This is a genomic window from Streptosporangium sp. NPDC050148, assembly GCF_055586505.1.
Genome location: NZ_JBVJIA010000021.1, coordinates 73,382 through 157,797 on the forward strand (window position 1 = coordinate 73,382; position 84,416 = coordinate 157,797).

Consider the following 84,416-nt stretch of genomic DNA (forward strand, 5'->3'; position numbering starts at 1 on the left):
CGTTCCACTTCTGGTTGGCCCAGCCGTTGCAGTCCCACAGCTGCACCTTGGTGCCGTTGGCGTTGATCGTCCCCAGATCGGCGTCCAGGCACCGGCCGTTGTACATGCTGTAGATCGTGTGGCTCGTCGCGTCGTAGATCCACTTCTGGTTGGCCCAGCCGTTGCAGTCCCACAGCTGCACCTTGGTGCCGTTGGCGTTGATCGTCCCCAGATCGGCGTCCAGGCACCGGCCGTTCTCCCGGCTGTGGATCGTGTGGCTGGAGACGTCGTAGCTCCAGGACTGGTTGTCCCAGCCGTTGCAGCCCCACAGCTGCACCTTGGTGCCGTTCGGCCCGATCGTGCCCAGGTCGGCGTCCAGGCAGCGCCAGTTCTGGTGGCTGCGGATCGGCCCCCAGGCCGCCCCCGTGCTCATGGTGCCCCCAACGCCCGCAGTGCTCACCGTGCCCGCGGTGTTCACGACGGGTGGCACGCCGGGGACGAACGCCGCGCATCCCAGCGCGATCGCCGTCATCGCGCCCGCCACCCTCACTCTCCATCGCATCGTCGCCGCTCTCCCTTCGTCGAGGTACGGACTCCTCGAAGGAGTTCGAGGAGTGACGTGGAGAGTCGTCGTGACCGGGCGGAATCCCGCCCGGTCCGCCCGATGCCGCGCCTGCCGCTCCCGCGGGCACGCCCGGCCATCACTCTCCGGAGCAGAAGGTACACGCACTGAGATCGATCGCGGGGCGACGACACGGCGCTCAGGGCACGCGTCCGGCAGGGAACCTGCCGGACGCCGCCTTTCGCCGAGGAGCCCGGTGAAGCCCATGGAGCCCATGGAGCCCATGGGCTCGTGGAAGCTAGTCCGCAGCCCCCGGGGAGCCCGCGGAAAGGCCCGCCGCGCGCTCGGCCGCCGTGATCGCGTTGCGGAACAGCATCGCGACCGTGGTGGGGCCGACCCCGCCGACCCGGGGGGTGATGGCCCCGGCCACCCGGTCGCAGGACTCGTCGACGTCGGGCAGCAGCCGCCTGCCCTCGTAGCGCACGCCGCCGCCGATGACCACGGCACCGGGCTTGACGTGCTCGGGCCGGATGATGCCGGGCACCCCGGCGGCGGCCACCAGGACGTCGGCGCGGAGCGTGTAACGGGGCCAGTCGCTCACCCCGGTGTGCACGACGGTGACCGCGGCGTTCGCCGTCGGCCGCTTCTGCGCCAGGAGGATCGAGAGCGGGCGGCCGAGCGTGGCACCGCGCCCGAGGACGACCACCTCCCTACCGGCGACCGGGATGTCGTGGAAGGCCAGCAGCGCCTCGATACCGGCCGGGGTGCACGGCAGCGGGCCCGGCAGCTCCAGTGCCAGCCGCCCGATGTTGAGCGGGTGCATGCCGTCGACGTCCTTGTCCGGGTCCATCACCTGAAGCGCCCGGTCGTAGTCGAGGTGACGCGGGACGGGGTGCTGCACGAGCAGGCCGTGCACCGCCGGGTCGTCGTTGAAGGCGGAGATGACCGCGTGCAGGTCCTCCTGGGTGGCGCTCGCGGGCAGGTGCTCGTGCGGTGAGGCGAACCCGAGCTCGGCGGCCTGGCGCTGCTTGATCCGGATGTATCCGGCGCTGGCGTCGTCGTCGCCGACCAGGACCGTGGCCAGGCTCGGGACGATCCCCGTACGGGTCAGGGCGGCCGCCCGCGCGGCCACGTCGGCGAGGATCCGCTCGGCGACCGGGCCACCGGGAAGCAGCCGGGCCCGGCGGCCTCCGTGCTCGGTGTCCTCGGTGTGCTCGGTGTCCTCGCCCTGCTCCTCGTGGTCGCCGGTGGGCGTGGGAACGTTCGATGCGGGTCGGGACATGCGCGTCCTCTCGGCGTGGGCGCCCAGGCGGTCGACTCCCACGACGAGCTCCCCGATGGTTGATGCCATCCCCTTGCCGCCAGTCGCGTCCCTCCTAGGATGCCCGATCGGCTCCCCCGGGGTCGAACCGTCCCGCCCCTGCCCGGTCGGCCCGGCGCCTCCGGCCACCCGTGCGGACCGGCCCGCGCGGGCGTGGCCGCCCCGGGGACCGCGTGTCAGGCGGAGGACGTGTGGGCGGCGAGGGCCGACAGGAGCTTGTTCATCGCGGAGCCGGCGCCGGCGGTCGTCGTCGGGCCCAGGGCGACGAGGCTGGAGATGAGGACGGCGAGTTCCGCCACGTCCAGGGCGAGCGGCGCGGCTCCGCCCGTCAGCGCGAGCCAGGTCCCGCCTCCGGGTCCGCGCCGGGAGCGTACCGGGACACCGGAGTCGCGCAGCCGGGCCAGGTCGCGCTCGACACTGCGCCGTGACGCCCCGACGGAGCGCGCGAGCTCGCCGGTCGAGGCCGGGACGCCGCGGCGGGCGACGAGGATCTCGACGAGTCGCTGCTGGCGCTCGACCCTGCGCAGGGTGAGGAGCGCGTCGCGCGAGGCGGCGGCGAGGGCCACGGACTGACTCATCACGATCCAGGTGAGATCCCGCCACCAGCGTGACGGCTTCTCAATCTACCGTGGATCACATGAACACGCTCACACGGGCCGACGAGGCCGCCCGAGACTTCTTCCAGGACTACCGCGACGCACTGCTGTCACGCGATGTGGAGCGCATCGCCGGCTCCTACAACCACGCCGTCCTGATCGCGTTTCCCGATCGGATCGAGGCCGTCACCGACCCCTCCCGGACGCGCGAGTTCTTCGAGAACGCGATCGGCCAGTACGACGGGGTGCAGAAGGCGGTCCCGTCGATCACGGTGATGGGTGCCACCGAGCACAGCATCTGGGCCGATGTCACCTGGGACTACGCCGGCGCGGCCCCCGCCGAACGCCTGGTGTACCAGTTGCTCAAGACCGCCCACGGGTGGCGGATCGGGGTGCTGACTCCGCGCTGAGAGCCGGGCGGGGGTCGACCGCGTACCGATCGTGGCGACAGGCCGCCGATCACGCGGTCGATCGACGTTCCCGGTCGGCACGCCCCGGCCGCCCCGGCCGACCGGTCCGCGTTCCGGCCGGGACGCGGACCCGCGCCGCCCGGCCGTACCCCTATCAGGAGGAGGCGCCGCCGGTGCCGAGCCTTCTCAGGCGGGTCACGGCCTCGTCGATGACCTCGTTCTTCTTGCAGAAGGCGAAGCGGACGAAGTGCCTGCCGCGCTCGGGACGGGCGTAGAAGACCTGGGTCGGGATCGCGACCACCCCGGCCAGGGAGGGCAGCTCCCGGGTCAGGGCGAGACCGTCGGTGAAGCCGAGGGGGCGGATGTCGGTCTGCACGAAGTAGGTGCCCGCCGGGCGGTACACCTCGAAGCCCGCCGCCGACAGCCCGGCGGTCAGGCGGTCGCGCTTGGACTCCAGGTCGGCCCGGAGCGAGGCGACCCAGCCGAGCTCGTGGCGCAGCGCGTGGGCGGCGGCGAGCTGCCAGGGCGCGGCGGCGGTGAAGGTGAGGAACTGCTTGACCGTCTGCACGGCCCGGACGAGCTCGGCCGGGCCGCAGACCCAGCCGGTCTTCCAGCCGGTGACCGAGAACGTCTTGCCGGCGGAGGAGATCATCACGGTGCGCTCGCGCATGCCCGGCAGGGTGGCCGGAGGGATGTGCTCGACGCCGTCGAAGGTCAGGTGCTCGTAGACCTCGTCGGTCACGGCCAGCAGGTCGTGCTCCCGGCACAGCGTGGCGATCTCCTCCAGCTCGGCGCGGGTGAAGACCGTCCCGGTGGGGTTGTGCGGTGAGTTGACCAGGATCAGCCGGGTACGCGGTCCCACGGCGGCGCGCAGCTCGGCCGGGTCGAAGGTGAAGCGGCCCCCGTCCGGGCGCAGGGTGACCGGGCGGAGCACCGCCCCGGCGAGCGCGACGGAGGCGGCGTAGGAGTCGTAGTACGGCTCGAAGGCGATCACCTCGTCGCCGGGCTCGCAGAGCGCCAGGATCGTCGCGGCGATGGCCTCGGTCGCGCCGACCGTGACGAGGACCTCCCCGTCGGGGTCGTAGCCGAGGCCGTAGTGGTCCTTGCGGTGCTCGGAGACGGCCTGCCGCAGCTCGGGGACGCCGGGCCCGGGAGGGTACTGGTTGGCGCCCTCGCGGATCGCCGACACCGCGCGCTCCAGCATGGCGGGGGGCCCGTCGGTGTCGGGGAAGCCCTGTCCCAGGTTGATCGAGCCGGTCCGCGCGGCGAGCGCCGACATCTCGGCGAAGATGGTCGTGCCGAACCCGCGCATCCGCGCCACCAGAGGGTCATTCACGCGCTCCAGCGTAGTCTCCGTCCCCGCCACCGGTCCCCGGGCGGGACGGCCTCGCGCGGGCGGCCGGGGTCGCGGAGGCCGGACGACGCCTCGTCGACGGGTGAGCCGCCCCCGCGGCGCGGGCGAGAGGGCGGTCCCGGGACGAAATTTTCCCCCGTCCGCACGAGAGGGCCTCTTCCGTGGGCAGGCAGGCAGGAACACGGGAAGGAGAAGGACATGCGAGCACGTGGTGAGCCCTCGGTCGCGGCGTCGGGCGAGTGGAGGGACGAGGAGGGCACGCGGATGCCGGCGGGGGAGGCCCATGCCTGGCGTCCGGGGACGAACCAGACGTTGTGCGGCCTGGCGCTGAGCCGGTCCCGGTTGCTGCGGTTCCACCACGTCCCGTGGCCGGACGTGTTCCCGGAGTCGGGAGGCGCCGCCGAGGAGATACAGCGGGTCTGCCCGAAATGCCGGGCGGCGGCCGGAGGCCGTTCCGAGCGCGGCTGGAGCAAGAGCTGGCGCCGGGACTCCCCCCGGCCCTGACGCCCGCGGACCGGGGCAGGGGCGGGGGCGGGGGCGGGGGCGGGGGCGGGACAGAACGGGACGGGCGGAGCGGGGGGCGGGCGCGGAAAACCTGGCGGATTCACATGGCCCGCCCACCGGGTGTGTTCACCGAATATGCCCGCGTTTTCGCGCCCGCTGATACGGTCGGCCGGAAATGCTCGGTGAATCGTCCCTCATTCTGTGGATCACACGAACCCGGTCGTGGGGGTGATGTGCCGACGTAAGGTGAACGCACAGGTTCGGGGAGATCACCGGCGGAGACGACCACAGATGGTGCAGAGCGAGAAGACCAGGGAGCCCAGCCCTCCCGCGGACGACACCGGACCGACGAACCGCGCCTGGCAGCTGGTGACGGGTTTCTCCAACGCCCTCGTCCAAACCCTTCTCGTGCTTCTCGCCCTTTCCGTTTCCACGACCTCGAAGCTGATCCTCATCGGTGCGATTCTCGCGCTGACGGCACTGACCGTTTTCCCGGGCGTGCTGCTGCGGAACGCCACCTGGTTGCGCCGCGCCTTTCCCGGATGGGTCAGCGGCCGGCTGGAGTCCCTTTTCCGGGTCACGCAGAGGAACGTCTGGCGCTTTCTCACCGCCGGTGTCCTGGTCACCGTCCTCGTGGTCCTGGCCGTGGTCCCCAAGGACGAGCCGTGGCGTACCTGCCAGATCCCCGACGAGATCACCCTGCTGGCCTCCGACGAGACCGCGCCGGTCATCCGGCGGGCCGCCGGGGAGTTCATGGCGAGGAAGGTCGACTGGTGGGGGTGCCGCCAGGTGAACATCACCGTCAGCGGCCTGCGGGCCGGTGAGGCCCGGGAACGGCTGAGGGACTGGACCTTCCCCGTCCAGCCGACGACGGAACGGACCGCGCGGGAGGCGCCGGGCGCCCGGCCGGACGGGTGGATCTCCGACTTCGCCGAGGAGATCGACTACGTGCGCAGGGACGAGACCCCGGCCGAGGGACGGACGTTCGGCGAACGGACGGTCGTGGCGACCTCCCCGCTGGTCATCGCCGCGTCCCCGGCACTCGCCGACGACCTCACCCAGGGTGACTGGCGCCCGGGCGGGCGGGACTGGGCCTCGCTGCTGCGCGGGAAGACCGGCAGCCGCCTGCAGGTGCTGCGCACCCACCCCCGGGCCTCCAACGTGGGCCTGATGGCCACGGCCGCCACTCCCCTGCCCGAGGAGGACCTGTCCGCGAAGACGCGGCTGAGCGACGACACCCGTGACCTGATGTGCCGGTACGCCGGATCCGGTGAGGCGTCCCCGATGCTCCTGACCGAGCAGCAGCTCCACGAGCTCAACCTCGGCCTGTCGGGCACGGGACCGGCACCGGGTGACTGCGCGGCCCCCGGCACGGTCGGGGGAAGGCCCTCGACCACTCTCCGGCCGTCGGCCGCGTACGAGCCGCTGACGGCCGTCTACCCGGCGGGTGGTCACGCCATGCGGTACACCTGCGTCTCCAAGAAGTGGCCGGACCTGAGACGGCCCCTCGTCATCACCCGGACCGTCGAGGAGTTCTGCGGCGCGCTGCGGGAGATCCTGCCCCGGTACGGCTTCCGCGACGACCGGGGTCGCCTGGCCCTTGACAGGTTGCCCAAGCGGACGTCCTGGTTGAAGGCCGAGGCGCGGGTGGCGGACTGGAGACCGGACGTGCTGGCGCTGCTGCACGAGCTGAGGACCCCGCTCGGCGAGCACGTGCTCGTCGTGGTCGACGTCTCGGGCTCGATGGCGCGCAACAAGGTGAACGACGGCCGCTCGCGGCTGGAGGCGGCGATCCAGCTGGCCCAGCTCGTCGTCACGTCCAGGGGCGGTGACCTGACCACCGGGATCGCGACGTTCTTCCCCGGCGACGGCCACGCCGTCGAATCCGCTCCCGTCCGTGACGGGGGGAAGGCCCTGGCCGACAGGCTCGGCGCGGCCCTGAACGAGTACCGCACCGGTTCGCGCCCCGACCCTCCGATGCGTCCCGTCCTGAAGGAGGCCCTCGCCAGGATGGAAAGGACCGGCGACCCCCAGGAACGGCGGATCGTGCTGGTGCTCACCGACGGCGGGAACCCGGCCGGGCTGACAGCGGCCGACCTGCGGGGACACGGCGGCGTCCGGCTGGTGATGCTCTCCTTCGACCTGCACGGCTGCGACACTCCCCCGCTTCCGGAACTGCGTGACCGTGAGCTGATGTCCTGCCACGACGTGAGCACCGATCCGGAGAAGACACTGGACGACGCGTTCAACGAGCTTCGGACGGCCACCGGATGAGCCGCCTGCTCGCACTGGCCCTGTGCCTGCTCTGCCTGACGGCGAGCGTCGCGCCCGTGCCGCCCCCCGGCCCCTCCCCGGGCGGCTGCGTCCTGCGCATCGCCACCGGTGCCGACGTCTCGGGAGGCGTCCGCGAGCGGGCCCTCGAGGCCGTCTGGAACCGGCACCCGGGCAGGCCCCGGGCGTGTTTCGTGGCGATCTCCTCGGTCGCCGACGAGCAGCGCAGCGCCATGATCGCGGCGGCCCAGGCCAGGGCGGGCCACTACGACGTGTTCAACCTCGACATCCAGTGGATCCCGGAGTTCGCCGAGGCGGGCTTCCTGCGCCCGGTCGACACCGTCATGCACGGCGAGACCAACGACTTCCTGTCCCAGGTCTGGGCCGCGGGCGGCTGGAACGGCGTCCGGTACGCGGTGCCGATCAACACCGACGTCGGCCTGCTCTACCGCCGCGACGACGTGCGGGAGCCGTCGGACTGGCGGGACATGATCGTCCTGGCCACGGCCAGGCGGAGCGGTGCCACCCGCACCGACCTCGGCCTGACCGGCCAGTTCGCCTCCTACGAGGGGCTGACGGTCAACGCGCTGGAGGCGATCTGGGCGAACGGGGGGGACGTGGTCGACGCCACCGGCCGGGTGGTGATCGCCGAGAAGGAGGGGGTGGCGGCCGTCCGCAGGCTCATCGAGGCGGTGAACACCGGGGTGATCTCCGGGGAGACCCTGGGCGGCAAGGAGGCGGATTCGCTGAGCACCTTCCGCGAGGGGCGCGCGCTGTTCCTGCGGCACTGGCCGTCGGCCCACGAGGTGCTCTCCGGGGAACGCGGGTCCGGCGGGATCGGCTTCGCGGCGGCCCCGCTGCCCTGGCAGGGGGTGCTGGGCGGCCAGTACCTCGCCGTCTCCCGCCACTCCCCCAGGCGCGACCTGGCCCAGCGGCTGGTGGCGGCGCTCACCGGCCGTGAGGCGGCGGTGCTGCTCTACCAGTGCGGCGGCTTCGCCCCGGCCAGGGTGTCCGCCCTGTACGCGCAGGAGAGGGCCGACTGCGACGGCCCCGCGTCGGCGCCGTCTTCGTCCCCGTCCGGAGCTCCGTCCGCGTCCCCGTCCTCTACCTCTACCTCTACCTCGTCCTCGTCGCCGTCCGGGGCGGGACCCGGGGCCACCGCCGAGCCCGAGGCCGAGAGCGTGCCGCCCGACACGCTGCTGCGCGCCCTGACACAGGCCAGGCCCCGGCCGTCCACCCCGTACTACAGCCAGTTCAGCCGGGTCTTCCGCACCGAGGTCCACGACCTGCTGAGCTGCTGGGCGCTGGGGCGCACGGGATGCCAGGAGGCGAAGGCGTTCACGGCCGGTCTGGCGCCCAAGCTGAGAAAGGCGCTCGCCGGCGGCTGACCCGCCGGGCGGCTCAGGCGGACGGCTCAAGCGGGCGGCTCAGTCGGGCGGCTCAGTCAGGCGCGGCGAAGCTCCGGAGCACGCCGGCGATCTCGTCGATCTCGGTGAGCTTCCCCGACGCGACGGCGATGACGAAGTCGTAGGCCTCGTCGTCGTCGGACGGTTCGATCCTGACGCCGTTCTTGGCACAGAAGACGTACATCGTGAGCCAGGCCGCCCGTTTGTTGCCGTCGACGAACGGATGATTGGCGATGATCGAATGGAACAACGCGGCGGCCTTGGTGAACACGTCCGGATAGGCGTCCTGACCGAACACGGAGGTCCGGGGACGGACCAATGCCGCCTCCAGCAGGCCCAGATCGCGCACCTGGATGGGCATCCCGGCGGCCGCCCGCGCGATCCGCAGCCCCTGCTCCAGCGTGATGAACGCCGTCACTCTCCGAGCCTTCGCAGTAGCTCCGCGAACCGTTCGGCTCCTTGGGCGGCGAGTTCGTCGGTCAGATCGTCGTCGGCGACCCGGGCGAGATAGTCGTCGATGGCGTGCAGCGCGACCTGCTGCATGCTCCGTCCCTCCTTCTCCGCGCGTCGCCTGAGGGCCTCGGTCTGGTCGTCGGAAAGCCGCAACGTCATCGCCATGCCTCCGATCGTATGCGGGATCTGGTATCACCGCGATACCAGACGGAGAGTGTACGCGTTCTCACCCACGGTTCGCGTCCGCTTCACCGTCCGCCATGACAGGGCAGGGCAGGGGAAGGAGCGGCCGTGCCCGTGGATCCGGGCGCGTCCCGTCGCGGTTCCGGCGCTTGCCCCGGACGTAGCGTCATGGTTTTCACTGGGCCCCATGAAACGCGTCCCTCTGGTCTATCTGACCTCGTACGCCCTGTCGCTGCTGGGAAACTCGATCGCCGCGGTGGCCCTGCCCCTGATCGTGCTGCAGACGACGGGCAGCGTCCTGTCCGCCGGGATCCTCTCGGCCGCCACCGCGGTACCGGCGTTCGTCGCGGGACTGGTCATGGGCGTGGTCATCGACCGGATCAACCGGCGCACGTCGTCGGTGATCACCGACCTGATCTCCGCCGCGTCGCTGGCCGCCCTGCCCCTCGTCGATCTCGTGACCGGGCTGAACCTGGGCTGGTTCATCCTCTTCGGTGTCATCGGCGCGGTCGGGGACGTGCCGGGGATGACGGCCCGCGAGGCCATCCTGCCCGCGATCGTGCGGAACGGCGGGATCTCCGCGGAACGGCTCATGGGCGTCAGGGAGAGCCTCGGCGCGCTGGTCATGGTGATCGGCCCGGCCGCGGCCGGGAGCCTGCTGGTCCTGTTCGACGGCTCCATGGTGCTGTGGATCACGGCCGGCACGTCGTCCGCCGCGGCGATGCTCACCCTTCTGATCCCCCGGGACGTGGGCGCGATCCCGGCCGGGACCGGTGCGGCGCCCTCGTCGGGCCGCGAGCAGCTGAGGGAGGGCTGGCGGGTGCTGTTCCGGGGCGACCGGTTCCTGCTCGCGGTCACGGTGCTCAACCTGGTGCTGGTCACGGTGATCGTCTCCCTGCAGGGGATCGTCCTCCCGGTGCACTTCACGCTGCTGGAGCGGCCGGAGATGCTCGGTTTCGTGCTCACCGCGCTGGCCGTGGGGACGCTCGTGGGCGGCGGCCTGTACGCCGGTCTGGGGACGCGCGGGTCGCGCCGGGCCTGGTTCACGACCGGGATGCTCGGCACCGCCGTGGGCGTCGGCGTGATCTCGGCCCTCCCCTCGATGTGGGTCGTCTTCGCCGGGGCGTTCACGCTGGGGCTCTCGTCGGGGCTGTGCGGCAGCCTGCTCGGGGTCCTCATGATCGAGCGGATCCCCGACGGCGTGCGCGGCCGCGTGATGGGGACGCAGAACTCCCTCATGATGATCGCGGGTCCGGTGGGGATCCTCGCGGCCGCGTTCATCGGCCATCTCGGCGGGCCGGCCGCCGCGGGGGCCACGATGGGCGTCGTCTGGGCCGTCACCGTGCTGGTGGCGCTCCGCGTACCCGCGCTGCGTAACCTTGACGCACAGGAGACACGGGACGCACAGGACGTCCAGGACACGCAGGACGTCCAGGACACCGATCGGGGGGTGACCGAGCGTGCGCAGCGGTGACCTGGCGTCGCTCGCGGACGTGACGGTCCGCACGCTGCGCCACTACCACCGGATCGGCATCCTGCCCGAGCCCGGGCGCGACGCGAGCGGATACCGGCGCTACACGATCCACGACCTGATCCGGTTGCTGCGCATCCGGCGGCTGGCCGCGCTCGGGATCCCCCTCGACCAGGTGGCGGACGTCCTGGACTCCGAACAGGAGGACCACGACGACCTGCTGAGCGGCCTGGAGCGCGAGCTCGACGCCCAGATCGCCCGGCTCACCAGGCAGAAGGCCCTGCTGGGGGTGATCCGCGAGCACCGCACCTCCCCCGACGTGCCCCCGGAACTCGCGCGGTTCTTCGAGACCTTCGCCCTCGCGGACGCCTCACCGGCCATGAACAGGATCGACCGGGAGCAGTCCGTTCTCCTGGCACACCTTCTCGGCGAGGAGGGCATCGCCCACCTGACCAGGTTCTACGAGCGCATCGCCGCCCCCGGTGTCATCGAGGTGGTGACGGAGCTCGCCCTGCGCTTCGACCGGCTGGAGGCGGACGCGGACCCGGAGGTCACCGGCCGCCTCGCCGACGACTTCGCCGAACGGATCGGGGCGCTCGTCGCCGATCTCACCGGACCGGACGGGCAGGCCGACCTCCTGGACGAGAGGCTGTACGGGCTCTTCGACCAGTACATGAGCGACGCCCTGAACCCCGCCCAGAAGGTCGTGATCGCCCGCGTCATGGAGCGGCTGGAGGCGCTCCCCGGCCTGCGATGACGTCCCGGTACCAGCCGTAGCTCGCCTTCGGGGTGCGGACCTGGGTGGCGTAGTCGACGTGCACCAGTCCGAAGCGGGCGGCGTACCCCCGGGCCCACTCGTAGTTGTCCAGCAGCGACCAGCAGAAGTAGCCGCGCACGTCCACCCCCTCGGCGACGGCGTCGGCGGTCGCGGCCAGGTGCTCGGCCAGGTAGGCGATGCGGCCGGTGTCGTCTGTGTGGTCGGCGTCCCCGGCGTCGCCGTAGCCGTTCTCGGTGACGAGGATCGGCGGCAGCCCGGGGAAGCGCGCGGCGAGCCCGGTGAGGGTGTCGTACAGGCCGCGCGGCTCGATCCGCCAGCCGAGCCCGCTGGTACGCGGACCGTCCGGCATGACCGTGCGCACCCCGATGTCGTAGGCCGACCGCAGCGCCGGGTCGGGCTGGGCGTACGGGGCCGCGGCGGCGTGGATCGGGTAGTAGTAGTTCACCCCGAGGAAGTCCAGCGGCGCCGAGACGATCTCCAGGTCGCCGTCGCGGCGGAACGAGAAGTCGGTGATCTCCCCGTACACGTCGGCCATGTCCGCGGGGTAGGCGCCGCCGAGCAGCGGCTCGGTGAACTGCCGGTTGACCATCAGGTCCATCCGGCGGGCGGCGGCGGCGTCCTCGGGCGACGGGCTCGCGGGCACGCCCGGCGACATGTTGAGGGTGACGCCGGCCCGCTCGCCCGGCCGGGCGTTCTCGCGCAGGCGCGCGACGGCCAGGCCGTGCCCGACGAGCAGGTGGTGCACCGCGGCCAGGGCCCCGTGTCCCTCGCGGGCGCCGGGCGCGTGGCGGCCCTCGGCGTACCCGGTGATCGAGGAGCAGTACGGCTCGTTCAGCGTGGTCCAGTACGGCACGCCGTCCAGGGCCTCGTGCACGGTCGCGGCGTAGTCGGCGAAGCGCTCGGCGGTGTCGCGGACCCGCCACCCGCCGCGGTCCTCCAGCGCCTGGGGCAGGTCCCAGTGGTAGAGGGTGACGAACGGCACGATGTCGCGCTCCAGCAGCGCGTCCACCAGGCGGCGGTAGAAGTCCAGGCCGCGGCGCTCGGCCCGGCCCGCGCCCTCGGGGAAGATCCGCGGCCAGGCCACCGAGAACCGGTAGGCGCCCACGCCGAGGTCCGCCAGCAGCGCCACGTCCTCGGGCCATCGGCGGTAGTGGTCGCAGGCCGGGTCCCCCGACTCCCCGCCCGCGACCGCCCCGGGGACGCGCGCGAAGGTGTCCCAGATCGACGGGCCCCGGCCGTCGGCGCCGGTGGCCCCCTCGATCTGGTACGCGGAGGTGGCCACCCCCCACAGGAAACCGGGCGGGAAGGCGCCCGCCTCCGGGACACGGACCTCGGGCGCGGTCATACCTTGATCATCTCTGCCATGATGAGTCCGATGATATGCCCGCCGGACGACACGCCCGCGAGCGCCTCCGGGACCTCGTACGCCGCGAGGATCACGAGGACCACCGGAGCCGCCGGCATCACGAAGGTCGCGGAGGTCACGGGGATGACGGAGGTTACGGAGGCCGTGGGGCCCGGCCGGGACACCCGCGGCGCCGCCGGAGCCCTATGCACGCCCGATCCCGGAGTGGTACGCCTGTCTGTCGTGACCCGAAGACTCCCCGACCTCGACGTGCTCCGCGGCTTCGCGGTGTGCGGGATCATGGTGGTCAACACCTGGCAGCTCACCCGCGGCCGCCTGGACGGTCCCGAGCGCAACGCGGTCGATCTGTGGGTGGAGAATCTGCTGCAGGGCAGGTTCTACCCGATCTTCTCGTTCCTGTTCGGGCTGAGCTTCGTGCTGTTCCTGAACTCGGCGGCCGGGCGGACCAGGGGCCCGCGCATCGTGCTGCTGCGCAGGCTGGCGGTGCTCACCGTGATCGGCGCGCTCCACTGGCTCGTCAATTCCGGCGAGGTCCTGCTGCCGTACGCGCTCTCCGGCGCGCTGGTGCTGCTCCCCGCCTCGTTCCTGTCACCGCCCGCGATGGCGGTGCTGGGGCTCGTCCTGACCGGGTACGCCGTGCACCAGGGGGGTGGGGTGGTGCTCATTCCCGGACTGTTCCTGCTGGGCGCGGCCGTGATGGAGAGGCCGCCGTCCGGGCGGCTGCTGCTGCCGGTCTTCCTGTTCTCGGCGGTGCTGGGCACGGCCCTCACCGCGCTGTGGATGATCGGCTCCGGGGACTACTCGCTGTACTACCGGGGGACCTACCCGGCGGCCGGGCTGGCGACGGCCACGGCGTACTGCACGGGGGTGCTGCTGCTGTTGCGGACCCGGGCGCGCGGGGCGTTGACGGCGGTGCTGGCCCCGCTGGGCCGGACGGCGCTGACCAGCTACCTGGTGAGCACCCCGGTCATCCTGATGTCCCTGCCGCTGCTCACCGCCGACCCGACCCGGGTCACCGGCCTGGTGTTCGCCCTCGCCGTCCTGGTGGTCCAGATCCTGTTCAGCCGGGCGTGGCTGGCCCGGTTCCGGTACGGGCCGCTGGAATGGGTATGGCGGAGTCTCACGTGGATGGAACGCGTGCCGAACCGACGGATAGGGTCACACCCGTGACACGCATCGCCCTGTGCCAGATCCCCGTCTCCGAGGATCCAGACGTCAACCTGAGCCGCGCCCGCGACGCCCTCGGAGAGGCCGCCGCGGGCGGCGCCGAACTCGCCGTCCTGCCGGAGGCGACCCTCACCCGGTACGGCAGGCGCATCATCGACCTCGCCCAGCCGCTGGACGGGCCGTTCGTCACCGGGCTGGCCGAGGCCGCGCGGGAGCACGGCCTGTCGGTGATCGCGGGGGTGTTCGAGCCCGGCGAGGGCCGGGTGCACAACACCGCGGTCGCCATCGGCCCCTCGGGGTCGATCGAGGCGGCGTACCGGAAGATCCACCTGTTCGACTCCTTCGGCGCCCGTGAGTCGGAGCTGGTCGTGCCGGGTGACACGCCGGTCGTGGTGGAGCTGGCCGGTCTGCGGATCGGCCTGGTCACCTGCTACGACATCCGCTTCCCCGAGCTGACCCGGGCCCTGGTCGACGCCGGGGCGGAGGTGTTCGCGGTGATCGCCGCCTGGGGGTCCGGGCCGATGAAGGAGGAGCACTGGACCACCCTGGTCCGGGCGCGGGCCCTGGAGAACACCACCTGGGTGGCGGCCGTGGGCCAGGCGCCGAATCCCGAGGCCCGCGACGGCTACGGGATCGGGCGGAGCATGCTGGTCGATCCGATGGGGGTGGTCCGTACCGATCTGGGCTCCTCGCCCTCCGTCCAGACGTGCGAAATCGACTCCCAGATCACGATTGCCACCCGGAATGCCCTGCCGTGCCTGGAACACCGGCGGCTCCAGGTCGGCGGATCGTAAAATGCCGACCGTGAGTGAGCCACCTGGGCGTAGAACGCAGATGCAGAAGGTCATACCGCCTCGGCTGCTCGTGCCCTATCTGGCCGGCAGACGCACCGTGATCTCGGGGTACGTGTACCGGGTTCAGGACTGCGCGCGGCTGACCACCCCCGCGCAGCTCTTCGCAGGCCTGGACCTGGGGTTCGAGGGCTCGGAGCTGACCGCCTCGGTCCCGGAGATCTATCTGATGCGCTGGTTCGCCCGTGACATGGACGCCTACATCGTCCCCTACGGCCCGCACATGGGGGGTGACTGGAACGATTCACCGCCCTTCGCGGGGAACGGTTTCACCACCTCGCGCGAGCATGTGGTGCCGCAGTTCCACACCACCCCGATGCCGATCCCCGCGGGAGCCGAGATCATCCACGTGACCCCCGGCCAGGAGCGCCTGTTCGGCCTGTACGACGGCCTGAGCTGGCGGCCCGCCTCATGAGCACCGAGATCGAGCCCGTGGCCTCGGGGTTCGCCGCCCGTCACCGGGGCCGGACGTACGCCGCGGCCCTGGGTCCGGGCGCCTCCGAGGTGGTGCTGTTCAGCGAGGAGGCCCAGGCCGGTTTCGAGGCGGCCTCGGGCTACTGGCGGCTGACGGTCGCCCGCGAGGACCTCGAATGGCTGGTGCTGGTCCGCACGGTCGGCGCGTTCGGCGGCGAGCCCTGCCTGGTCCTGGACGTCTCCGAGGAGAACGGCGAGGAGAACCTGCACATCGCCTACACCGGGCACAGCGGGATGAAGGCCGAGGCCCTGGGGTACTGGATGGTCGACCACGGCGCGTACGAGGTCGTCGTCCCCCGGGACGAGGTCTTCTCGGTCCGGATCGAGCGCCTGCCGGTCCCGCTGATCCCGGCCGAGCCGGAGCCCTGAGCCCCGCGGTCCCGGACCTTCGGCCGAGGCGTCGCGGCACCTCGCCGAGGAGCACGCCCGGCCGGAGATCGTGATCGTCGTGCCGCCCGCCTAGCCGTTCCCTCCGGTGAAACCGAGGCCGAGGGCGCGGTAACGGGCCAGCCGGGCGGCGAGGCGGTCCTCGGGCTCCTGGGCGAGCAGCCCGGCGATCTCGTACTCCAGCACGCGCGAGACCCGGCGGCAGAACGCCTCCGGCTCGTAGGCGGCGTCCGGCGACTCCGGGATGATCCGGTCGACGAGACCGTCCCTTCGCAGGTCGGTGGAGATCACCCCCTGGGCGGCGGCGATCTCCGGGGCGAAGTCGACGCTCCGGTACAGCAGCGCCGAGGCGCCCTCCGGGGAGAGCGGCGAGAGCCAGCCGTGCTGGGCGCAGAGCACCCGGTCGGCGGCGAGCAGCGCCAGGGCGGCACCGCCCGCGCCCTCCCCCAGCAGCAGGCAGACCGTGGGCGCGTCGAGCATCACCAGGTCGGCCACGGAGCGGGCGATCTCGGCGGCCAGGCCACCCTCCTCGGCCGCCTTGGAGAGCGCGGCCCCGGCGGTGTCGATCACGGTGACCAGCGGCAGTCCCAGCTCGGAGGCGAGCCGCATGCCGCGCCTGGCCACCCGCAGCCCGGCCGGGCCGAGGGGGGCGTCGATCCGCTGACGCCTGCGGTCCTGGCCGAGCACGATCGCCGGAGCCCGGCCGAACCGGGCCAGCGCGAGGATCAGCCCCGGGTCGTTCTCGCCCACACCGGTGCCGTTGAGCGGGGTCACCTCGCGGGCGCCGAGCTTGAGCAGCGCCCGTACGCCGGGGCGGTCGTCGCGCCGGGAGCGGCCGATCGCGTCCCACGCCTGGATCGGCGGGATCGGCCCGCCGGGCTCGGGCCCCGGCTCCAGTCCCCGGCGGGGGGCACAGAGCACGGCGAGCGCCCGTACGGCGACCCTCCGGGCGTCCTCGGCCGACACGACCGCGTCGACCAGCCCGTGCGCGAAGAGGTTCTCCGAGACCTGGACGCCCTCGGGGAAGGGGTAACCGTGCAGCGACTCGAACACCCTCGGGCCGAGGAAGCCGATCAGCGCGCCCGGCTCGGCCGCGGTGACGTGCCCGAGCGAGCCCCAGGAGGCGAAGACGCCGCCGGTGGTCGGATGACGCAGGTAGACCACGTACGGCAGGCCCGCGGCGCGGTGCGCGGCCACCGCGGCGGTGATCTTCACCATCTGCACGAAGGCCATCGCCCCCTCCTGCATCCGGGTCCCCCCGGAGGCGGGCGCGGCCAGCAGCGGGAGCCGCTCGGCGGTGGCGCGCTCGATCGCGGCGGTGAGCCGCTCGGCCGCGGCCACCCCGATCGAACCGGCCAGGAAGGAGAACTCGCACGCGACCACCGCCACCCGGCGGCCGTCGAGCAGCCCCTCCCCCGAGATCACCGACTCGTCGTACCCCGTCCTGGCCCGGGTCGTGGCCAGCTCCCTGGCGTAGTCCGATCCGGGGGGCGCCGGGTCGGCGGGCGGGGTGTCCCACGACGACCACGTACCCGGGTCGAGGAAGGTGTCGATCAGCGTGCGCGCGTCGGGCCGCGCCGGGGTCATGCCCGCGCTCCCCGCGGGGACGCGTCGGGACGCGTGCGCGACGATGCCCGGGGGCGGTGCCCGGGGGTCCGCGGTCGCCTCATCGCTCGCGCTCCTCCAGCCACGCGAGGACCTCGTCACCGTGCTCGCCGAGCGCGGGCGGGGCGGTGTGGCGCACGGGCGGGTCGCCGTCGAAGCGCAGCGGCGGACCGGGCAGCTCGATGACGCCGAGCACGGGGTGGTCCACCTCGACGACCAGGCCCTGCGAGCGGGTCTGGTCCCAGGCGTAGACCTCGTCGATGGACCTGATGGCCCCGGCGGGCACCCCGGCCTCGCCGAGCGCGGCCAGCCAGTGCGCCCTGTCGTGCGCGGCGAGCGCCTTCTCCATGTCGGCGATCAGCTCGTCCCGATGCGCGAATCGTTCCCTGTTGACCGCATATTTCGGGATGTCGGGGTCGATGTCCAGCAGGGCGGCGACCTTGCGCCACTGCGCGTCGTTGGCCGCCGCGATCTGGATCATGCCGTCCGCGCAGCGGAAGGCCCCGTACGGGGCGATGGAGGCGTGGTGGTTGCCGCCCGCCCCGGGCACCTTGCCGCCGACCGTCCAGGCCGTGCCGTGGTAGGAGTGCACCCCGGTCACCGCGGCCAGCAGCGAGGTCCGCACCACCTTGCCCCGCCCGGTCCGCTCACGCTCGTAGAGCGCGGCGACCACCCCGTACGCGCCGTGGATGCCGCCGAGCAGGTCCGCGATCGAGGCGCCCACCCGGTACGGCTCGTCGGGCGAGGGGCCGGTGAGGCTCATCAGCCCGGCCTCGCCCTGCGCGATCTGGTCGTAGCCGGGCCTGCCGCCCTCGGGGCCGTCGTGGCCGAAGCCGGTGATCGACAGGATGACCAGGCGGGGGTTGAGCTCGTGCAGCCGCTCCATGGAGAAGCCCAGCCGGTCCAGGACGCCGGTGCGGAAGTTCTCCACCAGGACGTCGCTCTGCCGTACCAGGCGCTCGATGAGCGTCCTGCCCTCGGCGGACTTGAGGTCGACGGCGATCGACCGCTTGTTACGGTTGGCCGCCAGGAAGTAGGTGGAGATGTCGCCGTCGGGGCCCACGAACGGGGGGCCCCAGCCCCGCGACTCGTCCCCTCCCCCGGGATGCTCCACCTTGATCACCCGGGCTCCCAGGTCGCCGAGCATCTGCGCGGCGTGCGGGCCCGCGAGCGCGCGGGAGAGGTCGAGGACGACGATGTCGCCGAGTGCTCCCTGCAAGATCAACCTCCGGTACGTGGTGGCCGGGCCCGGCCGGAAGGAATCCACCGTTCCCCGGCCGCCTGTCATGAGACCACCCGGCACGGTGCCCGGACGCGGGAACCCCATGATCCCTCATGACACCACCCCGTGGGCGCCCGGGGGTGAGATCAGGATTTTTCGCCCCGGCCGGCCACGGGACCACGGCGTACGGGCGAAGGGAATCTGACTCGGAAACCTGACACGGGGCCGCATACGGCGAGACGCGGGGCCGCACACGGGGCACCGTGAGGACGACGTGAGGACGACGTGAGGGCACACGGAGGCTCACGGGTCGCGTGCCGGGAGGACGCGGGAACGCGGGAAGACACGAGGACGCGGGAAGACACGGGGATGCGGGAAGACACGAGGGTCGCGGCGGGACGCGGGGGCGCGTATCCGAGGACATGCGGGAAGACGCGGGAGACGCGGGGCCGCGCCCGGGGACACGCGGGGAGACGCAAAGCAGGCCGGGGCCCGCACCATGAAGGTGCGGACCCCGGCCCGTGATCGTGCGTGCTGCTACGTCAGGCGGGAACGATGTTCTCGGCCTGCGGGCCCTTCTGGCCCTGCGTGACGTCGAAGGAGACCTTCTGGCCTTCCTGGAGCTCACGGTAGCCCTGCGCCGCGATGTTGGAGTAGTGAGCGAAGACGTCGGCGCCGCCGCCGTCCTGCTCGATGAAGCCGAAGCCCTTTTCAGCGTTGAACCACTTCACAGTTCCCGTTGCCATCTCGATCTCCTTCGATAGGTGGCAAAATCAGAACCCGCACCTCGCGAATCCTGCGTCGCCGCGATGAGCCCATCCGGAGATGACCGGGAAAACAAAATGCACCTGAAGGGTTATCCGTCAGGTGCACACAAAGTTTCATGGGTACCACAACCGCAACTGAGTTCAGCGTAGCACCTTCGCGCACCGATCGCACAACGGCGGGGCCGGCCACCCCCCTGGACGTTTCCGGAGACCCGGCCGGGACGGGGCCCGGAGACTCCTCGAAGACCTCCCGCGACGGCCTGCACCGGCCCGCGACGGCCCGCACCGACCTGCGACGGCCCGCACCTGCCCGCGACGGCGTCGGCGGGCCTGCGCGGGGCGGCGACCCCGGCCGGCTCCCCCGGGATCACGACGCGCCGCACGGGCCGGGGTTACGGCAGTATCAATCGTGACCACCGGAAACAGGCCGGTGAGGGCCATCCTTCAGCCTTCCATCACGGATCATCGGCAATAGACTGGGCCGGTGCGTGACGAAAGCGGATCGTCCTGCCGGGTCTGCCGGGCCCCGCTGCCCGCGGCGACGCGCGGACGGCCCCCGGTCTACTGCTCCCGTGCCTGCCAGGCACGGGCCTACCGGCGGCGGAAGAACCCGCCCCCCGCGGCCGAGCCCGACCCACCGGCCGGGCGGCCGTCCAGGCGCCTGGAGATCGTCGAGGCGCTCTGGCGCATCGCCGCCGAGCGCGGCCTGGAGGCGGCGAGCATGCGGGAGATCGCCGCAGAGGCCGGGGTCTCCCTGCGCGTGGTGCAGTACCACTTCGACGGCAAGCACCAGTTGCTCGTCACCGCGCTCCGGCTGCTGCACCGGGACGGTGAGCGCCGTGCCCGGGCGCGGATCGAGGCCGTGGCCGACCCCTCCGACCTCCGGGCCCTGCTGTGGGTGATCCTGACGGAGTTCCTGCCGCTGGACGACCGGAGCCGGACGACCCTGCGGGTGCTCCTCGCGTACTACGTCCGCAGCCTCACCGACCCCGCGCTGGCCGCGGTCTTCCTGCACGGTGGCCGGCCCCTCGAGGACCTCGTCGCCGGCATCGTCGGGCGGGCGCAGCGGGAGGGGAAGGCCGCGCCGGGGCTCGACCCGCGCCACGAGGCCGACCTCCTGGTGGGCGGGGTCTCCGGGCTGGGCATGGACGTGCTCCACGGGCGGCGTACCGTGGCCGAGGTCCGCCGTACCGTCGACTACCACCTGGACCGGATCTTCACCGTCCCGGCCGCGTCCGGGGCGCCGGCGGAGACGTCACAGGAGGTCCACCTCGGCGTGCGGCAGTCCTCCCGACAGTGACGGGAAGCCCGGCCCCCGGTCGAAGAAGGGCCGGCCCGCCTCCGGGAGGGCGTCTGGTCCGCGGAGCCCGCGGAGCTCGGCGCGGCGGGCCTCGGTGGCCCCGGCGTCCACCCGGGGGTCGTCACCGGGCCCGGTCAGGACGACGCCGTAGTCGTCGCGGGCGCCCTCGGGCGACACCTTGCCGTCCCGGACGTCGGCGGCCACCAGGGCGGGATCGCGGTCCAGCGGGGAGCCCCAGCCGCCCCCGCCCGTGGTACGGACCCGGATGACCTCTCCCGCGCGGACCGGTGAGTCGTCCACCAGCCCCTCCATCGGCCTGCCCTCGATCTCCACCACGAAGGGGCTTCCGGCCCGGCCGCCGTTGACGCCCCAGCAGGACAGGATCGAGCGGTCGGCGATGGACATGAACGAGGCGTCGCGGAGCATCCGCAGGTGCTTGTCGTACCCCAGGCCGCCCCGGTAGAGGCCCGGGCCTCCGGAGTCGCGGGCCAGGCCCAGCCGCTCCACCCGGAACGGCCAGCGGGACTCGGCGAACTCCACCGGGATGTTGCGCGAGTCGGGCACGACGTGGATGGTGTCCTCCCCGTCGGCGTACCACCGGCCGCCGGAACCGCCGCCGAGCACCTCGCGCATCAGGTACGGGGTGCCGTCCAGCCCCTCGCCGTACACGCCGGTGTAGCGGATCGTCTCCTGGTCGGCGGGCATCCGTCCGCCGGTCGCCTTGGCCAGCACCCCGGCCAGCACGCCCAGCAGGCGCAGGATCACGAACGTGCGGGCGTTGGTGGGCGCGGGGAAGACCGGGGTGAGCAGGGTGCCCTTGCCGGGGAAGCGCATCTCGATGAGCGGCACGACCCCCTCGTTGACGTCCAGCTCGGCCATCCGCTCGGGGGTGTCGGCCAGGTTGCGCAGGATCGGGGCCAGCCACTTCTTCAGGAACACCCCGTCGGCGTAGTCGCCCGCGTGGTTGATCGGACCCTTGGCCTGCGGCGAGGTGCCGGTGAAGTCGATGACCAGCGGCGCCGGGGCCGAGTGGTCGACGGTGAGGGTCATCCGCTGGGTGTGCAGCCGGGGCGGGTCGACGCCGTCGTGCTCGGCGTAGTCCTCCCAGACGTGGGTGCCCTCGGGGATCTTGGCCAGCAGCTCCCTGCGGAACGTCTCGGTGGTGTTGGAGATGATCGCGTCGAAGCACGCCTCGACCGCCTCGCGCCCGTACCGGTCGAACAGCTCCGCCAGCCGGCGCGCGCCCATCAGGCAGGCCGAGCACTCGGCGTCCAGGTCGCCCGCGAGCGAGTCGGGCATCCGGGAGTTCCTGGTCATGATCGTGAGGGCCGCCCGGTTGGGGACGCCCCGGTCCCAGAGCTTGATGGGCGGGACCATCAGCCCTTCCTCGAACACGCTGCGCGCGTTGCTCGGCATGGAGCCGGGCACCGCCCCTCCGATGTCGTCGTGGTGGCCGAACGCCTGCACGAACGCGACCACCTCGCCGTCGTGGAAGACCGGCACGGTCACGCACAGGTCCGGCAGGTGCCCGATGCCGCCCTCGGACAGGTAGACGTCGTTGTGGAAGAACACGTCACCGGGGTTCATCTCGCCCACCGGGAAGTCCCTGACGATCGGCTGGACCAGCGCCGAGTAGGACCTGCCGGTCAGCTTGCGCAGCCGTACGTCGTGGATGCCGGCGCGGAAGTCGTGCGCGTCGCGGATCATGGGCGAGCGGGCGGTACGGGCGATGGCCGTCTCGACCTCCATCTCCACCGAGGCGAGCGTCCCCTCGACGATCTCGACCAGGACCGGGTCGGCCGTGGCTGTCACGCCCTCGGTGTCCTTCATCTGCGTGGTTCCCTTCTCGCCGTGCCGGGCCGTCCGCACGACCTCGCCGTGCCGGGCCTGCCCGGTCTGCCGGGCCGTCTCACCGTGTCGCGCCGTCTCACCGTGCCGGGCCGGATCTCACCGTGCCGGGCCGGCCGCACGACGCACCTCCAGGTTCCCGAACGCGTCGGTGGTCGCGGTGAAGCCGGGGTGCAGGGGCAGGGTGGAGCCGTACTCCTCGATGACCGCCGGTCCGGCGATCCGCACCCCGGCCGGCAGTCCGGAACGGCGATGGACCGGGGCCGGGCCCCACTCGTCGTAGAAGACCTCGCGGAAGGCCACCGGCTCGGGACGCCCCGAGCCGTCCGGCCTGCGGCCCAGGGTGGGACGGGTGATCGGGCCGATGCCCGAGACGCGGAGGTTGACCCATTCCACCCCGTGGCGGGGGTCGTCGCGGTAGCCGTACCCGTAGAGCTTGCGGTGCTCGGTGTGGAAGCGCTCCAGCACCTCGGCCCGCCATGCCTCGTCCAGCGGACCGGCCGGGGCGGGCACCCTGACCTCGTATGCCTGGCCGTAGTAGCGCAGGTCGGCGCTGCGGGCGTAGACGTGCTCGGTGGCGGGGAAGCCCTCGCGGTCCAGGGCCGAGGCGGCCCGGCCCTCCAGCTCGCCGAAGATCTCCGCGGCGGTCTCCAGGGAGAGGTCGCGGGTGACGAAGGTGCGCACGTAGTCGTTCTTGACGTCCACGGTGAGCAGCCCGAACGCCGAGACGTTGCCCGGGTCCGGGGGGACGATCACCGACGGCAGGCCGAGGATGTCGATGAGCCTGCACACCAGCAGCGGCCCGGAGCCGCCGAAGGCGACCATGGGGAAGTCGCGCACGTCCAGGCCGCGCTTGACGGTGATCTGGCGGATGGCGTTCGACTGGTTGAACGCGCTGATCTCCAGCACGCCCGCGGCGGCCCGTTCGGGGGTCAGCCCGATCGTGGCGGCCAGCGCCTCGATCCCCTCGCGGGCGGCGTCGGCGTCGAGCGGGATCTCCCCGCCGAGCAGGTGCGGCGGGACGCGGCCGAGGAAGACGTGCGCGTCGGTGACGGTGACCTCGGTGCCGCCGCGGCCGTAGCAGAGCGGACCGGGGTCGGCCCCCGCCGACCTGGGACCCACCTTCAGGGTGCCCTCGGGGGAGATCCACGCGACGGAGCCGCCCCCGGCGCCGACCGTGACGATGTCGATCATCGGGATCTTGCAGGGGTAGCGGCCGACGTTGCCCTCGGTGGTCAGCGACGGCTCCCCGTCGACGACCACGGCGACGTCGGTGGAGGTGCCGCCGCCGTCAAGGGTGATCACCGAGGGGTGCCCGGCGGTACCGGCGATCAGCGCGGCGCCGAGCGCGCCCGCGGCCGGCCCGGACAGCACGGTGGTGATCGGCTGATGCACGACCTCGGCGGCGGACAGCACGCCGCCGTTGCTCTTCATGATCGAGAAGGGCATGCCCCCGGGCCCGCGGGCGCGACCCCCCACGGCGTCCCCCGCGCCCTTCGCGTCCCCGGTGTTCCCGGTGGCCTCGGTGTTCCCGGTGTTCTCGGGGTTCCCGGCGCCGCCTCCGGGGGCGTCCGCGGCCCCCGCCCGCGGGGAGCGGCTCGCCGCCTCCAGGCGTTCGGCCAGGTTGGCGATGTAGCGGCGCATGGTCGGCTTGACCGCGGCGTCGACCAGCGTGGTGACCGACCGCTCGTACTCGCGGTACTCGCGCAGCACGTCGGAGGAGATCGAGATCACCGCGTCCGGATGCTCCTTCTCCAGGACCTCCCGCATGCGCTGCTCGTGGGCGGGGTTGGCGTAGGAGTGCAGGAAGCAGACGCCGATCGCGGTGATGCCCCGGTCGCGGAACCACCGGGCCGTCTCGGCGGCCTGCTCCTCGTCGAACGGCCGCACCTCGGCCCCGGTGTGGTCCAGCCGCCCGCCGACGGTCCTGACCCGGTGCACCGGGACGATGCGGGGCGGCTTCACCCAGAAGTAGGAGTTGCCGTAACCGTCCGGCACACTCTGGCGGGCGATCTCCAGGATGAACTCGAAGCCCTCGGTGGTCACGAAGCCCAGGTCGGCGATGCGGTCCTCGAGGAGCTGGTTCGTGGCGACCGTGGTGCCGTGCACGACGGCCGACACGGCCGACAGGTCCGTCTCCCCTCCGGTCCCGGCCGCCTTCCGCAGGACCTTGCGCACCCCCTCCATGAACCCGTCGGCCGGGTTGGCGGGGGTGGAGGGGGTCTTGGTCGTGGTGATCTCACCGGTCTGCTCGTCCACCGCGACCACGTCGGTGAACGTGCCTCCGGTGTCGACCCCGATACGGACGCTGCGCATGCCCCCGTGTCTACCCAGTTCAGGCGATCCGGCAAATCGGCGGACCCTGCCGAAGCTTCGCCCGATCCTTGGCAGTGTTGACGGGAGGCATGCGCGGCGACAGGCGGCGGACGGGCCGCGCCGTCCTAGCGGCGGCGGGGACCCATCGTGGTGTTGATCACCGCGTCGGCGTCGTGCGCGTGCACCTTCGCGGCCAGCCGGATGGCCATCTCGTTCGTACGGCGCAGCTCGGCCTCGACCCGGTCCTTGCCGGACTGGCCGACCTGGACGCCGAAGTAGGCGCCGATGATGGCTCCGGAGACCCCGACCAGCCCGGCGAACGGCGCGGCCGTGTCCCCGTTGCGGAACGCGATCACCACGAAGCCGACCAGGATGACCAGGAGCCCCATGACGACGACGTAGAACCCGTACCGCCAGCGCGCCGCCTCGGCCTGCGCGGCGACGGCCTCGTCCTCGGTCATCATCACCGCGAGCGCCGCGGGTATCTCCGTGGTCTCCGTCCCGGAGGGGCCCGGGATCACGGTGGCCGGGGTCTTGCCGACGGGCGGGGCGGAGTTGTTGGTGGTCGTCACAGGTTCTCCCACTTTTCGATAGGCCAAAAGGAATCTCCCACGCTTTTCATCGTCACGCCAAGTCGGGCCGCACCCGCCAAGAGCCTCCCCAGCAGGGCATCATCCGCCCGAAGGGCCGCATATGCCCCCCGGTCTCCTCGGGTAACGTCCCGCCCGTTCGCGGGTGCCCCCGGAAACATCGAGATCACGATTCGGGACCGCGGTACCGGACCGCGGCCGGGGCGGGATAGAAGAATGTTCACCTCTTCCGTCCCCTCCCCGGAGGTCCCCCGTGACGACGTTCCCCCGACGCCTCGCGGCCTCGCTGCCGGTCGCCCTGCTCCTTCTCCTGGCCCTCCTCCCGGCGCCCGCACGGGCCGAGTCCGATCCGCTGGTCGCCGCCCGGTGGCAGGTCGCGTGGGACACCTACCGGTTCTACGAGTGCCTGACCGCCCCGCTCCCGGTGACCGGCCGGAGCCGCGCCGAACGCGACATCTCCATCGAGATCGACGCCCCGGTGCAGCACGTGTTCGACGTCTACTCCGACATCGAGAACCACCTCGGCATCCATCCGTTCCTGCGGCGGGTCATCACCCACCGGGACCGCACCGAGAACGGCGTCCGCCTCGTCGACTTCACCGCCGTCGAGGACGTCCCGGTGGCCGGGGTGCCCGTCACCTCCGAGACGCACGCCCAGCAGCGCCTCCACCGCGACGCGCTGTTCTACGAGACCGACACCTGGACCCTGCCGAACGTCGTCACGCACCAGAAGATCGTCTTCGAGGATCTGGGCCAGGGGCGGACCCGCGTCACCGAGCACCTCGTCTTCGAGGCGAGCGTCCTGCTCATCGACTTCACGGTGACGAACGGCGTCTCCTCCCACCAGCGGACGCAGGCCGGGCTGAAGGAGGCGATCGAGAGCGGCGAGCTCTGAACCGGCCGCCCACCGGGAGGGCGGGGTCCGCGACCGGGTACTAGGCTGGCCCCCCGTGACCGAACCGTCCGCCCTCTCCGCCGTTCCCGCCGTTTCACGGGACGGGGTGCTGCGCTTCTACTTCGGCCCGATGGACTGCGGCAAGTCCACGCTGGCCCTGCAGATGAACTACAACCACGGACGCCAGGGCAGACGCGGCCTGGTGCTGACCAAGCACGACCGCTCAGGCGGTCCCAAGATCACCAGTCGGATCGGCCTGGGCAGCGACGCCGTCGAGGTCGTCGACGACCTCGACCTGGTGGCCCTGGTACGGGCGCACGAGCCCATCGACTACGTCATCTGCGACGAGGCGTGCTTCTACACGGTCGACCAGATCGAGCAGCTCGCCGACCTCACCGACCACCACGGGGTCGACGTGTACGCCTTCGGGCTGGCCTCCGACTTCCGCTCGCAGATGTTCCCCGCGGCCCAGCGGCTGTTCGAGCTCGCCGACGAGATCAACCGTCTCCAGGTCGAGGTCCTGTGCTGGTGCGGGCGTCCGGGCCACCTGAACGCCCGGGTGGTCGGGGGGAGGATGGCCCGTACCGGCGAGCAGGTCGTCATCGGCGACACCGGCACGGACCAGATCCGCTACCAGGTCCTGTGCCGACGCCACCACCGCTCCGGCGATCTCGGCCTGCCGGTCGGCGCCTCCCCTCGGGTCTCCGACTCGGAGGAGGTCCCCGCCTCGTAGGCGACACCTCTCGGAGCCCGGCGTCTTCCAGGGACCGGTGGGATTCCGGGGAGCGTGGGACCACGGGCCGGAGCGTACGGGGCTCGGGAGCGCCCCGGGTTCAGTAGGGCATCGGCCGCCCCGACGGGGTCCGCAGATCCAGCGTGACCCGGGCGGGACGCCGTGAACGCTTGCGGATTCGGATCTGGCGCATCGTGAGGAACTCCTGTCGCGTGCTCCTGCGGGCCGGATCCGCCGGTCCCCGGCGTGTGCCGCCGTCCGTCCGGTGCCGCCGTTCCTCCGCTCGGTACCGGTGTCCTTGGGAGACCTTCCCCCGGTGACGTGGATTACCGGGGGCGGGTGGGGGCGGCCCTGTGACGAGGACCGCCCAGGGGACGCGATCGCCGTGCGGGACGGGGTTCCCGGGGGTGCCGGGCGGAGGGGAGATCTTTTAACACGGTCCGCGACCGGACGGTCGTCACCGTCGTCCGATCACCGCCGCCGGGCCGTCGCCGGAACGTCACCCGCCCCGGGTCACCGGGTCACCGGGTGGTCGCGGTGGCCCGCGCGACGAAACGGACGAGGAGCGTGGCGAAGATCTCCCGTTCCTCGGCGGACCAGTCCTCGGTGAAGGTGTCGAACGCCTCGTCCTGCCAGCGGCGGGCGGCGGCCAGCAGCTCGCGGCCGGACGCGGTCAGCACGAGGTCGGCGTGGCGAGCGTCCCCCTCCAGGGTGCCGCGCCGCACCAGGCCCGCGGCCACCGCGTCGGCGACCATGCGGCTGGCCACGGAGCGGTCCACCCCGAGCGCCTCGGCGACGTCCCGCACCCCGACGCGCGCGACCCGATCGGACCGGCCGCTCCCCCCGGCCCGCTCCCCCTCGTCGCCCTGGCCGCTCTCGTCGGCCCGGCCGCTCTCGTCGGCCTGCCCGGCCCTGCCGCCCCCGCCGGTCGCGTCCACTCCCCCGGTGCCGGCGTCCCCTCCGACGTCCCCGGCGATGTCACCGATGTCACCGGTGCCGCCGATGATGTCGACGACCACGACGCGCGAGACGTGTCCGCTCTCGGCGCCGTTACCGGCGATCTGCTGGGGCCAGCGCCGCGACCAGTGGCGGATCAGCGCGAACAGCGCGGGCCCCGCCTTGCCGGGGGCAGGACTCCCGGACCGCGTCCGCCGATCATGAGGGTTCCGCATGGGCACAGCATCACACCCGCGTCTGACAGGTGCAAACGACACACGTGCCGTGTCCCCGTGTCCCCGGTTCACTCGCCACGGATCCCCCGGGACCTGCTCGAGACCCGCCGGGACCCGCCCGGGACCCCGCCCGGGACCCGCGGCTCAGGTCCCGAGCGCGTGCCCGACCGTCGAGTCCACGTGGTCCGGGATCTCGTCATGGCGATCGCCCGTGGACGGTGTCCCGGTGGGCTCGAACATCAGGACGGCGGCGCCGGACGGAGCGTACGGCCGGTGCTCCGTGCCTCGGGGGACGGTGAAGACCGCGCCCCGCGGGAGCAGGACCGTGTGCTCACCGGCGGGTTCGCGCAGGGAGATGCGCAGCTCCCCGTCGAGGACGAGGAAGAACTCGTCGGTGTCGTCGTGGACGTGCCAGACATGCTCGCCCTCGGCCTTGGCGATGCGGACGTCGTAGTCGTTGACGCGCGTGACGATGCGGGGGCTCCACAGTGCGTCGAAGGAGGCCAGGGCATCGCCGAGAAGGATCGGTTCGTTGCTCACGAGCCCATCCTTCGCCGTCCCGCCCGGTCGGCGTGAGTGCTATGAATCGCACATGGCGAAAGAATCCTCGCACCCGGGCCGCGCGGCGGGCGTCCATCGGGTCGTCGTGATCGTGGACGAGAACTCGAACCCCTTCGAGCTCGGCTGCGCGACCGAGGTCTTCGGCCTCCGCAGGCCCGAGATCGGCCGTGATCTCTACGACTTCAGGCTCTGCTCCCCCGAGCCGAGCACCCTGATGCGGGACGGATTCTTCACGCTCACGGGGGTCGGCGATCTGGAGGCGGCCGACGCCGCGGACACCCTGATCGTCCCCAACCGCCCCGACGTCGAGGTGCCCCGCCGCGGGGCCGTGCTCGACGCCGTCAGACGGGCGCACGCGCGCGGTGCGCGCCTGGTCGGCTTCTGCAGCGGTGCCTTCACGCTCGCGGAGGCCGGGGTCCTCGACGGACGCCGCGCCACCGCGCACTGGCAGTGGGCGGCCTCCTTCCGGGCCCGCTTCCCCTCGGTCCGGCTCGAATCGGACGTGCTGTTCGTGGACGACGGTGACATTCTCACCGCGGCGGGGAGCGCTGCCGCCCTCGACCTCGGACTGCACCTCGTCCGCCGCGACCACGGGGCGGAGGTGGCCAACTCCGTGAGCCGGCGCCTGGTCTTCGCGGCGCACCGGGACGGTGGTCAGCGGCAGTTCGTGGAGCGTCCCGTACCCGACCTGCCGGACGAGTCCCTGGCCCCCGTCCTGGCCTGGGCCCAGGAACGGCTGGACTCCCCGCTCACGGTCTCCGGCCTCGCGGCGCGTGCGGCGATCAGCCCTGCGACGCTGCACCGCCGCTTCCGGGCGCAGCTGGGGACGACGCCGTTGACGTGGCTCACCGTGGAACGGCTCGCCCTGGCATGCCGGTTGATCGAGCGGGGCGAGTCCCGCTTCGAGATGGTCGCGCGGCGCAGCGGTCTCGGCACCGCCGCGAACCTCCGCGCGCTGATGCGCCGTACGACCGGCATCACCCCGTCGGCCTACCGGCGCCGGTTCGGACCCGGGACGAGTGACGACGGGACGTCCTCCTCCGGCGGACCACCGCAACGCACCTGAGCCCGGTCGTCTCACCGTGGCGAAAAGCCAGGGAGCGAGGGAGCCGGGGAGCGAGGAGCTAGGGAGCGTCGGCGATCTCGGCGAGGCGCGCGGCCAGCTGCTCGGGCTCCCCGTCGATCAGCGCGGACACGCCCCTCCACCAGGCGAACCACTCACCGCTGCGCCACATCCAGTCGATCCGCTCGATGGCGGCGATGACGTCGCCCCGGGTCCGCCACGCCTCGCCCGCCTGCACGGCCGAGGCGCCGTGGCGCAGGGCCCAGGCGTGCAGGGCCGCAGCGGCCTCGTCGTCGACCGGCTGCTCGTAGGGGTCGGGACGCTCGTCGAGCCGGTGCGGTCCGAGCCCGGCCGCCACCCCCCAGCTCCACTGGGCCTCGGCGGGGCGGGAGTAGCGCAGGGAGTCGAAGTCCAGGTCGGAGCCGAGCCCGCCGTCCGGACGCTCCACGACCACCGCGTCGAGCCTGCCGCCCGCGTCGAAGGAGACCACGATCCGCGTGCCGGGGCGCGCGTCGGCGGGCAGCTCGACCCGGTCCTCGGCCTGCCAGGAGTTGAGGTCGGTGACGGCGGTCGCGCGTCCCCACGCCCGGTCGGCCGCGTCGTCGGCGATCCAGGCGGCGAGCATCTCCAGGACGGTCAGGTCGGTCCACGGGTCGACGGCGGTGGAGGTCTGGAGCACCTCGTCGGGCGCGGGCAGCTTGCCACCGCGCTCGCGCCGCCACCATCCCTCGCCGAGTTCGCGCGTGCCGACCAGGAGCGCGGCCAGCGCGGCGAGCTCGGTGGACCTGCGGGTGAGGGGGGCGCCACGGGCCAGCTCGACCGCGCGCGCGACGCGGTCGGCGCCCAGCGCCTCCCCCGCCTGACGCAGCAGCGGGGCCGCCTCCGGCCGCTCCTCGCCCAGCAGGTCCCGGATCAGTCGTCTGGCCTCGGCCCTTGCATCCTCCGCACGTGCCTCACGCATACCGACACCGTACGCCGGGAGATCCTTGGGCGCGAGCGCCACCGCGGGCGCGGCCCCGCCCGGTGAGAAGACCCCGCCGCCGACGCGGCCCGGGACCGGTGCGGTGCTACCGCCTGCCGCCGGTACGGCCCAGCAGCCAGCCGATCACCGCGCTGCCGAGCGCGACGCCCGCGCCCATGCCGAACGCGGCCAGCAGCGACCACGGGGGCACCGCGGACCTGGGCCGGTCGGCCGGGCGTTCGGCCGGGCGTTCGAAGACCTGCGCGGCCGGGACGGCGGTCCGGACGGACGGGGATCCCGGCTCGGCGGAGGTCCCGGACGGCGTGGCGTCCACCGGGGCCGGGCCGGTCCCGGCGAGGGCGGGGACGGGGACGGGGGCCTGCTCGGTCACGAGGTGCCTCTCCACGGCCGAGAAGAAGTCCCCGGCGGTCTTCTTGGCGACGGAGCCGAGCATGCGCTGCCCGACACCGCCGATCATGCCTCCGATCACGGCCTCGGCGTCGTAGTCGATCCGGGTGCCACCCTCGGCCTCGCTGAGACGGACCTCCACGGTGGCCTCCACGGTGCCCGGGGCGCCCTGGCCCCTGGCCCTGAGCACGAACCGCTCGGGGGGCCGTGGTTCGGAGAGGGCCACCTCCCCCTGGTAGACGCCCTTGATGGAGGCCACCCCGGCGGTGACGGTCATCCGGTAGGTGTCCGGCGCCGTCTCCTCCAGGCGCTCGCAACCGGGGATCGTGCGTACGAGCACGGCCGGGTCCTGGAGCGCTGACCACACGCGGTCTCTGTCGATGCCGAGCACGGCACTGCCTGCGAGCTTCACACCCAGCACCCTAGGCAATCGGCGGCCGGTCGGATAACAGCAACATCTGCCCGCCGGGCCGCCCCGCCGTTGTCAGTGCCACCACCGGCCACCACCGGCCACCACCGGTCGCCGTCGGTCACCGGCTTTCGATGCCGGGTCAGCCGGGGACGGGGGTGCTGCGGGCCCGTAGCGACTCTCCCACGTCGTACAGGTGGCGAAGCGCCTGCGCGTACGAGCTGATCACCCCGGACTCCAGGTAGTCCACGCCCAGCTCCTCGCAGTACGCCTTGACGATCGGCTGCGCGCGGCGCAGGTTGGGCATCGGCATGCTGGGGAACAGGTGGTGCTCGATCTGGTAGTTGAGCCCGCCGAGCACGACGTCCAGGACGTGGCCGCCCCGCACGTTGCGCGAGGTGAGCACCTGGCGCCGGAGGAAGTCGAGCTTGTCCTCGCCCCTGAACATCGGCATGCCCTTGTGGTTGGGCGCGAAGGTGCAGCCCAGGTAGACGCCGAAGACCGCCTGGTGCAGCAGCAGGAAGACGACGGCCTTGCCCGGCGAGAGCACCGCGAACAGCGCGCCCAGGTACAGGACGGCGTGCACGGCCAGGAGCGACGACTCCACAGCGCGGTGCCTGGTCCCCGGCCGCAGCAGCGCGCGGACGCTGGAGACGTGCAGGTTGAACCCTTCGAGGGTGAGCAGCGGGAAGAACAGGAACGCCTGCCACTTGCCCAGGAACCGGGGCAGCCCCTTGCTCTCGGCGGCCTGCTCGTGCGACCAGATCAGGAAGTCGGGGGCGACGTCGGGATCGTGGTCCTCGTGGTTGGGGTTGGCGTGGTGGCGGGTGTGCTTCTCCATCCACCAGCCGTAGCTCATGCCGATGGCGAGGTTCCCGGCCACCAGCCCGGCGATCTCGCTGGAGCGGCGGGAGCGGAAGACCTGGCGGTGGGCCAGGTCGTGGGCGACGAGCCCGATCTGGGCGAACACCACGGCGAGGAAGACGGCGACCAGCATCTGGTACCAGGAGTCCCCGAGGGCGAAGAAGGCCGCCCAGCCACCGACGAAGGCCGCCGTGACCAGGGTCAGCCGTACGGCGTAGTAGCCGGGACGGCGGTCCAGCAGCCCCGCCTGGGCGATCCGGCGGGACAGCCGGGCGAAATCGCTGCCTCGTTCACCGGTTCCGGGGACGACGGGAAGATCCGCGTCGTCGATCGCGGTTGAGTTGGTCACGCTTCTCCTCTGGTGGGCCGGATGGCTCGACATGATCGGATCAGCCGGCAGCGCCACGGGTCGGCGTCAGCCGAACAGGACGACCTTTCCAGGATCTCGCGGTCACCCTGCCGGCGGACCCCCGCTCTCACCCCGGCTCGTGGTAGTGCTGACCCTACCCCTATGACTATTGCGATCAAGGGGTCCTGGCGGGGCGGTTCATGTCGTCCTCTCCGGCATCCGGCCGACAGGGCCACCGGTGGCTGGCAGGATGGTCGCCCATGACATCGGGGACGTACCGGACGATCAGAACGGCCGTGGTGATCACGGCCCTGGTGGCGGGCGCCGGGTGCGCGAACGGATCGGACGGCGGGTCCGGGGCCGCGGGCACCCCCGTCCCGGTGCCGGGTTCCTCCCGGGACGCCCTCGCGACCCCTTCGGCGTCGCCGGGCCGGGCGGGACCGTCCGGGCCGGTAGGGGTGACACCCCGGCCCGGCGAGGTCGGCAGGATCCCCCGTCCCGGCGACGGCCTGCCTCCGGTGATCAGCTCCATCCCCACCCGCAGGAAGGTCGTCTTCCTGACCATCGACGACGGCTGGGAGCAGGACCCCGGTTTCCTGGCCCAGGTCCGCGACCGGCGCATCCCGGTGACGGCCTTCGTCACCCGCGACGCCGTCGAGGGCAGGGGCGCGGCCGACCCGGCCGCCCGGGGCGGCAGGTTCCCCGGTACGGGCGACTGGGGGTACGTGCGCGACCTGCGCGACGCCGGAGCGACGATCGAGAACCACACGCTGACCCATCCGAACCTGCCGCTGCTCGGCTACCGGGGGCAGAGGGCCGAGATCTGCGGCGCCTCCCGGTCGATCCGCAGGCACACCGGCACCGTGCCCACCCTGTTCCGCCCGCCGTTCGGCAACCACGACACCGTGACCCGGCGGGCCGCCAAGGCGTGCGGCATCGACGCGCTCCTGCTGTGGACCGCGACCGTGCAGCCGGGCGGGAAGATCGCCTATCAGGTGCCCGACAAGCGGCTCCGCCCCGGTGACGTGCTGCTGCTGCACTTCCGCCCGAACCTGGCGCGCGACTTCGCGACCCTGGTCGCCAAGATCGAACGCCGGGGCTTCGAGCTCGGCGACCTGCACGCGTACCTGCGGGCCGCGCTTCGCCGGACCGGGCACACGGACGCCGGCCGGTAGCGCGTCGGCTCACCGGCGGACCGGGTCACGAGCGGACCGGCCCGGACGGACCGGTGTGAGCGGGCGGCCCGGACACGGACGGACGGCCCGCCCCCCGCGAGGGGGACGGGCCGTCCGGGAAACCGTGGTCACTCGCTCTCGGCGGTGTAGATGTACTCCCAGTCACCGCAGCGGGTGGGGTGGGAGGAGTGCAGGCCGATCTGGCAGACCTTGACGCGGACACTGTCGACCTTGTGCTTGCCGAAGGCGAAGTGCTTGGCGCCGCCCGCGCCGCAGTAGCGGTAGGACTTGCCGTCGTACCACTGGTGGCCCTTGTCCCCGAAGTGGTGGACCACGAACTTCACGTACGCGCACTTGCCGCCCTGCTTGTACGTGCGGTGGTCGAGGTCGTACAGCTTGCCCTTGACGTCCACCCGGTTCCACTTCTGGTGGTGGTCCCACTCGACGCCGATCCAGCCGCGGCTCTTGGCGCGGTGGTTGGACGAGACGTAGTGCCCCCAGTTCTCGCTGTAGTCGTAGTCGTAGCCGGACTGGGCGGTCGCGGTGGCCGGCGCGGCCACGGGCGCGGCCACGGTGGCGGCGTGCGCGGTGGCCGGTGCGGCGAGCGCGACGGCGCCGAGGGCGGCGGTGGCGAGCAGGGCGGTGGACAGCTTCTTGATCATGGTTTCTCCTCTTGCCTCCCCGAACCGGCTTTTGCCGATTTCCCCCTGGAGTGACTCATTTCTATGGGCCGGTACTTGCAGGCCCCCGTATCGCCGCTTACAGCCGCTTTCGAGGTGCTTGCGAGGCGTTTACACCCCATCGGAGGGGCCGGTCTCCCGCGACGGCCCCGGCGACGGGGCCCGCGCGCGGGTCCGCCGACCGGCGTACCCGGGGATCCCCCCGGAGAGGGACGCCCCGGCCGGGCCGCCTGCCCCACCATGGAGCCGTCGCCCGCACGGGGTGACGCAGGGGCGCCGCACCCGGTGGGACGGCCGTCCCACCGGGGACGCGAGGGCGGGGAACCTCGGGCGACAGGGGGAGGACCGGCGCCGCGGGCAAGGGGGCGATCTCGGCCCGTCCGGGAAGTGCGGTCCCGGTCCGAGCCGTGTGACGAAGATCGCAGCAGCTCGCGGCGCCATCCCGCGCCATTGCTCTACAAGTCGTAGTACTACTAGAAGTAGCACTACCGGTTGTAGAGCTTCAGACCCGCGAGGGGAAGATGGACGCACTAGACCTGGCCCGGTGGCAGTTCGGGGTGACCACCGTGTACCACTTTCTGTTCGTACCCCTGACGATCGGCCTGGGCGTCTTCGTGGCCGGGCTGCAGACGGCCTGGTACCGCACGGGCAAGGAGCACTACCTGCGGCTCACCAAGTTCTTCGGGAAGCTCTTCCTGATCAACTTCGCGATGGGCGTGGTGACCGGCATCGTGCAGGAGTTCCAGTTCGGCATGAACTGGAGCGAGTACTCGATCTTCGTCGGCGACGTCTTCGGCGCCCCGCTGGCCCTGGAGGCCCTGCTCGCGTTCTTCCTGGAGTCGACCTTCATCGGCCTGTGGATCTTCGGCTGGGACAGGCTGCCCCGGGGCGTCCACCTGGCCACCATCTGGGCCGCGGTCATCGGCTCCAACCTGTCGGCGTACTTCATCCTCGCCGCCAACGCCTGGATGAAGCACCCGGTCGGCTACGAGGTGGTCGACGGCAGGGCCCGGATGACCGACCTGTGGGCGGTGCTCACCAACTCCACCGCGCTCGCCCAGGTACCGCACGTGATCGCGGCGGCCTTCGTGGTCGCGGGCGGCTTCGTCCTCGCGGTCTGCGGCCACCACCTGCTGCGGGAGCGGCGCGAGGAACGGCACGCGTCGGCCGGCGCCCGGACGGCACAGGACCGGGCCGGACGGGGCCGGTGGCGCGACCGGCGCTCCGGCGCCGCGCCGCACCGCGCCTCCGGTGACGGCACGAGCATCTGGCGGACCCCGATGCGGGCCGCGCTGGTGATGACGGCGATCGCCGGCGCCCTGGTCGCCGGGAGCGGCGACATGTCGGCCAAGCTCCTGTACGAGCAGCAGCCGATGAAGCTCGCCGCGGCCGAGGGGCTGCGGCAGGACACCGCCGGAGCGCCGTTCTCCATCGTCCCCGGCGTGGAGGTGCCCCTGCTGCTCAGCTTCCTGGCCACCAACGACCCGAACGCCGTGGTGCAGGGCACCGACGACCTCCAGGCCCGGTTCGAGGAGCGGTTCGGCCCCGCCGACTACCGGCCCGACCTGCCGACGATCTTCTGGTCCTTCCGCGTGATGATCGTGTTCGGCCTGTCCGCGGTGGGCCTGTCGGTGCTCGGCCTCTGGCTGACCCGGGGACGCCGCCGCGACCCCCGCCCGCCCCGCCGGGTCCCCGCCTGGTTCGCCCGCGCCTGCGTGCTCGCGCTGCCGCTGCCCACGATCGCGATGATCGCCGGCTGGCTGCTCAGCGAGATCGGCCGCCAGCCGTGGACCGTCCAGGGCGAGCTGCTCACCGCCGCGAGCGTCTCCCCGGGCGTCAGCCTCACCGAGGTGGCGATCTCGCTGGCGGTCTTCACCGCCCTGTACGGCGCCCTCGCGCTGGCCGAGGCCGTCCTGCTCGTCCGGCACGTCAAGGCGGGTCCCGAACCCGCCGCCCCGGACGTCCCCGTCCCCGCGCTCGACCCGCCCTCCGGCGGCGACGACGCGCCCGTGGACGCCCGGCTCCAGCCGACCCTGATGTACTGAGAACGACGGGTGACGACATGGAACTCACCACCTTCTGGTTCGCGGTCATCGCGTTCCTGTGGACCGGTTACTTCGTGCTGGAGGGCTTCGACTTCGGCGTGGGCATGCTGGTGCCGGTACTGGCCGGGAACGAGGCCGAGCGCAAGCAGGTCCTGGGCACCATCGGCCCGGTCTGGGACGGCAACGAGGTCTGGCTGATCACCGCGGTCGGCGCCATGTTCGCCGCCTTCCCCGCCTGGTACGCCGGGATGCTCAGCTCGTTCTACCTGCCGATCCTGCTGATCCTGAGCGGGCTGATCGTGCGCGGCGTCGGCCTGGAGTGGCGCGGCAAGGTCCGCCACGCCTCCGACCGCGCCTGGTGCGACCTGGGCGTGCTGGTGGGCAGCGCGCTCCCGGCCTTCCTGTGGGGCGCCGTCTTCGCCGACCTGCTGCGGGGCAGCGCGACGGCCGCGATGGTCGGCGGGGTGTTCTCGCTCTCGCTCTGCCTGCTGCACGGCGCGGTGTTCGTCGCCCTGAAGACCTCGGGCCCGGTCCGCTCCCGCGCCCGGCGCGCCGCCGTGGTCGCCGCCGCGGCCGCGCTGCCCGCCGCGGTGGTCGCGCTGTCGAACATCCCCGTCGCGGGGACGGAGGGCGCCGCGCCGGAGCCCGCCTCGTGGTTGTGGGGCGCCGCGCTCGTCGCGATGGCGGCCCTGGCCGCCGGGGTCGCGCTGACCTGGCGCGGCCGGGACGGCTGGGCCTTCGCCGCCACCGCCTCCTCGATCGCGCTGGGCTCCGCCGCGCTGTTCGGGGCCCTGTGGCCGGCCCCGCTGCCGGGCCTCACCGTGGTCGAGGCCGCCTCGGGCCCGTACACGCTGGGCGTGCTGACCTGGATCGGGCTGATCGCGCTGCCGTTCGTGCTGGGCTACCAGGCGTGGTCGTACTGGGTCTTCCGCAAGCGGCTGACCGCCGAGGTGTCCTGACCGGCCCGGTCGCCCGCTCCGGCCGTCTCAGAGGATGCCGAGCCGGGCGAGCGGCTCGACGAGCTCCCTCTCCTCGTAGGACAGGTGGGACAGGAGCGTGTCGGTCAGCAGGTCCATGGCCGACCGCAGGGCCGCCCGGCCGTCCGGGCCCGCGACGAAGGCGACCAGCGCCCGGTCCACTCCCTCCAGGACGTCGTGGATGGCGTGGTGCTCCTGCTCCAGGCGGTCGATGACGGGCACCAGCCTGGCGTCGGCGCGGCGCAGGCCCGGGAAGAGGCTCTGGTCCTCGATCGTGTGGTGGGTGGTGACGACGCGGCAGTAGGACTCGCAGTAGGTGCCGACCGTCCAGTTGTTCTGCCGCATCGTCATCGTGTTGATGTGCGAGCGCGCGGCGCCGGGGTCCATGGAACCGTCGGTGACCTGCTCGACGAGCCGCCGGACCTCGGCGAGTTCCCGCCGCAGGTGGTCGTGGACGTCGACGAGGTGGCGCCCGGCCGCCCGCTCGCGAGGGGTGTACGTGCGGTCCGGGTCGGGGGCGGGGCCGGTGGGGCGGGTGGACTCGTCCCAGACCTGGACGTCGGCGAGCCGGACACCGTCGTCCGGGGTCGGCGTGACCCCCAGCGCGGGGATCGCACTCCCCCGGTTTTCGGCCTTCCCAGCGTTCCCGGCCTTCCCGGCACCGGACACCTCTCCCCCGGCCCCTTCGGACCCGGCCCCTTCGGACCCGGCCGCCCCGGACGAGCCGGCGAGGGCGCGTTCGGCCTCCACGAGCTCGCGTACGGCCGGGACGACCTCGGCGGCGAAGCGCCGGATGTCGTCGGGGTCGTCGCTCGCCAGGATGTAGACGCTCGTCCCCTCCTCCAGGGTGAGTTCGGCGAGCTGCTCGGCCCAGACGTCCGCGGGTCCCCGCAGGAAGGTGCTGCCGGAACCGCTGAAGCCGCCGGAGATGTTGTACAGGCGCCGCACGTCCGCGGGCGAGCGTCCCGCGGCCAGCGCGGCCTCGTCGATGACCGCGTTCATGTCCGCGAGGGTCTCCGGGGCGGCGTAGGCGCTGCTGGGCAGCCAGCCGTCCGCGAGCCTGCCGGTGATGCCGAGCATCCGGCGCTTGTAGGCCCCCAGCCAGATCCCGACGTCGTGGGCGGGCGCCGGGCCGGGATGGGCGCCGTGCACGCGGTGGTGACGGCCGTCGATCCGTACGGACGCTCCCCCCTCCGCCCAGAGGGCGCGGATGACCCGGATGCCCTCCTCCAGCGCGCCGACCCCCTCGGCCGCGGTCAGCCTGGGGCCGCCCAGGGCGGCGATGCCGTCCCAGAAGGCCCCCGCGCCGAGCCCGAGCTCGACGCGTCCGCCGCTGAGGATGTCCAGGGTCGCGACGCTGCGGGCCAGCACCGCGGGCGGGCGCAGGGGCAGGTTCGCCACGTTCGGCGACACCCGCACCGTGGAGGTGCGCGCGGCGATGACCGACAGCAGCGTCCAGGTGTCGAGGAAGCGCGCCTGGTACGGGTGGTCCTGCACGGTCACCAGGTCCAGGCCGACCTGCTCGGTGAGCAGGGCGAGCGCGACGACCCTGTCGGCCTCCGCGGCCACCGGCGTCAGGAAGGTCCCGAACAACAGCTCGTGCCCGTGGTCGGCCATGTCTCTCCTGGTACGTCGTCCCGGGTGCGCGGATCGCGACACGTCGTGCGACAGATCGTATGTAAAGCAGATGGATTGTCAAACAGAAGGTCTCTGGAACCGTGGATTCTGCTAGCCTGGCCGTGTGCCCGCCATGCCCGCCACACCCGGCCCGTCCGTGACCCCGCGTCCCGGCGCGGAGACCGCAGAGGCCCTGGACGGTGACCTGGGCTGGACGCTCGGGGTGGTCTTCCGCTCCTACGTCAGGACGGTGAACGCGCTGGTCGACCACCTCCCCGGCGGCCCTCGTGGCTACCAGGTGCTCGCCGCGGCGACCCAGGGCCTGCCCGGCGGCCAGGGGGCGCTCGCCCAGCGGCTCGGCGTCGACAAGACCGTCATGACGTACCTGCTCGACGACCTGGAGAAGGCCGGTCTGGTCGAGCGCCGCCCCGACCCCGCCGACCGGCGCAACAAGCGCGTCGTGGCCACCGAGCGGGGCAGGGCGGTCTGGGCCGACGCGCAGGCCGGGCTGGAGCACGCCGAGGAGCACGTCCTGTCCCCGCTGGACCCGGCCGACCGGCCGGTGTTCCGGGAGCTGCTGCGCAGGCTGGCCGCCGGGACCGACGCCCTGGACCCGGCGAACGGCCCCTGCCGGATCGTCCAGGAGCTGGCCCCCGACGACGTCCCGGACGGCGTCCCGGACGACGCTCCCCACGGCACCCCGGACGGCGTCCCGGACCGTGTCCCGGACCGTGTTCCTGACGGCGGCCCCTCCAGGCCGCGCCGCTCCTCCCGGCACTGAGCCGGGCGGCGGGCCTTCGGGCCGGGTGGCGGGGTCGGCGGCCTGAGCGGCCTGAGCGGCCCGGCATGAGGCCCGGGGTGGTCCGCGGGGCCGGTGAAGTGCGAGATGCTCTCCATGACGGGTCCCCGGAGCGGTCCTGCCCGCACCGGACGGCCGCGGAGCCGGGCCACCACCCGGCACGTACCAGATCGACCACGACGAAAACGGACGGATGCGATGAGCGCGCGTTTCGAGGAGCTCGACTGGCGTCCGACGCCGATCGGTGACATCAGCCTGCGGCGCAGGCGCGAGCCCTCGCTGGGCGTCGACGTCTACGAGATCAAGCTCGACGACGACTTCCTCATGTCGAGCCTGTTCACAGTGGCCGAGATCGAGCTCGCCCGGCTCGGGCTGGCCGCGCTGGAGGGGACCGGCCTCGACGTCGCGGTGGGCGGGCTCGGGCTCGGGTACACCGCCCAGGCCGTGCTGGAGGACGCCCGGGTGCGCTCGCTCGTCGTGCTGGACACCCTCGGCGAGGTGATCGAGTGGCACGAGCGGGAACTGCTGCCGGTCGGCGCCCGGCTGATGGCCGACCCTCGCTGCCGCCTGGTCCGCGGTGACTTCTTCGCGATGGTCTCCACCGACGCCGGTCTGGACCCCGAAACGCCGGGACGGCGCTTCCACGCCGTCCTGGTGGACATCGACCACACCCCGCGCAACGTGCTGCATCCGAGCCACGCCGCCCTCTACACCCCGGCGGGCCTGCGCCGGCTCACCGGGCACCTGGCCCCGGGCGGCGTCTTCGCCCTGTGGTCGGACGACCCTCCGGAGGCGGGGTTCGAGGCCGTGCTCGCCGAGGTCTTCGCGACCTCACGCGCGCACGTCGTCACCTTCCCCAACCCCCTGACGGGCGGCGAGTCGGCCAACACCGTCTACGTCGCGACGACCCCCGCCTGACGGCCCCCGGACGGGCACGTCCCGCGGGCCGCGTGTGACGTGCCCGTCCGAGACGTCCGGTCTCAGAACGGGTCCTGATCGGCGTCGCGGACCAGGAGGGCGATCTGCACCCGGTTGACCAGCCCGAGTTTGGCGAGGGAGCGGCTGACGTGGGCCTTGACCGTGATCTCGCTCATCGCGAGCTCGCGGGCGACCTCGGCGTTGGCCAGCCCCCGGGCCACCGCCCGGACGACCTGCCGTTCGCGGCCGGTGAGGACGGCCAGCCGCTCGCGGGCGGCGTGGACGTCCGGTGCCCGCCGCCCGGCGAAGGCGTCGATCATCCGCCTGGTCACCGTGGGCGCGAGCATGGCGCCGCCACCGGCCACCGCACGGACGGCGGCGATCAGGTCGCGCGGCGCGGTGTCCTTCAGCAGGAACCCCGCGGCCCTGGCGCGCAGGGCGGCGTGGACGTACTCGTCGTGGTCGAAGGTGGTGAGCATCACCACCCTCGGCGGGCCGGGAGACCGGTTGATCTCCCTGAGCGCGGCCACCCCGTCCATGCCGGGCATCCGCACGTCCATGAGCACGACGTCCGGCCGGTGGCGCGCGACCGCGGCCACCGCCTCGGTCCCGTCCTGCGCCTCGGCGACCACCTCGATGTCGCCGGCGACCTCCAGGATCATGCGCAGCCCGGTCCGTACCAGGGCCTCGTCGTCGGCGACGAGCACCCGGATCACGTCGGCAACCTCGCGGACACGCGGAATCCCCCGTCCGCCTCCCGCCCGGCGGTGAACCCGCCGCCGAGCAGTTCGACGCGCTCCCGCAGGCCGATCAGGCCGAGCCCGCTGCCCGGCATGGCCCGCGCCCCGTCCACCGGCGCGGAGTTCGCGACGGTGACCTCCAGCGCCGAGGGCAGGTAGCGCAGCACGACCCGGGTGGCGGCCGTGCCCGCGTGCTTGTGGACGTTGGTGAGGGCCTCCTGCACCACCCGGTGGACCGCGTGCTGCACGATGACGGGCACCTCCCGTACCGTCCCCTCGTCGCGCCGTTCCACCGGGACTCCGGCGGATCTCGACAGGTCGAGCAACCGGTCGAGGTCGGCCGGCGTCGGCCGGGGCCCGAGGACCTCCTCACCGCTCTCCGCCCGGCACCGGGGAACGTCGGTGAGGACGCCGAGCACCGCCCGCAGCTGTTCGAGGGCCTCCTTGCCCGTGACCCGGATGAGTTCCGCCTCCGCCGCCGTCCTCGCGTCCACGGCGCCGATCTCCAGCGCTCCCGCCCGCAGGACCATGAGCGACACCCGGTGCGCCACCACGTCGTGCATGTCCCGCGCGATACGGGCGCGTTCCTGCGCGCGGGCCCGTGCCACGCGGGCGGCCTGCTCCCGCTCCAGCCGTTCGGCCCGCTCACGCAGCCCGGCCACCACCTGGCGGCGCGCCGCCGTCCACAGCCCGATCGCCAGCGGGAACCAGACGAACAGCGGCGCGCCGCCCAGGGAGGAGAGGAGGTCGGCGCCGGGCCTGGGCAGCGCCGCCAGGAGGCTCGCGGCCACCGCGAAGAACGCCAGGTGCGAGGGACGCCGCCACGTGGTCGCCACGACGTAGGACGCCACCGACAGCAGGAACCCCGGCGAGCGCACCACCGAGTCGACGGCCACCACGAGCAGCAGCGGCCCGTGCCGTCGCGGTGACGCCCACGCCGTGGCGGCGGCCACCAGGCCGACCACCACGCCCTGAAGGTACGCGGGCACCGACGCAAGGTCGAAGAAGGCGTACGGCCTCGGGTCCGGCACGAAGGCGGCGCAGAAGGCGGCGACGGGAAGCGCCGCCGCCGTCAGGCGATCGCGTACCCCCTCGGCTCTCACCCGGTCAGCCTAGACAGCGGTGGCCGGTACGTGCGGCCCACCGGCTCACCAGCTCAACGGCCGCAGCGGCCTGCGGCCGGGGTCGGGCAGCGGCTCGGCCCGCAGCTCGGGGACGGCGTCGCGCAGCACCCGGACCCCGAGCGGCACCAGCACCAGGCACAGCGCGCCCGCCGCGACGGCGTCGGGGAACGAGCTCTCCTTGAGCACGCCGGTCCACAAGGTCCCCGGCCACAGGAACAGCAGGAGACGCCCCGTGCCGAACGTGCCCGACCGGAAGGCCCCGACGGCCAGCACGAGCGTCCCGGCGTACAGGCCCAGGGCCGCCGCGGCGACGATCGCCCACGGCCCGTAGGAGATGTCCACGTAGGTGTCCATCACGGCCGCGGTCACCGGTTCGAGGCCCAGCCGGCCGGCGAGCCGGAAGGCGGTCTGGTCGACCCCCGCCCAGTACACGCGGGCGAGGAGACCGCCGACCATCAGCGTGCCGCCCACCATGGCGGATCGCGGGGACCTCGCGGCGACGATCCGGGCGAGCGTGACGACGGCGGGACAGAGCAGGATGACGCCCAGGAGGAAACACGCGTACCCGGCCGTGACCACCGCGGGACTCTCCGCGTACGCGGCCAGCTGCGCGGGCGCGGCGAACGGCCGCCTGCCGAACTCCTCCACCTGCGCGGGCGTGAAGCCCGCCGACTCCGGCGCCAGGTGGCGCAGGAGCAGCCCGGCGGACCACACCGGGGGCGCCAGGACGAGCGCCGCTCCCCCGACGAGCCGCCCCGGGAACCAGGCGTTGTGGTGGACGAGGGCGGGGGTTCTCCAGGTGCCGCCCGGGCGGGCGGCCGAGTCCGGTCGTGACATGACGCCCACCCTGGATCACCGGCGGACGCCCTCACATCGTCCGACGGATACGGCGGGCGTCTCTTTGGTAGGGGGCCCGGGTCTTTGCAGAAAGGCCGGGTCTCTGCAGGGGGCCGTGCGAGGTGCCCGGCCGCTTCCGCGGGGACGGGTCAGGGGATCCGTCCGACGGCTCCGAGGATGCCCGGCGCCCCCTCGTCGGCCTCCCCGGCCGGCCCGCCCTCCCGCGCCGGAGGACGCCAGGACTCGACCCGGGCGACCCCCGGCTCCAGCAGCTCCATGCCGTCGAACCAGGACGCGATGTGCGCGCGGCCGCGCCCCACCACGCCTCCGGTGTTGGTGCCGGAGTAGACGGCCGCGGCCTCCTTGACGTACTCGGGAGGATGGTCGCCGGGGAACATCTGGGTGATCGCCAGGTAGCTGCCGGAGGGCACCGCTCGGCGCACGTGGCCGACGAGGGCGTCGGCGTGCTCGTCGGACAGGAAATGCGTCAGGGCGATCAGCAACACCGCGACCGGCCGCGTCAGGTCGATGTGCGCCCTCAGTGCCGGATCGCCGAAGACGGCCGCCGGGTGCCGCGCGTCCCCCTCGACGACGACGGCGTTGTCCGCCTCCGTCAGCAGCGCCCGGGCGTGGACCAGAACGGCGGGATCGAAGTCGACGTAGACGGTGCGGCTGTCGGGGTCGATCCGCTGGACGATCTGGTGCACGTTCTCCTGGGTGGGCAGACCGGCTCCGATGTCGATGAACTGCCGTACGCCCTCCGCGGCCAAAGTGTGCACGACCCGGCCCAGAAAGGCGCGATTCTCCCGTGCGGCCTCCACCGCGCCGGGAGCCAGACGTATCATCTCCTCCGCCTTCGCGCGGTCGCTGGGAAAGTTCTCCGTGCCTCCGAGGTAGTAGTCGTAGATCCGGGCGACGCTGGGAACGTCCGGGTCGATGCCCGGCACCGCCGGGTCGAGGGAGGCGGCGGGCGCCTTTTCGTCGTCCACGAGATCTCACGTCCTCTGGGAAAAGGAGAAAGGCGCCCGGTGCGGAGCCTCGAACGATCCTTCCATGATCGTGAGATGCCGGCAGGCTGTCAACGGCGCCTTCGACGCCATTCCCCCACCCTGATTCCGGCCTTTCCGCGGCCTCCTTTTCGCTTTCCGCAGAGACGGTCCCACATCCGGTGGAGACGGTTTCACGATTTCCGGCGAGGGGAGAACGAGCGCGGTTGCGATTGTCATTCATCGTACCGACCCGACCCCTTTACAATGTAGATTCCCTCCTCGCCCGGCACCCGCCCCGGTCTCCCGTCCACCGAGGGGGGTACGGACGTCAGCCGACCTGGTCGTTGTCCTTCAGGCTGCCCCAGCCGTGCCAGCGGTCGATCTCGATCCAGGCGCTGACCCGCTCGCGGTCCCGGCGCGGGTAGGCGTCCCCGAGGTAGTGCCGGGCCAGCCGGTCGATGTCGGTCAGCCCCTCGTCGTCACGCGTCTCGGCGACGTGCCCGATGATGCTGACGTGCGTGTACCAGTCCCCCTCCGCGAGCACGGTCAGGGTGACCCGGGGGTCGTTGCGGATGTGGTCCAGCCGCTTGCGGGCCCCGTCCATGTTGACCAGGATCCGGCCGTCGTCCCAGAGGTACCAGGTGGCCGTGGACACGGGCTGGCCGTCGGAACGCAGCGTCGTGATGACGGCGGGGTTCGGCTTCTTGAGCATGGCGACTGCTTCCTCGGGAAGCGGCGGCTTCGACATGGTCTCTCCTGTTCTGCGCGGCGCCCTCGCCACCAGGCGGGCGCGGGCGTTCCATGAGACGTATCCCACCGTGTCACATCACCGCCGGTGACGACCGGCGACCCTCCGCACGGGGAACCGCCCCGGAGAGCGCGTCACGGACGACTGCGGACGACACGCGCCCGGAGGTTCCCGGCACGCGCCTCCTTTTCCGTGATGGAGTCGCCCCATGACGTCAAGAGCCGGGGTGCGGCGTTCCTACGGCGCTCTCTCGTTCGACGGTGACGGCACGCCGTGGGACTTCGACTCCGCGATGCGGCAGGCCCTGGAGGACGCGGCCCGCCTCCTCCGCGAGGCGGGCGCCTCCCGGCCCGGCGGGCCGGTGACCGCCGGCTGGCTCCGCGAGGTCCGCGACCACGTCGCCGGGCGGGAGGAGTTCCGGGGGCGGACCATGGAGAGCATCCGCCTCGCCTCCTTCCGGCGGGCCGTCGCCGAGTGCGGGATCTCCGACGCGGGGCTTGCCCGGGAGGTGCACGAGACGTACATGCAGGCGCGGTGGGAGCGGCTGCGGACCTACCAGGAGGTGCCCGGCGCGCTCGCCGCGCTGGGCGGCCGTCCTTGGGCCCTCCCGGGATGACGGTCGGCGATCTGGCCGAGCTGACGGCCCTCCTCCTGGGGTGAGCCCCTTCGGCACCCGGGGTCGCCGTCCGTGGTCGGCGAAGGGCGGACCGGCGGCGGTCCCGAGCGGTTCACCCGATCCCCGCCATCAGCGCCACCACGGAGAGGACCAGCGCGCCGAACCCGCCGGCCACCCCCGCCATCCGGGGGTACCGGCGGTCGGCCACCGTCCCCAGGTGGGCGCGCGCGGCGAGCATGAAGGCGACCCCGCCGGCCACGAACCACGGTCCCCACAGGTAGGTGTACCAGCGGAGGATCGGCAGCGCCGCCGGGGGGATCTCGACGAGGCCGGCCTGGACGAGCAGTCCCTGCACGATGAACTGCGCTCCGTGCCAGGCCAGCAGCACCCCCGCACCCCACGCCATCAGCTGCAGGAGGCGGTTCATCCCGGGCCCCCACGGGCGGCGGCGTGCCAGCGCCAGGCCCAGCATGCCGCCGACGACCTTGAGCACGCCGGTCACCCACAGCACCGCGAGCATGCCGGGGTCCTGCCGCCGCGCCAGTTCGACCAGCTGCGGCGAGACGGTGGACTCGACACCGGCCGTACCGCCCAGGGCCCAGTAGAAGCTCGGGACGGCGAACACGAAACCCCACACGGCGGCGGCGTAACCGGGCCATCGGGCGCGGTGCCTCGTGTCGTCAAGACGCGGATTCATACCGGCGATTGTGCCGAACCACAAAAGAGAGACGAACGTCCCCCCATGCGGGACATCACCCGGGAGTGGAGGCCCGGTGCGTCCCTGCCCCGGCCGGGTTCGCGGATCAGCCGGAAGCGGTACCGCGCAGGGCGAACAGGTCCGACGGGGAGATCGGCATCCGGTCGATCCTGATCCCTTCCGCGTCCTCGATCGCCGAGGCGATCACCGCGGAGACCGGGATGACCCCGGCCTCCCCCGCGCCCTTGATGCCCAGGGGGTTGAGCGGCGACGGGGTCTCCAGGTGCGCGGTCTCGACGACGGGCACCTCGGTGGCGTAGGGCATCAGGAAGTCCATGAAGGAGGCGTTCAGCAGCTGGCCGTGGCCGTCGTAGACCATCTTCTCGTACAGGGCGCCGCCGACCCCCTGGGCGACGCCGCCGTGGATCTGGCCCTCGACGATCATCGGGTTGATCAGGTTGCCGCAGTCGTGCACGACCGCGTAGCGCAGGATGCGGATCTCCGCGGTCAGCGGGTCGGTCTCCACGACGGCCGCGTGCATGCCGGAGGCGAACGTGGAGCGGATCGGCGAGTAGTAGTCGCGGCCCTCCAGCCCCGGCTCCTCCCCCTCGGCCACCGGCGGCCGGTCGAACGACGACGCGCCCGCGAACTGGGTGGCCCTGGCGGCCTCCTCGTCGAAGGCGTAGCGCAGCGGGTTCGACAGCACCGCCACGGTCGACAGCGGGATCGCCGCGCCCGGGGACCCGGCCACCCGCACCTCGCCGTCGACGATCTCCAGGTCGCGGGGGTCGGCCTCCAGCGCGTCGGCGGCGATCCGCAGCGCCTTCTCCCTGACCTTGCGGCAGGCCAGCGCGATCGCGTTGCCGCTCATCACCGCGGCCCGGGAGGCGAACGTGCCGACCGCGTACCCGAACCTGCGGGTGTCGCCGGTGACGACCGAGACGCGTTCCATCGGCACGCCCAGCTCGGTGGCGGCGATCTGCGCGAACACGGTCTCGTGGCCCTGGCCCTGGGAGGTCAGGCCGGTGGAGACGTGCACCCGGCCGTCGGAGGTGATCTGGACGTGGCCGCCCTCGTACGGGCCGACGCCGGTGCCCTCGACGTAGCAGCCGATGCCGATCCCGATGGTGCGGCCCTCGGCGGCGGCGCGGGCCTTGAGCTCGCCGAAGGCGTCCCAGCCGATCAGTTCCTTGAGCATCCGCAGCGACTCGGGGTAGTCGCCGCTGTCGTAGATGAGCGGGCGGCCGTCCTGGAAGATCAGGCCCTGGTCGTAGGGGAACTCGTCGGGCTGGATGAAGTTGGCGGCGCGCACCGCGGTGCGGTCGGCGCCCAGGTACTCGGCGATGTGGTCCATGGTCCGCTCCATGCAGAAGACCGCCTGCGGGCGGCCCGCCCCCCGGTACGGGGTGACCTGCACGGTGTTGGTGTAGACCGAGGAGAACTCGACCCGGTAGGCGCCGATCCGGTAGGGGCCCAGGAGCTGGGTGGCGGTGATGATCGGCACGATGATCCCGTACGGCGTGTAGGCGCCGTGGTCGTGCAGGATCTCCACGTCCAGGCCCAGGACGCGTCCTTGGTCGTCGAAGCCGACCCGGACGGTCTGCACCTGGGCGCGTTCGTGGGCCGAGGAGACGAAGTGCTCGCGCCGGTCCTCGGTCCACTTGACCTCGTGGCCGAGGGTGATCGCCGCCCACGGCACGAGGACCTCCTCGGGCCAGGGGTGCATGATCTTCACGCCGAAGCCGCCGCCCACGTCGGGGGCGACGACCTCGACCTTGGGCAGCGGCAGGCCGAGCTTGGCGGCGATGGCCATCCGGACGCTGGTGGAGGTCTGGGTGCTGGAGTGGACGCGCAGCGAGCGGTCGTCGGCGTCCCAGCGGGCGTGCACGCCGCGTCCCTCCAGCGGCATGGAGGCGCTGCGCTCGATGTCGAGCCGGAAGGAGAGCGTGTGCGGGGCGGCGTCGATCGCCTGGCGCGCGCCCAGGCCGTCCGCCGAGGGCACCTCCTGCACCAGGTGGGCGCCGACGTTGCCGGGCACGTCGGCGTGGACGAGCAGGTCGGAGCGGATCGCCTCCTCCACGCCGACCACCGGCGCGAGGACCTCGTAGTCGACCTCGATGAGCGCGCAGGCGTCCTCGGCGAGGTAGCGGTCGCGGGCGACGACCATCACGACGGGCTCGCCGACGTGCCTGACGATCTCCCGGGCCAGCGGGTACGCGGTGCGGCCGTGGGTCAGCGCCGGGTGCGGGATGAGCAGCGGGAGCGGCTGGGCGAGCGCGCCGGGCAGGTCCTCCCAGGTGTAGATCGCCACCAGCCCTTCGATCTCGACGGCGGCCGAGACGTCGATGTCGCGGATCCGGGCGTGCGCGTACGGGGAGCGGACGAAGGCCGCCTCCAGCGATCCCGCGCCCAGGTCGTCGACGTAGCGGCCCTGGCCGGTCAGCAGCCGGGGGTCCTCGCGCCGCCTGACCGGCTCGCCGAACAGTTTCGTGGTCACGACCGCCGCACCCGCCCCTCGTTCTCCCCGGTCCGCTCGATCCGCTCGATCCGCTCGGACGTCGAGGACTCCTCGGCCATGATCTCGGCGGCCCGGTGGACGGAGGCGACGATGTTCTGGTAGCCCGTGCACCGGCAGAGGTTGCCGGAGACGCCCTCCACCACCTCCTGCCGGGTGGGCGCCGGGTTCTCCCGCAGCAGCGCGGTCACCGTGCACAGGAACCCGGGGGTGCAGAACCCGCACTGCAGGCCGTGGCACTCGGCGAAGGCCCGCTGCACCGGCGAGAGCGTGCCGTCCGGCGCGGCGAGGCCCTCCACGGTGGTGATCTCATGGCCGTCCACGGTGACCGCGAACGTCAGGCAGGAGCGGACGGGCTCGCCGTCCAGCAGTACCGTGCAGCAGCCGCAGACGCCGTGCTCGCAGCCGACGTGGGTGCCGGTCAGGCCCAGGTCGTGGCGCAGGCAGTCCGACAGCAGCCGCCGGGCCGGGACCCTGGCCTGCCGGACGGTCCCGTTGACGGTCAGCGTGATCTCATGCATCCGCGGCCTCCCTGGCGGCGTCTCGCAGTGCCCGCTCGGCGAGGACCCCGGCGAGGTGGCGCCGGTAGTCGGCGGTCGCGTGGATGTCGGCCTCCGGGTCGATGCCGTCCCGTACGGCGCGGGCCGCCGAGGCCCAGTCCGCGGAGTCGGCGGGCTTCCCGCCGAGGGCCTCTGTGACGTCGAGCAGGACGGGGACCGGGCCCAGGCTCACGCCCGCGACCGTGGCCGAGGCGATCCGGCCCTCGTCGTCCACGACGACCAGGGCCGCGATGCCGGCCAGCGCGTAGTCGCCGTGCCTGCGGGCGAGCTCGTGGAACGCGGTGCCCGAGCGCGGGGGCGGTGCCGGGAAGAACGCGGAGACGGCCAGCTCGCCCGGCTGGATCGCCGACTCCAGGGGGCCGGTGAAGAAGGCGGCGGCGGGCACGTCCCGGACGGCGCCGGTCCGGGCCAGGCGTACCGACCCGCCCAGCAGCGTGAGCACGGCGGGCAGCTCGGCGGCGGGGTCGGCGTGGGCCAGGCTGCCGACCACGGTGCCCCGGTTGCGGATCACCGGGTGGGCCACCAGGCGCAGTGCCCGGCGCAGCAGGGGCTGGGCGGCGGCGACCGGGGCGGAGCGCTCCACCTGGGCGTGCCGGGCCAGGGCGCCGACCCGGACGCCGCCGGCCTCGACGTCGACGGCCGCCAGGGCGTCCAGCCGGTTGATGTCGACCAGGTGCGCCGGGGCGGCCAGCCGCATGTTCAGCAGCGGGATGAGGCTCTGTCCTCCGGCGAGCACCTTGCCCCCCTCTCCGGCGTCGGCGAGGGTCTGCAGCGCCTCGTCGAGGGAGCGGGGGGCGTGGTACTCGAAGGGGGCTGGTTTCACCCGGTGGCCTCTCGTCGCGGCTCGGACGCGCCCGGGCCGGCGGTGCCTCCGGCACCCGTGCCGCGGCCCGCGATGACCCGGAGCAGGTGGTAGCCGGCCACCACCACGATGGTGCCGAGGGCGATGCCCTCCAGCGTGAAGTTCGAGCCGATCATGTGCTTGACCGGGCCGATGGCGAGGATGATGCCCGCCCCGACCGGGACGAGGTTGACCGGGTCGGAGAAGTCGACCCGGTTCTCGATCCAGATCCTGGCGCCGAGCAGGCCGATCATGCCGTACAGGATGACGGTGATGCCGCCGAGCACGCCGCCGGGGGTGGCCGCGACCAGCGCGCCGAACTTGGGGCAGAGGCCGAACAGGATCGCGATGACCGCGGCGATGTAGTACGCGGCCGTGGAGTACACGCGGGTGGCGGCCATGACGCCGATGTTCTCGGCGTAGGTGGTGGTCGGCGAGCCGCCGAAGCCGCTGGCGACCGCGGTGGCGGCGCCGTCGGCGATGATCGCCCGGCCCATGTACGGGTCGACGTCGGTGCCGGTCATCTCGCCGACGGCCTTGACGTGGCCGACGTTCTCGGCGACCAGCGCGATCACGGCCGGCAGCACCAGCAGCACGGCGGAGAACCTGACGTCGGGGAAGTGCATGTTCGGCAGGCCGATCCAGTCGGCCGAGGCCACCGCGTCGAAGTTCACCCGCGGGTGGGTGTCGACCGCGCCGGTGCCCGCGTTGAAGGCGGTGATGTTCCCGAAGAGCCGGTCGGCCACCCAGGAGAGCAGGAAGCCGGCGATCAGGCCGAGCAGGATGCCGATCCGGCCGATGAAGCCCCTGAAGGCCACGATGAGGACGAACGTCACCACCATCGTGATCAGCGCGATCCACTGGTCCTGCGGCCAGTACACGTCGGCGACCACGTACGCCAGGCCGAAGCCGATCAGCATGACGACGGCGCCGGTGACGACCGGCGGGAAGACCCGGTTGATCACCTGTACGCCCAGGAAGTGCACGGCCAGGCCCACCAGCGCGAGGACCAGGCCGGCGACCAGGATGGCGCCGGTGACGATCGCGTCGGAGGCGGGGGTGTCACCGCCGAAGAGCCCCCGGATGGCGAGCACGCCGCCCACGAAGGAGGCGCTGGTGCCCAGGTAGCTGGGGACCTTCCCCTTCACGATGAGCAGGAACATGATCGTTCCGATGCCGGAGAACATGATGGCGACGTTGGGGTCGAGCCCCATCACCAGGGGGAAGACGAACGTGGCACCGAACATCGCGACGACGTGCTGCGCCCCGAAGCCCACCATCCGCGGCCACGACAGCCGCTCGGAGGGACCGACCACCTCTCCGGGGGCCGGCGTCCTGCCGTCGCCGTGCCTGGTCCAACGTGGAACAACCATCGAGCCTCACCTTTCACCGGGCCGTCGGTCGGCGACCGCCCCCGCGGGCATCCTCCGGCGATTCCCTCACAACCGTTGCGGGCACATTAGGACCGACGTCATACCCGTACACCGTCATGATCTGCCAAATCTGAGCGGCCGACCAGTGGACGGCTCGCGCACACCGGCCGCCGGGGCCGGTGAGGGACGGGTTCAGCCCCCCGCACCCACCACCCGGATCTCGAAGCCGTCGCCGCTCACCACCTGGCCGCCGCGGATCTTGCAGGTCTTGCGGAGCTCCACCTCACCGTCCACCAGCACGTTGCCGTCGGCGATGAAGTGCTTGGCCTGACCGCCGGTCTCGGTGACGCCGCAGTACTTCAGCAGGTCGCACAGCGGGATGTACTCGGTCTCCAGGGCGAAGGTCTCGTTCACGCCGAACAGCTTAGATCCCGTCAGATCCCGCGCATCCGCAGGACGTGCAACGCCAGGGTCAGGTTCAGCCGCAGGTGGGCGTCCTCGGTGAACCCGCCGAGCATGCGTTCCAGCTTGCCGATCCGGTAGCGCAGCGTGTTGTAGTGGAAGTGCAGCCTGCGCGCGGTCTCGGCCACGTTGAGGTTGGTCTCCAGCAGCACCTGCAGGGTGCGGCGCAGGTCGGAGTTCTCGGCGTCGTCGTCGGAGGCGAGCGGGCCCAGGGTCTCCCGGACGAAGGCGTGCAGCTCGGCGGTGTCGCTGACCAGGGAGAGCAGCCGGTAGACGCCGAGCTGGTCGAAGTGGGCGACCGCGCCGTGGCCGTGCAGCTGGCGGCCCACCCGCGCCGCCTTGAGCGCCTGCCCGTACGCCTCCGGCAGCGCCTCGGCCCCGACGGCGGTGCGGCTGGCGCCGGTGGAGAAGGTGGCGGGCAGGGACTCGGCGAAGGCGGCTGCGGCGTCCTTGGCCAGGCGTCCGGCGTCGACGCCCGCGTCCACGATGGTGACCACCTCGTGCGAGAAGCCCGCCACCGCGCCGCGCGCGTCGTGGCGGCGCATCGCCCCGGTCCAGCAGGTGACCAGGCGGTCCTGGGCGACGCGCTCGTCGCCCTCGGGGTCGAGCTCGGCCACCAGCACGGTGACCGGGCGCTGCAGGTCCCAGCCGAAGGCCCGCGCCCGGGAGGCCACCCGGTCGGAGCCGCCCGCCCTGCCGGTGAGCACGTCGCGCAGGAAGTCGGCGCGGTACTTGCTCTCGACGGCGTTGACCGCCTCCTGCCGGGTCACCACCAGGGCGGCGACCGTGGCGGCACGTTCCAGAATGCCGACGTCGCTCTCGGCGATGGACCCGACCGGGCCGCAGGCGACGATCCTGCCGTGGTGGTGCCCGCCCGCCACGACCGGTACGGAGGTGTGGCGTCCCTCGGGGACGGCGCGCAGCACTGCCACGTGCTCGGCGGGCCCGGCGGCGGCCAGCACGTGACCGGTCCCGTCCAGGACGGCCACGCCCACGTCCAGCAGCCCGGCCACCTCGGCGGTGACCTCGCGCAGCCCGCCCCCGGCGAGCACCACCTGGACCAGTGCCCGGTGCGCCTCCTCGGCCCTGGCCAGGGCGGCGGCCTGGCGGTTGAGGATGTCGGTGAGGACCTGGTTGAGGATGTCGTCGAAGCCGACGTCGTCGGGGAGCTGGATCAGCGGGAATCCCAGCCGGTCGGCCTGCTCGACCATCTCCTCGGGAAGCTCGTCGAGGTAGCGGCCGAGCTTGACGGCCAGCGCGGCCAGGCCCCGCTCGTCCAGGTCGGCCACCAGCCGGCCCAGCGACTGCGGGGTGTTGCGCAGCGGGTAGCCGGTGGTCAGCAGCAGCTCGTGCGGCTTGACCCAGGCCAGGACGTCGGGCACCTCCATCACGTTGAGCCGCTGCACGACGCGGTCCAGCCCCCGCTCCCCCGCGATCAGCCGTGCACCGGCCAGCGTCGACACTCCGAGGACCTCGCCGACGGCGACGCCGTGAATGATCGTTCCGGTACTCGCCGGCCGCACGGGAGGTTCCATGAGGTGATTGTGACTTATGGACCCGTCTGTCAGGAAGAGCCAACCTTTGGGCGGACTGTTGGCATCTTTCTCCGTACGGCCTCCCCTGCACCGGCCCTACGGTCGGCTTCAATGGACGGGGGAGATCCGTGACGGGGCGAACAGCCGCGAGCCCCTCCGTACCCATGCACGCCCATCCATACTCACGGGGCCGGCGAAGGAGCGCTCATGACCGTTGGAACGCGTCCCCGGGCGCAGCGCGTGCACGTCCGCACGCACGCGACCGGCGCGGCCAGCACGACGCTGCGCCGGATGCTGGAGGCGCCCCGCAGCCCGGCGCGGGTGCTGGCGGCCTTCCCCGCCGGCGTCTACCTCGAGGTACGGACGGAGCTGGAGCCGCAGGTCATCGCGGTGGTGACCGGGCAGGCCACCCGCCTGCCCAACGCCATGGTGATCACCGGGCCGATGCCGGGGGTCGCGGTGGGCGACGAGGCGTGCGTCGGCGACGGCTCGATCGATCTGGGACGGCTCAGCCTGAGGGCCCACCGCTGGTGGGATCCGGCCCCGCCGCTCGGCCCGGTGCCGGTGGAGCGGCTGGCCCGCTCGCTGCCCGCGCTCACCGGGCTGTGCGAGCGGTCGGCGCGGCGCCCCGGCCTGGAGGGCAACGGCGCGGCCGCTCTGCTGGCCCAGGGGTGCGCCGAGGGCTCGCTGCTGAAGAGCGTGACGGCCGCCGAGCAGCTGGTCGGCCTGGGACCCGGCCTCACCCCGAGCGGGGACGACGTGCTCGCCGGGCTGCTGGTCGCGCTGCGCCACCTGGGCGGGGCGGCGGGGGCGGGACGGGCCGTGTGGCTGGCCGACTGGCTGGCCGCGGCGGTCACCTTCGACGTGCGCGGCAGGACCACCCCCATCTCGGCGTCGCTGCTGCAGTGCGCCGCGCGGGGCGAGGCCAGCGGCGAGGTGCTCGCCGTACTGCGGGGACTGGCGGGACGGCAGTCCCTGGAGCCGGCCCTGCACCGGCTGCTCCGGCTGGGGCACACCTCCGGCGCGGACCTGGCGTGGGGGCTGCGCATCGGGCTCGCGGCGGTGATCGATCTGGAAGGCGGGGTCAGTTGAGCACCGATGTGGTCCGGATACGGACGGGCGTCTATCACGACTCGGTGAGCCTGATGCGGGTCAGCCGGGCGGCGGCGGACCTGCCGGGGGTGGAGGTGGCGGTGGTCGCCATGGCCACCGGGCTCAACCTGGGCATCGCCGCCGACCTGGGGTTCGCCCCGCCGCCGCCCGGCCCGTCGGGCCCGGCCGGTCCGGGTGACCTGCTGATCGCGCTGCGCGGCGAGGCGGACGCCCTGGAGGGCGCCGTCGCCGCGCTGGACGGGCTGCTGGACGGGCTCTCCGCGCCCGCCGCCGGTGGAGCCGCCGTGGAGCACCCGCCGCGCACCGTCCGCGCCGCGGCCCGCGGGCGCGCCGCCACCCTGGCGCTGGTCTCGGTGCCCGGCCCGCACGCGTTCGCCGAGGCGCTGGACGCGATCGAGGCGGGCCTGTCCGTGATGATCTTCAGTGACAACGTGCCGGTCGGCCAGGAGGTGCTGCTCAAGCGGCGGGCCGCCGAGCGCGGCGTGCTGGTCATGGGTCCCGACTGCGGCACCGCGGTGATCGGCGGCGCCGGTCTCGGCTTCGCGAACGTGCTGCGGCCCGGCCCGGTCGGGGTGGTGGCGGCCTCGGGGACGGGCGCCCAGCAGGTGACCTGCCTGCTCGACATCGCGGGCGTGGGCGTCTCGCACGTGCTGGGCGTGGGCGGACGCGACCTGTCGGCGGAGGTGGGGGCCCTGTCCACGCTGCGCGCCCTGGAGGCGCTGGACGCCGACCCCGCGACCGAGCTGATCGTGCTGATCTCCAAGCCTCCGGCTCCGGAGGTGGCGCGGGTCGTCGGCGAGGCCGTCGCCGGGCTCCGCACGCCCGTGGTGAACGCCCTGCTCGGTCCCGTGGAGGCGGGCCGGGCCGACCTGACCTCGGCGGCCGAGGCCGCGCTGCGCGCCCTCGGCGTCCCGGTCCCCGACTGGCCGTACTGGCCCGCGCCCTCCCCTTTCCGGCCCGTGGACCCGTCCTTCCCGTCCGAGGGTCCGTCCGGTGACGGCGCCCCGGAGATCGCGGGCCCGTCCGGCGGCCGCGCGGAAGGCGCGGGCGGGCCCGGTGACGGCGCCCCGGGGACCGCGGGCCCGTCCGGAGGCGGCGCGGAGGGCGCGGGCGGGCCGCGGGGGATCTACTCGGGCGGGACGCTCTGCGTGGAGGCCCGGCTGATCGCGGGGAGCGGGGAGTTCACCGACTTCGGCGACGACGCCTACACGGTCGGCCGCGCGCACCCGATGATCGACCCGGCGCTCCGGCTGGAGGCTCTGGCCGCGGTGCCGGCCGGTGGCGTGGCCCTGCTCGACGTGGTCCTCGGCCACGGCGCCGACCCCGACCCCTCGGCCCGGCTGGCGCCCGCGATCGCCGGGGCCGTCGCCCGGGGCGTCGCGGTGGTCGTCGCGCTGGTCGGCTCCGAGGGCGACCCGCAGGGGCTCAACGCCCAGGCCGAGGCGCTGAACGCGGCGGGCGCGGCGGTGTTCACCTCCAACGCCCGGGCCGCCCGGCACGCCGCGGAACTCGCGGGCGCCACCGGCACCACCGACGCCACCGCCGACGCCACCGACACAGACAGCACCGGCACCGCCGCCGTCACCCGTTCAGGAGGCCGCCCATGACGCTGCCCGTGCTCTCCGGCGAGCCGGAAGTGATCACGGTCGGGACCGACCTGCTCGGCGAGGCGCTCGACGCACAGGCCGTCCCCCGCACCCGGGTGGACTGGCGCCCGCCGATGCCCGGCACCGAGGCCGACCTGACCCGGGTGCTGGCCGACCCGCGCAGGGAGCGCGCCAACGCGACGGCCGTGGGCCGCCTGGTCTCGGCACGGCCGCAGCTCGTCGGCGTGCGGCCCGCCCGCGAGGTGCTCGACCTGCCCGAGGGCACGTTCCTGCACGCCGGGCCGCCGATCGAGTGGGAGCGCGCCTCGGGCCCGCTGCGCGGCGCGCTGATCGGGGCCATGCTGCTGGAGGGGCTGGCCGCCGACGCCGAGGAGGCCGGGGAACGGCTGGCCGCGGGCCGGGCCCGGCTGGACTCCTGCCACCACCACCGGGCCGTCGGCCCGATGGCGGGCGTGGTCACCCCGTCGATGTGGATGTTCGAGGTACGGGACGCCGAGCACGGAGGCACCGCCTACTGCTCGCTCAACGAGGGGCTGGGCAAGGTGCTGCGCTACGGCGCGTACGGCCCCGAGGTGCTGGAGCGGTTGCGCTGGATGGCCGAGGTGCTCGGCCCGGTGCTCCAGGCGACCCTGGAGCGCAGTGGCCCGCTGGACCTGCGGTCGCTGGCCGCGCAGGCCCTGCAGATGGGCGACGAGCTGCACAACCGCAACCGCGCCGCCACCTCGCTGCTGGTGCGCGAGCTGGCCCCCGAGGTGGTGGAGGCCGCCCCCGGCCGCGCCGCCGAGGTGCTGCGGTTCATCAACGGCAACGACCACTTCTTCCTCAACCCGGGCATGGCCGCGTGCAAGGTCGCCGCCGACGCCGCCAGGGACGTCCCCGGCTCCACGATGGTCGTCGCGATGGCCCGCAACGGCACCGACTTCGGGGTCCAGGTCTCCGGGCTGGGGGACCGCTGGTTCACCGGCCCCGCGGGCGTGCCGGACGGTCTCTACCTCGGCGCGTACGGGCCGGACGACGCCAACCCCGACATCGGCGACTCCACGATCACCGAGACGGCGGGCCTGGGCGGTTTCGCGATGGCCGCGGCCCCGGCGATCGTCAGGTTCGTCGGCGGCGACGTGTCGGACGCGACCGCGGCCACCCGGTCCATGTACGAGATCACCCTGGCCGAGCATCCGGCGTACCAGATCCCCGGGCTGGGCTTCCGGGGCACGCCGGTCGGCGTGGACGTCACGCTGGTCGCCAGGACCGGGCTGCTGCCCACCGTGAACACCGGTATCGCCGGGCGGGTGGCGGGGACCGGCCAGGTCGGCGCGGGGCTGGTCAGCCCGCCCGCCTCGGCCTTCACCGCCGCGCTGTCCGCGCTGGCCCGCGCCGCCGAACCCGGGGACGGGCAGGTCCGGGACCCCGCGGCCGAACCCGGGGACGGGCAGGGCTAGGAGCGCGGGGCCGAACCCGGGGACGGGCGGGTCCAGGGGTGCAGGGCCGAGCCCGGGGAAGGGCGGGTCCAGGAACTCCCCACAGCCAGGCGGGCCGGACGGATCGGGCAGGACGGGCTGATCGGGCGAGCCGGGTCAAGGGCGCGAAAGGCGCGGCTGACAAGGCGGGCGCCCGCCGATAACATGCGGCGACGTCGAGGCGGGCTCACGGTCGGTGATCCACAGGACACGGATAACCGACATACATCACTTCATGCCATTCGTCATGTCAAACTTCCATAACGGAATGACATCCCGCTATCGTGTCCACCCTCACGAAAAGGCTGGTTATGGGGAACGGGGTACTATGACCGATCGCTTGCTCGGGAGATCCCCCAACGGACCCGAGGGCGGCGGCTCCCCCGGAGCGGCGTCCGAGGGCCAGGGCAGGCTGGTGGGCAGGCGCTACCGCCTGGTGTCGCCGGTGGGCCGGGGCGGGATGGGCGTGGTGTGGCACGCGCACGACGTGCTGCTCGATCGGGACGTCGCGGTCAAGGAACTGATCCTCCCCTTCGGGCTGGACCACGCGGGCAAGCAGGGCGCGCACCGGCGGATGCTCCGCGAGGCCCGCTCGGCGGCGCGGCTCAGCCACCCCGGCATCGTCACCGTGCACGACGTCGTCGAGGAGGACGGCCGCCCCTGGATCGTGATGGAGCTGGTCCGCGCCTGGTCGCTGGAGCAGGCCGTACGGCAGAGCGGGCCGCTGCCGGTGATCCAGGCCGCCGAGATCGGCGTGCGGGTGCTCGACGCGCTCCGGCACGCCCACGCCGCCGGAATCATGCACCGCGACGTCAAGCCGGGCAACGTGCTGCTGACCTCCGACCGGGTGGTGCTCACCGACTTCGGCATCGCCGCGATCGAGGGCGACGTCGCCATCACCCAGACCGGCCTGATGATGGGCTCGCCCGCCTACGTCCCGCCGGAGCGCCTGTCGGGCCGGCCGATCACGCAGGCCTCCGACCTGTGGTCCTTCGGCGCCACGCTCTACGCGGCCGTCGAGGGCCGGCCCCCCTACGAGGGGCCGGACGCGATGGCGGTGCTCGGCGCGATCCTCACCCAGGAGCCCGGCCGCCCCCAGCGGGCCGGTGCCCTGATCACCGTCATCGAGGGCCTGCTGCGCAAGGACCCCGCCGAGCGGATGACCGCCGTGCAGGTCGCGGAGCTGCTGGAGCGGGTGCTGCGCAGCCACGGTTCCACCACCACGCTCACGCCCAGCCCGGTGCCCTCGTCGGCGCCCTCGTCGATGCCGCTCCCCGGCGACTCCATGCCGATGCACCTGATGCCCCCGCTGGACGTGCCGCCGGGGCCGATGCCGTCCAGGATCATCGAGACGCCCTCCGGCCCGATCCGGGTGCCCTACGAGCAGGGCGCCGTCTCCTTCGGGACGCCCTCCGCCGACCCGCCCGCCGTCCCGCGGGCGGGTGACACCGGGTTCGTCAGCCTGTCCGGCGGCCACCTGCGCGGCTACGACGCGCTGCGCGCCCCGGCGACCGTGCCGGACGAGGGCCCGTCCGCGCCGCGGGCGTTCCCGGACGACCCGTTCGCCACGTCGTCCCCGTTCCCGGTCGACCCGTTCACCGCGTCGCCCGTGTTCCCCGGCGACCTGCACGGCCGCCCGTCCACCACCTCACCGCGCGGTCCCGCGGACGAACCCGGGCCGGCCGCGCCCGCTCGCGAGGGGTCGCGGCGGTCCGCCCCCGGCGTGCCGGAGGGCGGCCGGGCGGCACGGTCCGCCCAGGACTCCCGGTCCACCTCACCGTTCCGCGGCGGCACCCGGGCCGGCGGACGGTCACCGGGGGGCGACGCCCGCTCCCCGGGCGGCCCCGACCTGCGCCTGCTCATGCTCGGCGTGGGCGGCGTGCTGGCCATCGTGGTCGCCGGGCTGCTCGTCTTCCTCACCGGGAACGACTCCGACGCCACCGGCACGGGGGCCGTCACGTCCGCCTCGGTCCCTGCCGCGCCCTCGCCCCTGCGGGCGGCCGCGGAGGTCCCCGGCGGGTTCGAGCGGCTGAGCGCGGGCGGCGTCTCCGGGGCGGTGCCCGAGGGCTGGACGGTCAGGACGGGCGGCGACGGAGCGGCCGTCTTCTCCGGGCCCAGGCGCGGCGGCCGGAGCATCACCGTCGTCGAGGTGCCGGTCGCCGACCCGGTGACCGCGCTCGGCCGGGCCAGCAGGAAGGACCTCGACGAGTACACCGAGGTCGGCGTGGCGGCGGTCGACTACCGCGGCTGGAAGGCCGCGGACTGGGAGTACACCTACGTCCGGCCCGACGGGGTCCCCATGCACGGGCTGACCCGCCACGTCGCCGTGGACGGCCGGACCGCCTACCAGATCACGTTCAGGACGCAGGACCTGGACTGGGAGAAGAGCGCGGGGTCCCTGGAGACGTTCTTCGCCACCTTCACCCCGGCCGGCTGACCGTCCGAAAAGCCCTCGTGACGTGGTCGCGGGTGATGACAGACTTCACTCGTGATCACAAATGACGCAGACACCGACATATCCCCCGGCGACAGGGCGCGGGTCGCCTCCGTGCAGCGGCGGACGCTCACGGTGCTGTCCGTCGGCCAGATCAGCGGCGGCATCGGCGTCGCCGTGGGGGCCACGTTCAGCTCGGTGACCGTGGAGAGGCTCTCCGGCTCCACGGCGCTGAGCGGGCTGGCCGGCACCGCGACCGTGCTGGGCGCCGCGCTGCTGGCGCTGCCCACCGCCAGGTCGTCCGGGCGCGGGGGACGGCGGGCCGGGCTCACCCTGGCCTACGGGTGCGCCCTGGCCGGCTGCCTGGTCTCGCTGCTCGCGGTGACCGTGCACTCCTGGCTCCTGCTGCTGGCCGGGCTGGTGCTGTTCGGCGCGGCCAGCGCGGCCAACCTGTCCTCCCGCTACTCCGCGACCGACCTGTCCCCGCCGGGACACTCGGCCCGGCACCTGTCGCTGGTGGTCTGGGCCACCACCATCGGGGCGGTCACCGGCCCGAACTTCGCCGAACCGGTCGAGCGGTTCGGCGTCGAACTCGGCCTGGCCCCGGGCAGCGGCCCGTTCGCCCTGGCGCTGGTGAGCTTCGCGATCGCCCTCGGGGTCGTCCTCGCCGGGATGCGCCCCGACCCGCTGCTCCTGGCGCGCTCGCTGGCCCGGCCGGCGCCCCCTCGGGCGGACGACTCCACCGGGACGACCGCGGCCACCGGGGTCACCGGCCCCGCCGAGGTCACCGCGGTCACCGGGGCCACCGCGGCCACCGGGTCCACCGGTGAGGCCGCCGCCGCGCCGGCGTCGTCCGGCCCCGCCGGCACCGGCACCTCCCCGGCGGAGCCCTCCGCCCGCACCGGGGGCACGTTCCGTACCGGATGGCGGGTGCTGCGCCGGACGCCCGCGGCCGTGCGCGCGCTGGCCGCGATCGCGGTCGGCCACACCGCCATGGTCTCGGTCATGTCCATGACCCCGGTCCACCTCGACCACGGCGGCGCGACGTACACGGTCATCGGCGTCGTGATCAGCCTGCACATCGCCGGGATGTACATGTTCTCCCCGGTGGTCGGCTGGCTGACCGACCGGGCCGGGCGGGTGGTGGTACTGGTGGTCGGCATGGGCCTGCTGCTGGCCTCCGTCGTCCTGGCCGGAGGGGCCGGGGCGCACGACGTCGGCCCGGTGACCGCGGGGCTGTTCCTGCTCGGCCTGGGCTGGTCCTGCACGCTGATCGCCGGCTCGGCGATGCTCAGCGAGTCGGTGACGCTGGAGCACCGCACGGCCGTGCAGGGCCTGTCCGACCTGCTGATGAACGTCTGCGGCGCGACCGGGACCGTCCTGGCCGGGCTGATCGTCGGCGGCCTGTCCTTCGGGGTGCTCGGCGCGGCCGTCGGGGTCATGGTGACGGTCACCGGCCTGTGGCTGGTCCTGCCCCTGCTGCGGACGGCGTCCCGCCCGGCCGGTCGCGTCCCGTAGGAAGGTCCGCGGGGAGGGCACCGGGCACGCGACGGTTCCCGGACGTCCGGCGGGCCACACGGGAGAGGATCCGCCGGAACGTGACGGGCACGCCTCACGAGCACGCCTCACGGCACGGCTCACAGGCACGCCTCACAGGCACGCCTCACAGGCACGGCTCGCGGGCACGGCTCACTTGGCGTCGGCGTAGCAGCGCACCGCGACCGCCTGCATGGGGAAGCGCACCGGGGTCGCGCCGAACAGCAGCCGGGCCGCCTCCTCGGCGGCCCGGCCCACCGCCGCGATCACCTCGTCGGCCTGCTCGGCCGGGCAGTGCACCATGACCTCGTCGTGCTGGAAGAACACCAGCCGGGCCGGATCGGGCAGCAGACCGCGCAGCACCGCCATCAGCACCAGTGCCCACTCGGCCGCGGTCGCCTGGACGACGAAGTTGCGGGTGAAGCGGCCCCGGTCGCGGGCCGCCCGGCCCCCCTCGGGACCGGAGACCAGCTCCCGCCAGCCCGCCGAGGGCGGCGGCGAGGTGCGGCCCAGCCAGGAGCGGACCACCTTGCCCTCCTCCCCCGCGCGGGCCGCGTCCTCCACGAACCGGTAGGCCAGCGGGAAGCGCCTGCGCATCACGGCCAGCAGCTTGGACGCGTCCCCGCTGGTGCCGCCGTACATCGCCGAGAGCATGGCGATCTTGGCGTTGTCCCGCTCGCCGCCGAACACCTGCGCCAGCGCCTGGTAGAGGTCGGTCTGCCCGGCCGCCCTGGCCAGGCCGCCGTCCCCGGCCATCGCGGCCAGCACCCGGGGCTCCAGCTGTGCCGCGTCGGCGACCACCAGCGCCCAGCCGTCGTCGGCCACGATCACCTTGCGCATCAGCCTGTGGATCTGCAGGGCGCCGCCGCCGTTGGTGGCCCACCGGCCCGTCACCACGCCGCCGACCACGTACTCGGGGCGGAAGCGCCCGTCGCGGACCCACTGGTCGGCCCAGGCCCAGCCGTGGAAGCTGTAGAACCTGGCCATCTCCTTGTAGGCCAGCAGGGGCCCGACCCCGGGGTGGTCGGCCTGCCTGATGTCCCGGGCCCGGGTGGAGGCGACGGGCACGCCCGCCGCCTTGAACGCCCGCAGGATCTGCTGCGGGGAGTCGGGGTTGAACGCCGTGCCGAACGCGGCCGCCACCTCGTCGGCCAGGGCCTGCAGCCTGGCCGGTCGCATGCCGTGCACCGGGCGCGGGCCGAGCAGCCCGGTCAGCAGCTCGTCGTGCGCGTCCCGGCGCCAGGGGATGCCGTCGCGGGCCATCTCCGCGGCGATGAGCGCCCCGGCCGACTCGGCGGCGACCAGCAGCCGGAACCGGTGCGGGTCGGCGGTCCGCTCGACGCGGCGCAGCTGGTCGGCGTGGACCTCGGCGACCAGGTCCGCGTCCGGCTCCGGCGCCTCCTCCTCGAACAGGGTCGCCTGCCGCGCCTGGGGCCCGTGCGGGTCGTCCGGTACCGGCAGGCCGTGCAGCCGCGCGTACGCGGCCCTGGCCGACCGGGGCTCGCCGAAACGCTCCTCGTGGGCCAGGAGCAGGCCCTCGGTCAGCGCCAGGTCGTGGCAGCGCGCCGGCCGCACGCCCGCGGCGAGCAGCGCCGGGTAGACCTCCCGGGTGTCGGCCCAGACCCAGCGCGGGCGCCGCCCCTCCAGCCGGCGCACCTCCGCGGCCAGGTCGGTCACGGCCCTGGCGGGCTCGCCGTCGGCGCGGAGCACGCCCCCGCCCCCTGCGGCGGGTGCGACCGACACGTTCATGCCCCAACAGTGCCACGCCGCCCCGACATTCTCGTTCAGACGAGCGGTATGGCGATCTCGTCCTCGAGCGGGGGTTCGACCTCCTGCGGCAGGCAGCCGGTCGCGGCGAAGCAGCGGATCCTCAGGGTCTCCGGCGTCACCGAGACGTGCAGGAAGCTCTTGAAGAACGGCGGGGTGTCCCAGTCCGACAGCTCCGACAGGTAGCGGTGGAAGGTCCTGCCCACCGGCAGCCGCAACGGCATCGGCCAGCCGCCGAGGATCCGGGCGGCCCACCGCATCCGGCGGGTGATCGGCACCGGCGGGATGTCGCGCACCGGGGTGTTGCCGATCCGCCGGGACATCAGCGCCGCGCTCTCGGCGGGGGTGAGGTAGAGCCAGCGCATGCGCAGCCGGTCGCTGTAGAGCCTGCTGTAGAACGACAGGGAGTCGCCGCGCAGCGGGTAGCACCGGTAGTCGTCCTCGTGCAGGCCCGCGACGGTGACGCGGGGGATGGTGTGGGTGGCGTGCATGAACGCCCCCGACCCGCCCGCCACGATGTACTGGACGGTCCGCTCCCCCACCCTGATCGGGAAGCGCTGGTAGTTGTGCACGTCGCCGCCGATCGCCGCGACGTAGTTGTGCGCGGGGTCGGTGACGATGTCGTCGACGGTGCCGCCGCCGGCCAGCCTCGACGGCTTGTACTCGTTGCGGGTGTAGATGGGCTTGCCGGTGATGAGCACCTTGGGCCTGGGGTCGCGGGAGACCTCGCGCAGCCAGGCGGTCTGCTCGGCGTCGATGTCGCCGCGGATGCCGGTGTCCACGCCGACGAGCACCAGGCTCGGGGTCTCGATCGCCCAGTACGGCGCGGGCTGGACGGCCCGCTGGCCGGGCCCGGAGCGCCGCTCGCGCGCCCTGGCCAGCCGGGCCTCGTCGATCGGCTCCGGCCTGCTCCACAGCAGGCCGCGCAGCCCCGAGGGCGCGGGGTTGAACCCCTTGGGCGCGGGGGTGTCGCAGAAGACCCGCATGAAGCCGCCGAGCCCGTCGTACCAGTCGTGGTTGCCGGGGACGGCGTAGATCGGGGCGGGGTAGTCCTGGTACGGGCGGAAGAACTTGTCCTCGTACTCGTTGCCGGATCCGGTGGGGTAGACCACGTCGCTGGCGACGACCGCGAAGGCGGTCCCCTCGCCGATCCTCAGCATGCCCGGCACCACCGCGTACTGCGAGGAGTCGCCCTCCCCGGTGTCGCCGAGGAGCAGGAAGGAGAACTCCGGGCCGACGTCCACCGGGATGCGGAAGGAGGGGTCGACGCCCCGCTCGCGCTGCGCGGCCGTCCACTGGGCGCGGACCTGCCCGGACGGGTCGCCGAACAGGGCCGCCAGCACCTCGTTCCTCGACCGCCAGATCGTGCGCAGGTCGAGCCAGGAGAAGGGCTCCCTGCCGGGCAGCAGGTCCCTGAAGGTGCCGATCCGGGTACAGGACCAGCCCGCACCCTCCTCCGACACCCGGGAGGAGACCTCACGCCCGCGTTCCGCCGCCTGCCCGACATCGACCATGACCATATCTTGGCAATGATCATAGGAAGTCGCATCCGATCCGGGCGAAGGCGGCCGATCCGGGGGTGCCCGGACACCCTCTCTGGAATATGGTTCTACCGTGTACGCCTACTGGGAGACCGTTCCGACCAGGTGGAAGGACAACGACGTCTACGGCCACGTCAACAACGCCGTCCACTACTCGATGATGGACACCGTGATCAACTCGTGGCTGATCAGGGTGGCCGGGCTGGACGTCCACGACGGTGACGTCATCGGCCTGTGCGTCGAGTCGCACTGCGTCTACCGCTCCTCGGTGTCCTTCCCCGAGCCCGTCAGGGTCGGGCTGCGCGTCGGGCACCTGGGCCGCTCCAGCGTCCGGTACGAGCTGGGGCTCTTCCGTGAGGACGGCGGGACGGTCGTGGCGGAGGGCCACTTCGTCCACGTGTTCGTCGACCGGGAGAGCCGGCGCCCCGCGGAGATCCCCGGGCCGCTCCGGAAGGCCATGGAGGAGCTCGCGGTCACCGGGTGACCTCCCCGGGTCCCTGGCGCCGGATCTCCGCGCGGGCCCGGGGGAACGGGGCGGGCCGGGACGGGTCTCAGTCCCCGGGCCCCTCGGCCGCCAGCAGGACCCCGGGGTTGAGGACGCCCTCCGGGTCGAGCCGGTCCTTGATCCCGCGCAGGATCTCCACGCCCAGCTCGCCGACCTCGGCCGCGTGGGCCTCCCGGTGGTCGCGGCCGACGCCGTGGTGGTGCGAGATCGTGCCGCCGGCGCCGACGATCGCCTCGCCGACCGCCCACTTGGCCGACTCCCACTGCCCGAGCGGGTCGCCGGTCTGCGCGGTGACGACCGTGAAGTACAGGCTGGCGCCGGTGGCGTAGACGTGCGAGATGTGGCACATGACCAGCGGTGAGCCGAGCGAGCCGGCCAGCGAGAGCCGTACGGCGTCGTACAGGCGGGGCAGGTTCGACCAGAAGCCCGCCGTCTCCAGCGTCTCGACGGTCGCCCCGGCGGCGAGCAGCGCGTCGCGCAGGTAGGGCGCGGAGTAGCGCCCGTGCTCCCACGCCCGGCCGGGGTCCGTGCCCAGCGGGACGCCGCCGAGCCCGGAGAGCACGGCCGCGGTCCGCTCGCGCCGGGCGGCCACCTCGGCCGCGGTGCCCTCGTGGCCGGTGACGGCCAGGCAGCCCGTCCCGGCCGACGGCGCGCCGATCTCCGCGGGCCGGGCCAGGCCGATCATCGTCTCGGTCTCGTCGGACAGGCGCAGCACGGTGGGCGCGGCGTCCCGCTGGACCAGGGCCCGCAGCGCGGCCGAGCCCTCGGCGAACGACGCGAACCGCCACCCCTCGTAGACGCGCTCGGCGGGGACGGGCCGGACCCGCAGCCGCAGCGAGGTGATCACGCCGAAGGCCCCCTCGGAGCCGAGCATCACCTGGCGCAGGTCGGGGCCCGCGGCCGACCGGGGCGCCCGGCCGAGGTCGAGCGTGCCGCGCGGGGTGGCCACGGTCATGCCGACCACCATGTCGTCGAAGCGCCCGTACCCGGCCGAGGCCTGGCCGCTGGAGCGGGCGGCGGCGAAACCGCCGAGCGTGGCGTACTCGAACGACTGGGGGAAGTGGCCCAGGGTGAGGCCGTGCCCGGCCAGCAGGCGTTCGGCCTCGGGGGCGCGCAGCCCCGGCTCCAGCTCGGCGACCATCGACTCGGCGTCCACCGCGACCAAGCGGTCGAGCCGGGCCAGGTCCAGCGCGACGACCCCGGCGAAGCCCCGCCGGGAGGCGACCAGGCCGCCGACCACGGAGGTGCCGCCGCCGAAGGGGACCACCGCGACCCGGTGCGCGGCGCACGCGGCCAGCACGGCCAGCACCTCGTCGTGACAGGAGGGCAGCACCACCGCGTCGGGGGCGTCGGAGCCGTCCCCGGCCCGCATCCGCAGCAGGTCGGGGGTGGACTTGCCACGGGTGTGCCGGACGCGGGCGTCGTGGTCGAGGCGCACGTGGTCGGCCCCGACCAGGTCGCGCAGCCCGGCCAGGACCGGCTCGGGCAGCGCGACGGGCGGCAGCCGCACCTCGTCCATGCCCGCGACCCCGGCCCGGGGCGGGCGCACCCCGAGCAGGTCGCCGAGCAGCCCCCGGACCGCCTCGGGCAGGTCGACGGCCTTGGCGGGGTCGCCCCAGCCGGACCAGAGCATGGGATCCGCGTTCCCTGTTCGATGTTCCACGTCTACACTGTGACATATGACGTCCATTCGTCACAACACAGGCGCCCCCGGGAGCGACCAGGTCCTCGACGCGGCCCGCGAGGTGATCCTCGCGGTCGGGGTGCGGCGCACCACGCTCACCGACGTGGCCCGGCGGGCCGGGCTCTCCCGGATGACGATCTACCGCCGCTGGCCCGACGTGCGCGGCCTCGTCGCCGACCTGATGACCCGCGAGTGGGTGCGCGTCGCGGACGGGTTCGCCACCGAGGACCCGGTCACCGCGGCGGTGGCGACGGTACGGGCTCTGCGCGTCCACCCGCTCTGGCGGAAGATCGTCGAGGTGGACCCGGAGCTGCTCCTGCCCTACCTGCTGCGCCGCCGGGGCGCCAGCCACGAGGCCATGCTCGCCCTGGTCGAGTCGGCGATCGTCCGGGGGCAGGGGCTCGGCACCGTGCGCGCGGGCGAGCCGGCCGGGCTGTCGGCCGCGGTGCTGCTGACCGCGCAGTCGTTCCTGCTCTCCGGCGCCACCATGCTCGGCCCGCTCACCGAGGACGACCTCGACACCGAGCTGGCCACCCTCCTGGAAAGGTACCTGCGACCGTGAACTCCTCCCTGAACGCCGCCCGCCGTGCCCGCGAACTCGCCGAGGTACCCGGCCTGGTGGTGGACGTGCTGGTGGTGGGGCTGGGGGCCACCGGCGCGGGCGTGGCGCTGGACGCGGCCTCCCGCGGCCTGTCGGTCGCCGCGATCGACGCGCACGACCTGGCGTTCGGCACCTCCCGGTGGAGCTCCAAGATGATCCACGGCGGGCTGCGCTACCTGGCCAGGGGGCAGGTCGGGGTGGCGTACGAGAGCGCGGTGGAGCGCGGCCTGCTGCTCGGGCGGATCGCCCCGCACCTGGTGCGGGCGCAGCCCCACCTGCTGCCGCTGGTCCCGGAGGTCTCCCGGCGGCAGACGGCGCTGGTCATGACCGGCTACCGGCTCGGCGACGGCCTGCGGGCCGCGGCCCGCACTCCCCGCCGCCTGCTTCCCGGCCCCTGCCGGATCTCCTCCGGGCGGGCGCGCTCCCTCGCCCCGCCGCTGGGCCCGGCCGGGCTGCGCGGCGCCCTGCTGTCCTGGGACGGCCGGCTGCTGGACGACGCCCGGCTGGTGCTCGCCGTGGCCAGGACGGCCGCCGCCCACGGGGCCAGGGTGCTGACCCGCTGCCGGGCGCTGGAGGTCTCCGGCGACGGAGCGCTGGTCCGCGACGAGCTCACCGGGGAGACCCTCACCGTCCGGGCCAGGGCCGTGATCAACGCGACCGGGGTCTGGGCCGCCGGGCTGCACCCCGGCCTGCGGATGCGCCCCTCGCGCGGGACCCACCTGGTGCTGCGTCCCGGGACGCTGCCCGGCCTGGTCGCGGGGCTGCACGTGCCGATCCCGGGGGAGAGCGACCGGTTCGCGCTGGTCCTGCCCCAGGCCGACGGGCGGGTCCTGGTCGGCCTCACCGACGAGCCGGTGGACGGCCCCGTCCCGGACGTCCCGCAGGCCCCCGAGGAGGACGTCGCCTTCCTGCTGTCGGTGCTCAACTCCGTGCTGGAGGAGCCGGTACGGCGCGAGGAGGTGGCCGGCGCCCACGCGGGGCTGCGCCCGCTGCTGGACGGTGAGGGCCGTACCGCCGACCTGTCCAGGCGGCACGCGCTGCCGACCACCCGCGACGGGATGGTGACGGTGGTGGGCGGCAAGCTGACCACGTACCGGCGGATGGCCGAGGACGCGGTCGACCTGGCCGTCTCCTCGGGCCGGATCACCGCAGGCCCGAGCCGCACCGCGGCGCTGCCCCTCGTCGGCGCGATCCCGCCCGGCGGCCGGGGCGGCGGGCACGGCGGTGAGCGTGGCGGCGAGGGCGGTGGGCGTGGCGGCCGGCGCGGTGCGGCTCGCCCCGGTCGGACCGGGACCTCCGTGGCGGGAGGGCACGGCGGGGTCGCCGACCGGCTGGTGGAGCGCTACGGCGGCGAGGCGGGTGCGGTACGGGCCCTGATGGAGCGGGAGCCCCGGCTGGCCGAGGCCGGGCCGACCGGGGTGACCGGGGCCGAGCTGGTCTGGGCGGTCAGGCACGAGGGCGCCCTGGACGTGGACGACCTGCTCGACCGCAGGACCCGGATCGGCCTGATCCCCGCCGACCGCGAGGCCGCGCTCCCCATGGCGCGGGCGGCGCTGGCCCACCCGGTCCCGCCGGGTCCCGACGAGGCCTGAGGCCGGTTCGGGACGCGCCGCCGCCCGGGATCCTCCCGGGCCCGCCGGGCCCGGTGCGACCCGTGACGAATCCCCGCCGGGGGGCATGACAGGGATGATCACGGGCATAAGGGGCGGCGGGTCCGGAAGGGCGGGTCCGGGACGGCGCCACCCCGGCCGTCCGTGGCGTCGGCGGTGTCGGTGATGTCGGTGACCGGGCGCCCCGGACGCGGGCGCCCGCCTTTACCGGCCTATCATCGTTTCCCTCTCCATGACCCTGATGAAGGCGTTAGGTTAGTCTTACCTAAGTCAGGGAGGAGAGGGTGTGGGCGTGACGAACGGCACGGACAGCGCGGGCAGCGTGGACAGGGCGTACAAGGCGTGCCCGCACCCTCCCGGCTGTCACACCGGCCAGGTGCCCGTCCTCGCCAGCGCCACGGTCGGGGCCCGCTTCTGGCTGCTCATCGAGCACCCCGGCCCCTGGGCCGACCGCCTGGAGAACACCACCCTTCCCGAGGATGTTCACACCCTCCTCAAACGGGCCGGCCGCCTGGGCGTACGGACCCAGCTCATCCGCCGTCCCGGGCGCAGAAACCCCGTGGAAACCGGCATTCACGTCATGGTCGCGGACTCCACCGCCGCCGAGCCCTGGCTCGCCGAGGGCATCGTCGCAGGTCCGGACGATCTTGACCTTGACAAGCTGGTGGCCGGAGTGGTCCCGCCGTCCTGCATACTTGTGAGTGAGCCGGTATTTCTGGTCTGCACGCATGCCAAGCGCAACGCGTGCTGCGCCCGCATTGGACTTCCCCTCGCTCGGTCCTTGGCAAAAAATTTGCCGGACACAGTATGGGAAACATCACATGTTGGCGGCGATCTCTACGCCGCCAACCTTGTGTGCTTGCCACACGGCCTCTACTACGGCAGCATGTCTCAGGCTGCTGCGATCGCGGCAGCCGACGCGTACCGGTCCGGCGAGGTCATCCTCGACCGTTTCCGGGGGCGCGCGGGCATCCCTGAGCCACTGCAGGCCGCCGAGCATTTCGTTCGCGTCCATACGGGCGAACTGTCGGTCGGCGGAGTGGCCGTGGAATCCTCAAGGTCGGACGGCGCCGTCACCGAGGCAGTTGTGCGCGGTAGTGGCGTTCGTTTTCGGGTAGTGGTTGAACCCATGACGCTGACAACGCCATGTGGTACGGCTTGTGCCGACACGATCACTACCTATCGGCTGGTCACACTGGACAGGGTAACCCCTGTGCGGTATGCCACGTCCGCTCTCACTTGACCTGAGGGAACATCACGGCCGATCCAGGCGTTGGATCCAGGGACGTCACAAGCGTCCTATGCGGCATAAACCCGAAATACCTCTCACTATAAGGTGGTTTTCTCATGTCTCAGGTACGTCGGCAGACCGCCCGGCCTCGGCCCAGCTGGGGCTGGCAGGATGACGCCGCGTGCCGGGGCGAGGACCTCGTGCTCTTCTTCGGTCCCGACGGTGAGCGTCAGCCCGAGCGTGACATCCGTGAGCGTAAGGCCAAGGCCATCTGCGCCCAGTGCCCCGTTCGCGCCGAGTGCCTGGACTACGCGCTCTCCCGTCCGGAGAAGTACGGCACCTGGGGCGGCCTGAACGAGGACGAGCGCGCCTCCGAGCGTCGTCGTCGCATGCGCCGCGCGGCCAGCGCCGGCATCAGTGCCGTCGCCTGAGCAGCCCCTCCACCCGGCTTCCCCCATACGTGTGATCTCGCTCATCCCCTGCGAGATCACACGTTGTCATGTCGGGCCCCGCGCGTGCGGCACACCCGGGACGGGTGACCGCACGGCGGGGGCGTCCCACGCTCTCAGGGCCTGTTGCGGCCCGCCTTGCGCATCTCCTTGGTGATGCTCTTCCACCTGCCCTGCATCTCCTTGCGGAGCCGGGCGTCGCTCCGGGACGCCATCCAGGCCGCCTCCCGCTGAAGCTTGTTCCAGCTCTCCAGCCGCCGCTCCGGCAGCGTGCCGTCCTCGATCGCGGCGAGCACGGCGCAGCCCGGCTCGGTGTCGTGACGGCAGTCACCGAAGCGGCACCGCGCGGCGAGCTCCTCCAGGTCCGAGAAGACCATGTCCACCCCCTCGCCCATGTCGTACAGGCCGATGCGGCGGATGCCGGGGGTGTCGATGATGAGCCCGCCCCTGGCGAGCGGGATGAGCTCGCGGTGCACGGTGGTGTGGCGGCCCCGGCCGTCCCCGGCCCTGACCTGCTGGGTCTCCATGACGTCCTCCCCGGCGAGGGCGTTGACCAGCGTCGACTTCCCCGCGCCCGAGGCGCCGAGCACCACCGCGGTACGGGTGCCCTCCAGGTAGGCGCCGACGATGTCGACGCCCTCGCCGCTGACCGAGCAGACCGGGTGCACGTCCACCCCCGGTGCGGCGGTGGCGACCTCGTCCAGCAGGAACTCCAGCCCCTCGCCGATCAGGTCGGACTTGGTGACGAGCACCACGGGACGGGCCCCGCTCTCCCAGGCGAGCGCGAGCAGCCGCTCGATCCTGCCCAGGTCGGCGGTGTCGGTGGCGTGCAGGGCGGGTTCGGCGACGAAGACGACGTCGACGTTGGCGGCGAGCACCTGGCCCTGGGAGTCGCCGGAGAGCCCGCCCCGGGAGAGCCGGGAGACCCCTCCGCGGACGAAGGCGGTACGCCGGGGCAGGAGCTCCTCCAGCTCGAACCGGCCCTCGGCCAGCCGGCGGAGTCCCACCCAGTCGCCGACGCAGGGCAGCGCCACCGGGTCGGCGGCGGCGGCCCGGCGCACCCGGGCACCGTAGTCGGCCCGAAGATGGCCGGAGGCGGACATCACTTCGGCGGCGCCGCGGTCGACGCGGGAGACCCGCGCCGGGATCAGCCCGTCGGGGAGCTCGGCGGCCAGGGAGTCGTCCCAGCCGAGCGCGGCGAGGGTGAACGACGAGGACGGCGAGGAGCCGGATGACGATGAAGACGATGAAGACGAGGACAACGTGGTCACTACCTTCGGGAAAGGCGGGCGCCCCGTCGTGAGATCGATCAGGCGGGCACCCGGAGGTCGATGGACGGCAGGCTCGTCAGAAAGACCCGCATGGTCCTCACCTCCCGTGGCCTCGCGGCCGTCCCCCGTGGGACGGCGTCTTCGGGAGAAGCCTAGCGCAACCTCTCCCCGGGGAGGCAACCACATTTGCCCGCGCGCCACGGGCCGCCACGACCCCGCGGGCGGCCCCTGGCACGCCGGAGCCCGGAGCCCCTGGACGCGCCGGAGGCCCGGACACTCCGGGGCTCCGGACGTGAAGTCCCCGGACACGGAGCCCCCGGACACGCCACCCCGGGACACGACGGAGCCCCGGGACGCCGTCGCGTCCCGGGGCTCCGTCACGCCTGCTACAGCCCGGGGGCCGGGAAGTGGGAGGTGAGCTCCCTGACCTCGCCGTGCACGCGGGTGATGACGTGCGCGGCCTCGTCCTCGTCCTTGGCCAGCGCGGTCACGACCTGGTCGATCCAGGCGCCGATCTGCCGCATCTCGGCCACACCCATGCCGCGGCTGGTCACGCCCGCGGTGCCGATCCTGATGCCGGACGGGTCGAACGGCTTGCGCGGGTCGAACGGCACGCTGTTGTAGTTGGTCTCCAGCCCGGCCTTGTCCAGGGCCTGCGCGGCGGGCTTGCCGCCGATGCCCTTGGGGGTCAGGTCGAACAGGATGAGGTGGTTGTCGGTGCCACCGGAGACCAGGTCGAAGCCCCGGCCGAGCAGCTCCTCGGCCAGCGCCTGGGCGTTCAGCACGACCTGGCGGGCGTAGTCCTTGAAGTCGTCGGTCGACGCCTCCTTGAGCGCCACCGCGATGGCCGCGGTGGTGTGGTTGTGCGGGCCGCCCTGCAGGCCCGGGAAGACCGCCTTGTTCAGGGCCGTGGCGTGCTCGTCGGAGGTGGCCATCAGCATGGCGCCCCGGGGGCCGCGCAGGGTCTTGTGGGTGGTGGTGGAGATGACGTCCGCGTGGCCGACCGGCGACGGGTGGGCCCCGCCCGCGACCAGGCCCGCGATGTGCGCGATGTCGGCCGCGAGCACGGCCCCGACCTCGCGGGCGATCTCGGCGAAGGCCGGGAAGTCGATGGTGCGCGGGACCGCGGTGCCGCCGCAGAAGATCAGCTTGGGCCGCTCGCGCAGGGCGATCTCCCGCACCTCGTCCATGTCGACGCGGCCGGTGTCGCGCCGCACCCCGTAGCGGACCGGGTTGAACCACTTGCCGGTGGCCGAGACCGACCAGCCGTGGGTCAGGTGGCCGCCGAACGGCAGGCCCATGCCCATCACGGTCTCACCGGGCTTCAGGAAGGCCAGGTAGATCGCCAGGTTGGCGGGCGAGCCCGAGTAGGGCTGGACGTTGGCGTGGTTGACCCCGAACAGGGCCTTGGCCCTGTCGACGGCCAGGGTCTCGATCTGGTCGATCACCTGCTGGCCCTCGTAGTACCGCTTGCCGGCGTACCCCTCGGAGTACTTGTTGGTGAGGACGGTGCCGGTGGCCTCGAGGACGGCCCTGGAGACGTAGTTCTCCGAGGCGATCAGCTTGACGGTGTCGGCCTGCCGCCGCTCCTCGGCCCTGACGAGTTCGGCGATCTGCGGATCCACGCTGGAAAGAGCGCTCATGCGCCTTCACTCCCCTGTCATCGTCGACATCGCGCGAAGACCCAGGCGCTCGGCCTCCTCGCACTTCAGCTCCCCGGTGGTCGCTCCCACCCTATGCGCCAGTCACGGCTTAGACGATAGCGGACGGACCGGCCCGGCCGAGGCGGCCCGTCCCGTCCCCCGGCCACAACCGGTCGACCTCGGCGTTGAGCGTGGCGCCGATCAGCACGGCCAGCGCGGTGATGTAGAGCCACATCAGCACCGCGATGGGGGCGGCGAGCGAGCCGTAGATGGAGACCGGCGAGAACCAGGCGGCCAGCACCGCGCGCAGCACCGCGGCGCAGGCGATCCAGATCAGCAGCGCGAGCAGCGCTCCGGGCAGCTCGCGCCACCAGCGCGTGCGGACCGGGACGCTCACGTGGTAGAGCAGGGTCAGGAAGATCACCGAGCCGATGACGACGACCGGCCAGTACAGGACGTCGGCCAGCACCGCGTAGTCGGCCGGCAGGGCCCCGCGCAGCGCGGCCGGGCCCAGGACGAGCACGGGCATCACCACCAGCCCGATCAGCAGGCCCGCCAGGTAGAACCCGAAGGACATCAGCCGGGTACGGATGATGCCGCGCTCCTCGCCGAGGCCGTAGGCGACCGAGATCAGGTCGACGTAGACGAACAGCGCCCGCGAGCCCGACCAGAGCGCGAGCAGGAAGCCCAGGGAGATCAGCGAGGCCTGGTTGGCGGGGTTCAGCACGTCCTCGATGAGCGGGGTGACGACGGTGTCCACGGCGCTGTCGGTGAACAGCAGGTGGGCCTGCCGGTCGATCCAGTCGCTGACGTCCTGGACCGTCTCTGGGCCGAAGACCCGGGTCAGCTGGCCGAGCACGCCGATCAGGCCGAGCATGAACGGCGGCAGCGACAGCAGCGCGAAGAAGGCGGCCTCCCCGGCCAGGCCGGTGACCCGGTAGGTGACGCCCGCGTTCGTGGTGGCCGCGACGAGCACCCAGAAGTCGGTCCCGCGGATCCAGGAGAGCACGGCCCGCAGCCGCGCCCAGACGCCCAGGCCGCGCACCCGCGCGAGCCCGGCACGCCACCGTGCCCGCAGGCCGCGTGGCGAGCGCCGCCGCGGCCCCGGCTGCGGTCCCGGTCGCGGGGCCGGAGCCGGGGCATCGGTGGACGTCATACCGCACAACGGTATTCCCCGGCGCGCTTGATCACGAGTTGGGCGGGCCGGGCCGGCGTCACGCCCGGCCGGATCCCTGCCCGAGCGGGACCCGTCCGGTGCCCGGCGGGCCGGCGAACGCCTGGGCGATCGCCGTCCAGGCCTCCGCGGTCTCGCCGCGTACCAGCAGGGAGGTGTCGTCGAGGTGGCGGCGCTGCACGACCAGCAGGCAGAAGTCGAGCATGGGGCCGCGGACCAGGTCGGCGGCGTCCGGGGGCCCGGCCGTCCACGGCGACCCGTCGGGCATGGTCAGCTCCACCCGGACCGGCCGCGCGGGCGGCTCCAGGCCGCGCACCGCGAAGCCGTACGGCAGGGCGCGCACCCCCAGGGTGGCCACGTGCCTGAGCCGGGCGGTGGGCGCCCGCTCGACGCCGAGCGCGTCCGCCACGTCCTGCCCGTGAGCCCAGGTCTCCATCAGGCGCGCCGTCACGAACGAGGCCGCCGACATGTCCGGCCCGTACCAGGGCAGCCGCGTGCCCGCCTCCAGGGCGGCGAAGGCCTCCAGGCTCCGGGCCCTGGCCGCGCGGAACCAGGCGTGCACCCGGGGGGCGGCCAGGCCCCGGGACGCGGCCGCCAGCTCGTCCACCGCGGAGCCGCCGCGGGCCAGGAAGGCGGTCCGCGCGGCGCGGAAGGCCTCGGGGTCGGTGGCCGAGGCCGTGGCGGCGTCGTCGAACCAGGCGAGGTGTCCGATCTGGTCGCGTACCGTCCAGCCCTGTGCCGGGGTGGGCAGCTCCCACCCGGCCGCGTCGAGACCGGTGATCATGGCGTCGAGATCGGCCGTCTCGGCGCGCAGGTCCGCCAGCAGTTCGTCCATCAGGCTCACGGCGCCTCCCTCCTGTTCGGCCCAGGTAAGGGTAACGGAGCCATGTTCTGGGAGGGAACGGCCGCAGAATGGACGCATGATCTGTGAGAACTGCAGGGAACGGCGGCACGAGGAGTGCCGCGGGGGTTCCTGGTGCGACTGCCAGCACCAGCCGGCCGTGGAGCCGCGCGAGTCGCCGCTGGACTGGCCGCGCCAGGGCTGAGACGGCCCCGGACCGCGCCGTCCCGGGCCGTCCCGGGCCGTCCCGGGCCCCTGGTCCCCGGCCCGGATCTCACCCCGGTGTCCAGATCGTGGACCCGACATTGGACATCCGCGAACGCCGGGGTATCGTCGGAGACATGCCAGCGGACCCGTTGCTCGTCGTGCGACGCCACGTCGACCTCCTGCGTGTCCGCAGTGCCATCTGTTGTGACGTCCGTTGATCGTCGCCCCCTGCTGATCTTTTCCAGCTCGGCCGCGTAACCGGCGTCCTCCTCTGAGTGACCGACCCCCGTACTCGACGATGAGGCGGGAGGTGCCGCCGGTGCGCGTCCGGAACCCTTTCACCGAGCCACAACGAGGACGCGCAATGACGACCCCGGCCAAGCCGGCAAACCGGCACCACAAGCGCCCGCGCGGCGAAGGTCAGTGGGCCCTCGGCTACCGCGAACCCCTGAACAAGAACGAGGAGAACAAGAAGAACGACGACGGGCTCAACGTCCGTCAGCGGATCATCGACGTCTACTCCAAGCAGGGGTTCGACTCCATCGACCCCGCCGACCTGCGCGGCCGGATGCGCTGGTACGGGCTCTACACCCAGCGCAAGCCCGGGATCGACGGCGGCAAGACGGCCGTCCTGGAGCCGGAGGAGCTCGACGACCGCTACTTCATGCTCCGGGTCAGGATCGACGGCGGCCGGCTCGACCTGGCGCAGCTGCGGGTCATCGCCGACATCTCCAACCTCTACGGCCGGGGCACCGCCGACGTCACCGACCGGCAGAACATCCAGCTCCACTGGATCGAGATCGAGGCCGTCCCCGACATCTGGGAGCGCCTGGAGTCGGTGGGCCTGTCGACCACCGAGGCCTGCGGCGACACCCCGCGCGTCATCATGGGCTGCCCGCTGGCCGGGATCGACACCGACGAGGTCATCGACGGCTCGGCGCTGGTGCAGGAGATCCACGACACCTACATCGGCGACCCGGCCTTCTCCAACCTGCCGCGCAAGTTCAAGGCCGCGGTCAGCGGGTGCCCGGCGCACTGCACCGTGCACGAGATCAACGACGTGGCGTTCGTGGGCGTCGTGAACTCCTCCGGCGAGCGGGGCTTCGACCTGTGGGTGGGCGGCGGCCTGTCCACCAACCCGATGCTCGGCAAGCGACTGGGCGTCTTCCTGACCCCCGAGCAGGTCTCCCCGGCCTACGGCGGCGTGATCGGCATCTTCCGCGACTACGGCTACCGCCGCCTGCGGCACCGGGCCCGGATCAAGTTCCTGATCAACGACTGGGGCGCCGAGAAGTTCCGCGACGTGCTGGAGAAGGAGTACCTCGGGTACGCGCTGCCCGACGGCCCCGCCCCCGAGCCGCCGCGCGGCGGCCGCAGGGACCACGTGGGCGTCTTCCCGCAGAAGGACGGCAACTTCTACGTCGGCTTCGCCCCCAAGGTGGGCCGGCTCGACGGCGACAGGCTGCATTTGATCGCCGACATCGCCGAGCGGCACGGCTCGGACCGGGTGCACACCACGGTCGAGCAGAAGATGGTCATCCTGGACGTGGCGCCCGACCGGGTCGAGAGCCTGGTCGCCGAGCTGGAGGCCGCCGACCTCCAGGTCAACCCCTCCACCTTCCGCCGCCAGACCATGGCCTGCACCGGCATCGAGTTCTGCAAGCTGGCCATCGTGGAGACCAAGGCGCTGGCGTCGAACCTGATCGACGAGCTGGAGCAGCGGCTTCCCGACTTCTCCAGCCCGCTGACCATCAACGTCAACGGCTGCCCCAACTCCTGCGCGCGGATCCAGGTCGCCGACATCGGCCTCAAGGGCCAGCTCGTGGTCAACGACAGGGGCGAGCAGGTCGAGGGCTTCCAGGTGCACCTGGGCGGGTCGCTCGGGGTGAACCCGGGCTTCGGCCGCAAGGTGCGCGGCCTGAAGACCACCTCCGAGGACCTGCCCGACTACGTGGAGCGGGTGCTGCGCAACTTCGAGAAGCAGAAGGACGACGGGGAGAGCTTCTCCGAGTGGGTGCAGCGTGCCGACGACGCGGACCTGACGTGAGCGGCCCAGATCGGCACGCGAACCGGCACGCGGACCCGCGCGGCCCCGCCGGGGCGGCGGACGCGCCCCGGGGCGCGTCCGCGGCGAGCCGGGCACGCGACGGGGCGGGGGGGCGGCGATGAGCGAGCGAGCGGTCCCCTTCCACTGCCCCTACTGCGGCGAGGAGGACCTGGAGCCCTACGAGGGCGACGGCGGCTGGTACTGCCGGTCCTGCATCCGCGCCTTCAAGCTGAAGTTCCTCGGGATCGGGGTGCGCTCATGAGGCGCGGCCGTCCCGGGGCGATCGACACGACGACCGGCCGGGCCGCACGGGCCCGTACGGCGAACGAGGATTGGGTGAGCGAGCGATGACAGTGGTGGACGTCGAGGTCGGGTTACGCCGGCAGCGCGGTGCGCTCGACATGCAGGACATCGTCGAGTCGGCCGCGCGGTTCCTGGAGGACGCCTCGGCCCTGGAGATCATCCGCTGGGCGGCGGCGACGTTCGGCGACCGGCTCTGCCTGACCGCCTCCATGAGCGACGCCCTGCTGATCGACCTGGTCAGCCGGGTCAAGCCGGGCGTGGACGTGCTGTTCATCGACACCGGCTACCACTTCGCCGAGACGATCGGCACGCGGGACGCCGTCCGGCAGGTCTACGACGTCAACGTGATCGACGTGAAGCCGTCCCGCACGGTGGCCGAGCAGGAGCGCGACCTGGGGCCGCGGCTGTTCGGGCGCAACCCCGACCTGTGCTGCTACCTGCGCAAGGTCGAGCCGCTCAACCGTGCCCTGGAGCCCTACCTGGCCTGGGTCTCCGGCATCCGCCGCGACGAGGCCGTCACCCGCGCCGGCGTCAAGGTCGTCGAGTGGGACGCCAAGCGCCAGATGGTCAAGATCAACCCGATCGCCCGGTGGACGCAGGAGGACGTCGACAACTACATGGCCGACAACGGGGTGCTGATCAACCCGCTGCACTACGACGACTACCCCTCGATCGGCTGCGCCCCCTGCACCCGCCAGGTCGCCCCGGGCGAGGACCCGCGCAGCGGCCGGTGGGCCGGCATGGGCAAGACCGAGTGCGGGCTGCACGTATGATCTGGCGCTCCCGCGCCGCCGCTCCCCGCGTCCCGCTGGTCGCGGTGGCGCACGGGTCCCGTGACCCGCGTGCCGCCGCGACCGTGGAGGACCTGCTCGACCTGGTACGGGACGCGCGGCCCGGGCTCCCCGTGCGCACCGCCTACCTCGACCACGCCTCCCCGACGCTCCCGGCCGCGCTCTCGGGCCTGGCCGAGGCGGTGGTGCTGCCGTTGCTGCTCACCGAGGCCTACCACAGCCGGGTCGACATCCCGGGCGCGCTGGCCGCGGTGACGGCCAGGCGCCCGCTGCTGCGGGTGCGCACGGGCGCCACGCTGGGCCCGCACCGGCTGCTGGTCACCGCGCTGGAGCGGCGCCTGGCCGAGGCGGGCGTGGAGCCCGGCGAGCCCGGTACCGACGTGGTGCTGGTCTCGGCCGGTTCCAGCGACCCGAGGGCCAACGCGACGGTCGCCGGGATGGCCGCGGACTGGGCGAGGCTGCGCGGCTGGCGGTCGGTGACCGCCGCCTACGCCTCGGCGGCGGGACCGACCCCCGGGGAGGCGGTGCTGGGCCTGCGCCGGTCGGGGGCCTCGCGGATCGTGGTCGCCCCCTACCTGCTGGCCCCGGGGTACTTCGCCGACAGGATCCGCCGCGAGACCCTGGCCGCGGGCGCCGCCACCGTCGCCGAGGTGCTGGGTGCGGCCCCCGAGGTCGCGGCCGTGCTGCTGGAACGCTACGACGTGGCGGCGCACCGGCCCCGGATGCTCGCCACGGCCTGACCTCAGGAGAAGCCGAAGGCGGGTGCGGGCGGGGTGCCGCCGTCGTTCGCGCAGTCGAGCTGGACCATCTTCCCGGTGCGCGGGTCGAGCTGGCGTATGTCGTCCCGGCAGACCGGGGGGGTCATCTCCCGTACCGTGAGCGACCACTTGAGGGGGAAGGGCCGGGCCGCGGCGAGTTCCTCCTGCCAGCCCTCGAAGACGTCGTCCCCCTGGAACTCGCGGGGCAGTACGACCGCGGACACGACCTGCCCCTCGGCCGGGCGATTCCCGCCCGGGACCGCGCTGACGCCCTCCAGCCTCCTGTGGATGTCCGTGGTGTGTCCGTCGGGACCGGTTCCGCACTGGTGCAGCTGGGAGGAGCCGTCGCCCATCCAGACGACCGCCCGCCGCATCGGCCCGGAACAGCGGACGGTAACGTGCAACGGCTTGCTGCCGGGTCCGATCCGGAGTTCCTCGCGTGTCCCGCCGATCGCGTAGCCGCCCTTCGCGACCACGTTCCCGGGATACAGATCGCCCAGTGGCCGTGACGTCGTCGGGACAGTCGGGGACGGCCTCGCCATGACGCCGGTCCAGACGTCCAGGTCGTCGGCGACGCCGCCGGCGGGCGCGGTGAGGGCCGCCGCGACGGTGAGGGCCGCCGCGACCGCGCCACCGGCCGCCCAGCCGCGGCGGCGCCTGATCGCGCGGACGCGCCGGTGGACATCGGCGACGGTCACGCCCCCGCCGTGGCCCTCGTTCCCGTCCCCGTTCAGGATCTCGCGCAGCTCGGATTCGGTGATCGTCATTTCAGCTCCCCAGGGTGATCGCGACGACGGCCGCGGGATCGACGCGCAGCTTGCGCAGTGCCCGGCTGGCCTGGCTGCGCACGGTCGCGACCGAGCAGCCCAGGATCTCGGCGATCTGCCGGTCGGGCAGGTCGGCGTAGTAGCGCAGGACGATCACGGCCCGCTGCCTGACCGGAAGCCGCGCGAGGGCCTGGCGGACCGCCTCCCGGCTGATCACCGCCTCGGCCGCGTCGGCGTCCGGCGTCTCCGGGAGCGTCTCGCTGGGCAGCTCTCCGCGCCATCTGCGCCGCCACCAGGTGGCGTGCGTGTTGACCAGGATGCGGTAGACGTACGGATCCGGGTTCTCGCCCACCCTGCGCCAGGCGAGCCACGCCTTGGCCAGCGCGGTCTGCAAAAGGTCTTCGGCGCTTCCCCAGTCCCGGCAGAGCAGGTAGGCCGCCCGCAGGAGGCGGGGCGAACACTGCTCGACGTACTGCTCGAAGTCGGCCCGATCTCGCATCGGGGATCCTCACTGCTCGGTGTATGTCACCGATCACTACGCCCCGGCGCCGCCGGGGCGTTGCACGCGCCCGCCGCCCTTCGCGCCGGGACCGCTCCCAGCAGTGGTCCGCCCCCGGTTCCCGGTCTCAGTGCCCGGGCGGGTACGGGGGCTGCGGCGGGTACGGGGAGGAGGGGGGCTGCGGAGGCTGCTGCGAGGGGCGCTGCGGCCCGGCGGTGTGCCAGGAGGAGTGCGGGGAGTGGTGTCGTGGCTGCTCGGCCCCCATGGGGCGGAGGGGCGGGATCTGACGGTGGTAGGGGTCGCCGACGAGCTCCCCGCGCATCTCCTCCCACTGCTCGCGCCAGGCGGCCCACGCCTTCTGGATGGGCTTGGTCCGCGAGTCGCCGACCACCTTCACGTCGCCCATGATCGCGTAGGCCGTGACCCGCACGACGGGCGCGTGCGTGCCGGGCGGGGCCTCGATGACCTGGACCTTCCTGTCCCCCATGATGGCGATGCCGTCGAGCTCGACGTCCACGCCGTCCGGGACGATGATCTTCACGTTGCCCATGACCGCGGTGGCCATGATGTCCACCCCGCCGGTGCGGACCTCGGCCTGGCGCAGGTCCAGCACGACGTCGCCCATCACCGCGACCGCGCCGAGGGGCTTGTCGATCCGCCAGCTGCCGCGCTGCTTGGAGCTGCCCATCACCGCCACGAACCAGCGGCGCACCCGGCCGCCCTGGTCCGCCGGGGCCGGCGGGTAGGCGGGCGCCGAGGCGGGGCGGACACCGGGCAGGTCCGAGGTGACCACGGCCAGCTCGGCCTGGGTACGTGCGGTGTAGGCGGCTTCGGTGCGCTCGGTCAGCTCACCGAGGGTCAGCCGCCCCTCGACGGAGGCGACGCGCAGCCATTCGACGGCCGCCTCCCGTTCGGCGTCCGAGACCCGTATCTCCCCGGCATCAGTCATAACTCACAACATATCGCGAGTTGTCGCGATAGAGGATCCCTCTCGCGGATGAACCCGGGTGAACAGATCGATCGATCTCCGTCTCCTCCCCGCTCCCCCGCTCTCCACGGGACCCGCGCCCGCGACCCGCCTCCCGCTCGGCCGCCCACGCGCCGCCCACGCGCCGCCCACCGGTGCGCCACCGCCGCCGACGTACGGCCGGGACGCGGGGGCACGCCCTATGATCCGGAGGCATGTACCGAGAACTCCTGGACGCGGTGGCGGCCGACGACGCCGAGCGGGCCGAGCTGCTGCTGCAGAGCGGGACGGGCGCCGACCCCGACGGCGCCGAAGAGCCCACCGCGCTGTACCTGGCGTCGAACCGGGGCCACGTCGCCGTCGTGCGCGCGCTGCTGGTCCACGGGGCCGACCCCAACCGGATCAGCGGCGGCGAGGACGAGGGCCTGCCGCTCTGCGTGGCCTCGGCCTGGGACCACGACGAGGTCGTCACGGTCCTGCTGGCCGCCGGCGCCGACGTGGCCGGGCGGGAGGCGGGGGGCTGGACCGCGCTGCTGTGGGCGGCCGCCAACGGCAGGGCCGACGCGGCGCGGGTGCTGCTCGCGGCCGGGGCGAGCCCGGAGGAGGCCAACGACAGCGGCGAGACCGCGCTCACCCTGGCCACCCGGCGCGGCGCGCTGGGCGTGGTGCGGGTGCTGCTGGAGCACGGCGCCGAGGCCAACCGGCCCGACGGCGACGGCGACACCCCGCTCTCCATCGCCTACGACTGGCTCGGCACCCAGCTGGAGAGCGCGCTGCTGGAGCAGCTCACCGAGCAGGCCCCTGAGGACTCGCAGTTCGTGGTGGGGCGCAGCCGCGCCAAGGACGGCACCGACCTGGTCACGGTCGCGGCGGTGGGGCCGGACGGGACCCGGGTGGCCGAGCTGACCTGCCAGCGCGGGCACGCGGCCGTCGCGACCCTGCTGGAGGACGCCACCGGCGAGCGGCTCCCCTTCGACGACCTGGTGGAGCGGGCGATGCCGTACCGGGACGTCGACGAGGAGGCCGAGACCTGGTGGGCGGTGGCGAGCTCGCTGAGCCGGCGCGGCGACCGGGAGACCTTCGACGCGGCGGCGCGGCTGTGCGCGAGCGAGGACCCCCGCAAGCGGGAGTTCGCCGTCGACGTGCTCGCCGAGTTCGGCTTCACCGAGGACGAGAAGCCCTACCTGGAGGAGGCCCTGCCCGTGCTGCGGCGGATGGCGGCCACCGAGGGCGACGAGCGGGTGCTGCGCTCGGTGCTCGGCGCCCTGGGCCACCACGCCGACCCGCGTGCCCTGCCCGAGGTTCTGGAGATCATCACCGCGGACGGCTGGACCCGTACCCAGGCCGATCCGGCCGCGCTGGCCGCGGTGCTGCCGCCGGGTCACGCCGAGGGGCTGGCGCTGCTGGTGTCGATGACGCGCGATCCCGACCCCGAGGTCCGCGACTGGGCGACCATGGGTCTGGCGGGGCTGGCCGAGGACGGCGAGGAGATCCGCGAGGCGCTGGCCGCCCGGCTGGAGGACGAGGATCTGAACACTGTCGCCGAGGCCACCCGCGGCCTGGCCGCCCGGGGTGACGAGCGTGCCCGCCGGGGCGTCGAGCGCGTGCTCGCCGAGAGCGACGAGGACGACGACTACGCCCGTGACCTGGTGAAGAGCCTCTGACCGTGTCGCGGGGGCCCCCCCCCCCCCCCCCGGGGGGGGGGGGGGGGGGGGGGGGGGGGGGGGGGGGGGTGGGGGGGGGGAGGCGTGGGGGGGGGGGGGAAGGGG

Annotated in this window: 79 protein-coding genes and 2 riboswitches; of the genes, 36 read left to right on the plus strand and 43 right to left on the minus strand. The window is 73.3% G+C overall.

All coding sequences use genetic code 11. The features are described from left to right. The 3 genes from ACZ6RT_RS23645 to ACZ6RT_RS23655 all read right to left on the minus strand — a co-directional run. A partial coding sequence (locus tag ACZ6RT_RS23645) for a ricin-type beta-trefoil lectin domain protein (RefSeq protein ID WP_470156131.1) occupies positions 1-541 on the minus strand: 541 nt, incomplete at its 3' end. 298 nt (positions 542-839) lie between these two features. Further along, entirely contained in the window at positions 840-1,865 is a 1,026-nt protein-coding gene (locus ACZ6RT_RS23650) for a bifunctional 5,10-methylenetetrahydrofolate dehydrogenase/5,10-methenyltetrahydrofolate cyclohydrolase (protein WP_470156133.1), read from the minus strand. After that, positions 1,838-1,920: riboswitch (ZMP/ZTP riboswitch) on the minus strand. (Overlaps the previous gene by 28 nt.) Positions 1,921-2,038: 118 nt before the next feature. Further along, positions 2,039-2,440 (minus strand): helix-turn-helix transcriptional regulator, encoded by a 402-nt coding sequence (locus ACZ6RT_RS23655; RefSeq protein ID WP_399193191.1) that lies wholly within the window; start codon positions 2,438-2,440, stop codon positions 2,039-2,041. A 59-nt stretch (positions 2,441-2,499) separates the two neighbouring features. Here ACZ6RT_RS23655 and ACZ6RT_RS23660 point away from each other — a divergent pair, with 59 nt between their 5' ends. Then, on the plus strand, positions 2,500-2,868 hold the full coding sequence (locus ACZ6RT_RS23660) for a hypothetical protein (protein ID WP_470156135.1): 369 nt from the start codon (positions 2,500-2,502) through the stop codon (positions 2,866-2,868). Positions 2,869-3,022: 154 nt separating this feature from the next. Here the strand turns inward: ACZ6RT_RS23660 and ACZ6RT_RS23665 are convergent, their stop codons facing one another. Beyond that, positions 3,023-4,204, minus strand: coding sequence for a pyridoxal phosphate-dependent aminotransferase (locus ACZ6RT_RS23665; protein ID WP_399193195.1), 1,182 nt, complete (start codon positions 4,202-4,204; stop codon positions 3,023-3,025). A 216-nt stretch (positions 4,205-4,420) separates the two neighbouring features. Between ACZ6RT_RS23665 and ACZ6RT_RS23670 the strand changes: the two genes are divergently transcribed. The 3 genes from ACZ6RT_RS23670 (at position 4,421) to ACZ6RT_RS23680 (ending at position 8,385) form a co-directional block, all read left to right on the plus strand. Then, complete coding sequence (locus tag ACZ6RT_RS23670) at positions 4,421-4,726, plus strand: hypothetical protein (RefSeq protein WP_399193197.1); 306 nt, start codon at positions 4,421-4,423, stop codon at positions 4,724-4,726. Positions 4,727-5,017: 291 nt separating this feature from the next. Then, positions 5,018-7,000, plus strand: a complete 1,983-nt coding sequence (locus ACZ6RT_RS23675; RefSeq protein WP_399193199.1) for a VWA domain-containing protein — start codon at positions 5,018-5,020, stop codon at positions 6,998-7,000. Then, on the plus strand, positions 6,997-8,385 hold the full coding sequence (locus ACZ6RT_RS23680; RefSeq protein WP_470156138.1) for an extracellular solute-binding protein: 1,389 nt from the start codon (positions 6,997-6,999) through the stop codon (positions 8,383-8,385). Before ACZ6RT_RS23675 ends, ACZ6RT_RS23680 begins: the two co-directional genes overlap by 4 nt. Before the next feature lie 52 nt (positions 8,386-8,437). Here the strand turns inward: ACZ6RT_RS23680 and ACZ6RT_RS23685 are convergent, their stop codons facing one another. Continuing rightward, positions 8,438-8,821, minus strand: coding sequence for a type II toxin-antitoxin system death-on-curing family toxin (locus tag ACZ6RT_RS23685; RefSeq protein WP_470156140.1), 384 nt, complete (start codon positions 8,819-8,821; stop codon positions 8,438-8,440). Next, on the minus strand, positions 8,818-9,021 hold the full coding sequence (locus tag ACZ6RT_RS23690; RefSeq protein ID WP_344900793.1) for a CopG family transcriptional regulator: 204 nt from the start codon (positions 9,019-9,021) through the stop codon (positions 8,818-8,820). The genes ACZ6RT_RS23685 and ACZ6RT_RS23690 overlap by 4 nt, the downstream gene beginning before the upstream one ends. Before the next feature lie 205 nt (positions 9,022-9,226). Here ACZ6RT_RS23690 and ACZ6RT_RS23695 point away from each other — a divergent pair, with 205 nt between their 5' ends. Both ACZ6RT_RS23695 and ACZ6RT_RS23700 read left to right on the plus strand, forming a co-directional pair. Next, positions 9,227-10,513 (plus strand): MFS transporter, encoded by a 1,287-nt coding sequence (locus ACZ6RT_RS23695; RefSeq protein ID WP_399193205.1) that lies wholly within the window; start codon positions 9,227-9,229, stop codon positions 10,511-10,513. Then, positions 10,500-11,267 carry a MerR family transcriptional regulator gene (locus tag ACZ6RT_RS23700; RefSeq protein WP_470156142.1) on the plus strand — a complete coding sequence of 256 codons (768 nt, stop codon included), beginning with the start codon at positions 10,500-10,502 and terminating at the stop codon, positions 11,265-11,267. The genes ACZ6RT_RS23695 and ACZ6RT_RS23700 overlap by 14 nt, the downstream gene beginning before the upstream one ends. Here ACZ6RT_RS23700 and ACZ6RT_RS23705 read toward each other — a convergent pair. Next, the gene (locus tag ACZ6RT_RS23705; RefSeq protein WP_399193209.1) at positions 11,230-12,633 is read right to left on the minus strand and encodes a GH1 family beta-glucosidase; all 1,404 of its coding nucleotides are present in this window, start codon (positions 12,631-12,633) and stop codon (positions 11,230-11,232) included. The genes ACZ6RT_RS23700 and ACZ6RT_RS23705 overlap by 38 nt on opposite strands. Next, positions 12,630-12,773 carry a hypothetical protein gene (locus tag ACZ6RT_RS23710; protein ID WP_470156145.1) on the minus strand — a complete coding sequence of 48 codons (144 nt, stop codon included), beginning with the start codon at positions 12,771-12,773 and terminating at the stop codon, positions 12,630-12,632. Before ACZ6RT_RS23710 ends, ACZ6RT_RS23705 begins: the two co-directional genes overlap by 4 nt. A 103-nt stretch (positions 12,774-12,876) precedes the next feature. Here ACZ6RT_RS23710 and ACZ6RT_RS23715 point away from each other — a divergent pair, with 103 nt between their 5' ends. The 4 genes from ACZ6RT_RS23715 to ACZ6RT_RS23730 are packed head-to-tail and all read left to right on the plus strand — an operon-like array spanning position 12,877 to position 15,515. Next, the gene (locus tag ACZ6RT_RS23715) at positions 12,877-13,824 is read left to right on the plus strand and encodes a DUF418 domain-containing protein (RefSeq protein WP_470156146.1); all 948 of its coding nucleotides are present in this window, start codon (positions 12,877-12,879) and stop codon (positions 13,822-13,824) included. Next, the gene (locus ACZ6RT_RS23720; RefSeq protein WP_399193215.1) at positions 13,821-14,615 is read left to right on the plus strand and encodes a carbon-nitrogen hydrolase family protein; all 795 of its coding nucleotides are present in this window, start codon (positions 13,821-13,823) and stop codon (positions 14,613-14,615) included. The genes ACZ6RT_RS23715 and ACZ6RT_RS23720 overlap by 4 nt, the downstream gene beginning before the upstream one ends. Positions 14,616-14,625: 10 nt before the next feature. After that, positions 14,626-15,087, plus strand: coding sequence for a hypothetical protein (locus tag ACZ6RT_RS23725; protein WP_344900805.1), 462 nt, complete (start codon positions 14,626-14,628; stop codon positions 15,085-15,087). Beyond that, positions 15,084-15,515: a hypothetical protein gene (locus ACZ6RT_RS23730; protein WP_344900807.1), complete on the plus strand. Its 432-nt coding sequence runs from the start codon at positions 15,084-15,086 to the stop codon at positions 15,513-15,515. The genes ACZ6RT_RS23725 and ACZ6RT_RS23730 overlap by 4 nt, the downstream gene beginning before the upstream one ends. Positions 15,516-15,605: 90 nt before the next feature. On the opposite strand, the gene ACZ6RT_RS23735 is transcribed toward ACZ6RT_RS23730, so the two are convergent. The 3 genes from ACZ6RT_RS23735 to ACZ6RT_RS23745 all read right to left on the minus strand — a co-directional run bounded on the left by ACZ6RT_RS23735 (position 15,606) and on the right by ACZ6RT_RS23745 (position 19,106). Next, positions 15,606-17,120 carry a carboxyl transferase domain-containing protein gene (locus ACZ6RT_RS23735; RefSeq protein WP_399195464.1) on the minus strand — a complete coding sequence of 505 codons (1,515 nt, stop codon included), beginning with the start codon at positions 17,118-17,120 and terminating at the stop codon, positions 15,606-15,608. A 79-nt stretch (positions 17,121-17,199) separates the two neighbouring features. Then, on the minus strand, positions 17,200-18,357 hold the full coding sequence (locus ACZ6RT_RS23740) for a CaiB/BaiF CoA transferase family protein (RefSeq protein WP_399195462.1): 1,158 nt from the start codon (positions 18,355-18,357) through the stop codon (positions 17,200-17,202). 545 nt (positions 18,358-18,902) lie between these two features. Further along, complete coding sequence (locus ACZ6RT_RS23745; protein ID WP_049562746.1) at positions 18,903-19,106, minus strand: cold-shock protein; 204 nt, start codon at positions 19,104-19,106, stop codon at positions 18,903-18,905. A gap of 505 nt (positions 19,107-19,611) precedes the next feature. Between ACZ6RT_RS23745 and ACZ6RT_RS23750 the strand changes: the two genes are divergently transcribed. Next, positions 19,612-20,427, plus strand: a complete 816-nt coding sequence (locus ACZ6RT_RS23750; RefSeq protein ID WP_470156150.1) for a TetR/AcrR family transcriptional regulator — start codon at positions 19,612-19,614, stop codon at positions 20,425-20,427. Here the strand turns inward: ACZ6RT_RS23750 and ACZ6RT_RS23755 are convergent. From ACZ6RT_RS23755 to ACZ6RT_RS23765, 3 genes are all read right to left on the minus strand, one after another. Then, on the minus strand, positions 20,383-22,257 hold the full coding sequence (locus ACZ6RT_RS23755) for a hydantoinase B/oxoprolinase family protein (protein WP_470156152.1): 1,875 nt from the start codon (positions 22,255-22,257) through the stop codon (positions 20,383-20,385). The two genes, ACZ6RT_RS23750 and ACZ6RT_RS23755, sit on opposite strands and share 45 nt — an antisense overlap. Before the next feature lie 117 nt (positions 22,258-22,374). Next, entirely contained in the window at positions 22,375-24,591 is a 2,217-nt protein-coding gene (locus ACZ6RT_RS23760; protein WP_470156154.1) for a hydantoinase/oxoprolinase family protein, read from the minus strand. Positions 24,592-24,716: 125 nt separating this feature from the next. Next, positions 24,717-25,163 carry a hypothetical protein gene (locus ACZ6RT_RS23765; RefSeq protein WP_399195451.1) on the minus strand — a complete coding sequence of 149 codons (447 nt, stop codon included), beginning with the start codon at positions 25,161-25,163 and terminating at the stop codon, positions 24,717-24,719. A gap of 271 nt (positions 25,164-25,434) precedes the next feature. On the opposite strand from ACZ6RT_RS23765, the gene ACZ6RT_RS23770 reads away from it, so the two are divergent. Then, a complete protein-coding gene (locus ACZ6RT_RS23770) occupies positions 25,435-26,076 on the plus strand; it encodes an SRPBCC family protein (protein ID WP_399195449.1) in 642 nt (213 codons plus the stop codon). Between the two features lie 55 nt (positions 26,077-26,131). Continuing rightward, positions 26,132-26,809 (plus strand): thymidine kinase, encoded by a 678-nt coding sequence (locus ACZ6RT_RS23775; RefSeq protein ID WP_399195447.1) that lies wholly within the window; start codon positions 26,132-26,134, stop codon positions 26,807-26,809. Between the two features lie 521 nt (positions 26,810-27,330). Here ACZ6RT_RS23775 and ACZ6RT_RS23780 read toward each other — a convergent pair. Beyond that, the gene (locus ACZ6RT_RS23780; protein WP_470156155.1) at positions 27,331-27,981 is read right to left on the minus strand and encodes a MarR family winged helix-turn-helix transcriptional regulator; all 651 of its coding nucleotides are present in this window, start codon (positions 27,979-27,981) and stop codon (positions 27,331-27,333) included. Positions 27,982-28,125: 144 nt separating this feature from the next. Next, positions 28,126-28,521, minus strand: a complete 396-nt coding sequence (locus ACZ6RT_RS23785; protein WP_470156156.1) for a cupin domain-containing protein — start codon at positions 28,519-28,521, stop codon at positions 28,126-28,128. Positions 28,522-28,573: 52 nt separating this feature from the next. On the opposite strand from ACZ6RT_RS23785, the gene ACZ6RT_RS23790 reads away from it, so the two are divergent. Then, complete coding sequence (locus ACZ6RT_RS23790) at positions 28,574-29,608, plus strand: GlxA family transcriptional regulator (RefSeq protein ID WP_470156157.1); 1,035 nt, start codon at positions 28,574-28,576, stop codon at positions 29,606-29,608. Positions 29,609-29,666: 58 nt separating this feature from the next. Here the strand turns inward: ACZ6RT_RS23790 and ACZ6RT_RS23795 are convergent, their stop codons facing one another. The 3 genes from ACZ6RT_RS23795 to ACZ6RT_RS23805 all read right to left on the minus strand — a co-directional run bounded on the left by ACZ6RT_RS23795 (position 29,667) and on the right by ACZ6RT_RS23805 (position 32,596). After that, on the minus strand, positions 29,667-30,566 hold the full coding sequence (locus ACZ6RT_RS23795; protein ID WP_399195439.1) for a hypothetical protein: 900 nt from the start codon (positions 30,564-30,566) through the stop codon (positions 29,667-29,669). A gap of 106 nt (positions 30,567-30,672) precedes the next feature. Further along, positions 30,673-31,386 (minus strand): SRPBCC family protein, encoded by a 714-nt coding sequence (locus ACZ6RT_RS23800; protein WP_470156159.1) that lies wholly within the window; start codon positions 31,384-31,386, stop codon positions 30,673-30,675. Positions 31,387-31,525: 139 nt separating this feature from the next. Further along, positions 31,526-32,596, minus strand: coding sequence for a fatty acid desaturase family protein (locus tag ACZ6RT_RS23805; protein ID WP_399195435.1), 1,071 nt, complete (start codon positions 32,594-32,596; stop codon positions 31,526-31,528). Between the two features lie 260 nt (positions 32,597-32,856). Here ACZ6RT_RS23805 and ACZ6RT_RS23810 point away from each other — a divergent pair, with 260 nt between their 5' ends. Further along, entirely contained in the window at positions 32,857-33,771 is a 915-nt protein-coding gene (locus ACZ6RT_RS23810; RefSeq protein WP_470156161.1) for a polysaccharide deacetylase family protein, read from the plus strand. A 128-nt stretch (positions 33,772-33,899) separates the two neighbouring features. On the opposite strand, the gene ACZ6RT_RS23815 is transcribed toward ACZ6RT_RS23810, so the two are convergent. After that, positions 33,900-34,433, minus strand: a complete 534-nt coding sequence (locus tag ACZ6RT_RS23815; RefSeq protein WP_470156163.1) for a hypothetical protein — start codon at positions 34,431-34,433, stop codon at positions 33,900-33,902. Positions 34,434-34,972: 539 nt separating this feature from the next. Here ACZ6RT_RS23815 and ACZ6RT_RS23820 point away from each other — a divergent pair. Further along, positions 34,973-36,496 carry a cytochrome ubiquinol oxidase subunit I gene (locus ACZ6RT_RS23820; protein WP_470156165.1) on the plus strand — a complete coding sequence of 508 codons (1,524 nt, stop codon included), beginning with the start codon at positions 34,973-34,975 and terminating at the stop codon, positions 36,494-36,496. A gap of 17 nt (positions 36,497-36,513) precedes the next feature. Then, entirely contained in the window at positions 36,514-37,455 is a 942-nt protein-coding gene (gene cydB, locus ACZ6RT_RS23825) for a cytochrome d ubiquinol oxidase subunit II (RefSeq protein WP_470156166.1), read from the plus strand. 27 nt (positions 37,456-37,482) lie between these two features. Here cydB and ACZ6RT_RS23830 read toward each other — a convergent pair whose 3' ends face one another. Continuing rightward, the gene (locus ACZ6RT_RS23830; protein ID WP_470156168.1) at positions 37,483-39,090 is read right to left on the minus strand and encodes an LLM class flavin-dependent oxidoreductase; all 1,608 of its coding nucleotides are present in this window, start codon (positions 39,088-39,090) and stop codon (positions 37,483-37,485) included. A gap of 133 nt (positions 39,091-39,223) precedes the next feature. Between ACZ6RT_RS23830 and ACZ6RT_RS23835 the strand changes: the two genes are divergently transcribed. Together ACZ6RT_RS23835 and ACZ6RT_RS23840 are read left to right on the plus strand one after the other, a co-directional pair. Continuing rightward, entirely contained in the window at positions 39,224-39,871 is a 648-nt protein-coding gene (locus ACZ6RT_RS23835; RefSeq protein WP_470156223.1) for a MarR family winged helix-turn-helix transcriptional regulator, read from the plus strand. Positions 39,872-40,087: 216 nt separating this feature from the next. Further along, entirely contained in the window at positions 40,088-40,807 is a 720-nt protein-coding gene (locus ACZ6RT_RS23840) for a polyamine aminopropyltransferase (RefSeq protein ID WP_470156169.1), read from the plus strand. Positions 40,808-40,869: 62 nt separating this feature from the next. Here ACZ6RT_RS23840 and ACZ6RT_RS23845 read toward each other — a convergent pair whose 3' ends face one another. The 5 genes from ACZ6RT_RS23845 to ACZ6RT_RS23865 all read right to left on the minus strand — a co-directional run bounded on the left by ACZ6RT_RS23845 (position 40,870) and on the right by ACZ6RT_RS23865 (position 45,245). Beyond that, positions 40,870-41,523: a response regulator gene (locus ACZ6RT_RS23845; protein ID WP_399195421.1), complete on the minus strand. Its 654-nt coding sequence runs from the start codon at positions 41,521-41,523 to the stop codon at positions 40,870-40,872. Then, the gene (locus tag ACZ6RT_RS23850) at positions 41,520-42,650 is read right to left on the minus strand and encodes a sensor histidine kinase (RefSeq protein WP_470156171.1); all 1,131 of its coding nucleotides are present in this window, start codon (positions 42,648-42,650) and stop codon (positions 41,520-41,522) included. Before ACZ6RT_RS23850 ends, ACZ6RT_RS23845 begins: the two co-directional genes overlap by 4 nt. Positions 42,651-42,695: 45 nt before the next feature. Beyond that, the gene (locus ACZ6RT_RS23855; protein ID WP_470156173.1) at positions 42,696-43,508 is read right to left on the minus strand and encodes a hypothetical protein; all 813 of its coding nucleotides are present in this window, start codon (positions 43,506-43,508) and stop codon (positions 42,696-42,698) included. 149 nt (positions 43,509-43,657) lie between these two features. Continuing rightward, a complete protein-coding gene (locus ACZ6RT_RS23860; RefSeq protein WP_470156175.1) occupies positions 43,658-44,497 on the minus strand; it encodes an SAM-dependent methyltransferase in 840 nt (279 codons plus the stop codon). A 328-nt stretch (positions 44,498-44,825) separates the two neighbouring features. Next, positions 44,826-45,245 carry a PPOX class F420-dependent oxidoreductase gene (locus ACZ6RT_RS23865; RefSeq protein WP_399195413.1) on the minus strand — a complete coding sequence of 140 codons (420 nt, stop codon included), beginning with the start codon at positions 45,243-45,245 and terminating at the stop codon, positions 44,826-44,828. A gap of 208 nt (positions 45,246-45,453) precedes the next feature. On the opposite strand from ACZ6RT_RS23865, the gene ACZ6RT_RS23870 reads away from it, so the two are divergent. Then, entirely contained in the window at positions 45,454-45,861 is a 408-nt protein-coding gene (locus ACZ6RT_RS23870; protein WP_470156177.1) for an HAD family hydrolase, read from the plus strand. A gap of 112 nt (positions 45,862-45,973) precedes the next feature. Here the strand turns inward: ACZ6RT_RS23870 and ACZ6RT_RS23875 are convergent, their stop codons facing one another. The 7 genes from ACZ6RT_RS23875 to ACZ6RT_RS23905 all read right to left on the minus strand — a co-directional run bounded on the left by ACZ6RT_RS23875 (position 45,974) and on the right by ACZ6RT_RS23905 (position 53,844). After that, positions 45,974-46,558 (minus strand): DUF3995 domain-containing protein, encoded by a 585-nt coding sequence (locus tag ACZ6RT_RS23875; RefSeq protein WP_470156179.1) that lies wholly within the window; start codon positions 46,556-46,558, stop codon positions 45,974-45,976. 106 nt (positions 46,559-46,664) lie between these two features. Beyond that, the gene (cutA, locus tag ACZ6RT_RS23880; protein ID WP_399195405.1) at positions 46,665-49,055 is read right to left on the minus strand and encodes an aerobic carbon-monoxide dehydrogenase large subunit; all 2,391 of its coding nucleotides are present in this window, start codon (positions 49,053-49,055) and stop codon (positions 46,665-46,667) included. Continuing rightward, the gene (locus ACZ6RT_RS23885; RefSeq protein ID WP_399195403.1) at positions 49,052-49,594 is read right to left on the minus strand and encodes a (2Fe-2S)-binding protein; all 543 of its coding nucleotides are present in this window, start codon (positions 49,592-49,594) and stop codon (positions 49,052-49,054) included. The genes cutA and ACZ6RT_RS23885 overlap by 4 nt, the downstream gene beginning before the upstream one ends. Next, complete coding sequence (locus ACZ6RT_RS23890) at positions 49,587-50,456, minus strand: FAD binding domain-containing protein (protein WP_470156182.1); 870 nt, start codon at positions 50,454-50,456, stop codon at positions 49,587-49,589. The genes ACZ6RT_RS23885 and ACZ6RT_RS23890 overlap by 8 nt, the downstream gene beginning before the upstream one ends. Further along, positions 50,453-51,847, minus strand: coding sequence for a uracil-xanthine permease family protein (locus tag ACZ6RT_RS23895; protein WP_470156184.1), 1,395 nt, complete (start codon positions 51,845-51,847; stop codon positions 50,453-50,455). The genes ACZ6RT_RS23890 and ACZ6RT_RS23895 overlap by 4 nt, the downstream gene beginning before the upstream one ends. 192 nt (positions 51,848-52,039) lie before the next feature. After that, positions 52,040-52,261: an RNA-binding S4 domain-containing protein gene (locus ACZ6RT_RS23900; protein ID WP_362801138.1), complete on the minus strand. Its 222-nt coding sequence runs from the start codon at positions 52,259-52,261 to the stop codon at positions 52,040-52,042. Between the two features lie 20 nt (positions 52,262-52,281). After that, positions 52,282-53,844: a PucR family transcriptional regulator gene (locus tag ACZ6RT_RS23905; RefSeq protein WP_470156186.1), complete on the minus strand. Its 1,563-nt coding sequence runs from the start codon at positions 53,842-53,844 to the stop codon at positions 52,282-52,284. Positions 53,845-54,051: 207 nt separating this feature from the next. On the opposite strand from ACZ6RT_RS23905, the gene ACZ6RT_RS23910 reads away from it, so the two are divergent. The 5 genes from ACZ6RT_RS23910 to ACZ6RT_RS23930 all read left to right on the plus strand — a co-directional run bounded on the left by ACZ6RT_RS23910 (position 54,052) and on the right by ACZ6RT_RS23930 (position 61,973). Beyond that, the gene (locus ACZ6RT_RS23910; RefSeq protein ID WP_399195394.1) at positions 54,052-54,936 is read left to right on the plus strand and encodes a DUF2877 domain-containing protein; all 885 of its coding nucleotides are present in this window, start codon (positions 54,052-54,054) and stop codon (positions 54,934-54,936) included. Then, positions 54,933-56,564, plus strand: coding sequence for an FdrA family protein (locus ACZ6RT_RS23915; protein WP_470156188.1), 1,632 nt, complete (start codon positions 54,933-54,935; stop codon positions 56,562-56,564). The genes ACZ6RT_RS23910 and ACZ6RT_RS23915 overlap by 4 nt, the downstream gene beginning before the upstream one ends. Further along, positions 56,561-58,003 (plus strand): YlbE family protein, encoded by a 1,443-nt coding sequence (locus ACZ6RT_RS23920; RefSeq protein ID WP_470156190.1) that lies wholly within the window; start codon positions 56,561-56,563, stop codon positions 58,001-58,003. The genes ACZ6RT_RS23915 and ACZ6RT_RS23920 overlap by 4 nt, the downstream gene beginning before the upstream one ends. 358 nt (positions 58,004-58,361) lie before the next feature. Continuing rightward, on the plus strand, positions 58,362-60,458 hold the full coding sequence (locus ACZ6RT_RS23925; protein ID WP_470156192.1) for a serine/threonine-protein kinase: 2,097 nt from the start codon (positions 58,362-58,364) through the stop codon (positions 60,456-60,458). Between the two features lie 51 nt (positions 60,459-60,509). After that, positions 60,510-61,973 carry an MFS transporter gene (locus tag ACZ6RT_RS23930; protein ID WP_470156194.1) on the plus strand — a complete coding sequence of 488 codons (1,464 nt, stop codon included), beginning with the start codon at positions 60,510-60,512 and terminating at the stop codon, positions 61,971-61,973. Between the two features lie 171 nt (positions 61,974-62,144). Here the strand turns inward: ACZ6RT_RS23930 and ACZ6RT_RS23935 are convergent, their stop codons facing one another. Both ACZ6RT_RS23935 and ACZ6RT_RS23940 read right to left on the minus strand, forming a co-directional pair. Next, positions 62,145-63,740, minus strand: a complete 1,596-nt coding sequence (locus ACZ6RT_RS23935) for a bifunctional 3'-5' exonuclease/DNA polymerase (RefSeq protein ID WP_470156196.1) — start codon at positions 63,738-63,740, stop codon at positions 62,145-62,147. A gap of 35 nt (positions 63,741-63,775) precedes the next feature. Next, positions 63,776-65,272 (minus strand): metallophosphoesterase family protein, encoded by a 1,497-nt coding sequence (locus tag ACZ6RT_RS23940; RefSeq protein ID WP_470156198.1) that lies wholly within the window; start codon positions 65,270-65,272, stop codon positions 63,776-63,778. A gap of 100 nt (positions 65,273-65,372) precedes the next feature. Between ACZ6RT_RS23940 and ACZ6RT_RS23945 the strand changes: the two genes are divergently transcribed. Further along, entirely contained in the window at positions 65,373-65,783 is a 411-nt protein-coding gene (locus tag ACZ6RT_RS23945) for an acyl-CoA thioesterase (protein ID WP_399195379.1), read from the plus strand. 67 nt (positions 65,784-65,850) lie between these two features. Here the strand turns inward: ACZ6RT_RS23945 and ACZ6RT_RS23950 are convergent, their stop codons facing one another. Next, entirely contained in the window at positions 65,851-67,437 is a 1,587-nt protein-coding gene (locus ACZ6RT_RS23950; protein ID WP_470156225.1) for an FAD-binding oxidoreductase, read from the minus strand. Between the two features lie 46 nt (positions 67,438-67,483). On the opposite strand from ACZ6RT_RS23950, the gene ACZ6RT_RS23955 reads away from it, so the two are divergent. From ACZ6RT_RS23955 to ACZ6RT_RS23970, 4 genes are all read left to right on the plus strand, one after another. Beyond that, positions 67,484-68,050 carry a TetR/AcrR family transcriptional regulator gene (locus ACZ6RT_RS23955; protein WP_470156199.1) on the plus strand — a complete coding sequence of 189 codons (567 nt, stop codon included), beginning with the start codon at positions 67,484-67,486 and terminating at the stop codon, positions 68,048-68,050. Beyond that, positions 68,047-69,681, plus strand: coding sequence for a glycerol-3-phosphate dehydrogenase/oxidase (locus ACZ6RT_RS23960; RefSeq protein ID WP_470156200.1), 1,635 nt, complete (start codon positions 68,047-68,049; stop codon positions 69,679-69,681). Before ACZ6RT_RS23955 ends, ACZ6RT_RS23960 begins: the two co-directional genes overlap by 4 nt. A 304-nt stretch (positions 69,682-69,985) precedes the next feature. Continuing rightward, positions 69,986-70,942 (plus strand): sucrase ferredoxin, encoded by a 957-nt coding sequence (locus ACZ6RT_RS23965; protein ID WP_470156202.1) that lies wholly within the window; start codon positions 69,986-69,988, stop codon positions 70,940-70,942. Positions 70,943-71,046: 104 nt separating this feature from the next. Next, positions 71,047-71,361, plus strand: coding sequence for a WhiB family transcriptional regulator (locus ACZ6RT_RS23970; protein WP_012893126.1), 315 nt, complete (start codon positions 71,047-71,049; stop codon positions 71,359-71,361). 134 nt (positions 71,362-71,495) lie between these two features. Here ACZ6RT_RS23970 and rsgA read toward each other — a convergent pair whose 3' ends face one another. The 4 genes from rsgA to ACZ6RT_RS23990 all read right to left on the minus strand — a co-directional run bounded on the left by rsgA (position 71,496) and on the right by ACZ6RT_RS23990 (position 76,302). After that, positions 71,496-72,650 carry a ribosome small subunit-dependent GTPase A gene (gene rsgA, locus ACZ6RT_RS23975; RefSeq protein WP_470156204.1) on the minus strand — a complete coding sequence of 385 codons (1,155 nt, stop codon included), beginning with the start codon at positions 72,648-72,650 and terminating at the stop codon, positions 71,496-71,498. A 386-nt stretch (positions 72,651-73,036) separates the two neighbouring features. After that, positions 73,037-74,293, minus strand: a complete 1,257-nt coding sequence (glyA, locus tag ACZ6RT_RS23980; protein ID WP_399195371.1) for a serine hydroxymethyltransferase — start codon at positions 74,291-74,293, stop codon at positions 73,037-73,039. 32 nt (positions 74,294-74,325) lie between these two features. Further along, positions 74,326-74,409, minus strand: a riboswitch (ZMP/ZTP riboswitch). Next, positions 74,403-75,449 (minus strand): YihY/virulence factor BrkB family protein, encoded by a 1,047-nt coding sequence (locus tag ACZ6RT_RS23985; protein ID WP_399195369.1) that lies wholly within the window; start codon positions 75,447-75,449, stop codon positions 74,403-74,405. (Overlaps the previous riboswitch by 7 nt.) A gap of 58 nt (positions 75,450-75,507) precedes the next feature. After that, a complete protein-coding gene (locus ACZ6RT_RS23990) occupies positions 75,508-76,302 on the minus strand; it encodes a TIGR03084 family metal-binding protein (RefSeq protein ID WP_399195470.1) in 795 nt (264 codons plus the stop codon). 85 nt (positions 76,303-76,387) lie between these two features. Here ACZ6RT_RS23990 and ACZ6RT_RS23995 point away from each other — a divergent pair, with 85 nt between their 5' ends. From ACZ6RT_RS23995 to ACZ6RT_RS24015, 5 genes are all read left to right on the plus strand, one after another. Then, positions 76,388-76,513: a hypothetical protein gene (locus ACZ6RT_RS23995; RefSeq protein WP_344900908.1), complete on the plus strand. Its 126-nt coding sequence runs from the start codon at positions 76,388-76,390 to the stop codon at positions 76,511-76,513. A 366-nt stretch (positions 76,514-76,879) separates the two neighbouring features. Beyond that, positions 76,880-78,562, plus strand: coding sequence for a nitrite/sulfite reductase (locus ACZ6RT_RS24000; protein ID WP_399195367.1), 1,683 nt, complete (start codon positions 76,880-76,882; stop codon positions 78,560-78,562). Between the two features lie 118 nt (positions 78,563-78,680). Then, positions 78,681-78,824 (plus strand): Insertion element protein, encoded by a 144-nt coding sequence (locus tag ACZ6RT_RS24005; protein WP_344900914.1) that lies wholly within the window; start codon positions 78,681-78,683, stop codon positions 78,822-78,824. A gap of 85 nt (positions 78,825-78,909) precedes the next feature. Beyond that, the gene (locus tag ACZ6RT_RS24010; RefSeq protein ID WP_399195364.1) at positions 78,910-79,638 is read left to right on the plus strand and encodes a phosphoadenylyl-sulfate reductase; all 729 of its coding nucleotides are present in this window, start codon (positions 78,910-78,912) and stop codon (positions 79,636-79,638) included. Next, entirely contained in the window at positions 79,635-80,396 is a 762-nt protein-coding gene (locus ACZ6RT_RS24015) for a sirohydrochlorin chelatase (protein ID WP_470156208.1), read from the plus strand. The genes ACZ6RT_RS24010 and ACZ6RT_RS24015 overlap by 4 nt, the downstream gene beginning before the upstream one ends. Positions 80,397-80,398: 2 nt before the next feature. Here ACZ6RT_RS24015 and ACZ6RT_RS24020 read toward each other — a convergent pair whose 3' ends face one another. From ACZ6RT_RS24020 to ACZ6RT_RS24030, 3 genes are all read right to left on the minus strand, one after another. Further along, positions 80,399-81,181 carry a hypothetical protein gene (locus tag ACZ6RT_RS24020; protein ID WP_470156210.1) on the minus strand — a complete coding sequence of 261 codons (783 nt, stop codon included), beginning with the start codon at positions 81,179-81,181 and terminating at the stop codon, positions 80,399-80,401. Position 81,182: 1 nt separating this feature from the next. Beyond that, complete coding sequence (locus ACZ6RT_RS24025; protein ID WP_470156212.1) at positions 81,183-81,680, minus strand: SigE family RNA polymerase sigma factor; 498 nt, start codon at positions 81,678-81,680, stop codon at positions 81,183-81,185. A 127-nt stretch (positions 81,681-81,807) separates the two neighbouring features. After that, on the minus strand, positions 81,808-82,629 hold the full coding sequence (locus ACZ6RT_RS24030; protein WP_470156214.1) for a DUF1707 SHOCT-like domain-containing protein: 822 nt from the start codon (positions 82,627-82,629) through the stop codon (positions 81,808-81,810). A 233-nt stretch (positions 82,630-82,862) separates the two neighbouring features. On the opposite strand from ACZ6RT_RS24030, the gene ACZ6RT_RS24035 reads away from it, so the two are divergent. Then, complete coding sequence (locus ACZ6RT_RS24035) at positions 82,863-84,311, plus strand: ankyrin repeat domain-containing protein (protein WP_470156216.1); 1,449 nt, start codon at positions 82,863-82,865, stop codon at positions 84,309-84,311. Positions 84,312-84,416: the final 105 nt, after the last annotated feature.

Excerpts from the sequence above, each read along its gene's own strand:
- ACZ6RT_RS23655 (WP_399193191.1), bottom strand. The coding sequence starts at position 2,440 with ATGAGTCAGTCCGTGGCCCTCGCCGCCGCCTCGCGCGACGCGCTCCTC.
- ACZ6RT_RS23660 (WP_470156135.1), top strand. The coding sequence starts at position 2,500 with ATGAACACGCTCACACGGGCCGACGAGGCCGCCCGAGACTTCTTCCAG.
- ACZ6RT_RS23670 (WP_399193197.1), top strand. The coding sequence starts at position 4,421 with ATGCGAGCACGTGGTGAGCCCTCGGTCGCGGCGTCGGGCGAGTGGAGG.
- ACZ6RT_RS23675 (WP_399193199.1), top strand. The coding sequence starts at position 5,018 with ATGGTGCAGAGCGAGAAGACCAGGGAGCCCAGCCCTCCCGCGGACGAC.
- ACZ6RT_RS23680 (WP_470156138.1), top strand. The coding sequence starts at position 6,997 with ATGAGCCGCCTGCTCGCACTGGCCCTGTGCCTGCTCTGCCTGACGGCG.
- ACZ6RT_RS23690 (WP_344900793.1), bottom strand. The coding sequence starts at position 9,021 with ATGGCGATGACGTTGCGGCTTTCCGACGACCAGACCGAGGCCCTCAGG.
- ACZ6RT_RS23695 (WP_399193205.1), top strand. The coding sequence starts at position 9,227 with ATGAAACGCGTCCCTCTGGTCTATCTGACCTCGTACGCCCTGTCGCTG.
- ACZ6RT_RS23705 (WP_399193209.1), bottom strand. The coding sequence starts at position 12,633 with ATGACCGCGCCCGAGGTCCGTGTCCCGGAGGCGGGCGCCTTCCCGCCC.
- ACZ6RT_RS23730 (WP_344900807.1), top strand. The coding sequence starts at position 15,084 with ATGAGCACCGAGATCGAGCCCGTGGCCTCGGGGTTCGCCGCCCGTCAC.
- ACZ6RT_RS23735 (WP_399195464.1), bottom strand. The coding sequence starts at position 17,120 with ATGACCCCGGCGCGGCCCGACGCGCGCACGCTGATCGACACCTTCCTC.
- ACZ6RT_RS23745 (WP_049562746.1), bottom strand. The coding sequence starts at position 19,106 with ATGGCAACGGGAACTGTGAAGTGGTTCAACGCTGAAAAGGGCTTCGGC.
- ACZ6RT_RS23755 (WP_470156152.1), bottom strand. The coding sequence starts at position 22,257 with ATGAAGGACACCGAGGGCGTGACAGCCACGGCCGACCCGGTCCTGGTC.
- ACZ6RT_RS23760 (WP_470156154.1), bottom strand. The coding sequence starts at position 24,591 with ATGCGCAGCGTCCGTATCGGGGTCGACACCGGAGGCACGTTCACCGAC.
- ACZ6RT_RS23780 (WP_470156155.1), bottom strand. The coding sequence starts at position 27,981 with ATGCGGAACCCTCATGATCGGCGGACGCGGTCCGGGAGTCCTGCCCCC.
- ACZ6RT_RS23790 (WP_470156157.1), top strand. The coding sequence starts at position 28,574 with ATGGCGAAAGAATCCTCGCACCCGGGCCGCGCGGCGGGCGTCCATCGG.
- ACZ6RT_RS23795 (WP_399195439.1), bottom strand. The coding sequence starts at position 30,566 with ATGCGTGAGGCACGTGCGGAGGATGCAAGGGCCGAGGCCAGACGACTG.
- ACZ6RT_RS23810 (WP_470156161.1), top strand. The coding sequence starts at position 32,857 with ATGACATCGGGGACGTACCGGACGATCAGAACGGCCGTGGTGATCACG.
- ACZ6RT_RS23815 (WP_470156163.1), bottom strand. The coding sequence starts at position 34,433 with ATGATCAAGAAGCTGTCCACCGCCCTGCTCGCCACCGCCGCCCTCGGC.
- ACZ6RT_RS23820 (WP_470156165.1), top strand. The coding sequence starts at position 34,973 with ATGGACGCACTAGACCTGGCCCGGTGGCAGTTCGGGGTGACCACCGTG.
- cydB (WP_470156166.1), top strand. The coding sequence starts at position 36,514 with ATGGAACTCACCACCTTCTGGTTCGCGGTCATCGCGTTCCTGTGGACC.
- ACZ6RT_RS23830 (WP_470156168.1), bottom strand. The coding sequence starts at position 39,090 with ATGGCCGACCACGGGCACGAGCTGTTGTTCGGGACCTTCCTGACGCCG.
- ACZ6RT_RS23835 (WP_470156223.1), top strand. The coding sequence starts at position 39,224 with ATGCCCGCCACACCCGGCCCGTCCGTGACCCCGCGTCCCGGCGCGGAG.
- ACZ6RT_RS23840 (WP_470156169.1), top strand. The coding sequence starts at position 40,088 with ATGAGCGCGCGTTTCGAGGAGCTCGACTGGCGTCCGACGCCGATCGGT.
- ACZ6RT_RS23855 (WP_470156173.1), bottom strand. The coding sequence starts at position 43,508 with ATGTCACGACCGGACTCGGCCGCCCGCCCGGGCGGCACCTGGAGAACC.
- ACZ6RT_RS23865 (WP_399195413.1), bottom strand. The coding sequence starts at position 45,245 with ATGTCGAAGCCGCCGCTTCCCGAGGAAGCAGTCGCCATGCTCAAGAAG.
- ACZ6RT_RS23870 (WP_470156177.1), top strand. The coding sequence starts at position 45,454 with ATGACGTCAAGAGCCGGGGTGCGGCGTTCCTACGGCGCTCTCTCGTTC.
- ACZ6RT_RS23875 (WP_470156179.1), bottom strand. The coding sequence starts at position 46,558 with ATGAATCCGCGTCTTGACGACACGAGGCACCGCGCCCGATGGCCCGGT.
- ACZ6RT_RS23885 (WP_399195403.1), bottom strand. The coding sequence starts at position 49,594 with ATGCATGAGATCACGCTGACCGTCAACGGGACCGTCCGGCAGGCCAGG.
- ACZ6RT_RS23895 (WP_470156184.1), bottom strand. The coding sequence starts at position 51,847 with ATGGTTGTTCCACGTTGGACCAGGCACGGCGACGGCAGGACGCCGGCC.
- ACZ6RT_RS23905 (WP_470156186.1), bottom strand. The coding sequence starts at position 53,844 with ATGGAACCTCCCGTGCGGCCGGCGAGTACCGGAACGATCATTCACGGC.
- ACZ6RT_RS23910 (WP_399195394.1), top strand. The coding sequence starts at position 54,052 with ATGACCGTTGGAACGCGTCCCCGGGCGCAGCGCGTGCACGTCCGCACG.
- ACZ6RT_RS23920 (WP_470156190.1), top strand. The coding sequence starts at position 56,561 with ATGACGCTGCCCGTGCTCTCCGGCGAGCCGGAAGTGATCACGGTCGGG.
- ACZ6RT_RS23935 (WP_470156196.1), bottom strand. The coding sequence starts at position 63,740 with ATGAACGTGTCGGTCGCACCCGCCGCAGGGGGCGGGGGCGTGCTCCGC.
- ACZ6RT_RS23940 (WP_470156198.1), bottom strand. The coding sequence starts at position 65,272 with ATGGTCGATGTCGGGCAGGCGGCGGAACGCGGGCGTGAGGTCTCCTCC.
- ACZ6RT_RS23950 (WP_470156225.1), bottom strand. The coding sequence starts at position 67,437 with ATGCTCTGGTCCGGCTGGGGCGACCCCGCCAAGGCCGTCGACCTGCCC.
- ACZ6RT_RS23955 (WP_470156199.1), top strand. The coding sequence starts at position 67,484 with ATGACGTCCATTCGTCACAACACAGGCGCCCCCGGGAGCGACCAGGTC.
- ACZ6RT_RS23970 (WP_012893126.1), top strand. The coding sequence starts at position 71,047 with ATGTCTCAGGTACGTCGGCAGACCGCCCGGCCTCGGCCCAGCTGGGGC.
- glyA (WP_399195371.1), bottom strand. The coding sequence starts at position 74,293 with ATGAGCGCTCTTTCCAGCGTGGATCCGCAGATCGCCGAACTCGTCAGG.
- ACZ6RT_RS23985 (WP_399195369.1), bottom strand. The coding sequence starts at position 75,449 with ATGACGTCCACCGATGCCCCGGCTCCGGCCCCGCGACCGGGACCGCAG.
- ACZ6RT_RS23990 (WP_399195470.1), bottom strand. The coding sequence starts at position 76,302 with ATGGACGAACTGCTGGCGGACCTGCGCGCCGAGACGGCCGATCTCGAC.
- ACZ6RT_RS23995 (WP_344900908.1), top strand. The coding sequence starts at position 76,388 with ATGATCTGTGAGAACTGCAGGGAACGGCGGCACGAGGAGTGCCGCGGG.
- ACZ6RT_RS24000 (WP_399195367.1), top strand. The coding sequence starts at position 76,880 with ATGACGACCCCGGCCAAGCCGGCAAACCGGCACCACAAGCGCCCGCGC.
- ACZ6RT_RS24005 (WP_344900914.1), top strand. The coding sequence starts at position 78,681 with ATGAGCGAGCGAGCGGTCCCCTTCCACTGCCCCTACTGCGGCGAGGAG.
- ACZ6RT_RS24010 (WP_399195364.1), top strand. The coding sequence starts at position 78,910 with ATGACAGTGGTGGACGTCGAGGTCGGGTTACGCCGGCAGCGCGGTGCG.
- ACZ6RT_RS24015 (WP_470156208.1), top strand. The coding sequence starts at position 79,635 with ATGATCTGGCGCTCCCGCGCCGCCGCTCCCCGCGTCCCGCTGGTCGCG.
- ACZ6RT_RS24020 (WP_470156210.1), bottom strand. The coding sequence starts at position 81,181 with ATGACGATCACCGAATCCGAGCTGCGCGAGATCCTGAACGGGGACGGG.
- ACZ6RT_RS24025 (WP_470156212.1), bottom strand. The coding sequence starts at position 81,680 with ATGCGAGATCGGGCCGACTTCGAGCAGTACGTCGAGCAGTGTTCGCCC.
- ACZ6RT_RS24030 (WP_470156214.1), bottom strand. The coding sequence starts at position 82,629 with ATGACTGATGCCGGGGAGATACGGGTCTCGGACGCCGAACGGGAGGCG.
- ACZ6RT_RS24035 (WP_470156216.1), top strand. The coding sequence starts at position 82,863 with ATGTACCGAGAACTCCTGGACGCGGTGGCGGCCGACGACGCCGAGCGG.